This window comes from Gordonia sp. HS-NH1, assembly GCF_001418765.1.
In the GTDB taxonomy this organism is placed as follows: domain Bacteria; phylum Actinomycetota; class Actinomycetes; order Mycobacteriales; family Mycobacteriaceae; genus Gordonia.
In genome coordinates, this window is record NZ_LIYC01000014.1 from 1 (window position 1) to 115,343 (window position 115,343).

General features: G+C 68.3%; 102 protein-coding genes, 1 tRNA gene and 2 pseudogenes (1 of these 105 running past the window's edge). 51 read left to right on the top strand and 54 right to left on the bottom strand.

What is annotated here, in order from left to right:
• The first annotated feature begins 162 nt into the window (after nt 1–162).
• The 4 genes from AMD30_RS11835 to AMD30_RS11850 all read left to right on the top strand — a co-directional run bounded on the left by AMD30_RS11835 (nt 163) and on the right by AMD30_RS11850 (nt 6,662).
• Nucleotides 163–2,736, top strand: coding sequence for an outer membrane protein assembly factor BamB family protein (locus tag AMD30_RS11835; RefSeq protein WP_055475772.1), 2,574 nt, complete (start codon nt 163–165; stop codon nt 2,734–2,736).
• 84 nt (nt 2,737–2,820) lie between these two features.
• The gene (locus AMD30_RS11840; RefSeq protein WP_044506093.1) at nt 2,821–4,071 is read left to right on the top strand and encodes an acyl-CoA dehydrogenase family protein; all 1,251 of its coding nucleotides are present in this window, start codon (nt 2,821–2,823) and stop codon (nt 4,069–4,071) included.
• 13 nt (nt 4,072–4,084) lie between these two features.
• Nucleotides 4,085–5,155: a phosphotransferase family protein gene (locus AMD30_RS11845; RefSeq protein ID WP_055475773.1), complete on the top strand. Its 1,071-nt coding sequence runs from the start codon at nt 4,085–4,087 to the stop codon at nt 5,153–5,155.
• A 22-nt stretch (nt 5,156–5,177) separates the two neighbouring features.
• Nucleotides 5,178–6,662 carry an APC family permease gene (locus AMD30_RS11850; protein ID WP_055475774.1) on the top strand — a complete coding sequence of 495 codons (1,485 nt, stop codon included), beginning with the start codon at nt 5,178–5,180 and terminating at the stop codon, nt 6,660–6,662.
• Nucleotides 6,663–6,675: 13 nt separating this feature from the next.
• Here the strand turns inward: AMD30_RS11850 and AMD30_RS11855 are convergent.
• Together AMD30_RS11855 and AMD30_RS11860 are read right to left on the bottom strand one after the other, a co-directional pair.
• Nucleotides 6,676–6,882, bottom strand: a pseudogene (locus tag AMD30_RS11855) (TetR/AcrR family transcriptional regulator C-terminal ligand-binding domain-containing protein); the annotation flags it as partial.
• Nucleotides 6,883–7,017: 135 nt separating this feature from the next.
• Nucleotides 7,018–7,266 carry a DUF2530 domain-containing protein gene (locus tag AMD30_RS11860; RefSeq protein WP_010844309.1) on the bottom strand — a complete coding sequence of 83 codons (249 nt, stop codon included), beginning with the start codon at nt 7,264–7,266 and terminating at the stop codon, nt 7,018–7,020.
• A 24-nt stretch (nt 7,267–7,290) separates the two neighbouring features.
• Here AMD30_RS11860 and AMD30_RS11865 point away from each other — a divergent pair, with 24 nt between their 5' ends.
• Nucleotides 7,291–8,859, top strand: coding sequence for an NCS2 family permease (locus AMD30_RS11865; protein WP_055475775.1), 1,569 nt, complete (start codon nt 7,291–7,293; stop codon nt 8,857–8,859).
• Between the two features lie 107 nt (nt 8,860–8,966).
• Nucleotides 8,967–9,431 carry a MarR family transcriptional regulator gene (locus tag AMD30_RS11870; protein WP_044506095.1) on the top strand — a complete coding sequence of 155 codons (465 nt, stop codon included), beginning with the start codon at nt 8,967–8,969 and terminating at the stop codon, nt 9,429–9,431.
• Nucleotides 9,432–9,550: 119 nt separating this feature from the next.
• Here the strand turns inward: AMD30_RS11870 and AMD30_RS11875 are convergent, their stop codons facing one another.
• Nucleotides 9,551–10,774, bottom strand: coding sequence for a GNAT family N-acetyltransferase (locus AMD30_RS11875; protein ID WP_156354228.1), 1,224 nt, complete (start codon nt 10,772–10,774; stop codon nt 9,551–9,553).
• Nucleotides 10,775–10,854: 80 nt separating this feature from the next.
• Between AMD30_RS11875 and AMD30_RS11880 the strand changes: the two genes are divergently transcribed.
• Both AMD30_RS11880 and AMD30_RS11885 read left to right on the top strand, forming a co-directional pair.
• Nucleotides 10,855–11,709 carry a TrmH family RNA methyltransferase gene (locus AMD30_RS11880; protein WP_055475776.1) on the top strand — a complete coding sequence of 285 codons (855 nt, stop codon included), beginning with the start codon at nt 10,855–10,857 and terminating at the stop codon, nt 11,707–11,709.
• A complete protein-coding gene (locus AMD30_RS11885) occupies nt 11,706–12,008 on the top strand; it encodes a DUF2537 domain-containing protein (protein ID WP_055475777.1) in 303 nt (100 codons plus the stop codon). The genes AMD30_RS11880 and AMD30_RS11885 overlap by 4 nt, the downstream gene beginning before the upstream one ends.
• A gap of 29 nt (nt 12,009–12,037) precedes the next feature.
• Here AMD30_RS11885 and AMD30_RS11890 read toward each other — a convergent pair whose 3' ends face one another.
• The 4 genes from AMD30_RS11890 to AMD30_RS11905 form a co-directional block, all read right to left on the bottom strand.
• The gene (locus tag AMD30_RS11890; protein ID WP_010844791.1) at nt 12,038–12,805 is read right to left on the bottom strand and encodes a DUF6928 family protein; all 768 of its coding nucleotides are present in this window, start codon (nt 12,803–12,805) and stop codon (nt 12,038–12,040) included.
• Complete coding sequence (sepH, locus tag AMD30_RS11895; RefSeq protein ID WP_014925760.1) at nt 12,806–13,780, bottom strand: septation protein SepH; 975 nt, start codon at nt 13,778–13,780, stop codon at nt 12,806–12,808.
• A 232-nt stretch (nt 13,781–14,012) separates the two neighbouring features.
• Nucleotides 14,013–15,158 (bottom strand): phosphoserine transaminase, encoded by a 1,146-nt coding sequence (gene serC, locus AMD30_RS11900; RefSeq protein WP_055475778.1) that lies wholly within the window; start codon nt 15,156–15,158, stop codon nt 14,013–14,015.
• 173 nt (nt 15,159–15,331) lie between these two features.
• The gene (locus AMD30_RS11905; protein ID WP_010844788.1) at nt 15,332–16,459 is read right to left on the bottom strand and encodes a citrate synthase 2; all 1,128 of its coding nucleotides are present in this window, start codon (nt 16,457–16,459) and stop codon (nt 15,332–15,334) included.
• Between the two features lie 210 nt (nt 16,460–16,669).
• Between AMD30_RS11905 and pdxH the strand changes: the two genes are divergently transcribed.
• Nucleotides 16,670–17,365 carry a pyridoxamine 5'-phosphate oxidase gene (gene pdxH / locus AMD30_RS11910; protein WP_442902698.1) on the top strand — a complete coding sequence of 232 codons (696 nt, stop codon included), beginning with the start codon at nt 16,670–16,672 and terminating at the stop codon, nt 17,363–17,365.
• A 58-nt stretch (nt 17,366–17,423) separates the two neighbouring features.
• Here pdxH and AMD30_RS11915 read toward each other — a convergent pair whose 3' ends face one another.
• Entirely contained in the window at nt 17,424–19,124 is a 1,701-nt protein-coding gene (locus AMD30_RS11915; protein ID WP_010844786.1) for a purine-cytosine permease family protein, read from the bottom strand.
• 186 nt (nt 19,125–19,310) lie between these two features.
• On the opposite strand from AMD30_RS11915, the gene AMD30_RS11920 reads away from it, so the two are divergent.
• Both AMD30_RS11920 and AMD30_RS11925 read left to right on the top strand, forming a co-directional pair.
• Nucleotides 19,311–20,579 (top strand): MFS transporter, encoded by a 1,269-nt coding sequence (locus AMD30_RS11920; RefSeq protein ID WP_055475780.1) that lies wholly within the window; start codon nt 19,311–19,313, stop codon nt 20,577–20,579.
• Nucleotides 20,580–20,624: 45 nt separating this feature from the next.
• Nucleotides 20,625–21,698 (top strand): isopenicillin N synthase family dioxygenase, encoded by a 1,074-nt coding sequence (locus tag AMD30_RS11925; RefSeq protein WP_055475781.1) that lies wholly within the window; start codon nt 20,625–20,627, stop codon nt 21,696–21,698.
• Nucleotides 21,699–21,714: 16 nt separating this feature from the next.
• On the opposite strand, the gene AMD30_RS11930 is transcribed toward AMD30_RS11925, so the two are convergent.
• From AMD30_RS11930 to AMD30_RS11955, 6 genes are all read right to left on the bottom strand, one after another.
• Nucleotides 21,715–22,767 (bottom strand): oxygenase MpaB family protein, encoded by a 1,053-nt coding sequence (locus AMD30_RS11930; protein ID WP_055475782.1) that lies wholly within the window; start codon nt 22,765–22,767, stop codon nt 21,715–21,717.
• Nucleotides 22,768–22,811: 44 nt separating this feature from the next.
• Nucleotides 22,812–23,081, bottom strand: coding sequence for a DUF4235 domain-containing protein (locus AMD30_RS11935; protein ID WP_055475783.1), 270 nt, complete (start codon nt 23,079–23,081; stop codon nt 22,812–22,814).
• Nucleotides 23,082–23,143: 62 nt separating this feature from the next.
• Nucleotides 23,144–23,401, bottom strand: coding sequence for a DUF3618 domain-containing protein (locus AMD30_RS11940; protein WP_055475784.1), 258 nt, complete (start codon nt 23,399–23,401; stop codon nt 23,144–23,146).
• The gene (locus tag AMD30_RS11945; protein WP_035718303.1) at nt 23,402–23,797 is read right to left on the bottom strand and encodes a phage holin family protein; all 396 of its coding nucleotides are present in this window, start codon (nt 23,795–23,797) and stop codon (nt 23,402–23,404) included.
• A gap of 99 nt (nt 23,798–23,896) precedes the next feature.
• Nucleotides 23,897–24,769 carry a biotin-dependent carboxyltransferase family protein gene (locus AMD30_RS11950; RefSeq protein ID WP_055475785.1) on the bottom strand — a complete coding sequence of 291 codons (873 nt, stop codon included), beginning with the start codon at nt 24,767–24,769 and terminating at the stop codon, nt 23,897–23,899.
• Entirely contained in the window at nt 24,766–25,431 is a 666-nt protein-coding gene (locus AMD30_RS11955; protein ID WP_055475786.1) for a 5-oxoprolinase subunit B family protein, read from the bottom strand. Before AMD30_RS11955 ends, AMD30_RS11950 begins: the two co-directional genes overlap by 4 nt.
• A 125-nt stretch (nt 25,432–25,556) precedes the next feature.
• Between AMD30_RS11955 and AMD30_RS11960 the strand changes: the two genes are divergently transcribed.
• From AMD30_RS11960 to AMD30_RS11975, 4 genes are read left to right on the top strand one after another with little or no spacing between them, the layout of a single operon-like run.
• The gene (locus tag AMD30_RS11960; RefSeq protein WP_055475787.1) at nt 25,557–26,507 is read left to right on the top strand and encodes a carbohydrate kinase family protein; all 951 of its coding nucleotides are present in this window, start codon (nt 25,557–25,559) and stop codon (nt 26,505–26,507) included.
• A 60-nt stretch (nt 26,508–26,567) separates the two neighbouring features.
• Entirely contained in the window at nt 26,568–27,890 is a 1,323-nt protein-coding gene (locus AMD30_RS11965; protein ID WP_010844776.1) for a citrate synthase, read from the top strand.
• 56 nt (nt 27,891–27,946) lie between these two features.
• Nucleotides 27,947–28,315, top strand: coding sequence for an FKBP-type peptidyl-prolyl cis-trans isomerase (locus AMD30_RS11970; RefSeq protein ID WP_010844775.1), 369 nt, complete (start codon nt 27,947–27,949; stop codon nt 28,313–28,315).
• Nucleotides 28,316–28,329: 14 nt separating this feature from the next.
• Nucleotides 28,330–29,625, top strand: coding sequence for a cryptochrome/photolyase family protein (locus AMD30_RS11975; RefSeq protein ID WP_055475837.1), 1,296 nt, complete (start codon nt 28,330–28,332; stop codon nt 29,623–29,625).
• 855 nt (nt 29,626–30,480) lie between these two features.
• Here AMD30_RS11975 and AMD30_RS11980 read toward each other — a convergent pair.
• From AMD30_RS11980 to AMD30_RS12000, 5 genes are read right to left on the bottom strand one after another with little or no spacing between them, the layout of a single operon-like run.
• A complete protein-coding gene (locus AMD30_RS11980) occupies nt 30,481–31,722 on the bottom strand; it encodes an ABC transporter permease (protein WP_055475788.1) in 1,242 nt (413 codons plus the stop codon).
• A complete protein-coding gene (locus AMD30_RS11985) occupies nt 31,719–32,615 on the bottom strand; it encodes an ABC transporter ATP-binding protein (RefSeq protein WP_055475789.1) in 897 nt (298 codons plus the stop codon). The genes AMD30_RS11980 and AMD30_RS11985 overlap by 4 nt, the downstream gene beginning before the upstream one ends.
• A complete protein-coding gene (locus AMD30_RS11990) occupies nt 32,612–33,256 on the bottom strand; it encodes a hypothetical protein (protein ID WP_055475790.1) in 645 nt (214 codons plus the stop codon). Before AMD30_RS11990 ends, AMD30_RS11985 begins: the two co-directional genes overlap by 4 nt.
• A complete protein-coding gene (locus AMD30_RS11995) occupies nt 33,256–33,585 on the bottom strand; it encodes a helix-turn-helix transcriptional regulator (RefSeq protein WP_055475791.1) in 330 nt (109 codons plus the stop codon). Before AMD30_RS11995 ends, AMD30_RS11990 begins: the two co-directional genes overlap by 1 nt.
• 46 nt (nt 33,586–33,631) lie before the next feature.
• Nucleotides 33,632–34,825, bottom strand: a complete 1,194-nt coding sequence (locus AMD30_RS12000) for an NAD(P)-binding domain-containing protein (protein WP_055475792.1) — start codon at nt 34,823–34,825, stop codon at nt 33,632–33,634.
• A 53-nt stretch (nt 34,826–34,878) separates the two neighbouring features.
• Between AMD30_RS12000 and AMD30_RS12005 the strand changes: the two genes are divergently transcribed.
• A complete protein-coding gene (locus AMD30_RS12005) occupies nt 34,879–35,610 on the top strand; it encodes an enoyl-CoA hydratase (RefSeq protein ID WP_055475793.1) in 732 nt (243 codons plus the stop codon).
• A gap of 10 nt (nt 35,611–35,620) precedes the next feature.
• Here the strand turns inward: AMD30_RS12005 and AMD30_RS12010 are convergent, their stop codons facing one another.
• The 11 genes from AMD30_RS12010 to AMD30_RS12060 form a co-directional block, all read right to left on the bottom strand.
• Nucleotides 35,621–36,715: an XdhC family protein gene (locus AMD30_RS12010; RefSeq protein WP_055475794.1), complete on the bottom strand. Its 1,095-nt coding sequence runs from the start codon at nt 36,713–36,715 to the stop codon at nt 35,621–35,623.
• A gap of 64 nt (nt 36,716–36,779) precedes the next feature.
• Nucleotides 36,780–37,595 (bottom strand): IclR family transcriptional regulator, encoded by an 816-nt coding sequence (locus AMD30_RS12015; protein WP_055475795.1) that lies wholly within the window; start codon nt 37,593–37,595, stop codon nt 36,780–36,782.
• Between the two features lie 77 nt (nt 37,596–37,672).
• Entirely contained in the window at nt 37,673–39,415 is a 1,743-nt protein-coding gene (locus tag AMD30_RS12020) for a BCCT family transporter (protein ID WP_055475796.1), read from the bottom strand.
• 13 nt (nt 39,416–39,428) lie between these two features.
• Complete coding sequence (locus AMD30_RS12025) at nt 39,429–41,885, bottom strand: GcvT family protein (RefSeq protein ID WP_055475797.1); 2,457 nt, start codon at nt 41,883–41,885, stop codon at nt 39,429–39,431.
• Between the two features lie 34 nt (nt 41,886–41,919).
• Entirely contained in the window at nt 41,920–42,768 is an 849-nt protein-coding gene (purU, locus tag AMD30_RS12030; protein WP_010843553.1) for a formyltetrahydrofolate deformylase, read from the bottom strand.
• 11 nt (nt 42,769–42,779) lie between these two features.
• Entirely contained in the window at nt 42,780–43,376 is a 597-nt protein-coding gene (locus AMD30_RS12035; RefSeq protein WP_055475838.1) for a sarcosine oxidase subunit gamma, read from the bottom strand.
• Nucleotides 43,369–46,206, bottom strand: a complete 2,838-nt coding sequence (locus AMD30_RS12040) for an FAD-dependent oxidoreductase (protein WP_055475798.1) — start codon at nt 46,204–46,206, stop codon at nt 43,369–43,371. Before AMD30_RS12040 ends, AMD30_RS12035 begins: the two co-directional genes overlap by 8 nt.
• Nucleotides 46,203–46,517 carry a sarcosine oxidase subunit delta gene (locus AMD30_RS12045; protein ID WP_014925785.1) on the bottom strand — a complete coding sequence of 105 codons (315 nt, stop codon included), beginning with the start codon at nt 46,515–46,517 and terminating at the stop codon, nt 46,203–46,205. Before AMD30_RS12045 ends, AMD30_RS12040 begins: the two co-directional genes overlap by 4 nt.
• Nucleotides 46,518–46,617: 100 nt before the next feature.
• Entirely contained in the window at nt 46,618–47,865 is a 1,248-nt protein-coding gene (locus AMD30_RS12050; RefSeq protein ID WP_014925786.1) for a sarcosine oxidase subunit beta family protein, read from the bottom strand.
• Between the two features lie 13 nt (nt 47,866–47,878).
• Complete coding sequence (locus AMD30_RS12055; protein WP_055475799.1) at nt 47,879–48,958, bottom strand: hybrid-cluster NAD(P)-dependent oxidoreductase; 1,080 nt, start codon at nt 48,956–48,958, stop codon at nt 47,879–47,881.
• An 8-nt stretch (nt 48,959–48,966) separates the two neighbouring features.
• Complete coding sequence (locus AMD30_RS12060) at nt 48,967–50,286, bottom strand: aromatic ring-hydroxylating oxygenase subunit alpha (protein ID WP_010843559.1); 1,320 nt, start codon at nt 50,284–50,286, stop codon at nt 48,967–48,969.
• A gap of 395 nt (nt 50,287–50,681) precedes the next feature.
• Here AMD30_RS12060 and AMD30_RS12065 point away from each other — a divergent pair, with 395 nt between their 5' ends.
• On the top strand, nt 50,682–52,061 hold the full coding sequence (locus AMD30_RS12065; protein ID WP_055475800.1) for an L-serine ammonia-lyase: 1,380 nt from the start codon (nt 50,682–50,684) through the stop codon (nt 52,059–52,061).
• A 10-nt stretch (nt 52,062–52,071) separates the two neighbouring features.
• On the opposite strand, the gene AMD30_RS12070 is transcribed toward AMD30_RS12065, so the two are convergent.
• Nucleotides 52,072–52,812 carry a GntR family transcriptional regulator gene (locus tag AMD30_RS12070; protein WP_231632695.1) on the bottom strand — a complete coding sequence of 247 codons (741 nt, stop codon included), beginning with the start codon at nt 52,810–52,812 and terminating at the stop codon, nt 52,072–52,074.
• Between the two features lie 163 nt (nt 52,813–52,975).
• Between AMD30_RS12070 and AMD30_RS12075 the strand changes: the two genes are divergently transcribed.
• From AMD30_RS12075 to AMD30_RS12100, 6 genes are read left to right on the top strand one after another with little or no spacing between them, the layout of a single operon-like run.
• On the top strand, nt 52,976–53,959 hold the full coding sequence (locus AMD30_RS12075) for a BMP family ABC transporter substrate-binding protein (RefSeq protein ID WP_055475802.1): 984 nt from the start codon (nt 52,976–52,978) through the stop codon (nt 53,957–53,959).
• 11 nt (nt 53,960–53,970) lie between these two features.
• Entirely contained in the window at nt 53,971–55,512 is a 1,542-nt protein-coding gene (locus tag AMD30_RS12080) for an ABC transporter ATP-binding protein (protein ID WP_014925791.1), read from the top strand.
• A complete protein-coding gene (locus AMD30_RS12085; protein ID WP_084817250.1) occupies nt 55,512–56,663 on the top strand; it encodes an ABC transporter permease in 1,152 nt (383 codons plus the stop codon). Before AMD30_RS12080 ends, AMD30_RS12085 begins: the two co-directional genes overlap by 1 nt.
• Nucleotides 56,660–57,586: an ABC transporter permease gene (locus AMD30_RS12090; RefSeq protein WP_055475803.1), complete on the top strand. Its 927-nt coding sequence runs from the start codon at nt 56,660–56,662 to the stop codon at nt 57,584–57,586. The genes AMD30_RS12085 and AMD30_RS12090 overlap by 4 nt, the downstream gene beginning before the upstream one ends.
• 37 nt (nt 57,587–57,623) lie before the next feature.
• Nucleotides 57,624–58,604 (top strand): ornithine cyclodeaminase family protein, encoded by a 981-nt coding sequence (locus tag AMD30_RS12095; RefSeq protein WP_055475804.1) that lies wholly within the window; start codon nt 57,624–57,626, stop codon nt 58,602–58,604.
• Nucleotides 58,601–59,068, top strand: coding sequence for a nucleoside deaminase (locus AMD30_RS12100; RefSeq protein WP_055475805.1), 468 nt, complete (start codon nt 58,601–58,603; stop codon nt 59,066–59,068). Before AMD30_RS12095 ends, AMD30_RS12100 begins: the two co-directional genes overlap by 4 nt.
• 10 nt (nt 59,069–59,078) lie before the next feature.
• Here AMD30_RS12100 and AMD30_RS12105 read toward each other — a convergent pair whose 3' ends face one another.
• The 3 genes from AMD30_RS12105 to AMD30_RS12115 are packed head-to-tail and all read right to left on the bottom strand — an operon-like array spanning nt 59,079 to nt 62,291.
• Nucleotides 59,079–60,401, bottom strand: coding sequence for a D-arabinono-1,4-lactone oxidase (locus AMD30_RS12105; RefSeq protein WP_442902699.1), 1,323 nt, complete (start codon nt 60,399–60,401; stop codon nt 59,079–59,081).
• Nucleotides 60,398–61,684 carry an alanine racemase gene (locus tag AMD30_RS12110; RefSeq protein ID WP_055475807.1) on the bottom strand — a complete coding sequence of 429 codons (1,287 nt, stop codon included), beginning with the start codon at nt 61,682–61,684 and terminating at the stop codon, nt 60,398–60,400. The genes AMD30_RS12105 and AMD30_RS12110 overlap by 4 nt, the downstream gene beginning before the upstream one ends.
• On the bottom strand, nt 61,668–62,291 hold the full coding sequence (locus tag AMD30_RS12115; protein ID WP_055475808.1) for a TetR/AcrR family transcriptional regulator: 624 nt from the start codon (nt 62,289–62,291) through the stop codon (nt 61,668–61,670). The genes AMD30_RS12110 and AMD30_RS12115 overlap by 17 nt, the downstream gene beginning before the upstream one ends.
• A 194-nt stretch (nt 62,292–62,485) precedes the next feature.
• On the opposite strand from AMD30_RS12115, the gene AMD30_RS12120 reads away from it, so the two are divergent.
• Genes AMD30_RS12120 through AMD30_RS12130 form a run of 3 tightly spaced genes read left to right on the top strand, consistent with a single transcriptional unit; the run spans nt 62,486 to nt 66,491 of the window.
• Nucleotides 62,486–63,670 carry an MBL fold metallo-hydrolase gene (locus tag AMD30_RS12120; protein ID WP_055475809.1) on the top strand — a complete coding sequence of 395 codons (1,185 nt, stop codon included), beginning with the start codon at nt 62,486–62,488 and terminating at the stop codon, nt 63,668–63,670.
• Nucleotides 63,667–66,165, top strand: a complete 2,499-nt coding sequence (locus AMD30_RS12125; RefSeq protein WP_055475840.1) for an HAD-IC family P-type ATPase — start codon at nt 63,667–63,669, stop codon at nt 66,163–66,165. Before AMD30_RS12120 ends, AMD30_RS12125 begins: the two co-directional genes overlap by 4 nt.
• 53 nt (nt 66,166–66,218) lie before the next feature.
• Entirely contained in the window at nt 66,219–66,491 is a 273-nt protein-coding gene (locus AMD30_RS12130) for an antitoxin (protein ID WP_055475810.1), read from the top strand.
• Nucleotides 66,492–66,494: 3 nt separating this feature from the next.
• Here the strand turns inward: AMD30_RS12130 and AMD30_RS12135 are convergent, their stop codons facing one another.
• Nucleotides 66,495–67,115 (bottom strand): DNA-3-methyladenine glycosylase, encoded by a 621-nt coding sequence (locus tag AMD30_RS12135; protein ID WP_055475841.1) that lies wholly within the window; start codon nt 67,113–67,115, stop codon nt 66,495–66,497.
• Between AMD30_RS12135 and AMD30_RS12140 the strand changes: the two genes are divergently transcribed.
• The 3 genes from AMD30_RS12140 to AMD30_RS12150 all read left to right on the top strand — a co-directional run bounded on the left by AMD30_RS12140 (nt 67,093) and on the right by AMD30_RS12150 (nt 70,003).
• Nucleotides 67,093–67,530: a type II toxin-antitoxin system Rv0910 family toxin gene (locus AMD30_RS12140; protein WP_010843575.1), complete on the top strand. Its 438-nt coding sequence runs from the start codon at nt 67,093–67,095 to the stop codon at nt 67,528–67,530. The genes AMD30_RS12135 and AMD30_RS12140 overlap by 23 nt on opposite strands.
• A 119-nt stretch (nt 67,531–67,649) precedes the next feature.
• Complete coding sequence (locus tag AMD30_RS12145; RefSeq protein WP_055475811.1) at nt 67,650–69,386, top strand: substrate-binding domain-containing protein; 1,737 nt, start codon at nt 67,650–67,652, stop codon at nt 69,384–69,386.
• Nucleotides 69,387–69,454: 68 nt separating this feature from the next.
• Nucleotides 69,455–70,003, top strand: a complete 549-nt coding sequence (locus AMD30_RS12150; protein WP_231632696.1) for an FMN-binding protein — start codon at nt 69,455–69,457, stop codon at nt 70,001–70,003.
• Between the two features lie 19 nt (nt 70,004–70,022).
• On the opposite strand, the gene AMD30_RS25425 is transcribed toward AMD30_RS12150, so the two are convergent.
• Nucleotides 70,023–70,172 carry a hypothetical protein gene (locus AMD30_RS25425; protein WP_231632700.1) on the bottom strand — a complete coding sequence of 50 codons (150 nt, stop codon included), beginning with the start codon at nt 70,170–70,172 and terminating at the stop codon, nt 70,023–70,025.
• Between AMD30_RS25425 and AMD30_RS12155 the strand changes: the two genes are divergently transcribed.
• Entirely contained in the window at nt 70,102–70,887 is a 786-nt protein-coding gene (locus tag AMD30_RS12155; protein WP_231632697.1) for an FAD:protein FMN transferase, read from the top strand. The two genes, AMD30_RS25425 and AMD30_RS12155, sit on opposite strands and share 71 nt — an antisense overlap.
• Nucleotides 70,884–72,464 (top strand): FAD-dependent oxidoreductase, encoded by a 1,581-nt coding sequence (locus AMD30_RS12160; protein ID WP_055475813.1) that lies wholly within the window; start codon nt 70,884–70,886, stop codon nt 72,462–72,464. The genes AMD30_RS12155 and AMD30_RS12160 overlap by 4 nt, the downstream gene beginning before the upstream one ends.
• A gap of 436 nt (nt 72,465–72,900) precedes the next feature.
• Here AMD30_RS12160 and AMD30_RS12165 read toward each other — a convergent pair whose 3' ends face one another.
• Together AMD30_RS12165 and pruA are read right to left on the bottom strand one after the other, a co-directional pair.
• Nucleotides 72,901–73,851: a proline dehydrogenase family protein gene (locus tag AMD30_RS12165; RefSeq protein ID WP_055475814.1), complete on the bottom strand. Its 951-nt coding sequence runs from the start codon at nt 73,849–73,851 to the stop codon at nt 72,901–72,903.
• Nucleotides 73,851–75,497, bottom strand: a complete 1,647-nt coding sequence (pruA, locus tag AMD30_RS12170; RefSeq protein ID WP_055475815.1) for an L-glutamate gamma-semialdehyde dehydrogenase — start codon at nt 75,495–75,497, stop codon at nt 73,851–73,853. The genes AMD30_RS12165 and pruA overlap by 1 nt, the downstream gene beginning before the upstream one ends.
• Nucleotides 75,498–75,571: 74 nt before the next feature.
• Here pruA and AMD30_RS12175 point away from each other — a divergent pair, with 74 nt between their 5' ends.
• Complete coding sequence (locus AMD30_RS12175; RefSeq protein ID WP_055475816.1) at nt 75,572–77,167, top strand: PucR family transcriptional regulator; 1,596 nt, start codon at nt 75,572–75,574, stop codon at nt 77,165–77,167.
• A 49-nt stretch (nt 77,168–77,216) separates the two neighbouring features.
• Nucleotides 77,217–78,113 carry an SDR family NAD(P)-dependent oxidoreductase gene (locus tag AMD30_RS12180; RefSeq protein WP_055475842.1) on the top strand — a complete coding sequence of 299 codons (897 nt, stop codon included), beginning with the start codon at nt 77,217–77,219 and terminating at the stop codon, nt 78,111–78,113.
• Between the two features lie 113 nt (nt 78,114–78,226).
• Here the strand turns inward: AMD30_RS12180 and AMD30_RS12185 are convergent, their stop codons facing one another.
• From AMD30_RS12185 to AMD30_RS12200, 4 genes are all read right to left on the bottom strand, one after another.
• Complete coding sequence (locus tag AMD30_RS12185) at nt 78,227–80,398, bottom strand: glutamine synthetase III family protein (RefSeq protein ID WP_055475817.1); 2,172 nt, start codon at nt 80,396–80,398, stop codon at nt 78,227–78,229.
• A gap of 199 nt (nt 80,399–80,597) precedes the next feature.
• Complete coding sequence (locus AMD30_RS12190; protein WP_055475818.1) at nt 80,598–82,559, bottom strand: gamma-glutamyltransferase family protein; 1,962 nt, start codon at nt 82,557–82,559, stop codon at nt 80,598–80,600.
• Between the two features lie 66 nt (nt 82,560–82,625).
• On the bottom strand, nt 82,626–83,525 hold the full coding sequence (locus AMD30_RS12195; RefSeq protein WP_055475819.1) for an LLM class F420-dependent oxidoreductase: 900 nt from the start codon (nt 83,523–83,525) through the stop codon (nt 82,626–82,628).
• Nucleotides 83,526–83,586: 61 nt separating this feature from the next.
• The gene (locus AMD30_RS12200; protein ID WP_084817252.1) at nt 83,587–84,054 is read right to left on the bottom strand and encodes a MarR family winged helix-turn-helix transcriptional regulator; all 468 of its coding nucleotides are present in this window, start codon (nt 84,052–84,054) and stop codon (nt 83,587–83,589) included.
• Nucleotides 84,055–84,232: 178 nt separating this feature from the next.
• On the opposite strand from AMD30_RS12200, the gene AMD30_RS12205 reads away from it, so the two are divergent.
• Entirely contained in the window at nt 84,233–84,679 is a 447-nt protein-coding gene (locus AMD30_RS12205; protein WP_035717809.1) for an SRPBCC family protein, read from the top strand.
• A 10-nt stretch (nt 84,680–84,689) separates the two neighbouring features.
• On the opposite strand, the gene AMD30_RS12210 is transcribed toward AMD30_RS12205, so the two are convergent.
• Complete coding sequence (locus AMD30_RS12210; RefSeq protein WP_055475821.1) at nt 84,690–86,303, bottom strand: MFS transporter; 1,614 nt, start codon at nt 86,301–86,303, stop codon at nt 84,690–84,692.
• A 51-nt stretch (nt 86,304–86,354) separates the two neighbouring features.
• Entirely contained in the window at nt 86,355–87,020 is a 666-nt protein-coding gene (locus tag AMD30_RS12215; protein WP_055475822.1) for a TetR/AcrR family transcriptional regulator, read from the bottom strand.
• Between the two features lie 150 nt (nt 87,021–87,170).
• Between AMD30_RS12215 and AMD30_RS12220 the strand changes: the two genes are divergently transcribed.
• Nucleotides 87,171–88,394, top strand: a complete 1,224-nt coding sequence (locus AMD30_RS12220; RefSeq protein WP_055475823.1) for an oxygenase MpaB family protein — start codon at nt 87,171–87,173, stop codon at nt 88,392–88,394.
• Between the two features lie 7 nt (nt 88,395–88,401).
• On the opposite strand, the gene AMD30_RS12225 is transcribed toward AMD30_RS12220, so the two are convergent.
• Together AMD30_RS12225 and AMD30_RS12230 are read right to left on the bottom strand one after the other, a co-directional pair.
• Complete coding sequence (locus tag AMD30_RS12225; protein WP_055475824.1) at nt 88,402–89,733, bottom strand: acyltransferase; 1,332 nt, start codon at nt 89,731–89,733, stop codon at nt 88,402–88,404.
• Between the two features lie 173 nt (nt 89,734–89,906).
• A complete protein-coding gene (locus AMD30_RS12230) occupies nt 89,907–92,429 on the bottom strand; it encodes a LuxR C-terminal-related transcriptional regulator (RefSeq protein ID WP_231632698.1) in 2,523 nt (840 codons plus the stop codon).
• Between the two features lie 74 nt (nt 92,430–92,503).
• Here AMD30_RS12230 and AMD30_RS12235 point away from each other — a divergent pair, with 74 nt between their 5' ends.
• Together AMD30_RS12235 and AMD30_RS12240 are read left to right on the top strand one after the other, a co-directional pair.
• Nucleotides 92,504–92,710: a hypothetical protein gene (locus AMD30_RS12235; protein ID WP_152467788.1), complete on the top strand. Its 207-nt coding sequence runs from the start codon at nt 92,504–92,506 to the stop codon at nt 92,708–92,710.
• Nucleotides 92,711–92,787: 77 nt separating this feature from the next.
• A tRNA-Arg gene (locus AMD30_RS12240) sits at nt 92,788–92,863 on the top strand.
• Nucleotides 92,864–92,909: 46 nt separating this feature from the next.
• Here the strand turns inward: AMD30_RS12240 and AMD30_RS12245 are convergent.
• Nucleotides 92,910–93,875, bottom strand: a complete 966-nt coding sequence (locus tag AMD30_RS12245) for a GlxA family transcriptional regulator (RefSeq protein ID WP_010843593.1) — start codon at nt 93,873–93,875, stop codon at nt 92,910–92,912.
• An 82-nt stretch (nt 93,876–93,957) separates the two neighbouring features.
• Between AMD30_RS12245 and AMD30_RS12250 the strand changes: the two genes are divergently transcribed.
• The 3 genes from AMD30_RS12250 to cobF are packed head-to-tail and all read left to right on the top strand — an operon-like array spanning nt 93,958 to nt 95,783.
• The gene (locus AMD30_RS12250) at nt 93,958–94,182 is read left to right on the top strand and encodes a hypothetical protein (protein WP_010843594.1); all 225 of its coding nucleotides are present in this window, start codon (nt 93,958–93,960) and stop codon (nt 94,180–94,182) included.
• Nucleotides 94,183–94,212: 30 nt separating this feature from the next.
• Nucleotides 94,213–95,022: an SDR family oxidoreductase gene (locus tag AMD30_RS12255; RefSeq protein WP_055475826.1), complete on the top strand. Its 810-nt coding sequence runs from the start codon at nt 94,213–94,215 to the stop codon at nt 95,020–95,022.
• A 2-nt stretch (nt 95,023–95,024) separates the two neighbouring features.
• Nucleotides 95,025–95,783, top strand: a complete 759-nt coding sequence (gene cobF, locus AMD30_RS12260) for a precorrin-6A synthase (deacetylating) (RefSeq protein ID WP_010843596.1) — start codon at nt 95,025–95,027, stop codon at nt 95,781–95,783.
• A gap of 109 nt (nt 95,784–95,892) precedes the next feature.
• On the opposite strand, the gene AMD30_RS12265 is transcribed toward cobF, so the two are convergent.
• Both AMD30_RS12265 and AMD30_RS12270 read right to left on the bottom strand, forming a co-directional pair.
• Entirely contained in the window at nt 95,893–96,642 is a 750-nt protein-coding gene (locus AMD30_RS12265; RefSeq protein ID WP_010843597.1) for an ABC transporter permease, read from the bottom strand.
• Between the two features lie 10 nt (nt 96,643–96,652).
• Nucleotides 96,653–97,393: a 3'(2'),5'-bisphosphate nucleotidase CysQ gene (locus AMD30_RS12270; protein ID WP_010843598.1), complete on the bottom strand. Its 741-nt coding sequence runs from the start codon at nt 97,391–97,393 to the stop codon at nt 96,653–96,655.
• 25 nt (nt 97,394–97,418) lie between these two features.
• On the opposite strand from AMD30_RS12270, the gene AMD30_RS12275 reads away from it, so the two are divergent.
• The 4 genes from AMD30_RS12275 to AMD30_RS12290 all read left to right on the top strand — a co-directional run bounded on the left by AMD30_RS12275 (nt 97,419) and on the right by AMD30_RS12290 (nt 100,269).
• Nucleotides 97,419–98,309: a DNA-formamidopyrimidine glycosylase family protein gene (locus AMD30_RS12275; RefSeq protein WP_010843599.1), complete on the top strand. Its 891-nt coding sequence runs from the start codon at nt 97,419–97,421 to the stop codon at nt 98,307–98,309.
• A gap of 51 nt (nt 98,310–98,360) precedes the next feature.
• Nucleotides 98,361–99,104: an SDR family oxidoreductase gene (locus AMD30_RS12280; protein ID WP_035717829.1), complete on the top strand. Its 744-nt coding sequence runs from the start codon at nt 98,361–98,363 to the stop codon at nt 99,102–99,104.
• 81 nt (nt 99,105–99,185) lie between these two features.
• Nucleotides 99,186–99,716 (top strand): hypothetical protein, encoded by a 531-nt coding sequence (locus AMD30_RS12285; protein ID WP_055475827.1) that lies wholly within the window; start codon nt 99,186–99,188, stop codon nt 99,714–99,716.
• A 19-nt stretch (nt 99,717–99,735) separates the two neighbouring features.
• The gene (locus AMD30_RS12290) at nt 99,736–100,269 is read left to right on the top strand and encodes a hypothetical protein (RefSeq protein WP_055475843.1); all 534 of its coding nucleotides are present in this window, start codon (nt 99,736–99,738) and stop codon (nt 100,267–100,269) included.
• A 27-nt stretch (nt 100,270–100,296) separates the two neighbouring features.
• On the opposite strand, the gene pgi is transcribed toward AMD30_RS12290, so the two are convergent.
• Both pgi and AMD30_RS12300 read right to left on the bottom strand, forming a co-directional pair.
• A complete protein-coding gene (pgi, locus tag AMD30_RS12295; protein ID WP_055475844.1) occupies nt 100,297–101,994 on the bottom strand; it encodes a glucose-6-phosphate isomerase in 1,698 nt (565 codons plus the stop codon).
• Nucleotides 101,995–102,053: 59 nt separating this feature from the next.
• Nucleotides 102,054–102,413 carry a chorismate mutase gene (locus AMD30_RS12300; protein WP_010843604.1) on the bottom strand — a complete coding sequence of 120 codons (360 nt, stop codon included), beginning with the start codon at nt 102,411–102,413 and terminating at the stop codon, nt 102,054–102,056.
• Between the two features lie 98 nt (nt 102,414–102,511).
• On the opposite strand from AMD30_RS12300, the gene AMD30_RS12305 reads away from it, so the two are divergent.
• Complete coding sequence (locus AMD30_RS12305) at nt 102,512–104,350, top strand: hypothetical protein (RefSeq protein ID WP_055475828.1); 1,839 nt, start codon at nt 102,512–102,514, stop codon at nt 104,348–104,350.
• Between the two features lie 20 nt (nt 104,351–104,370).
• On the opposite strand, the gene AMD30_RS12310 is transcribed toward AMD30_RS12305, so the two are convergent.
• Complete coding sequence (locus tag AMD30_RS12310) at nt 104,371–105,927, bottom strand: hypothetical protein (RefSeq protein ID WP_055475829.1); 1,557 nt, start codon at nt 105,925–105,927, stop codon at nt 104,371–104,373.
• A gap of 217 nt (nt 105,928–106,144) precedes the next feature.
• Between AMD30_RS12310 and AMD30_RS12315 the strand changes: the two genes are divergently transcribed.
• Nucleotides 106,145–108,646, top strand: coding sequence for a UvrD-helicase domain-containing protein (locus AMD30_RS12315; RefSeq protein WP_055475830.1), 2,502 nt, complete (start codon nt 106,145–106,147; stop codon nt 108,644–108,646).
• Nucleotides 108,647–108,755: 109 nt separating this feature from the next.
• Here the strand turns inward: AMD30_RS12315 and AMD30_RS12320 are convergent, their stop codons facing one another.
• Nucleotides 108,756–109,925: a M23 family metallopeptidase gene (locus tag AMD30_RS12320; protein ID WP_055475831.1), complete on the bottom strand. Its 1,170-nt coding sequence runs from the start codon at nt 109,923–109,925 to the stop codon at nt 108,756–108,758.
• 439 nt (nt 109,926–110,364) lie between these two features.
• Between AMD30_RS12320 and sucC the strand changes: the two genes are divergently transcribed.
• The 4 genes and pseudogenes from sucC (at nt 110,365) to AMD30_RS12340 (ending at nt 113,728) form a co-directional block, all read left to right on the top strand.
• Entirely contained in the window at nt 110,365–111,528 is a 1,164-nt protein-coding gene (gene sucC / locus AMD30_RS12325) for an ADP-forming succinate--CoA ligase subunit beta (protein ID WP_010843609.1), read from the top strand.
• A 14-nt stretch (nt 111,529–111,542) separates the two neighbouring features.
• Nucleotides 111,543–112,445 (top strand): succinate--CoA ligase subunit alpha, encoded by a 903-nt coding sequence (gene sucD, locus AMD30_RS12330; RefSeq protein ID WP_004020100.1) that lies wholly within the window; start codon nt 111,543–111,545, stop codon nt 112,443–112,445.
• 92 nt (nt 112,446–112,537) lie between these two features.
• Nucleotides 112,538–113,246: pseudogene (locus AMD30_RS12335) on the top strand (hypothetical protein).
• A complete protein-coding gene (locus tag AMD30_RS12340; RefSeq protein ID WP_010843611.1) occupies nt 113,243–113,728 on the top strand; it encodes an RDD family protein in 486 nt (161 codons plus the stop codon). Before AMD30_RS12335 ends, AMD30_RS12340 begins: the two are co-directional and overlap by 4 nt.
• Here AMD30_RS12340 and AMD30_RS12345 read toward each other — a convergent pair.
• Entirely contained in the window at nt 113,712–114,176 is a 465-nt protein-coding gene (locus AMD30_RS12345) for an SRPBCC family protein (protein WP_055475845.1), read from the bottom strand. The genes AMD30_RS12340 and AMD30_RS12345 overlap by 17 nt on opposite strands.
• 151 nt (nt 114,177–114,327) lie before the next feature.
• Here AMD30_RS12345 and AMD30_RS12350 point away from each other — a divergent pair, with 151 nt between their 5' ends.
• Nucleotides 114,328–115,343 carry the 5' portion of a carboxyl transferase domain-containing protein gene (locus tag AMD30_RS12350; RefSeq protein ID WP_055475832.1) on the top strand. It continues 457 nt past the right edge of the window, so only the first 1,016 of its 1,473 coding nucleotides appear in the window; it begins with the start codon at nt 114,328–114,330; its stop codon lies beyond the right edge, outside the window.

Consider the following 115,343-nt stretch of genomic DNA (forward strand, 5'->3'; position numbering starts at 1 on the left):
AACCGTTGACAGTGGTGAACTCCAGTCACACCCGTTTCGGATACTCGGTCGAAAAGTGGTGAATGTGCCCCGCGTCGCTCGTCACCGGGGCGCGGTCCTGACAGACCAGATTCCTCCGGGCGGGGGACAGTCACGGGGCGGGGACTGGGATTCACTGGACGGATGTCGAATCCGGGGCCTCCCGACGATGATGCGAACACGTCCGGATCGCCCCACGGGGACGAACCGCCGACGTCGATCCAGCCCGCTCGCCCGACGGTGGTCCCCGGCGTGCCGCTGGACAAGGCGCCGGGTCCAACCGGGTATCCCGGACCGCAGCCGGCATATCCCCAGGCCGGTTACCCGCCGCCGGGTTACCCGCCTCCGAACTTCCCGCCCCCGAACTTCCCGCCCCCGGGTTACCCGCCGTCCGGATATCTCCAAGCTCCGTATCCCCACCCCGGGTACCCGCCGCGCCCCCGACGGTCCAACCGCGTTGCATACCTCATCACGGGCATCGCGCTGGTCTGTGTGCTCGCGTTGGTGGTGGGGGGCGTCGTGTGGTGGAAGTCGTCGCGGGGTGGCGGGTCCGATGCCGCGCCGGACCTCGTGGCCGGTCAGCTCACGGGCTCGTTCCCCAGCGAGCCGAGTCCCGCCTGGAGCATCGATGCGGGTTCGCTGGGTGGCACGAGCTTTCTGTCACCGCAAGGGTCCGAAGGACGGTATGGCGCACCGGGCGGTGTCACCGACGGTGAAACCCTCGTCACCATCGTCGGCGATCAGTTCACGAGCGTCGGAAGCGCGCATCGTGCGGTGGGCATCAACACTCGGACCGGCGCGACATGGAAGTTCGACGAAGTCGTCAGCGGATGTGCCGACACCATCGTCGACCACCGGATCGCCTGTGTCGGAGACGGTGAGGTCCACTTTCTCGACACTCGGAACGGCACAGTGCTCGCCAGCGTGGATGCACCGTCGCAGTCCACGGAGATCGCGTTCAACGGTGAGGCCGCGTTCATGACTCAGTACGCGGCAGACGATTCGGTGGTCTTCCACAAGATCACCGAGTCGGGAACGGAATGGGCGCGTACGTTGACCGCGCTACCCGAACCTGCGTTGGGGAGCGGTGACTCGTCGCAGTTCACCGCCACGGACGAGGTCGTGGCGTCAGCCGGTCTCCGAACACTCGTCGTGTCCGCCGATGACGGACACCAGATCATCGCCGGCGCCGGGAAAGGCGAGATCGGTCGGTTCGGCGATAGATCATTGGCGCTCGAGACGGCCACGGTGTCCGGTATGGCGATGTCCGACCAGCGGGTGAGGGTGGTGGGCCGAGACGGCGCCGTCTCGGACCTGCCAGGAGAATCGGCGATCGTGCCGTCGGTCGCCACCCCCGGGCAGCGCGGTCGATTCCTGCTGGACGGGCTGTACGTGAACCGCGAGGACGGCACCAGTACGTGGTCGACGGCCCTGACGGACATCGACCGGTTCGGGTCTCGGATCGTGCTGGCCGACGACCGTGAGGTGGTCGTGTTCAACAGGGCGTCCGGCGATTACGTCGCTCTCGATCCGACGTCGGGAGAGCAACTGTGGACGTCGTCGAGTGGTTCGACCTCGACGTACTCGGGTCACGCCGTCACCGACGGCGAACGGCTCGTGGCACCCGCGCTCGATGGTGGATTGACGGCCCTCGATCTCGTGGGCGGCGCTCCGGTGTGGTCGTTGACGGCGGACGCGATCGGCAACGTTCCGGTGGCGGGCAGTACAGAGCCGCGTCCGGCGCTGACGTTCGCCGTCGGCGATCGGCTGATCGCCATGACCGCGACCACGATCACCGGGTTCGCGCCCACCGGGCCGTCGGCAATCGTCCCCGGAACGACCCGCGACGACGACGCTGCCGGTGGCGGCGAAGCCGAGTACGTCACGCCGTGCGGGTTGCCCCCGGTCTTCACGCCGCAGTCGTTCCGGACGTCGGCGGGCGGGCTGGGCGTGACCATGAAGGTCACCGCGAAGTGCCCGGGCGGCGACGTGCTGTACGGACCGCAGACCCGGATCACCATCACCGACGGCACCGGCATCGTCGCGTCCGGCAATTTCGACTTCCGGCGCGCACCGGTTGCGGTGCCATCGCTCGACGGCGCGGGCGAGGCGCTGACGATGGAACTGACCTACCCGCCGGGGAGCTTTCTTCGGCTGCCGGACACGCTCGATACGCAGGGCGCGGACACGACCGGCGACTCCGGCCGGTACCTCGTCGACTGCGACAAGGGCCCGGCCCCCGGTGCCCCGCCGAAGCTCACGGCACCCCGGTCGGGGACCTCGGCGTCGTCGACCGCCACCGGCCCCTCGTTCCCGGCCGGCGCCGACGTGACCGCGAGCAGTGTCGGCGCCCTGCGTCTGCAGGCCGATGCCGATCGCGCCTTCATCCTGGCGAACCTGAACAACCGGTGGGTCGCGCAGCTGAGTTCCAAACGACCGGGTCTCGTGGCCGAGGGGCGCACCTGGACCGATCCGGCGATCCTCGACGAATTCCTGGCACTCCGGCTGCGGTTCAACGACGTTCGGCTCCTCTGGAGTGACGAGTGGCCGGTGTTCTCGTACCGGGGCTGGTGGGTGACGGTGGCCGCGGCGACCTTCCCGGGGCCGGTGGAGGCCAACAACTGGTGTCGCGCGCAGGGATTCGGTCCCGACAACTGCTTCGCGAAGCTGGTCAGCACGACGGCGGGTCCGGAGCGGAGCACCGTGTACTGGAAATGAGGGACACCGGGAGCCCGGGTGGAAGGGCACGCCGGATTGCCCAGAACGATGACAACCGGTCGGCGCCCCGCGATACGGTCGGGTATGGATTTCTCCCCGTCAGCGCGGTCGGCCGAACTCACCGAACGCGTGCGCAACTTCGTGACCACCGAGATCGAGCCGGTCGAGCCCGAGATCCATCGGGACATCAAGGCTCGCCGCGACGGGGACGGCGACCCGTGGACGCCGTCGCCGATCATCGCCGAACTCCAGAAGAAGGCCCGGTCGCAGGGATTGTGGAACCTCTTCCTGCCCGCTGAGCACGCCGGTCGTTATGCCGCGGATTTCGGTACCGACGGCGGGGCGGGACTCACCAACATCGACTACGCCCCGGTCGCGGAGGCGATGGGTTCGTCGGGGCTCGCGCCGGTCATCTTCAACTGCAGCGCACCCGACACCGGGAACATGGAGGTCCTGCTCCGCTACGGCACCGAGGAACAGCGCAAGCAGTGGCTCGAGCCGTTGCTGACCGCCGAGATCCGCAGTGCCTTCTGCATGACCGAGCCGGCCGTCGCGTCGTCGGACGCCACCAACATGGCCGCGACCGCCGTCCTCGACGGCGACGACGTCGTCATCAACGGGACCAAGTGGTTCTCCACCGGTGTCGGCCATCCCGACTGCAAGGTCCTCATCTTCATGGGCGTCACCGATGCCGAGGCCGACCGGAAGTCCCGCCACACGATGGTGCTCATCCCCATCGACACCCCCGGGGTCACCATCGACCGGATGCTGACAACCATGGGCTACTACGACGAGCCGTTCGGCCACGGTGAGGTCAGCTTCGACAACGTCCGCGTCCCGGCGTCGAACATCCTCCTCGGACCCGGCCGGGCGTTCGAGATCGCGCAGGGCCGCCTCGGCCCGGGCCGGGTGCATCACTGCATGCGGGCGATCGGACTGGCCGAGAAGTCGCTGGAACTCGGTGTGCGTCGCGCACTCTCGCGCGAGGCCTTCGGCAAACAGCTCGCCCGTCTCGGCGGCAACAGCGAACGTGTCGCCGACGCCCGCATCGCGATCAACCGGTCGCGGCTGCTCGTCCACCACGCGGCGTGGCTGCTCGATCAGGGCCTGTCCCGAGAGGCGGTGTCGGCGGTCAGCGAGATCAAGGTCGAGGTGCCCAACATGGCGCTCGACGTGATCGACCTCGCGATCCAGTTGCACGGCGGTGCCGGACTGACCGACGACTTCCCGCTGGCGCAGGCCTGGGTGGGCGCGCGCTCGCTGCGACTGGCCGACGGACCGGATGAGGTGCACCGCAACGTCGTTGCGCGCATCGAGTTCGGCAAGTACCGCTGATCGGGGAACGAGAATGACTGACGAGGTCGCCGGTGCCGGCGAGGTCCGCACCGAGGATGCATTCGACGTCGAGGTGGTGGCGAAGTGGCTCGAGGCGAACGCCTCGGACCCGGCCGGTCTCGACGCGGTACCGCAGGTACGCCAGTTCGGCGGTGGCGCATCGAATCTCACGTACCTGCTGCGCTATCCCGCCAGGGACCTGATCCTGCGCCGGGCGCCGCGCGGAACCAAGGCGCGCGGTGCGCACGACATGGCACGTGAGTACCGGATCCAGTCCGAACTCGCGACCGCCATCCGCTACATCGCGCCGATGATCGCGTTCTGCGACGACGACTCGATCCTCGGCGCGGACTTCTACGTGATGGGCCGCATCGACGGCGTCATCCCGCGGACCGAATGGCCCGCGGATGTCCCGCTGGACGCCGAACAGGCGCGCGCGTTGTGTTCCAACTTCATCGACACCCTGGTGGAGGTGCATTCGGTCGACCCGAGCACCACGGGACTGGCCGATCTCGGCAAGGGCCCGGGATATGTCCGCCGCCAGGTCGACGGGTGGACCACACGATTCCGCAACGCGCACACCGAGGATGTACCCGATTTCGAGCAGACGATGGTGTGGTTGTCGGAGAACCAGCCCGACGACGTCGCGACGTGCGTCATCCACAACGACTTCAAGCTCGACAACGTCGTCCTCGACAAGGACGACCCCACCCGCGTGATCGGCATCCTGGACTGGGAGATGGCCACCCTCGGTGACCCGCTGATGGACGTCGCGGGATCGATGGCCTATTGGATCCAGGCCGACGACCCGGACGCCATGCAACTCATGCGCCGGGTCCCGACACATCTGCCGGGCATGGTCAGCCGCGCCGATTTCGTCGAAAAATACTGCGAGCGCATGGGTTTCGACATGACTCCGGAGCGCTGGCGGTGGTATGAGATCTTCGGTCTGTTCCGCGCGGCGGTCATCGCGCAGCAGATCTACTATCGCTACTACCACGGCCAGACCAGCAACAAGGCATTCGAACGTCTCGGTTACGCGGTGGGGATTCTCGCGCAGCGATTGGACGACCTCCTGTTGTAATCGCTCCGACGAAAGGGCCGACATGGCCGACGATCTGATCGCCCCATCCAGCGCCGACGACGAGTTGGGGACGGGTGGTTATCGGCCCGAACTACGACGGACACTCGGCGGTTTCGCCGTGTTCGCGATCTCCTTCGCGTTCATCTCGGTCGCGGTGGGCGTCTTCGCCACCTACGGCGAAGTGCTCGCCACCGCCGGCCCGGTGGGCATCTGGCTGTGGATCATCGCCGCGGTCGGGCAGACGCTGATCGCGCTGGTCGTCGCCCAGTTCGCCGCCCGCATCGCGCTGAGCGGGTCGTCGTACCAGTGGGCGTCGAGGCTGGCGAACCCCAGGGTCGGGTGGCTCTTCGGGTGGCTGAGCTTCTGGTATCTCGCGATCGCCGTCGTCGCGATGGACAATGCGCTCGCCAGCCAGGCGCTGATGCCGCTGCTGGGGATGGCCGAGGACGAGTCGGTCGCACGGGTCATCACCGTTGCTGTACTCGTCGTCCAGGCTGTCCTGGTCATCGCGTCGACCCGGCTGCTCGGTCTGTTCACCTCGGGAGCCGTCGCCGTCGAACTGGCGATCGTCGCGATCCTGGTCGTCGCGCTCGCGGTGGTGATGGTGGTCACCGGCAGCGGCCATCTCGGCAACCTGGGTTCGGCGGGGATCGCCGCGGGTGCGCCGGACTACTGGGCCATCGGCGGGGGAGTGATGGCCGCGATGGTCATGGGCCTGACGACCCTGGTGGGCTTCGACTCGGCGGCGAACCTCGCCGAGGAGGCCAAGGATCCGTTCCGGAGCGTTCCACGCGCGATCGTCGGTTCGGTGGTGGCCGCCGCGGTCGTCGGACTGGGCTTCCTCATCGTCCTGACCCTCGCGATCGAGGACGTCGCCGCGGTCAGCCGCGACGGCTCACCGGTCGCCGCGATCATCCGCGACCAGCTGGGATCGGTTGCCGAACGAATCCTGTTGGTGTGCATCGTGTTCGCGATGTTCGGTGCCGGAATGGTCGTGATGGCCGCCTGCGCCCGGCAGGTGTTCGCGATGGCCAGGGACGGGCGGTTCCCGGCGCATCGGCTGATGCGCCGGGTCAATCCGCGAACGCAGACGCCGGTCCCGGCGACGCTGCTCATCCTCGGCGTCGGCGTGGTGTTGATGCTCGCACTCCCGGGTTCGGCACTCATCGAACTGATCATCGCCTCGACGATCCTGCCGGCCCTCATCTACGGCGGGATCGTCGTCCTGTATCTCGTGGTCCGAAAGCGCCTGGAGCGCAAGGTCGGTGGTTTCAGCCTCGGCCGTTTCGAGTTCCCCATCGCGATCGCCGCCCTCATCTGGGTGGTGTTCGCACTGTTCGTCCTCGTCACTCCCGATGACGCGACCGTGCCGACGCTGATCGTCCTCGGACTGATAGCTGCGGGGGCGCTGTACTTCGCCTGGATGATGGTCCGGAATCGCCAGGTACTCGACTCCGAACCCGGCGTCGACGAATTTGCCGCGTCGTCAACCGAATCGAGCGACTAGTCCACCGGCTGCGTCAGACCGTCATCCCTCGCCACACCACATCGAACACAGCACGCAATCGGTCCTGTGTCGCCGGGTCTTCCAGGTGGTCTCCGCGAACCACGATCTGGTAGTACGCGGCACCGGCGATGGCGTCGAAGCAGGCTCCGACGTCCAGATCGGTGCGCAGGAGACCCCGTTCGATCCCGGTGCGGAGGGCGGCCTCCACAGGGACGCGGCGACGTGCGACATGCGAGGTATCGGGGAATTACGAGACCGCTGTACTGCGAATGGAACGTCAGGTGAACAGAAGACGAAACGCTCACCGACGCGGGCTCACTGATGCGTGGGGCTCACGGCACGCACGCGGGCGCAACTAGTCCAGCCCCTCCTGGGCCCCGCGGTCTCCGCGTCGGACACCGGCGCGCTGGACGAGCACGATGGTGGTCCCGAGCAGTCCGACGGCCAGACCGGTGAGACAGATCTCGAGAGCGTGGTCGCCGCCCAGATCGGAGATCGCCACGACGAGCGTCGCCACGGCCCACGCGATCATCCCGACCACGATCACCGGCTCCGGGGCGCGCAGCGCGCGCGGTAGATCGGGGATCTCAGGTGTCGCGGACATGGACAACAGGGTAGCTTTCGGAACGTGCCACACGATGAGCCCAGTGAGTCTCGCGATCTGAGGTCCTCTGACACTCCCGGTGATGCGGACACCTCGAGCCACTCGCACAGCCAACCCGACTTCCCGGCGACCTCCCCCGGGCCGGACAGTCCGGTCGCGAGCGGCCCGCTCGACCGGTTCTTCAAGATCTCCGAACGGGGATCGACGATCAATCGTGAGCTCCGCGGCGGTCTCGTCACCTTCTTCACGATGGCCTACATCGTGGTGCTCAACCCGATCATCATCGGCGGTATCCCGGGCGGCGACAAGAACACCGACGTCCTGGGCAACGTCCTGCCGCTGGCGCAGGTCGCCGCGGTCACCGCACTCGTCGCGGGTGTGATGTCGATCCTGTTCGGCCTCGTCGCCAACTATCCGTTCGCGATCGCGGCGGGCCTCGGCATCAACAGTCTGCTGGCAGTGTCCATCGCCCCGCAGGTGACCTGGCCCGAGGCGATGGGTCTGGTGGTCGTCGACGGCATCATCATCGTGCTGCTGGCCGTGACCGGATTCCGCACCGCGGTGTTCAACGCGGTGCCCGCCGAACTGAAGGCCGCGATCGCGGCCGGAATCGGCTTGTTCATCGCCTTCATCGGCTTCGTCGACGCGGGCTTCGTCAAGCGCATCCCCGACGCCGCCGGGACCACGGTGCCGGTGCAGTTGGGCATCGACAACTCGATCTCCACGGTCCCCACCCTGATCTTCGCGGTCGGGGTGCTGCTCATGGGCGTCCTGGTGGTGCGCCGGGTCCCGGGTGGTCTGCTGATCGGCATCGCCCTCACGACCGTGCTCTCGATCGTGCTGGAGCAGATCTTCGACTACGGGTCGAGCGTCGAGAACCCCTCGGGCTGGGGTCTGAGCGTGCCCGACATCCCCAGCGCCCTCGGCGGTCTGCCCGATCTCAGCCTCGTCGGCGACGTCGACCTGTTCGGCGCGTTCACCCGTATCGGTGTTCTTGCGGCATCGGTACTGGTCTTCGCGCTGGTGCTGTCCAACTTCTTCGACGCCATGGGCACCATGACCGGCCTCGGCAAGGAGGCCGGACTGGCCGACGAGAAGGGGAACCTGCCCGGGATCGGCCGCGCGCTGGTGGTCGAGGGAACCGGTGCCATCGCCGGCGGTGCCGCGTCGGCGTCGTCGAACACCGTGTTCGTCGAGTCCGCCTCCGGCATCGCCGAAGGTGCGCGCACGGGCCTCGCGAATGTCGTGACCGGTGTGCTGTTCCTGGTGGCGATGTTCTTGACACCGCTCTACGAGGTGATCCCGCTCGAGGCGGTCGCCCCCGCGCTGGTGGTCGTCGGCGCCATGATGATCGGCCAGCTCACGACCGTCGACTTCAAGCGGTTCGACTACGCGCTGCCGGCTTTCCTGACCGTGGTCACGATGCCGTTCACCTACTCGATCGCGAACGGCATCGGCATCGGCTTCATCAGCTGGGTCGTGATGGCGACCGCGGCGGGCAAGGCGCGCACCGTGCACCCGTTGCTCTGGTTCGTCGCCGCGATCTTCGTGGCCTACTTCGCCCGCGGACCGATCTCGGACCTCATCGGCTGACGCGCCGACGCCGCGCACTTCCGGTATGTCGGGTTTCCTGTCGTCCACCCGACTCAATTTCGCATTGCGTAGGTCTTCGGCCTGCTCGGCTGGCCTACCCTGGGTGGATGAATTCACCAGATGGTGACGGAAGCCTGTCCGGCGATCTGTCGCTCGCGGTCATCCGCCTCGCGCGCCGCCTCCGGGGCCGCCGCGAGAACAAGCTGGTGTCACTGACCCAGCTGTCCGCCCTCAACACGCTCCATCACGAGGGACCGATGACCCCGGGCGCACTCGCCGCGGCCGAGCGGGTCCGGCCACCGTCGATGACCAGGGTCATCGCCTCGCTGTCGGATCTGGGGATGATCAGACGGGAGCCCCATCCGACCGACGGCCGTCAGGCCATCGTGACGCTGTCGTCCGAAGGCGCCGACGTCGTGATCGACGAACTCGCCGCCCGCAAGGCGTGGTTGAGCGATCGGCTGGCGGAGCTGTCCCTCGACGAGCGGGAGATCCTGCGCGGGGCTGTGCACATCTTCGAGAAGATCCTCGGGCAGGCCGACACCGACGTCCCGCGTTCACGCGTGATGTGAGCCGTCCCCCCGCTCATGAGGAGTCTCCACTGCTCCCTGAGGAGTCCCGGAGCGTGCCCTGAGGGGTCTCCACTGCTCCCTGAGGAGTCCCGGAGCGTGCGGAGGGACGTCTCGAAGGGTCAGAAGAACGTGCCGGAGAAGGGTGCGCGGTCGGTCATGAACGCGTGGTCCAGGGCGCGCAGCGTCGCCGGGGAGTCGACGTGCAGGCGTCCCGCGGCCGCGAAGGCCGACGGTCGGATCCCGCCCAGGTAGATGCTCGAGAGCACCGAGATGTCCAGCCGGACCGTGGGCACCGCACCCGTCTTGGCCGGCGCGACGATCGCTCCGCCCTCGCGCACCGAGATGTCGAAAACGCCTCCGTGCCCGCGGAATTCGTCGGTCACCTCGATCACGGCATCCAGGTCGGCCGCGTAGTGGCGGCCGCCCAGGGCGGCCGGGACGTCGAGGATGCGCAGCCACATCGTGTCGGCGGTGCCGGTCACCGACACCGACCGCGGATTGACGAGCTTCTGCGGCAGCGGGTCGTCGACCGGGATCGACGCGGTGATCGACGGGATGAGGTCGAGGTTGATCAGCACACGCCACAGGTCGGTGTGCGCGTCGTCGGTCACCGCGAACACCTCGTTGACCTCGCCGCGCACCGCGCCGGTCTCGTCCTTGTAGATGCGGTAGCTCGCGTAGCCGTCGGCGTGCAGCAGATAGTGCAATCCGCTCGCCGACAGCGGCCGCTCCGACGCGCGGTCGGCCAGGATGGGATTCCACCACGCGGGTGTGCGGGTGAGGGCGCCCGGTGTCGTGAGGGTCCAGCGTGCGTGGAGATCGGGGATCGCCGCGGCCACCGCGTCGGCGTCGGCGTAGCGGACGGTGGCGTCGTCGGGCTGGGCGGCCCGTATCGCCGCTCCCGGGGTCAGCGACACCGAGTTCGCGAAACACGCCGGGCCGAAGCCGAACCGCTCGTAGATGGTGCCCTCACTCGCGGTGAGAATCGCGAAGGTGTACTTTTCCGACTCCCACTGCTCGACGAGTTCGGTGAGCATGCGTCGAAGGATGCCGCGCCGCCGGTGGGTCGACGCCACCGAGACCCACGACAGGCCGGCCGCGTCGGACACACCACCGCCGGGCAGCGACATCGACATCCGGTAGAACATCGCGACCCCGACGAGGGGCTGGGTGTCCAGGCCGGTGTCGCGCACCAGCACGACGTCGTCGTCGGCGACCTTGCCGCGCAGATCGGCGACCTCGTCGTCGGGCAACGGGTTGCGCATGGCGAACGCGCGGGCGTCAGTGGTGATGATGTCGGCCCAGTCGGCGTCGGTGGCGCGTTTCAGGGACAGACGTGACATCGGAGTCGAAGCGCTGGTCACGCCTTCCACAGTTTCATACCCCGGCGCTGTCGGGTTCGTCCGGGTGGCAGACTGTTGCGGTGCCCGGGCTCGCAGTGAACGTGATCGACATCGACGACCCGGAGGACCCCCGCGTCGACGACTTCCGCGATCTCAACTCCGTCGACCGCCGCCCCGACCTGCCGGTCCTGCCCGGTGGACGCCCGGGCCGCGGTCTCGTCATCGCCGAAGGCGTGCTCGTCGCCCAGCGGATGATCGCGTCGCGGTTCGAGACCCACGCATTCCTCGGGGTGGCCAAGAGACTCGACGAACTCGACGTCGATCTCCGGGACCCGTCGCTGGCCGGTGTGCCCTTCTACCGTGCCACCGCCGAGGTCATGGCCGAGGTCGTCGGTTTCCACCTCAACCGCGGCGTGCTCGCGGTGTCCCGTCGACCGTCGGTGCTCACGGTGCCCGACATCCTCAACGACGCCCGGACCGTCGCGATCCTCGAAGGTGTCAACGACCACGAGAACATCGGCTCGATCTTCCGCAACGCCGCCGGACTGGGCGTCGACGCGGTGCTGTTCGGTCAGGGTTGCGCCGATCCGCTGTACCGCCGCTGCGTGCGGGTGTCGATGGGCCACGCGCTGCTCGTGCCGTTCGCGCGGTTCGACGACTGGCCACGCGGCCTGGACCTGTTGCGGAACCAGGACTTCCAATTGGTCTCGATGACTCCCGACCCCGATGCGGTGACCCTCGCCGAGGCGGTCACCGCCGAGAAGGTCGGCTTCCTGGTCGGCGCCGAGGGTCCCGGCCTGACGGCTTCGGCGATGGCGGCGACCGATGTGAAGGCCCGCATCCCGATGAGCCGCGGCACCGACTCGCTGAACGTGGCGACCGCGGCGGCCGTTGCGTTCTACGAGCGCGCACGGTCGGGCACGATGGGGGAATGACCGTCGAGTCGGAGAACGGCGAGCCCACGCCATGGGTCCTGGGGATCATCGTCGGCGCCTCGTGCGCGTTGTTCGCCGCGTTCGTCCTGGTCGGGGTCTATCAGCTCATCGGGGGGATACTGCCCGTCCTCGGTATCGCCGCGGTTCTGGTCGTCGCGGGCGGCCTCGGCTGGACCCTGTGGGAGTTCCGGGCGCGGCCCGTGTGGCGCTGGGTCGTGTGGGGACTGCTGCTCGGCTTCCTCGCCGGTGTCGCGTCCTCGATCGCCTTGCTGGCGCTGGGGCGACCCCCCGCTGCCTGAGGAGCGAGCTTGCGAGCGTCTCGAAGGCTTCAGAACCCGAAGTATTCGCGGATGCGGCCGCGTTTACGGGTGGGCTGCTCCGGCGGCGCCGTCCGCTGCTGGGTGCGCGAAGCCGTTGCCGCGCGGTAGTTCTCGTAGTCGGCGGCGGTCGGTTCGTACTCGGCCGGGTGCAGCGCGAAGCAGGTGACGGTGATCAGCGCCGGGTCGAGGTCCGACTCCGCGAGCGGGTGGGTGTAGCGGAATCCGAGCCACGCGCGGTTCGACTCCTCGGCGAGGTGCCCGGGGTGGAACGGCAGTGACATCGGCGCGGTGGGGACGCCGTCGGCGTGGCTCAGCGGGTGTTCGCCGCCCCAGAACGGTTTCTCGAACGTGAACGGCAGGCCGTGATCCTCGTGGATCGTCACCGGGTCGGCCGCGAAGGAACGCCGAAGAGTCCCCGACTCCCACCGGGCGAACACCCCGAGCGAGGCGTCGGGTTCGGTGTAGAGCAGGGTCGTCGTCGCGCTGGGGCGCATCCGTGCGAGCGCGCGGGTCAGCGTCGACGGTGTGGTCGTCTCGAACAGCGAGCAGGACACGACGGCCAGGGGGCCGTAGAAGCCGGCGTAGACATGGGTGTCGCGGGCCGCGGCGGCCGCCGCGAGATCGGTGTCGACGAGGGGGACGAGCACGCTGTCGCCGAAGATGGCGGTGGCCAGCTGGTGGGCGTGCTGGGAGTCGTTGGCCGGACCGGTGCGGAGGATCGCGGCCGGATCGTCGGAGTCGACGAACCAGACCGTGGCCGCGCGTGCCGAGGACACTCAGCTGTTCCCGTTGCTGCGTACGCCGAGCAGGACATCCTCCCACGCCGGGACGGCCGGTTTGCGTGTCTTCTTCCGACGCGGACGTTCGGGACCCGACGCCGGGGCGGACGGCGCCTCGTCGGGGTCGGTGCCCTCGGCGTCGACGGCCGGTCCGGCGGTGGTTGTGTCCGGGCCGGATGCGGTCTCGCCGGGCTCGGCGGACTGCTCGTCGTCGAAGCCGAAGTCGAAGGGCACGGTGCCGTCGTCCTCGGCAGTGGTCCGCCGGTCGTGGCGGGCGCGCTGCGCACCGATGATCGAGTTCGCGTCGATGGTGACCTCTTCGCGCCCATCCGGGGTCGTCTCGACGGCGACCTCGGGGGTCGCCACGGGGGTCAGGCGACGGCGCGGAGCGATGGTCTCGGGATGGGTGAGTTCGTCGGCGAGGTCGTCGAGCGGGTCGACGCTGCCGCCGTGCGAACCGGGCTGGTAGCGCCAGTGGGCCAGGTTGTCGGTGCGTCCGACACTCCAGGCCACCTGCACCACCCAGTAACCGTCGTCGCCCTTCCACGCGTCCCAGTCGGCGTCGTTCGGATTCTGGCCGTAGGCGTGCAGGCCCTCGGCGACCGACTCGACGAGCGTCGCGACGGCGGGACCGTCGTGGCGGACGGGGTGGGCAGCACCGGCGAGCTCGGTTGCGCGGCTGCGTTCGAGGAGGACCGGGTGGGCGAAGCGTTCGATCTTCTCGACACCCACCCCTGCTGCGGCCGCGACCTCGGCGACGGTTGCACCTGCTCGGATTCGTGCCTGGATCTCGCGTGGCCGCAATGCACTCTCCATCTCGATCTCGATCTGTCCCAGTCGTGAGATGTCGCCGCGGGCTGCGGCGCGGAGGCGTTCGTCGGAGGCGATCCGGAATTTCTCACCCGATTGCGGGTCTTGGCAGATCACATGGGAGCCGTCGGTTTCCACTCCGACGACGCGGAGCTCACGCATCTGCTCCTCCTCCGGTGGGTGCACGCATTGGGGTCACATTAACTCACCGATCTGCCGGTTCACTGTGGGACACGCGGCAAAACCGCAGTTCAGCACGCGTGGGGCTCAAGCGACGCCAGCGGTCGATGCGTCGGATGTGGTCTGTGTGAACCAGGCTACCGGTTCGTGAAGCACCGCCGGCGCGCCGCAACGATCTGTGCGGCGCGCCGGCGGCGTGTGGTCGACGAGGTGATCAGAGACGCTCGACGATGTAGTCGATGCACTCGGTGAGCTTGCTGACGTCCTCGGGCTCGATGGCCGGGAACATGCCGATACGCAGCTGGTTCCGGCCCAGCTTGCGGTACGGCTCGGTGTCGACGACCCCGTGTGCGCGAAGGATCTTCGCGACCGACGCGGCGTCGACGTCGTCGGTGAAGTCGATCGTGCCGACGACCTGGCTGCGGTTGGCCGCCTCGCCGACGAACGGCGTCGCGAACTGGCTGGCCTCCGCCCACTGGTAGAGGCGCGAGCTGGAATCGGCGGTGCGCGAGACACACCAGTCCAGGCCGCCGTTGCCGTTCATCCACTCGATCTGGTTCGCGAACAGCAGCAGCGACCCGACGGCCGGGGTGTTGTAGGTCTGGTTCTTGCTGCTGTTGTCGACCGCGGTCGGCAACGACAGGAACTCCGGGCACCAGCGGTCGGTCTCGGCGATCTCCGCGACCCGAGCGAGCGCACGCGGGCTCATGAGCGCGACCCACAGGCCGCCGTCGGAGGCGAAGCACTTCTGCGGGGCGAAGTAGTAGACGTCGGCGTCGGCGATGTCCACGGGCAGACCGCCCGCACCCGAGGTGGCGTCGATGGCGATGAGCGCGTCATCCGAACCGGCGGGCCGGACGACGGGGACCGCGACGCCTGTCGAGGTCTCGTTGTGTGCCCAGCCGATGAGGTCGACGCCGCCGAAGTCGTCGGCGGTCAGCGCGGACGGATCGGGCGCGGTGCCCGGGTCGGTGGAGATGACCGCGGGGTTGTCCAGGAACGGCGCCTTCTTGGCGACGGTCGCGAACTTCGACGAGAACTCGCCGTAGGTGAGGTGCAGCGACCGCTGCTTGATCAGGCCGAACGCCGCGGCGTCCCAGAACGCGGTGGTGCCGCCGTTGGAGATCACGACCTCGTAGCCATCGGGCAGGGAGAACAGATCGGACAAGCCCTCGCGGATCGAGCCGACGACGTTCTTCACCGGAGCCTGCCGATGACTGGTGCCGAACACCGACGCGCCGGTGTCGACGAGGGACTGCAACTGCTCGGGGCGCACCTTCGACGGTCCGCAACCGAAGCGGCCGTCCGACGGCAGCAGGTCGGCGGGCAGGGTGATCGGTGCGGTGGCGGCTTCGCTCATGTCGGCAATTCTAGGGAGTGGCCCCCGCCACCCCGGGTTCGGTCCCTGCAAACCCGACGACGGTGGCGGCGTCGGCTCGCGGTCACGTCAGCACAGAAGCGCTGCTTCGACCACAGCGGGGCTGCTCACAGCCCGCGCTCCTGTGGTGAAAGTCGCGCTCCTGTGGAACGGGCCTACAGGCCCGGTTTCACGACGTCGCCCCAGCCCTCGACGTCCTCGGGGCGCCGGGGGCTCGGGCCGGTGTAGATCGCGGCCGGGCGGACCAGCTTGCCCAGGCGCTTCTGCTCCAGGATGTGCGCGCACCATCCGGCGGTGCGGCCGCAGGTGAACATCGCCGGCATCATGTGGGTCGGCACCTCGGCGAAGTCGAGGATGACCGCCGCCCAGAACTCGACATTGGTCTCGATGGCGCGGTCGGGGCGTCGTTCCCGGAGTTCGGTGAGCGCGGCCTGTTCGAGCGCGGCGGCGATCTCGAAGCGCGGTACGCCCAATTCCTGTGCGGTGCGGCGGAGCACGCGGGCACGCGGGTCCTCCGCGCGGTACACCCGGTGCCCGAAGCCCATCAGCTTCTCCTTGCGGTCGAGGATCCCCTTCACGAGTCCTCGTGCATCGCCGGTGTTCTCGACCTCTTCGATCATCGGCAGCACGCGCGCGGGGGCTCCGCCGTGCAGGGGACCCGACATGGCGCCGATCGCGCCCGACAGCGACGCCGCGACGTCGGCTCCGGTGGAGGCGATGACCCGCGCGGTGAACGTCGAGGCATTCATGCCGTGCTCGGCGGCGCTGACCCAGTAGGCGTCGATCGCGGCGATGTGGCGGGGGTCGGGGTCGCCCTTCCAGCGCGTCATGAAACGTGCGGTGACGGTGTCGCATTCGTCGATCACGTGCTGGGGGACCGCGGGCTGGTGGATGCCGCGGGCCGACTGCGCCACATACGACAACGCCATCACCGATGCGCGGGCGAGATTGTCGCGGGCGGTCTCGTCATCGATGTCGAGAAGGGGCTGGTAACCCCAGATCGGTGCGAGCATGGCCAACGCGGCCTGGACGTCGACGCGCACGTCACCGGTGTGGATCGGCAGCGGGAACGGTTCGGCCGGCGGCAGACCGTTGCCGAACCTGCCGTCGACCAGCAGCGCCCACACATCGGCGAAGGTCACCTTGTTCTCGACCAGGTCTTCGATGTCGACGCCGCGATAGCGGAGATTGCCGCCGTTCTTGTCCGGTTCGGCGATGTCGGTCGTGAAGGCCACGACGCCCTCGAGCCCGGCGACGAAATCCTCGGGAACAGTGTTGGCCATGGCAACCCACCTCACTCGACGTCCGTGTCGTGCATCCGCTGTCCGGTGAATCCTCGCGAATCCTCGCGGGACGGGACTCGCCGGGGATGCGGTCCACGACGAACTGTAGATCAGCCGGACGCCCCGCGTGTACCCCGGAGTAACCAGCGGGGTCGGAGTAGCGTCAGCAAAGTGTTGGACGAGTCGCACGACCCCATCGACCTGCCGAACATGCGCGTCGGATACGGCGGCGGCATCCCACCCAACATCGGCGAGGGTGACCGTGCCGCGGGTGCCGACGGTATCCGCGAGAACCTCGACCCGAGCTGGTTGCGCGGCGACCCGCCGTGGCTGGATCTCTTCCACGTCTGGCTGCGTGAAGCCGTCGATGCCCGCATCGCCGAGCCCAATGCGATGGTCCTCGGCACGGCCGACGCGGATGGCCGGCCGTCGACGCGCACCGTGCTGTGCAAGGGCGTCGACGCGAACGGCGTGGTCTTCTTCACCGGTCACGACTCGGACAAGGGCCGCCACCTCGCCGCGAATCCGTATGCCTCGGTGACCTTTCCCTGGATCGCCCTGGAACGTCAGGTGCACTTTCGCGGGCCGGTCGAACACGTCAGCGCCGAAGAGGTCCAGGCGTACTGGGAGCTGCGGCCCCGCGGTTCCCAGTTGTCGGCCGCGGCATCGGAACAGTCGCGGCCCATCGGCAGCCGCGTCGAACTCGAGCAGAAGGCCGCCGCGCTCGCCGAGGCCTACGGCGGCTTCGACGACGGTGCGGAGGTGCCGGTCCCGTCCGACTGGGGCGGGTACCGCATCGCACCGGTCGAGGTCGAGTTCTGGCAGGGTCGGGCGAACCGCCTGCACAACCGGGTTCGGCTGACCCACGTCGACCACTCCTGGCGGGTCGAACGGCTTCAGCCCTGACCGACGGTCCGGTCCGCGGCAGCTGGACACCACGGATCGGCCTGCGCGGCCCGACCCCTCAGTTCTGAGCCGGCAGTACGTGTTCACCGGTCTTGTCGCACGACAGTGCCAGTGAGGAGATGTACTGCTTTTCGCCGTTCGGGCCGGGGACCGCTGAGGCGATCATGTCGGGCCGTTCGAACTCCATGCCGGTGACGCAGCACAGGAGCTTGACGTCGGAGGGGTTGCCGAGTTCGTCGTACATCGGGAGGTCGATGCCGTCGTCGGTGCGACGCAGGTAGTACTTGCCCTTGGTCGCGAGTGCGATGATCGGTGGCAGTACCAACGCGAGTATCAGGGCGACGAGCGGTGAATACGGTGCGAGCGTGTCGCCGAAGACGTTGAAGTACACCATGATCGACAGTCCGCCCGCGACGATGACGGACACGAAGCCCACCGGGTTGACGTTGTAGAGCATCCCGCGGCGGAACTCCGGTTGCTTCGGCGAGATCTTGAGCAGGTACTTGTTGACGGCGATGTCCGACGCGACGGTGACGATCCAGGCGATGGCGCAGTTGGCGTAGAAGTTCAGCAGCTCGTTGAGGAAGCTGAACATGTTCGCCTCCATGAGCACGATCGCGATGCCGACGTTGAAGACGAGGAACACCAGCCGGCCCGGGTAGGTCTTGGTGACCCGGGTGAAGCTGTTGGTCCACGCGAGCGAGCCGGAGTAGGCGTTGGTCACGTTGATCTTGACCTGGCTGATCACGACCAGGATCACCGCGAGGGTCATCGCGAGCCAGTGCGGCATGAATTCCTCGTACACGGCGAGGAACTGATGCACGGGCTCGTTCGCGACGCCGGCCGAATCGGCGAAGTTCACGATCAGGTAGACCGCGAGGAAGAGACCGACGATCTGCTTGATCGCGCCGAAGAGCACCCAGCCCGGGCCCGCGGTCAGTACCGCGGTCCACCAGCGCCGGTTGTTCTCAGGCGTTTTCGGCGGCATGAAGCGCAGGTAGTCGATCTGCTCGGCGATCTGGGCGATCAGCGACAGACACACACCTGCGGCGAGCATCGCTCCGGCGAACGAGACGGCATGTCCGCCCTGGCCATCTGTTCCACCGCTGAACGCCAGGAATTCGCCGATGGCCTCGGGGTGCTGGATAACCAGGTAACCGAAGGGCAGCACCATCATGACCAGCCAGAGCGGGGTGGTCCACACCTGGAGTTTCGACAAGGTGTTCATGCCATAGATGACCAACGGGATGATCAGCACGGACGAGAGCAGATAACCCAGCCACAGCGGGATGCCGAGCCCCAGCTCGAGCCCCTGCGCCATGATCGATCCCTCGAGGGCGAAGAAGATGAACGTGAACGACGCGAAGATGACATTGGTCAGCACCGAGCCGTAGTAGCCGAAACCGCTTCCGCGCGTGATGAGATCGAGATCGATGTTGAATCGGGCCGCGTAGTAGGAGAGCGGGTAGCCGGTCAGGACGATCACGATGGCGAAGAACAGGATGCCCCAGAGGGCGTTGCCGGTGCCGTTGGCTATGCCGATGTTCGCGCCGATCGCGAAATCGGCCAGGTAGGCGATGCCGCCCAGCGCCGAGATCGCGACCACGCCGGGGCTCCACTTGCGGTAGCTGCGCGGGGCGAATCTGAGCGTGTAGTCCTCGAGCGTCTCCCGGGCGGCCGCGGCCGCGGTCCCGGTCACCGGTCGACGTTCCGAGGCGGTGCCTGCGGCGTCGGCGTCGGGTGCCTGTTCGGTGGTCATCGGGCCCTCCCCGCAGTCGTGACATGCACGAAGTGACGCTAGGAGAATCCTGTTACAGCGCCGATGACCGTGTGTTGCGCAGGAATTAAGAACCGTTGGCACAGCGCGATTCGTGCATTTCGGACATTGCACCCGACAGGTGCCCTGACCGGCCGGCCAGTCGTTCGCAGTCTTAACATCGTGGAAATGCCCCGTCTTCTCGCCGACACCACGCCGCTGCGCAACCAGTACTTCCGGCGGTTGTGGATGGCGAACATCGTCACCGTGATCGGCGCGCAGTTGAGCGTCGTCGCCGTGCCGGCGCAGATCTACGAGGTCACCGGCAGTTCGGCCTATGTCGGGCTGACCGGTGTGTTCGGTTTGGTCCCGCTGGTCGTCTTCGGGCTCTGGGGTGGAGCGCTGGCCGACGTCGTCGACCGCAGGACCCTGCTGATCATCACGACGATCGGCCTCATCGTCTGCAGCGCACTGTTCTGGGCGCAGGCCGCGATGGGCGGACAGAACGTGTGGATCGTCCTGGTGCTCTTCGCCGTTCAGCAGGCGTTCTTCGCCGTGAACCAGCCGACTCGGACCGCGGTGCTGCCCCGGCTCCTCGACGCCGGGGACCTGCCCGCCGCATTGTCGCTGAACATGACGGTCATGCAGGCGGGAGCGATCGCCGGGCCGCTCGTCGGTGGCTCCCTGATCCCGGTGCTCGGCTACTCGCTGCTCTACTTCGTGGACACGCTGTTCCTGCTGCCGACGCTCATCGCCGTCGCGATGCTGCCGTCCCTCCGGCCGGAGAGCGACGCGGCGCCCAAGGTGGCCGGCCTGCGTTCGGTTCTCGAGGGTCTGCGCTACCTGGCCGGGCACAAGATCCTCCTGGCGTCCTTCCTCGTCGACCTGATCGCCATGATCTTCGGCATGCCGCGGGCACTCTTCCCCCAGATGGCCCACGAGAACTTCGGCGGACCGGAGGGTGGTGGCATCGCCTTCGCCCTGTTGTTCACGGCGATCTCCGCGGGAGCCGTCGTCGGCGGGATCTTCTCGGGATGGGTCGCGCGCGTGGAGCGCCAGGGACTCGCGGTCATCGTGTGCATCATCATCTGGGGTCTGGCGATCACCGGGACCGGGATAGCGGTGTCGTTCGCCGACGGGACGGCCATGCCGATGCTCGTCGTCGCGGTCGTGCTGCTGATGATCGGTGGTGCGGCCGACATGGCCTCGGCGGCGTTCCGGCAGACGATCCTGCTGGCCGCAGCGACCGACGAGGTCCGCGGCCGGTTGCAGGGCGTGTTCATCGTGGTGGTCGCCGGCGGCCCGCGGATCGCCGACGTCGCCCACGGTGCTGCGGCCGCCTCGATCGGCGTCGCCGCCGCGACGGCGTTCGGCGGTGTCGCGGTCGTGATCGCGACGATCGTGGCCGCCCTGATGATCCCGGCGTTCGTGCACTACCGCGCCGGTCAGCGGACCTGAGGAGCGAGTTCAGCCGGGCAGCGCGGCCCGGCGATCGGTGCCACCATGGACGCCATGACCGCCGCCGCCACCGACTTCGACGTGCCGATCATCGACATCTCGCCCTATACGCGCAACGGCGATCCCGCCGACCGGGCAGTGGTCGCGGCCAGGTTCGACGACGCGGCGAGTTCGGTCGGCTTCATCCAGGTCGTCGGGCACGAGATCCCGGCTGCGGTCATCGACGAGTTCACCGCGGTCATGGATGACTTCTTCGCCCTGCCGCTCGAGCTGAAGAAGGCCTACCGCACACCTCCGGAGATCAACCGTGGGTACGCGCCCCCGAAGTCGGAATCCCTGTCGTTGTCACTGGGCGTCGAGCCCGCAGCTCGCATGAACGACTTCTTCGAGGCCTACAACGTCGGCGTGGAGGCAAGTCAGTACCCCGACCTCGATCTGCCCGGCGACCACTACGCGGTCAACACCTGGCCGGCCGTCGAGCATTTCCAGGCGGCGGTGTCGGCGTACTTCAGTGAGGCCCGTCGCGTCGCGCACACGCTGACCAGGATCTTTGCCGACGCGCTCGATCTGCCCGCGGACTTCTTCGAGAGTTTCACCGATCATTCCCTCGACGTGCTCCGGATGAACAACTACGCACTGCCGCCGGGGGAGATCGAACTGGACGGCGAGCTCACCGGTATGGGGGAGCACACGGACTACGGGATCGTGACGGTGTTGTGGGCGGACCAGGTCAGGGGTCTGCAGGTGCTCGACCACTCGGGCAACTGGCACGACGTGAGCCCCGCCGACGGCGCCCTGCTGATCAATCTCGGAGACCTGATGGCGCGCTGGACCAATGAGCGGTGGACGTCCACCCTGCATCGGGTGAAGCCGCCCATCGTCGACGGCACGGTGGAGCGGCGGCGGTCCGCCGCGTACTTCCACGACGGCAATCTCGACGCGATGATCACGACGCTTCCGTCGTGCGTCGGTGCGGGCAGCCGCTATTCGCCGATCACCGTGGGCGAGCACATCGGTGCGAAGCTCGCGGGCTCGCGCGCCGGACGCCCGAATCCGCACGCGACCCGTGAGGCCGGTCGGGTCCGGCAGGCGATGCGACGAAGTCAAGGGCAGCAGTAGACCTCGTGCGCGGGTCTCAGTCCGCGGTGAGCACGCCGGGATAGGACGCTCGCCGTGCGGCCGTCACCGGGCAGTAGTGCATGGGGTTGTCGCGCTCGCTCTCCGGCGGGAGGTTGCGTGTGGGCGTGTGCACGATCGGTGCGTCCCGGGCGACCTTGCCGGTCACTCGGTCCCACGCGTCGCGCGGGCGCGGATGACGCAGCACCCGCTTGGGCAGGAGACGGTGCATCACGAGGTTGATGCCCTTGCCCAACAGGCGGAATCGTCGTTCGTCCTTGTCGGTCCACTCGAGTCCGAGGATCTCGCGGACCGGCTCGTCGTAGAAGCCCGTGGTCAGCCACATGAAGATCTTCTGGTTCCGGGGGACCAGATAACGGTCCCACAACCACCTCGGGATGAAACCCAGGAACGGCGGCGGTGGCAACTGTGTGATGTCGAGGACCGTGCGGACCGAGACGTGATCGCGAAGAACGTTGCGGCACATGTAACCCCAGTAGGCGAGGAAGTCCTCGTAGGTGTCCGGGACGGGCCGCATCGACACGCCGTACTGGGCGTACCAGGCCTTGGACTCCTCGAACAGCTGACGCTTCTGGTCTTCGGTGAGGAAGGGTCCGAAGCGCTCACACAGTCGGACGTTGCCGTACCAGAACGTGGCGTGGGCCCAGTAGAAGACATCCGGGTCGAGCGCGTGATAGCGGGAGCCGTCCTCCATGGTGCCCTTGACGGTCCGGTGGTAGTCACGTACCTCCAGTCCGGTCTGCGCACCGGGAACGACCGAGTCGAAGACGACCCCGCTGATCGGATACAGGGAACGCATCAGGCGCTGCCACCGCTCACCGAAGAAGTCCGAGTGGTCCCACACCGCCGCACCCAGCTTGGGATGCATGTTCTGGATCGACCCGGCCCACAGGCCCTGGAACATCCCCGTCCACGTGCCCCAGATCTGCCAGGTGAGCGAATCCGGACCGAGTGGCTCGTACTCCTGGGCCGGTGCGGCGTCGCCGGGGTGGCCGGAGTCGGCGCCATGAACGGGACAGGTCTCCTGCGCTGCGTCCACAACCTCGGTCATGAGACGGAACTCTAGGTTCGTCTCACCCGGGTGTCAACCGTGTGTCACTCCGGATTCTCGTGTGTCACCGCCCGATAGCCCCGTGCGCCCGCGCGGTCCACGGCGGCCTTGACCAGCCCGAACACGAGTCCCTGCAGCGCGGCGGCCACGAGAACCTCGGTGTTGGTTCGCTCCAGGTCCTTGGGGTCGGGTGCGGAATCGTCGTCGGAGATCCGTTTCCAGATCTGACCGAACACGGCGCCGGCGGCGATACCGCCGAGCACGCTGGTCGCCAGGGACATCGGTTTGTACATCGCCTTCGATACGGCACTCATGGAAGTTCCTCGCTCATTCGGATGTGGACGGGTCGCAGTGACGGCGTGGGTGGCTGTACGGGTCAGTGCCGCCGCCGGCGGACGATGATGAACGCACCGACAGCCAGGACCGCGGCGACAGCGGCGCCGATCAGCACGGTCGAATTCTCCTGGGCCTTCACCTGGGCGGTGTGGGCGGTCCTCGTCGCCGCGTCGTTCACGCGCGCCGGGACGTCGAGCTTGGCGGCCAACGCGTCGACGGTCTCGGCCAGCTCCTGGCGTTGCTGCTCGACGGGCGGCGGATCGTCGGATGGGGCGTTGTTCTCGGGTGTCTCACTCATCTACAGGTGCTCCTTCACGGTCGCCACGTCACGCTGGACACTCTCGACGGTGCGCTCGGGTGCCGGCGGCACCGCTGACTTGGCTCGTTTGGCCCCGATCGCCGCCGCGGCCCCGCCGATGACCAGCAGCACCACACCGACGATCACCGCCGCCAGCCATGCCGGCACCGCGTTCGCCAGACCGAGCACTGCCGCCGCGACGAGAGTGCCGAGACCGAACAGCACCAGCAACGTACCCGCACCGGAAATCCCCGCACCCACGCCTATCCGGGTGCCCTTTCCCTTCATCTCCGCGACCGCGTGCTGCAGCTCGGTCTTCACCAGAGTCGTCGTCTGCTGCTGCAGACGTTCCACCAGCTGCACGGTCGACAAGTCGTTCACAGACGGATCACTCACGCTCGTACCTCCTATCGGGACGCTCGTCCAAGCGTTCCCGGGGCCGGTGAATACGAAACGTCGGATTCCCGATCAGTGCTGTCGGAATCGGATCTCCGATCAGTGCTGTCGGAATCGGATCTCCGATCCGGGCACCAACTGGGCGGTGAGATCCACCGCCTCCGCTGCGAGGACCGCCACCACCGGATACCCGCCGGTGACCGGGTGGTCGGCGAGGAAGATGACCGGGCGGCCGCTCGGCGGTACCTGGATCGACCCGTGGGCGATGCCCTCCGAACGCAACTCGGCGGCGCCGTCGCGGTGGCGCAGCAGTGGCTGCGACGACCCTTCGGCCCGGTCGATGCGCACGCCCACGCGATTGCTGTCGGATCCGACCACCCACGTCCCGACGCCCAGGTCGGCCGGTGCGGCGAGGTGATCGGCCCGCGGACCGGGATGGCATTCCAGTACGACGACCCGCGGGTGCTCGCTGTCGGCGGGGGCCGACGAAGCGGTCGGCCAGTCGCCTGCGGCGCGACCCACGGACAGCCGGTTACCGGTGTCGAGAGGGGCCGGTCCGAGTGCGGAGAGGGTGTCGGTGGACCGTGATCCCAGCACCGGATCGACATCGATCCCGCCCCGCACCGCAAGGTAGTTCCGCAGCCCCCACGTCGGCGCGTCGAGCGCCAGCTCGTCGCCGGCGCGCAGCACGACGGCCGCGGCCAGTCCTTCGGGGATTCCGTTGCGGCGCACCACCGCGTCCGCACCGGTCACCGCGGCGAGAACGTCGGCGTCGACACGAATGCGCAACCCGCCCATCGTCGCCTCGATGACGGCCGCCGATTCCGTGTTGCCCACCAGGCGATTCGCCAGCGCAAGGGATGCGCGATCCGCACCCCCCGAACGCGGGACGCCGAGATGCGCGTACCCGGGGCGTCCGGTGTCCTGGACGGTCGCGAACGGACCCGTCGCGAGAACGGTCAGCGACGTCATCGGCTGTCGTCCCCGGCGTCGACGAAGCGGACCACCCGGCCGGTGGTGAACAGGGCGGGAGGATCGGCGTTCTCGTCCCACAGCCGAACATCGGTGCGGCCCAGCAACTGCCAGCCACCGGGGCTCGACTTCGGGTAGACCGCACTGTATCCGGCCGCGATCGCGACCGATCCCGCCGGGACATTGGTGCGTGCTTCCCGGCGTCGACCGACCGTGTCGAACGGGTGCGACCCCTCGTCGTCGGCGACGAGATAGCCGAAACCCGGTGCGAAGCCCATGAACTGGACGCGCCACCGGGTATTGCAGTGCACCCCGATCACCTCCTCGCGCGTCATCGTCAGTTCCGCGGCGACATCCGCGAGGTCGGCGCCGTCGTAGGTGACCGGGATGACGATCTCGTCGGTGGTCCGGGGGTCGCGATCGCTGCCGGTTCCGCGGCGCCGCAGGGTCCGGCGGACGCCGAGTTCGTCGAGACCGCGGCCCGGGCCGGCCTGGACGAGAAGGGTGTGTGCGCTGGGCACGAGATCGGTCACCCCGGGGAGCTCGCCGCGCTCCACCGCGTCGCTCAACGCCCTGGTCGCGGCCAGCACAGCGGCCGACGGGGAGTCGTCGGTCGAGAAATCCAGGACCACCGCGTCGGGACCCGCCGGCAGCTCGTGCATGGGTCGAATCTACCCCGGCCGACACGGCGTCCCGCCCGGCGAACTCCGACCCGTGCCCGCACGGGGATGGCAGACTCCAGTGGTGCCGGGACGCGGAGTGCCGATGCGAATGCCGAGGAGAGGCCGTGAGAGAGATCGTCGTCTGCGGTGAGGCGCTGGTCGATGTCGTGCAGCAGGGCCCGAGCCGGCACGAAGCGACCCACGGAAGCCTGGCACCCTTGCAGCCCGCCCTGGGCGGCGGCCCGTTCAACGTGGCAATCACGCTGGGGCGGTTGGGGAGTGCGGTCTCGCTGCTCTCCGCGGTGTCCACCGACACCTATGGTGAGGCGATCCTCGACGCGCTCCGGGCGGCGGGGGTGGGGACCACGCTGGTCCAGCGTCGCGACGAGCCGACCTCGCTTGCTCTGGCGACCATCGCCGACGACGGCTCGGCGCGCTACTCCTTCTATGTGGAGGGGACCGCCGATCGCGGGGTCACCGATCCCGGGGCGCTGCCCCCGACCGTGGCGGCGGTGACCTTCGGAACCCTCTCACTGGTGTTGCAACCCGGTGCCACCGTGTACGAGAACCTGATGCGCGCCTGCCGCGCCGAGGGCCGAGTCGTGGTGCTGGACCCGAACATCCGGCCCGCGGTCATCGACGACCCCGACGACTATCGACGCCGCTTCCGCAGCTGGATGTCGTCGGTCGACCTGGTCAAACTCTCCGACGAGGACGCGGCGTGGCTCGGCGAGGGGCCCGAGGGCAGCTCGGCGGCGGACTGGCTGGCCGACGGCGTGGCCGCCGTCGTCACCACCGCCGGGGCGTCGGGGATCACTGTCTCCACCCCGGTCGGTGAGGTGACCGCACCGGCGCCGCCGGTCGACGTCGTCGACACCATCGGCGCGGGTGACAGCGTGCTCGGAGGCCTTGTCCACCACCTGGACCGGCACGGTCGGCTCTCGCCCGACGCGGTGCGTTCACTGACCGCCCAGCAGTGGCGCGAAGCGGCCGAATTCGCAGCTCACGTGGCTGCGGTGACGGTGTCGAGGCCCGGCGCCGACCCTCCGTGGGCGGGCGAGCTGAGAAGCGACTAGGTTGTACCTGTGTGTCCTACCCGGACACTGTAAAAACTCTGATCTGAATAAGGGGTTCGTGTGTCTGCTGAAACAGTCCCAGCCGACCAGGCGTCCGACACGGCCTCAGCGACCTTCACCTACCCCGGTGGACAGCTGGAGCTCCCGATCCTGAAGGCAACCGAGGGCACCGACTCGGTCGCACTCGGCAAACTCCTGGCCGAGACCAACCTGACCACCTTCGACGGTGGCTTCGTGAACACGGCGTCGACCAAGTCGGCCATCACCTACATCGACGGTGACGCCGGCATCCTGCGCTACCGCGGTATCCCGATCGACCAGCTGGCCGAGAAGTCGACCTTCATCGAGGTGAGCTACCTGCTCATCTACGGGGAGCTCCCGACTCCGTCGCAGCTGGAGGACTTCACCACCAAGATCCAGCGCCACACGCTCCTCCACGAGGACCTCAAGCGCTTCTTCGACGGCTTCCCCCGCAACGCGCACCCGATGCCGGTTCTGTCGAGTGCGGTCAACGCGCTGTCGGCCTACTACCAGGACTCCCTGGACCCCAAGGACGACGAGCAGGTCGAGTTGTCGACCATCCGCCTTCTCGCCAAGCTGCCGACCATCGCGGCCTACGCGTACAAGAAGTCGGCGGGCCAGCCGTTCCTCTACCCCGACAACTCGCTGAGCCTCGTCGAGAACTTCCTGCGGATGACCTTCGGCTTCCCCGCGGAGCCCTACGAGGTCAACCCCGAGGTCGCCAAGGCGCTCGACATGCTGTTCATCCTGCACGCCGATCACGAGCAGAACTGTTCGACCTCGACCGTCCGCCTCGTGGGCTCGTCGCAGGCCAACCTGTTCACCTCGATCTCCGGTGGCATCAACGCGCTCTGGGGCCCGCTGCACGGCGGCGCCAACCAGGCTGTGCTCGAGATGCTCGACGCCATCAAGGCCGAGGGCGGCGACACCAAGGACTTCATGAAGCGGGTGAAGAACAAGGAAGCCGGCGTCAAGCTGATGGGCTTCGGTCACCGCGTCTACAAGAACTACGACCCGCGGGCCGCCATCGTCAAGAAGACCGCCGACACGATCCTGGAATCGCTTGGCGTGCAGGATGATCTGCTCGACATCGCGAAGGGACTCGAAGAGGTCGCCCTCAGCGACGACTACTTCATCGAGCGTCGTCTGTACCCGAACGTCGACTTCTACACCGGTGTCATCTACCGTGCGATGGGCTTCCCGACGCGCATGTTCACCGTGCTGTTCGCGCTGGGACGCCTGCCGGGTTGGATCGCGCACTGGCGCGAGATGCACGAGGACCCGACCACCAAGATCGGCCGTCCGCGTCAGCTCTACACCGGCTACACCGAACGCGACTACGTCCAGATGGGCGATCGCTGAGCGATCGCCCGACGGACACGCCTGACCGCCGAACACCCGACTCAAAGGAGAGTCCAGTGACCAGCACCGAGAAGCCAACGGTCGAGTTCCAGGCGGGCCCCCCGCCGGCCGACCTGACCATCTCCGACCTCATCGTCGGCGACGGTGCCGAAGCCGCTCGCGGCGGCATCGTCGACGTCCACTACGTCGGGGTCGACTACGAGACGGGCGAAGAGTTCGATTCGTCGTGGGATCGCGGCCAGTCGGCCAACTTCCCGCTGGACCGGTTGATCCCGGGCTGGCAGGAAGGCATCCCGGGAATGAAGGTCGGCGGACGCCGTCAGTTGACCGTTCCGCCCGAGCTGGCCTACGGCTCCGCCGGCGCGGGTCACCGACTCTCGGGACGGACGCTGGTGTTCGTCATCGACCTGCTCGGAGTGGGCTGACGTCCGCGACCTCACTGGTCTGGCTCCGGCGCGATCTGCGTCTGAGTGACCTCCCGCCGCTGGCCGCGGCCGCCTCGGGGACCGATTCGTCGGTCCTCGTGTGCTTTGTGGTGGATCCGAGGCTGGAGAAGTCCTCGGGTGAGCGGCGCCTGGCGTTCCTGTTCGACTCGCTGCGCGAGCTGGACGACAAGCTCGACGGCAAGTTGCTCGTCGTGCGGGGACGACCCGAGGTGGAGATCCCGAAGCTGGCCCACGCGGTCGACGCCGAACGGGTGCACATCTCCGAGGACTTCGCCCCGTTCGGCCGACGACGCGACGAGGCCGTCGCCGATCGACTCGGCGACATCGAGCTCGTGGCGACCGGTTCGCCGTACCTCGTCTCGCCCGGCCGGGTGACCAAGAACGACGGTGAGCCGTACAAGGTCTTCACCCCGTATTTCAACCGCTGGCGTGACCACGGGTGGCGCGCACCGGCCGATTCCTCGGTGCCTCCGGCGTCTATCGTCGACCCGTCGGATCTGTCGAAGACCGGACGCATCCGGGTACCCGCCGCGCCGACGAAGCTGTCGATCCCCGCGGGCGAGGACGCGGCGACAGCGCGCTGGGCCGAGTTCGTCGACGACGGGCTCACGGATTACGACTCCGGACGCAACGACCCGGCGGGCGACAGCACGAGCCGGATGTCGGCGTACCTGAAGTACGGCAACATCCATCCCCGTACTCTCGCTGCCGATCTGGGCAACCAGAAGGGGAAGGGAGCGCAGGCATACCTGCGCGAGCTCGCGTTCCGCGACTTCTACGCCGATGTGCTCTATCACTGGCCACACAGCCTGTGGCACAACTGGAATCGTCAGTTCGACGGCATCGACCTCGACACCGACGACAAGGCGTACGAGCGCTTCGATGCCTGGAAGGCGGGGCGGACGGGTCTTCCGCTCGTCGATGCCGGGATGCGTCAGCTCGCGGAGACCGGATACATGCACAACCGGGTGCGCATGGTCACCGCGTCCTTCCTCGTCAAGGATCTGCACCTGCCGTGGTGGTGGGGAGCCGAGTGGTTCCTCGAGCAGCTGGTCGACGGTGACATGGCGTCGAACAACCACGGTTGGCAGTGGGCGGCGGGCACGGGAACCGATGCGGCGCCGTACTTCCGGGTCTTCAATCCCGAGGCGCAGGCGAAGAAGTTCGATCCCGACGGCGAGTACGTCCGGCGGTGGGTCGGCGACATCGACGCCGACGATTACCCCGAGCCGATGGTCGATCACAAGGCCGAGCGTGAGGAAGCGCTCCGTCGGTTCGGCCAGATCTAGTTCCCGCCTCTGCTCCCTGAGGAGCGTCCGGAGCTTGCGGAGGGCGCGTCAGGAAGGGTCTGCCAAGCACCCTCGCAATGTGATTCGGAGCAATAGTGCCTCTGCTCCCTGAGGAGCGGCCGGAGCTTGCGGAGGGCGCGTCACGAAGGGTCTGCCAAGCATCCTCGCAATGTGATTCGTAGCAATAGTGCCTCTGCTCCCTGAGGAGCGGCCGGAGCTTGCGGAGGGCGCGTCAGGAAGGGTCTGCCAAGCACCCTCGCAATGTGATTCGGAGCAATAGTGCCTCTGCTCCGTGAGGTGCGAGGAGCGCAGGCGACGAGCCTCGAAGGGTCTGGCGAGGCCATCTGTCCCAAGAACTCAGATCGAACGGCGAACGGTCCAGCCGTGCCGGCATGGTGCCGCGGGGTTCGGAGATTGTCGTCCACGTGAGCATCGTCGAAGGGCAATATGCCCTTCAATCAGGGTGAGGTGGACGAGAATTCGACCCTTCGAGGCTCGCTTCGCTCGCACCTCAGGAAGCGGGGGATGGCCGCTTCGCTCGCACCTCAGGGAGCGGGGGTGAGGCTTCGCTCACACCTCAGTATCTGCGGCCTGGCCGTCGTGGTCCATGAAAGAACCCCGCGCGGGTGCCAGTGGCCGAATTCTGCTCCCTGAGGTGCGAGCGAAGCGAGCCACGAAGGGTATGGTGACGTGCCTCGCTGGCCCTTCGTGGCTCGTCGCTATCGCTCCTCGCACCTCAGGGAGCGGGGGATGGCCGCTTCGCACGCACCTCAGGGAGCGGGGGATGGCCGCTTCGCTCGCACCTCAGGGAGCAGGGGGCTGCTCCGCTCGCACCTCAGGAAGCGGGGATGGCGGTCAGCGGGCGAGCTTGAGCACCTCACCCCAACCGATGCGCGAACCGGTACGCAGGATCGAGCGCTGGTAGATCCGTGCCGCGATCCAGGTGGCGGCCGCACACGCGGCGCCCATCAGGCCGAAGGTGACGATGATCTGGACGGCATCGGTGTCGCCGGTCGCGATGCGCATCGGCATGAGCGCCGCGCTGAACGGCGGAATCCAGCTCAACACCTGCACGAAGGTCGAGTCCATCGACTGCGCGCCGAAGATGCCCGAGTACATGACCGCGACGGCCAGGAACGTCAGCGGCGCCGACGAGGAGTTGAGCTCCTCCTGACGGGACACGATGGCGCCCGTCGCGGCATACAACGAGGCGAAGAACAGGAACCCGAGCAGGAACCAGGCGATGACCGCGGCGAACATCCCGATCGCCGCGCTGGGCAGCGTCAGAATCCCGGTCGCGGTGCCCGCGATCAGTGCGGTGGCACCGAGTAGCAACACCTGCGACAGGGCGACGGCCCCGATCCCGATGATCTTGCCCCACAACAGATGCAGCGGCTTGATCGTCGCCAGCAACAACTCCACGACCCGCGACGTCTTCTCCTCGACGACGCCCACGGCGACCATCGTGCCACCCATCATGATCGCGGTCACCAGCAAGATCACGCCGACGAGTGCGATCACCAGGCGCTGACCCTCGTCGGGCTTGTCCGGCTGGGTCTTCTCCACCGCGATGGTGACCGCAGGCAACGATGCCGCGTCCACCCCGCGATCGGCCAGTGCCTCGGTCAGGTTGACCTGTGCGACAGCGGATCTGATCGCTCCCTCGACGGCCGGGTCGACGCCGCTCTTGCCGATGATCACGTAGGTACCGGGAGTGTCGCCAGGGACCAGTGCGGCCGCGACATCTCCGTCGGTGACATGTGTGCGTGCCTCCTCGGTGGAGTCGACAGCCTCGGTCGTGATGGTGGTCCCGGCCGACTCGCCCACGGACACGATGGACTCGGTGACGGCAGTCGGTTGTCCGACGACCGCAACCTTTTCGGCGTCGTCGCCCCCGGCGAAGAGGTTGATGACGATGGCACCGACCACGATGACCACCATCAGCAGGCCGGTGCTGATGACGAACGACCTGGTCTTGGCGCGGGTCGCGATCTCTCGTCCGGCCACCAGTCGGATCGCCTGTGCGGCAGACGCCCTGGGGCCGGTGCCGGGACCGGTGGCCGCGGGGGTGGGCGAAACTTCTCGTAGTGTGCTCATGCGGACACCACCTCTCGGAACAGGTCGGTCAGGGACGGTGTGGAGGTCGCGAACCGGTGGACCGGGCCATGATTCAGCGCGGTCGACAGGATCAACTGGTCGTCGGCGACCTCGGGGTCGATCAGGAGGCGGGTCGTCTCGCCGTAGTCGACGCCGCGGACCCCGGGGAGGGCATCGGCCCATGCGACGTCGGACCGGGGGCCGCTGATCTCGAGGGTGACCCCGTCGCGGGAACGCAGGTCCTCGACGGTGCCCAGGGCCCGCATCTCCCCGCGGGTGATGATGCCCACCCGGTCGCAGAGCCGCTGGACGAGGTCGAGTTGATGCGAGGAGAAGATGACCGGGATGCCCTCGGCTGCCTTCTCTTTGAGCACGTCGCTCATGACGTCGACGGCGACCGGGTCGAGGCCGGAGAACGGTTCGTCGAGTACCAGCACGGAAGGGTCGTGCACGAGGGCGGCCGCGAGCTGGACACGCTGTTGATTGCCGAGGCTGAGGTCGGCGACGTTGTCGTCGTAGCGCGCCCCGACGCCGAGCCGGTCGGTCCAGCGCCGGACGGAGTCCTCCGCCTCAGCCGCGGACATGCCGTGCAGTTTCGCGAGGAAGGTGAGTTGTTCGCCCACCTTCATCTTCGGGTACAGGCCGCGTTCCTCGGGCATGTACCCGATGTGGCGACGTAGATCCAGGTCGATCGGGCGATCACCCAGGCGGACCTCGCCGGCGTCTGCCGACAGCACGCCGAGGATGATGCGCATCGTCGTGGATTTTCCCGCGCCGTTGCTCCCGACGAAGCCGAATATTTCACCGGGGTCGACGTCAAAGGTCATGTCACGCAATGCGACGAGGTCTCCATAGCGTTTGTGGAGCCCGTCGACGATCAAGGGTGCGGTCACGGCGCACTCTCCTCACTCTCGGTGGTCGTGGTCGTTGCTGACGTGGTGGGACGGGTGGTGTGTTCGCGGTGCAACGTTTCGAGATCTTCCGGATCGGGATCGGCCATCCACCAGGCGGTCAGCATGGAGGGCACGCAGATCGCTGCCAGGACGAGCGAGATGAGCAGGACGGCCGCGCCGTAGACGGCCTGCCCGGGCACCTCGTCCCGGAAACTGAGGACGATCAGTGTCGCGTACGGGATGAACATCAGGCAGTACAAAACGGTGAAGCCGATGGATCGCGCCGAGTTTCGTTGTGCCACTTGCATCTCGTCCAGCGCGGTGACTGGAGTGTCGGCGATCGATCCGGTCACGACGCGGAGCAGGTAGAGCGTCGTGATGATCCCCACCAGCCCGATAATGAAAGGGACGAGGAACCATTTGTTCGTGAAGAAGGCGATGACCGAACTGATGAGGAGGAGAATTGCGAAGAACGTCTGGATGAGCACCAGTCGGCGGAACGTGCGCCGGGTTCGCCACGAGGTGAGGCGATGGGCGTTCTTGTCGTTGAACTCCTGGTGCCGCTGCCCACGCCACTCCTCGTAGCGGCGCCACAGGGCTGGTGTGGCCTCTTCGGGGATGGCCGAGTACGGATCGGTCATCATTCACCTCCGATGTCGTCGGTGTGGATGCTGTGGACGGGTTGTGCGCCGGGCGAGGTCGGGGACGGTTCGCGCCGGTAAAGCGCTGCGGACATGGCGCCGAACTCGCGCCGACTGAACACTGCCTCGACCGGCAGGTCGAAGACATCGCAGATCCGGAACGCCAGGTCGAGGCTCGGATAGTTGTCGCCCCGTTCGAGTGCGCCCACCGATTGGACGTTGATCCCGACGAGCTCGGCCAGCTGGGCTCTCGACATCTGCCGTTCTGCACGTAGCACGCCGATGCGGTTGTAGATGGGGAGCTTTTCCCCTCGGCGTATTGGACTCACCCGTCCTAGTGTTGTGAAAACACAACAACATGTCAAGCGGAGGGAACTAGCTGCTTGTCGACGCGCGGCGTGTCGAGGCCCCGAGGTACTCGGCCGCGACACGCGCCGCCTCGCGTCCCGCGCGATTGGCGCCGATCGTCGAGGCCGAGGGGCCGTAGCCGAGTAGTTGGATACGCGGGTCGGCCTCGACGACGGTCGCCAGCCGGCCGGTCATCGTGATGCCTCCACCGGGCGCTCGAAGCCGCAGCGGTGCCAGGTGGTCGATGGCGCTGCGGAAACCGGTGTTCCAGAAGATGACGTCGACGTCCAGGTGAGAGGGGACATCGAGGTGCGAGCTGTTCGGGTGGCCAGGGTTGCCCGGGTGATCCGGTGTGGCAGTCCCACAGTCCCAGCACACGCCCGTCTCGGTGATGCGGGTGAACATCGGCCGCCACTCGAGGATCCCGTCGCGCTGCGCGGCCCGGATCGCCGGGGTGAGCGCCAGCCCGGTCACCGAGACGACCGATGTCGGCGGTAGCCCCGCACGCACCCGCCGTTCCACCCGCGCAACGGCCTCGCGGCCCTGCTCGGGGGTGAAGGGACCGCTCGAGAAGACCGGTTCGCGCCGCGAGCACCAGAACGTCTCGCTGCCGGGTGCCTCGCGGGCGATCTCGATGAGCAGCTGGATCGCCGAGATGCCGGCACCCACCACGAGCACGCGCTTGCCCGCGAACTCGGCGGGGGAGGTGTAGTCATGGGTGTGCAGTTGCCGGCCGCGGAAGTCGGCGGCGCCGGGGATGTGGGGGATGAACGGCCGGTCCCACGTCCCGGTGGCGTTGACGATCAGGTTCGATGTGACCGAACTGCCGTCGCCCAGCTCGGCGCGGAAGCCGTCCCCCTCGCGGCGAACGGCGCGCACATGCACCGGCCGATGAACCGTCAGGCCGAACTTCTCCTCGTACCGGCCGAAGTAGTCGGGGACGGCGGTGGCGGCGGGCAGCTCGTCGCAGTCGAGTCCCAGCGCCTCGACGAGCCCCCATCCCGGCAGGTCGTGGACGCGGTTGGCGGTGGCCAGCGTCAGCGTCGGCCACCGGAACTGCCAGGCGCCGCCGGGGCCGGGCGCATGGTCGAGCATCTGATAGCGATCACCGAGACCGAAGCGATGGAGGAAGTAGGCCGCCGAGAGGGCGGCTTGTCCGCCGCCGATGATCAGCACATCCGTGTGGGGGGCGGGCTGTGCGCCGGTCGGGGAGATCTCCACGTCACCACCTTGTCACGCCGAGCCTCGGCGGTGCGGTCGGTAGGGTTTGGCCCATGATCCACTCCACCACCGAGGGAACAGTTGTCACGATCGAGCTGGACCGGGTCGACAAGCGCAACGCGCTGAACGAGGACATGCTCGCCGGCCTGTCCGGGGCGTTCGACGCCGCCCTCGACGCCGGGACCCGCGCCATCGTGGTGACGGGCCGGGGACCGGTGTTCAGTGCCGGCGCCGATCTGTCGGGGCCCGTGTACGACAAGGGCTTTCTCGACACGCTGGTGGGGACGCTGCAGCGTATCGAGGCCGCGCCGGTGCCCGTCATCGCTGCACTGAACGGCTCGGCGATCGGCGCCGGCCTGCAGCTCGCGATGGCGGCCGACCTCCGGGTCATGGCACCGGACGCGATCGCCGGCATCCCTGCCGCCAAGATCGGCGTCGCGGTCGACGAGTGGACGATCCGGCGACTCGTGTCGCTGGTGGGCGCGGGGCAGGCCAGAGGCATGCTGATCGGCTGCGACCCGCTGACCGCCGACCGCGCCCACACGCTCGGATTCGCCAATCGCATCGGGGACCTCACCGACGCCCAGCACTGGGCACGCACCATCGCCGACCTCGCCCCGCTCACCCTGCAGCATTACAAGCTCGTCCTCAACGGCGACGGCGCTCGCGACGCCGCCCCCGAGGACCGGACGGCGGCGATGCTGCGTGCGTGGGCGAGCGACGACGTGCGGGAGGGCAGGGCGGCCCGCGCCGAGAAGCGCGCACCACGTTTCACCGGATCCTGATCCGGCGGCGCTACCGGCGGTGGATGGGCCCGTCGCCGGTGTGCAGGGGAGTCGCGGTGGCGCGGTGGCGTTCGGCGATCAGCTGCGCCGCGATGGCCACCGCCGCCTCGCCGGGTGTGTGCCCGCCGAGGTCCAGGCCCAAGGGGGAGCGCAGTCGCGCCAGTTGCTCATCGTCGATGCCGGCGTCGCGAAGGCGTTGGTTGCGGTCGGCGACGGTCCGCCGTGATCCCAGTGCCCCGACGAAGCCGAGGGTCGGAGACGCGAGTGCGACCCGCAGGGTCGGGACGTCGAACTTCGGGTCGTGCGTCATCACGCAGATCGCGGTCGACGCGCCGACCCGTCCGTCGCGGATCCTACTCGCGAGGTAGCGATCCGGCCAGCCGACGACGACGTCGTCGGCGTCGGGAAACCTTGCGCGAGTGGCGAACACCGGTCGCGCGTCGACGACCGTCACCCGCATGCCCAGGCTCGTCCCGAGCGAGCTGAGCGCCCGGACGAAGTCGTTGGCGCCGACCAGGATCAGTCGCGCGGGCGGGCCGAAGGTCTGCACGAAGGTCCGGGGACGTTCGTCGGACGGGGTGTCGCAGTCGTCGACCCCGACGAGGCCGCTGCGGCCGGTGGCGAGCAGGTCGGCGACGTCGCGGTCGAGGCGACGCCAGGACGCCTGCGATGTCGGAGTGGCGAAATACCAGTCGGGTTCGTCGGTGAGGGTCGTGGCCCACGAGATCGGCTCGTCGTCGTCGAGCGCGGCGGCCAGGCGGGTGAGTTGCCGACGACGCTCGCCGGTCGGCGCCACACGCTCGACCAGGACCTCGATCTGCCCGCCACAGGTGAGACCCGGCGCGGGATCGTCGGGATCGTCGACGCCATACTGCTCGACCACCGCGATGCCGTCGGCCAGGACGTCGCGTGCGGTGTGGACGAGCGCGGATTCGACACATCCGCCGGACACCGACCCGATCACCGTGTCGTCGGACGTCACGATCATCGCCGCGCCCAGCTCGCGGGGTGCCGATCCCGTCGTGCCGACGACCCGGCAGAGCGCAACCGGCCGCGCGTCACCGCTGTCGAGGAGTTCGATCAGGGACCGCAGGACGTCGCGCATGTACTCCAGTGGACCAGATCTCCACCTGCCGGGCCACGTCGCGCGGGCCTGCGGCCACCCGATGTCACGACTTCTCGGCGATCCCCGGGGCGCTGGCCGAACCCGCTGCGCGGTATCCGAACAGCTTGCTGAGATCGGCCGCGGCGGTCACGACCGTCGCGACGAGGTTCTCCGCGTCGTCCGGGTCGAGGCGGTATCGGGGTCCGGAGATGCTGAGGGCCCACACGATGGTGCCGGTGTGATCGCGCACCGGGGCGGCGATCGCCACCAGCCCGAGTTCGAGTTCCTCCACCGCCATCGCCCAGCCCTGCCGGCCGACCGTCCGCAGCTCGTCGACGAGGTCGTCGACGTCGGCGATCGTGCGGTCGGTGAATCTCGCCAGCCCGCCCGAGAAGGTCTGGCGCAGTTGTTCTTCCGACAGTCCGGCGAGCAGGACCTTGCCCGACGAGGTCGCGTGCGCCGGCGAGGCCTGACCCACCCAGGTCCGCAGGGCGACATTGGAAGCACCCACGGCCTCGACCACATTGATCGCCTGCGCGTCGGCGAGGACCGCGAGATTCGTGGTCTCGCCGGTCTTGGCGGCCAGTGCGTCGCAGGTGTCCTGCCCGCATCTGGTCATGTCGAGGGTCGCCATGGTGGAGCCGGCCAGGCGCACCACCGTCAATCCGATCCGGTACTTGCGGCCGTCGGGCACCTGCTCGACGAAACCGCGTGCCTCCAGCGCGGAGACGATCCGGGAAACGGTGGACTTGTGGACACCGAGTTCGAGGGCGAGTTCGGTGATCCCGGCCGAACCGGCGGTGCCGATGAGCTCGAGGACCTGCAGTGCCCGATCGACTGCTCCCGCAGGGCGCTCGATCTCCACACTCTCCTCAGCCATCGCAGCGCCCAGGGTACCTGCCCGTCCACCCGGACCGGTGACCACGTCGTGCAACGCGACAAGGTGTCCAGGACCCGTCACGGGCGCGGCTCCGTCTCCGCGACGGCGACGGCGGGCTCGCCGGTCGCCGATACCGGGAGGTCGGCGGACGCGTCCGCACGGCGGCGGATTCGTCGACGACCCCGCGACTTCCGGTCGATCGCGGCCGGGTCGACGACGAGGATCTCACCGGTCCCGATCTTCTCCGCCTGCTTGCGGATGTGCCGGTCGACCTGGTCGTCGAGCTGGGAGCGCGCGACGATCAGCGGGTCTCGGCGCAGGTCGAGGTAGAGCGACAGGCACATGCCGATCATCACGACCACGAACGGCAGTGCGGCGATGATGGCCATCTGCTTGATGCCGTTGAGGCCGTCGCCGCCGCTCATGGCCAGCAACAGCGCCGCCACCGCGCCGGTCAGCACGCCCCAGAACACGGTCACCGACCGGCTGGGTTCGTGGGCCCCGCGTTCGGACAACGTGCCCATGACCAGCGACGCCGAATCCGCGCCGGAGACGAAGAAGATCGCGACCAGGATCATGGCCAGCGCCGAGGCGATCCCGGTCAGCGGTAGGTGGTCCAGCATCTGGAACAGGGTGTCCTCCGACGCGGCGGTCGCCGGATCGAAACCCAGCACACCGTCGGTCTGTTCCCGGATGGCGGTGCCGCCGAACACGCAGAACCACACGAGCGACACCGTTGTCGGCACCACCATGACGCCGATCACGAACTCGCGGATGGTGCGGCCGCGGCTGATCTTCGCCAGGAACATCCCCACGAACGGCGTCCACGAGACCCACCAGGCCCAGTAGAAGATCGTCCACCCGGCCAGCCAGCTCTCCCCCTCGGCGTCGACGGTGGCCGAGGATCGTGCGGAGAACGCGGTGATGTCGTTGGCGTAGGCGCCGAGGGTGGTCGGCAGCAGGTTGAGGATGAACACCGTCGGCCCGACCACGAACACGAACACCGCCAGCACGATCGCCAGCACCATGTTGATGTTCGACAGCCGCTGGATGCCCTTGGCGACACCGGACACCGCCGAGGCCACGAATGCGGCGGTCAGCACGGCGATGATGGCCACGAGCAGTGTGGTGCCCGGGTTGTCGACCCAGCCGACGTTGGACAGTCCCGAACCGATCTGCAGCGCACCCAGACCCAGGGATGCGACCGTGCCGAACAACGTCGCGAAGATGGCGAGGATGTCGATGACCTTGCCGCCCGCGCCGTTGGCCTGCTTCCCCAGGATCGGGGCGAACACCGCGCTCATCAACTGATTGCGGCCCAGTCGAAAGGTGCTGTAGGCGAGTGCGAGCCCGACGACCGCGTACATGGCCCACGGGTGGAAGCCCCAGTGGAACATGGTGGTGGCCATCGCTGTCCGGACGTCGCCCGCCGTCATACCCGGAGGCGCCTCGACGAAGTGGTAGAGCGGCTCATACGAGCCGAAGAACATGAGGCCGATACCCATCCCGGCGCTGAACATCATCGCGATCCAGCTGATGGTGCGGAATTCGGGCCTCTCGCCGTCTTTGCCGAGCGGGATCTTGCCGTACTTGCTGAGTGCCAGGCAGACCGCGAACACCACGAATCCGGTGGCCGAGAGGATGAACAACCAGCCCAGGCTGCCGGTGATCCAGGAGAGGATGTCGGTGGTGACGGCGGACAGGTTGTCCGGTGCCGCCAACCCCCAGGCCAGGAAGGCGATGACGAGTGCGGCGGTCACGCCGAACACCGTCAGGTCGATACGTGGTCGGGTGGGTGTGGTGCTGATGTCGTCGTTCATGGTGCCTCTCCGGTCATCTCCGAATTCGGGTCATCTGGGGATCGACGACCGGGTCGGCGATGACGACGGCCTCGTGGTGGGTGGTCTGGTAGGCGACATCGACGGTGACGTCCTCGGCGAGATCGGCCGGTAGCCAGGCGAATGCCAGGCACGCACCGACGGTGGCAGACCACCCGGCGCTGGTGATGTAGCCGACCACCTCGCCGTCCACCGACACCGGCTCTCGGCCCAGGACGACGGCCGCCGGATCGGTGAAGCGTAGTGTGCGCAGCCTGCTCGCCGGACGGCGTTCGGCCAGAGCGGATCCGCCGATGAAGTCCGCGTCGGATCTGCGGATGGCGAAGTCGAGGCCCGCCGCGGCGGGCGTGTGCTCGATCGTCATGTCGACACCGGCCGATCGATAGCCCTTCTCGATTCGCAGGCTGTTGAAGGCGATCCGGCCGGCCGCGATGATGCCGTGGGGCCGGCCCGCCGCCATCACGGTGTCCCACAACGCCCGGCCGTTGGCAGCGGATGTGTAGATCTCCCAACCCAGTTCGCCCACGTAGGAGACCCGCATCAGCGTCACCGGGACCGCGCCGACGGTGGTGGACGTCGAGCAGAAGTATCGCAATCCGTCGTTGGTGAGGTCGGCCGTGGTCAGCGGGGCAAGAACGTCCCGGGCGAGCGGACCCCACAGTCCCAGGCAGCAGGTGGCGGTCGTGATGTCACGGAGGACGACCGACCCGTCCCCCGGGAGATGCCGGGTGATCCAGTCGAAGTCCAGCGGGCCGTTGGCGCCCACCTGGAACACATCGTCGGCGAGCCGGGCGACGGTCAGATCCGAACGGACACCGCCCTTCTCGTCGAGCATCAGCGTGTAGGTCACCGAGCCGACGGACTTGTCCATCTTGTTGGTGGTGAGGTGCTGCAGCAGGGCGAGTGCACCCGGCCCGGACAGCTCGAACCGGGTCAGCGGGGTCATGTCGTACACCGCGACGTGGCTGCGGGTGTGCGCGGCCTCGGCGACCGCGATGGGCGACCAGTGGCGGGCCGACCAGCTGTCGCGTTCCGGTATCCGCAACCCGTCGGCGACCTTCTGCTCGAGCAGCGGGCGATTGGCCTCGTACCAGGCGGGCCGCTCCCAGAGTCCGCTCTCCCAGAACTCCGCGCCGAGCTCGGCCTCCCGGTCGTGGAAGGGACTCGTGCGCACGTTACGCGGTGCGACGCGCTGATCGTGCGGGTGGATGATGTCGTAGACCTCCTCGAAGGCCCGCGAGCTGGTGGTGAGGATGAAGTCGTCGGTGAGTGCGTCCTCCTCGAAGCGATAGAGGTCCATCTCGTGGACGTCGACGCCGGGGGTGCCGTCGATCATCCACTCGGCCATGGTCTTCGCGACGCCGGCGGAATGGGTCACCCACACGGCCTCGGCGACCCAGAAACCGGCCAGGTCGCGATGCTCACCCATGACCGAATGGCCGTCCGGGGTGAACGAGAAGATGCCGTTGAAGCCCTCGTCGACCTTGCCGTTGCCGAGTTCGGGCAGCAGTGCCACCGTGTGCTGCCACGCGTCGTCGAAGTCCTCCGGGGTGAACATGAGCTTCGAGGGCATCTCGTCGAGCGAGATCTCGGTCTCGTGATCGAGGTCGCCCACGCTCGACGGCATCGGCCGGTGACCGTAGTAACCGATACCGATCCGGTCGCCGTGCTCGCGGTAGTAGAGGTCGCGGTCCTGGTGGCGCAGGATCGGCAGCGTCGCCTCGGCCAGCGCGGGGTTGACGCCGCGGCGTGAGTCGACCGGTGTGGTGATCGCGTACTGGTGGGCCATCGGAACGAGCGGGATGGTCAGTCCCACCCGGCGACCGAACTCACGGCCCCAGAAACCGGTGCAGCACACCACGATGTCGGCGTCGACGACCCCGTTCGCGGTACGGACCCCGCGTACCTCGCCGTTGACCTCGACGACGTCGACGACCTCCTGCCCGCCGCGGAACTCGGCACCGCGCGAGATCGCGCGCCGGGCCTGCGCCTCCACCGCGCGCAAGGCCTTGGCGAGACCGTCATTCGGGGTGTGCAGGCCACCGAGGACGGTGTCGCGTTCCAGGAGCGGATGCATCGCGGCGCATTCGGCGGGGTCGACGAGGCGGTGTTCGACGCCGCGTGCGGCCGCCCAGCCGGCCTTGCGGTGCAGGTCCTCCCACCGTTCCGGGGTGGTGGCCAGCTCGAGTCCGCCCACCGGGTTGAAACACCAGCCGTCGGGATGCGACAGCGACGAGAACTTGTCGATCGTGTAGGAGGCGAGCTCGGTCATCGTCTTGGAGGGGTTCGTCGCGAAGACGAGACCCGGTGCGTGCGAGGTGGACCCGCCGGTGGCGAAGAGCGGACCGCGGTCGAGGACGGTGACGTCGGTCCAACCGCGCTGGGTGAGCTCGTCGGCGAGCGAGGTGCCGACGATGCCGGCCCCGACGATCACGACTTTCGGTGCAGCCATGTTAAATCGATCCTTTTCGGGCAGAGGGCTTGGTTCAGGTGAAGACGACGGTGCTGGTCCCGTTCATCAGCACCCGGTTCTCGCTGTGCCACCGCACGGCGCGCGACAGGGCCAGTGCCTCGGCGTCGCTGCCGGCGGTGGCCAGGCGCCGGGGATCGTGGGTGTGGTCGATGCGGATGACCTCCTGCTCGATGATCGGTCCCTCGTCGAGGTCCGGGGTCACGTAGTGCGCGGTGGCGCCCACGTACTTGACGCCGCGCTGGTGTGCCTGGTGATAGGGCTTGGCGCCCTTGAAGCCCGGCAGGAACGAGTGGTGGATGTTGATGGCCCGGCCGCGCAGGGCCGCGCACGTCTCGTCGGAGATGATCTGCATGTACCGGGCGAGGACGACGAGGTCGACGTCGTAGGACGACACCAGGTCGAGCATGGCGCTCTCGGCCGCCGCCTTGGTGTCCGGCGACACCGGGAGGTGGTGGAACGGGAGTCCGGCGGACTCGGTCATCGGTGCCAGGTCGGTGTGGTTGGAGGCGACGGCGACCAGTTCGCCGCCGAGGGTGCCCGACCGCCACCGGAAGATGAGGTCGTTGAGGCAATGCCCCAGACGCGAGACCATCACCAGGATCCGTTGCGGCGTCTGGTCGGTGATCGAGTACTCGGCGCCGAGTCCGGCGGCGAGATGGTCGAATGCCGCGCTCAGCTGCTCGGAGCCGGAGTGGAGTGCGGACGCGAATTCGGTTCGCACGAACAGGGTGTGGGTCATCGGGTCGTCGAACTGCTGATGATCGAGCACCTCGCAGCCGTGGCTGAAGAGGAACGAACTGATCGCGTGCGTGACGCCGCTGCGCGACGGACAACGCAGGGTGAGGATGAATCGATCGGACATCGGGGGTTCCTCTACGGGAGCGGGGCGGGAGTGGGGTCGGCGACGTACTCGGTGGCGGCATCGACGAGCCACGCGGCGAGGTAGTCGGCATAGGAGCTGCGGACGAAGATCGCGAATCCGTCGGGCACGCGATGCACGATCACCGCGGCCTGGGCCAGCAGCGTCTGGGCCACGTCGTCGGGTCCGAAGGCCCTCGGCGACAGGTCGATCGCGCAACCGTGCGCGAGGATCGTCTCCGCCCGGGGGCCGCCGAGTTCGATGCGGGTGCGCTGACCGGACGCGTCGGCGACATAGGCCTCGCCCTGCACGCGGTCGGCGATCGACGCGGCGAACTCGTGCGGTGCCACATCGGCCGCCCAGGCGAGATACTCGTCCGGCCCGAGCCAGATGACCGTGGCGTCCTCGGTTCGCCGCAGCCGGCAGGCCGCGGGCAGCCCGAGGCGTTGCAGCGCCTCCTGCCCGGTCGGTCGGATGACCGCCTGCGCGACGGGGCTCGCGTGGAGCCGGACGACCGGGGCGAGTTCGGCGAACCGTGCCGACCAGTTGTCCAACGGACCGGCCGGTTCGAGGTCGGGCCCCGGGGCGAGGTGCACGGTGGTGTCAGCCATCGCGTCGCGCTCCTTCCGCATCGACGAAAACGGTTGTGGTGATCTCGACTTCGCACAGCGTGTCCCCGATCGGGACGTCGAGACGGGTGCCGACCAGATCGCGACCGCCTTTCACCAACGCCAGAGCGAACGGCCGGCCCAGTTCCGCGCTGCGGTAGCTCGACGTCACGTGCCCGAGCATCGCGACCGGGGGTGGGGGCAGGGTGCGGTCGGCGCAGTGGGCGATGATCTGCGACCCCTCGGGAAGCCGGGTGCTGCCGTCCGTGGGCAACAGGCCGACGAGGTGTTTGCGGTCCGGCGCCGTCGCCGACCCGCGCGCGAACGATCGCTTGCCGAGAAAATCGGGCTTCTTCTTCGAGACCGCCCAGCTCATACCGAGGTCGTGCGGCGTGACGGTCCCGTCGGTGTCCTGGCCGATGATCGGATATCCCTTCTCGGCGCGCAGGACGTGCATCGTCTCGGTGCCGTACGGTGTGATGCCGTGCGGCTCACCATCGGCGACGAGTGCATCCCACACCGCCTGCGCATATCCGGCCCCGACGTTCACCTCGTAGGCGAGCTCGCCGGAGAAGCTGATCCGCCCGATCCGGACGGGCACCCCGTGGAACGTGGTGTCTCGCCACGCCATGAACCCGAACGCCTCGTTCGACACGTCGAGACCGGTGAACACCGACCCCACGACGTCGCGGGACCGGGGGCCGACGACCGGGAAGGTGGCCACCTGATCGGTCAGCGATGTCATCCACACCCGCAGGTGCGGCCACTCGGTCTGATGCCACTCCTCCATCCAGTCGAGGATGGCGGCCGCGTTGCCGGTCGTGGTGTACACGGTGTAGCGGTCCTCCGCGGTTCGCATCACCGTGCCGTCGTCCTTGACCATCCCGTCGGCGCCGCACATGACGCCGTAGCGGACCTTGCCGACCGGGAGAGTGCTCATCATGTTGGTGTAGAGCAGGTCGAGGAAGTCCGGGGCATCGGGGCCGGCGACATCGATCACCCCGAGCGTCGAGCCGTCGAGAATGCCGACACCCGTTCGCACGGAAGCACATTCGCGTAGGACCGCGTCGTGCATGTCCTCGCCCCCACGCGGGTAGTACCGCGGTCGCTTCCACTGGCCGACATCCTCGAAGACGGCGCCGCGCTCGACGTGCCACTCGTGAATCGGGGTGCGCCGCACCGGATCGTAACGATCCCCGCGGTCGCGGCCGGCGAGCGCGGCGAAGGTCACCGGGGTGTAAGGCGGGCGGAAGGTGGTGGTGCCGGCGTCGCCCACGGGGATGCCGAGCATCTCCGCCACGATGCCGGAGGTGACGATGCCGGAGGTCTTGCCCTGGTCGTGCCCGGTGCCGATGGTCGTGTAGCGCTTGACATGTTCCACCGATCGCATGCCCGCGCCCAGTGAGCGGGCGATGTCGGCGACGGTCGCGTCGCGCTGCAGGTCGACGAACGACGTGGTCCCGCCGTCGGGTCCATCGGGCACGTACCAGCAGATCGCGGGCGCGGCGGGGGTCCGTTCGGTGACCCGTGGGATGCTGCGCAGTTCCGGCAGTCCGATCCCGAGTCCGGTGAGTGTCGCCACCGCGCCGCGTCGTCCGCTGGCCAGGCACTCGGTCAGGGTCGTCAGACCCGCTGCCGCCCCGACGATCTCGGTACCTGCCACGGTTCCGGTCGGCAGGAAGGCCGCGGCGCGGTCGTCGAAGGTGATCGTTCCGCGCAGCTGACTCCACAGGTGGGCGGCCGGATTCCACCCACCGCTGACCAGAACGGTGTCACAGGACAGGGACGAGCCGTCGCTCAGGTCGACCCCGGTCACGCCATCCGTGCCGTGTGCGCGGCTGACGGTGGTGCCCGGGAGGATCGGGACACCCCGACGGCGAGCCTCCTCGCGTAGGTCCGCGCTGACGGCCGGCCGGACGTCGACGACGGCGGGAACCGACACCCCGGCGTCGACGAGTGCGAAGGCCGTGGAATACGCGGTGTCGCACGCGGTGAAGACCACCGCCGTCCGACCGACCCGCACCCCGTAGCGCTCGAGGTATTCACCGCCGGCGTCGGCCAGCATCACACCGGGAAGGTCGTTGCCGGCGAAGACGATCGGTCGTTCGTGAGCGCCGGTCGCCAGAACGAGACGACGGGCCCGGATGCGATGCACCCGTTGCCGGGAGAGGTGCGCGGGGGCGTCGGTTCCGAGGTGATCGGTGCGGTGTTCGACGGCCAGCACGAAGCCGTCGTCGTAGGCGCCGAAGGCGGTGGTGCGGGTCAGGCGCGTGACGTGGGGGTGGGAATCCAGCTCGGCGACGGCCGCGGCCACCCACCTCGCTGCGGGCATCCGGCCACCGGGCTCGGCGCGTTCGTCGAGCAGGAGCACCCGCGCCCCGGCACGAGCGCAGGCGACCGCCGCCATCAGGCCCGCGGGGCCGGCACCGACGACCAGCACGTCCGGGTGGTGGTGCAGGGAGTCGTACCGGGCATCGTCGACGGCGCTGCTGAGCTTGCCCCAGCCCGGAACGCCGTGGGCGACGAGACCGGGACACAGCGCGACGGAGGTGGCCGGAACCATCGGTTCGACGAACGGTGCCTCGATGCCCACCTGCGCGGTGGCGTCCTCGGCCCAAGCTCCGGTGACACCACGGGGACGTCCGAGGTTGACGCTGGTGGTGACGACCCTGATCCCGTTGGCCAGCAGAGCCGAGGCGAGTGTGTCACCTCGGTAACCGCGGTAGGTGACCCCGTCGAAGACGAAGTCGATGGGCGTGTTGCGGTCGATGCGTCCACCGGCCCCGGTTCGGAAGGGCTGGAAGAGATCGGGTTTCGGGATGGATGTGCTCATCGAGAGGCTCCGGGTGCGGGGTCGGCGGGGGAGTCGGGCGCGCCGGCGGCATGACGCGAAGGCACCGGTTCGCCGGCGAAGGCGTACGTGCGCGTGTCGCGTTCGACGGTGAACCACTGGCGGCACCCGGCGGTGTGGCACCACCGTTCGGTCAACGAACCCTTGGGATTCGGCCGGAAGAACAGGTAGTGCGCCCAGTCCGTGTCGTCGAGTTCGGCGGGTCGTTCTGGGTACGCGACGCCGGCGGCGGCGCCGTAGTGGAACTCGGTCTCTTCGCGTGGCCCGCAATGGGGGCAGCGGATCATCTGCATCGTGGCGTCCTCGCGGTGGCGGTGGCGGTGGCGGTGGCGGTGGCGGTGGCGGTGGCGGTGGCGGTGGCGGTGGCGGTGGCGGTGGCGGTGGCGGTGGCGGTCAGTGGGCGACGGCGGCTGCGCCGTGCTCGTCGATGAGGTGACCGGTGACGAACCGGTCGAGGGTGAACGGGGCGTTGACGGCATGCGGGGCACCGGTCGCGATCGTGTGGGCAAGGGCCCACCCGACCCCGGGGGTCGCCTTGAAACCGCCGGTGCCCCAGCCGCAGTTGAGGTACAGATTCTCGTACGGGGTGGCCCCGACGATCGGCGACGCATCCGGGGTGACATCGACGATCCCGCCCCACGTCCGGAGCAGGCGTGCCCGGCCGAAGACGGGGAACAGTTCGACCGCGGCGGCCATCTGACGTTCGATGATGTGGAATGCGCCGCGCTGACCGTAGCCGTTGTAGGAGTCGACGCCGGCGCCCATCACGAGTTCGCCCTTGTGGGCCTGGGAGACGTAGACGTGCACGGCATTCGACATCACCACGGTCGGGTGGATCGGTTCGAGGAGTTCGGAGACCAATGCCTGCAGGGGATGGCTCTGCACCGGCACCCGGAAGCCGAGCTGGTCGGTGAGGGTGGAGGTGTGGCCCGCCGCGCACAGCGCGACGGTGCCCGCGCCGATACGGCCGCGGGTGGTCTCGATCCCCACCACCCGGTCGCCGTCGGTGACGAATCCGGTGACCTCGCAGTTCTGGATGATGTCGACGCCCGCGTCGCTCGCACTACGGGCGAAACCCCAGGCGACGTAGTCGTGCTTGGCGATGCCGCCGCGCGGTTGGAAGGTGGCTCCGAGCACCGGGTAGCGGATGTCGGACGAGGTGTTGACGATCGGGCACACCTCCGCGACCTGCTTGGGATCGAGCCACTCGGCATCGATTCCGTTGAGCCGGTTGGCCTCCACGCGGCGGATGCTGTCGCGCACATCCTGCTCGGTGTGGGCGAGGTTGAGCACTCCGCGCTGACTGAAGAGGATCGGGTAACCGAGTTCGTCCTCGAGACCCTCCCACAGTTTCAGCGAGTGCTCGTAGATGCCGGCGCTCTCGTCCCACAGGTAGTTGGAGCGGATGAGGGTGGTGTTGCGGGCCATGTTGCCCCCGGCGAGCCAGCCCCGTTCCAACACGGCGACATTCGTGATCCCGTGCACGCGGGCGAGGTAGTGGGCGGTGGCGAGACCGTGGCCGCCGCCGCCGACGATGACGACGTCATAGGATGACTTGGGTTCGGCGTCGCGCCAGAGGAATTCGGGGTGATGGGGCAGGTGTGCGCCGGGGGGAAGGGTGGCGGCGGGGTGGTTTGTCATCGTCGGGTGTTCCTCAGAAATCGATCACTACCGGGGACAGGGGTTCGGCACAGCAGAGCAGGATCTTGCCCTGCGCGATCTCGCGTGGACGGATCCCGCCCTGGTGGTTCATCACCACGTCGCCGGAGAGCTTGCGTACCTTGCACGATCCGCACAGACCCACTCCGCACGACGACGGGAGGGTGACGCCCGCCTTCGCGGCTGCGGCGAGAATCGTGGTGCCGGGGCTCACCGTGACCCGCCGCGCACGGCGCGAGAAGTCGACCGCGACACCGGTTTCGGTGTCCGGTTCGTCGGCCGGGAGGCTGAAGCCGAAGCTCTCCTCGTGGATTCGCGCCAGCTCCGAGCCCGCGGCGACCAGCGCGCCACGGACCTCGCTGCGGAAACGCCCTGGTCCGCAGAGGAACACTTCGCGTTCGGCGAGGTCCGGGCAGACCCGCTCGAGCATCGCGCGGTCGATGCGTCCGCGGTGGCCGGTCCAGTCGGCGTGGTCCTCGGCGGCCATCCGCGTCGCCGCGAACGCCAGGGTCACATTGGTGTGCCGGTGTGCGAGTTCCTCCAGTTCGTCTCGGAACGGGATGTCGTCGACGTTGCGGGCGCTGTGTACGAAAGCGATGTCGAGGGGGGACTCGCTGTCGGTGACGGCGCGCAGCATCGACATCACCGGGGTGATGCCGCTGCCGGCGGAGATGAACAGGTACTTCTCGGCCGGCCGGGCGGTGTAGGTGAACCGGCCGAGCGGGCCGGTCGCGGCGATCATCATTCCCTCGACCAGGTTGTCGTGCAGCCAGTTCGAGACATGGCCGCCGTTCACCCGCTTGACGGTGATCGACAGGTTTCCCGGTCGCGTCGGTGGTGAGGAGATGCTGTAGCAGCGCTGGACCGCCCGGCCGTCGATCTCCATGGTGACGGCGAGGAACTGGCCGGGGGCGAAGACGAGGGTCCGGTGTTCGTCGACCTCGTCGATCGGCCGGTCGACCGACTGTCCGGGGCCCGAACGCGGCGATCCGCCCGCCACCCGGAACGTGAAGGTGGCCATGTCCCGGGTGGTGTCGGTCCGGGACACACACTGCAGGAAGATGTCGTCGGCCATGGTTGCTCTCATGCGCTCGCGGCGTCGGACGCGCCGGTGCCGGTGGTCGGGATGTCCAGCCGACGGCGGAGCATCGTGACGTACCAGTTGACGAACGCCTCCACCTGGAATTCCGAGGGGCCGTAGGGTCCGGGAACGTAGGCGGGACTGCTGATGCCGCTCTGGGCGAGCGCTACCAGGTCGGCGTCTTGCTGATTTGTCGTCTCCCAGACGCCGGTGAGGTGCTCGAGGTCGTAGTCGACGCCCTCGACGGCGTTCCGGTGGACGAGCCAGGTGGTGCGGACCAGGGTCTTGTCGGCGGCGATCGGGATGACCGAGAAGACCAGCGCATGGTCGCTGGTCACGTGCAGCCACATGTTGGGCTGGAGATGCATCGACAGCCGGCCGAGCCGCGCCTCGCCGATGTCGGTCAGCAGACGGCCGCAGGCGGCGGACCCGTCGAGGGTGAACGACTCGCCGGCGAGGTCGAGTGCTTCACGCTCGACATGGAAACCCGTTGGGCGCGTGTCGAGTTGCTCGATCCGCGAATGGGGCAGGTCGTGGCTGTCCCAGATCTCGACCTGTTCGGAGGTGACGCGGCGATACCGGTCGTACACCGGCCCGAGGCGCGACGGGATGGACCCGGTGTCGCTGTACCCCCAGGTCGGGAAGAAGACGTTGAGGAGCTCGGGATGCCCGTCGCAGTGGTAACACTCGCGGTTGTTCTCCATCGTGAGTTTCCAGTTGCCGTCCTCGATGAGGTCGGTCTGCTTGGCCACCTTGGCTTCGGCGAGGCGATGCGGGGCCAGGTAGGGCTCGACGATCGCGGCGACCTCGTCGATGTCTGCCGGCGGGTCGTCGGCCAGACAGATGAAGACGAGCCCGGCGATCGACCGAACGTGCACCGACCGCAGCGAGTAACACGATCTGTCGAACCCGGGGGCCTGGGCGTCGGCGAACTCCAGGCGTCCGTCCATGCCGTAGGTCCACGAGTGGTAGGTGCACACGAACGTCCCGGTCGAGCCGCTCGGGTCGGTGAGCAGGCGGGCTCCCCGATGCCGACACACGTTGTGGTGGGCGCGTACGCGGCCGTCGTCGTCTCTGGCGACGATGACCGACCGGGTGGAGAAGGTGATCGTGACGTAGTCACCGGGCTCGGCGATCTCCGCTTCGGTGGCCACGAAAAGCCATGATTTCGAGAAGATCTCGTCGACATCGAGGTCGAAGAAGTCCCGGCTCACATAGAACGGGGCAGGCAGGCTCTGGCCTGCGACGCGATCGGCGATCAGGGTGCGGGCGTCGTGTTCCGGTGCCCGCGCGGCGGCATGCGCGACGGATGAAGCGGTCATCAGCAGTGCGGGCCTCTCTGCACAGTCGTGGTCGGGTCGAGGGGAAGTGTTGCGGCGCATGGGCTTCGGCCGAGGATCGGGTGACCTTCGGAGTCGGCCGGGTTCGACGTCGGCCGGCTCGGACATCCGCTGTTGTTGTTGCGCTGTACGCAACGTACCGCGCCTTGTGCAACAAGTGTGCGGTCTGGGCCTTGCGCTGTCAAGCCGGACGTGCGACTGTTCTCCACGAGCCGCAGACGTGTGACGGGGCGGAGCAGGGAGGGCGGTCGAGTGCATCACTCGTCCGAGATCGGTTGGAGTACAACAATGTCCACTTTCGACACATTCACAGTCGATGGCGCCGACATCACGTCGGCCGCCGCCGAACATCCTTTCCGTCCGGCCGGGGTCCGGTCGTGACCGTCAGCGTCTTCGAACTGTTCTCCATCGGCGTCGGACCCTCGAGTTCGCACACCGTAGGGCCGATGCGCGCGGCGCAGCGGTTCGTGTGCGGACTGGCCCGGACGACCGATCTGCCATCGGTGTCTCACCTCGAGGTCGACCTCTACGGATCGCTGGCCGCGACCGGTGCGGGGCACGGCACCCTCACCGCGGTGCTGCTGGGTCTGGAGGGGCACGAACCCGAGATCATCACCACCGAGACGAAGTCCCTCCGGATCGCGGAGATGGAGCGAACCGGTCGCATCCGACTCGGCGGCCTCGTCGACCTGGCGTTCACGACCGACGACATCCGCTGCCATCCCGAGGTCATGCGGCCGCGGCACCCCAATGCGATGGAACTCCGGGCGCACACCCGTGACGGCGCCCTGCCGGTCGCGCGATTCTATTCGGTGGGAGGCGGTTTCGTGGTGACCGACGACGAGTTCGACCGACCGGCCGGCGGTGTCGCGGTGCCCCTGCCCTACGGGACCGCGGCGGAGTTGCTCGCGATCTGTGCGGACGAGGGCAGCTCGATCGCGGAGGTCGTTCTGCGGAACGAAACGGCCACCCGGCCGGCCGACGACGTCCGCGACGGATTGCTGCACATCTGGTCGGTCATGGAGCGCTGCGTCCACCGCGGTGTCACCACCGACGGCGAGTTGCCCGGGGGCCTACGGGTCCGCCGTCGGGCCAAGCAGTGGCGAGACAGTCTGCTGCGTGAGGACCCGTTGCGATCGGCGGCCCACGCCGAGGACTGGGTCAACCTGGTCGCGCTCGCCGTCAACGAGGAGAACGCGGCAGGCGGTCGGGTGGTCACCGCGCCGACCAACGGCGCGGCCGGGATCGTCCCCGCCGTCCTGCACTACGCCCGGCGCTACACACCCGTCGGCCGGGCCGACCCCGACGACGTCACCGTCCGGTTTCTGCTGACCGCGGGGGCGGTCGGTGGCCTCATCAAGTCGGGGGCGTCGATCTCGGGTGCCGACGTCGGCTGTCAGGGTGAGGTGGGCTCGGCGGCGGCGATGGCCGCCGCCGGACTGGCCGAGGTGCTCGGCGGTTCGCCCGCGCAGGTGGAGAACGCCGCGGAGATCGCGATGGAGCACAGCCTGGGGCTGACCTGCGACCCGATCGGCGGTCTCGTGCAGATCCCGTGTATCGAACGCAACGCGATCTCGGCCGGGAAGGCGATCAACGCCGCGCGGATGGCCCTGCGCGGCAACGGAGATCACCTGGTCAGTCTCGACCAGGTGATTGCCGCCATGAAATCGACCGGCCACGACATGAACGCCAAGTACAAGGAGACCGCGACCGGGGGACTGGCAGTCCACGTGCCGCTGGGAGTGGTCGAGTGCTGACGTAGGCCGATCACCTGCGCCGGCTCTTGGTCAGCGCCACCGGGTCGAGCACGCCCCGCGACCAGTGCGCGGCCATCGCCAGGCTGGCCGCGCGGCCGGAATGTACATGGTGGAACGCCGATTCGGCTGCCCGATCGGGATCATTGGCGGAGATGGCAGCGAGCATCTCTTCGTGCTCGCGGCACTGGACGCTCGGATCTCGGTCCTTGGTCAGGTGGAACAGCCACTGCGTGCGGGCTTCCAGGGGGCCGAGGACGTTCTCCAGCAGGGGGTTTCCGGCCAGATCGACGATGATCGTGTGAAACCGTGAGTTGGCGGCGGCGATGGCCGGCTTGTCGTCTCGCGCCGTGGCGTCGCGAGCGATCTCCAGTTGGTCGGCGAGCGAGGCGAGCCCGTCCGGCCCGGCTCGCTCGGCGGCCAGCCGGGCGGCCAGCACCTCGAGGCTCTCGCGGACGTCGAACAGGTCGCGGACATCATCGGCGGTGAACGGCGCGACGATCGCTCCGCGGCGGGGAACCATGACGACGAGTCCGTCCTGCTGGAGTCGCTGCATCGCTTCGCGGAGCGGGATACGCGACACCTCGAGCTCCACGGCGAGGTCCCGCTCCACCAGCCGGGTGCCGGGCGCCAGCTCGAGGCCGACGATCCGCCCGCGCAACACCTCGTAGGCGACATCGCTCAGCGACTTCTTCGTCACGGCGTCACTCCGATCCCGCTCGCTGCGTTCCCGGCGGTCTACGGCTCTGGTCACGGCGCTCCCTTCTGGTGGCGAGGGCCAGCGTACCCCCGGATCGGATAACGGTATACCGTTAACTGCTCCCTTACGGACGCGTAATCGGATGGAAATGAACGGCGCGGATTCTCTTCGTAACGGTATACCGCTACGAGGTAGCCATCCCGACCAGGAGAGATCCATGAAACGTACCCTTCCCATCGCATTGATCGCTGCCGGCGCGCTCGCACTCGGGGTGTCCGGCTGCGGGTCCTCCGGCTCGGGGGCCGACGACGGCACACTGTCCGTCGGTGTCTTCCTCCCCGGCTCGGTCAACGACACCGGTTTCATGGAGTCGGCGTACGCCGGTTACAACCGGATCGAGGAGGAGCTCGGCGATCAGGTCGACATCAGCTACGTCGAGCAGGTCGCGACCGCCGACTATCAGCAGGCCCTGCAGCGGTTCGCCTCCGAGAACGAACTGGTGATCTCGGTGGGTGGGCAGACCGACGCCGACCTGCGCAAGGTCGCGCCGCAGTTCCCGGACGTGACGTTCGTCGAGATCGGCGGCCCGGCCGATGCCGAGCCCATGGAGAACCTCGCATACTACGACCCCCAGCAGGCCGAAGCCGAGTTCGTCGCCGGGGCGGCGTCGGCGGCGGCATCGAAGGCCGGCACGATCGGGTTCGTCGGCGGCGTCGAGCTCCCCGCGATCGTGAACGCGGCGAAGGCCTTCGAGAACGGCGCCGAGTTCATCAAACCCGGTGTCAGGGTTCTCGCGCCGCAATATGTCGGCGACTTCAACGATCCGGCGAAGGCCAAGCAGGCGGCGGCGGCCGCCTACGCCGGTGGCGCCGATGTGCTGAGCCAGATCGTGAACCTCGGCAAGCAGGGCATCGAGCAGGCCGCGAGCGAAACCGGTAACAAGATCAGTGGCGGTCCCATCCCGGGTGACTGCACCAACCCGGTGTACAGCGGTTACGTCAAGACCGACATCGGCGCGGAGGTCGAGTACGCGGTGCGAGCGGTCCTCGACGGCACGTGGGAAGCAGCGCAGGTCCCGTTCGGTCTGACCAGTGACAAGGGCGGCACCGACTACGTCGTGTGCTCGACCGATCCGGCGGTGGCGCAAGCGGTCGAGCGCGCGAAAACTGCCATCGCCGACGGCTCCGTCGCGCCGTACTGAGGCCGACGACGATGACGAACACCGCGGATATCACAGTGGCAGGCGCGGATTCGCTGCTCACGCTCGACTCGGTGGCGAAGACCTTCGGTACGGTCCGCGCGCTCCACGACGTGACCATGTCGGTCCGTGCGGGTTCGGTGCACTGCATTCTCGGTGAGAACGGTGCGGGCAAGTCGACCCTGTGCAACACCATCTTCGGCACGGTGTCGCCCGACCGCGGCCGGATGATCCTCGCCGACGACGAATATCGTCCGCGTGGCCCGGCCGACGCCATCGATTCCGGGGTGGCCATGGTGCATCAGCACTTCTCGCTGATACCGACCATGACCGTTGCCGACAACCTCGTCCTCGGTTCCGGGGGTTTCCGGCCGCCGCTGCGGCGCCTGCAGGGCGACCTCGATCGGATCGCCGACGACTACGGTCTGAAGGTCGACCCGAGCGCGATGGTGAAGGACCTCAGTGTCGGTGCGCGGCAACGTGTCGAGATCGTCAAGTCGCTGCTGACCGACCCGCGCCTCATCCTGCTCGACGAACCGACAGCCGTCCTCGACCCGGCGGAGATCGACGCGCTCATCGAGACGTGTGGGGCGCTGGCCTCGGCCGGGAAGTCCGTGGTGCTGATCACCCACAAGCTCGGTGAGGTTGCGCGCGTTGCCGATGAGGCCACCGTGCTGCGGGCCGGCACCGTCGTCGGCGGTGGACCGCTCTCCGACGTCAGTCGCGAGGAACTGCTCGAGATGATGCTCGGCGACGCCACACCGCTCCGCGACGCCGCGCGGCCGGCCCGGTCACGAGTACCGGACGCGCCGATCTGCCTGCAGGTCAACGGTGTCCGGGTGACCCACCAGGACGGTCGCGTCGCGCTCGCAGGCGTGGACCTCGACGTCCGCGCCGGCGAGATCGTCGGCATCGCCGGTGTCGAGGGCAACGGCCAGTCCGAACTGACCTCGGTGTTGTCGGGCGCCCTACGGCCGGACCAGGGAACCGTGACGATCGACGGCGAGGATCTGACTGCGGCCACGCCGGCACGCCGGACGCGCGCCGGCCTGGCGGTGATCCCGGAAGACCGGCACGCCGAGGGCATGATCGGCGCGATGAGCATCGCCGAGAACCTGGCGATGCCCCGGTTGCGGCATTACCGACGGTGGGGGCTGCTCGACCGGTCCCGCATGATGGCCGACGGGCGCACCGCGATGAGCGAGTTCGACGTCCGCGCACCCGGTCCGCATGCACCGATCGGCAGTCTGTCCGGCGGAAACCAGCAAAAAGTGGTCCTCGCAAGAGAACTCACGACGCCCGGACTGCGCGTCGTGGTCGCCGCGCAACCGACCCGCGGACTCGACGTCGGCGCTGTCGCGTTCGTCCTCGACCGCCTGCGCGCGGCCGCCGACGACGGCGCCGCCGTCCTCGTGACCTCCAGCGAGCTCGACGAGCTGCTGGCGGTGTGCGACCGCATCGTCGTCGCCTACCGGGGTGCCCTCCACGGCTCCGTCGACGCCCGATCGCCAGAAGCCGCTCGCACCATCGGCAACCTACTCACCGGAGTCGAATGATGGACACCGCCAACACACTCATGCGGTCGCGTCTGTCGACAGCGACCATCAGTCCCCGAAACCCCGTCATCGTCGGACTCGGCGCCGTCGTGATCGCGGCGGTGGTGGGCCTCGCGCTCGCCGCCGCGGCCGGTGCGAATCCGGCCACCGTGATCCAGGCACTGATCGACGGCACGCTGGGATCACCGTTCGCGGTGGGCACCTCGATGAACAGCGCCGCGGTACTCATGCTGGTCGCGATCGGTTTCACCATCGCGTACCGGGCCGGACTCGTCAACGTCGGCGGCGAGGGGCAGATCTGCCTCGGCGGCATCGCCGCGACGGCGGTCGGGGTGTCCCTCCCGGCGGGTGTCCCGCCGGTGCTGGCGATCCCGCTGACGCTGGCCGCGGCCGTACTCGGCGGAGCCCTGTGGGCGGCGATCGCCGCCTGGCTCAAGGTCCGGCGCGGCGCCAGCGAGATCATCACCACCCTGCTGCTGAACTTCGTCGGACTGGCGATGGTGGTTCTGATGGTGCACGAGGAAGGTCTGTTGCGGCAGCCGATGACGTCGTCGGAGACGTTGCCGCAGTCGGAGTCCCTCACCGATTCGACGCATCTCCCACTCCTGGGCCTGGCGAAGAACCCGGCCACGATCGCGATCGTGCTCGCCGTCGTGCTCGCCGCGATCGTGGGGATCATGTTGCGGCACAGCGCCGTCGGAATCCGGCTGCGGGCCGTGGGGTTGTCGCCGTCGGCGGCGGCGCGGTTGGGCGTGCCCATCGACCGCACCGCGTTCCTCGGTCTCACCGCTGCGGGCGGATGTGCCGGTCTGGCCGGCGGTCTGCTCGTCACGACTGCACCGTTCGTGCTGGCCGAAGGATTCTCCTCCGGGTTCGGTTTCAGCGGGCTCGTCGTCGGGTTGCTGGCCCGGGGGTCGATGATCGCGGTCGCCGGGGTCTCCCTCCTGTTCGGGTTCCTCGTCTCCGGGGGCATCAACCTGCAACTCGAGGCGGGCGTCCCGTCCTCGACCATCACGGTGGTCCAGAGCGTGCTCATCATCCTGATCGCCGCCACCGCCTGGTGGGCATCGACCGGGCCGGCGACGAAGCCCACCGCAGCCGCCGACACACGCGCCGGCGACTCGACCACCACCGAAGAGGCGCCGGCATGAACGCCACGATGATCACCGAGATCTTCACCAGCGGGGCAGCATTCGCGATTCCCCTGCTACTCGCCGCCACCGGCGAGTCCATCAGCGAACGAGCCGGCGTCCTCAACCTCAGCATGGAAGGAATCATGCTGTGCGGTGCCTTCACCAGCGTCCTCGCGTCCGTCACCACCGGCTCCGCGGTCCTCGGCGTCCTCGCCGGAATCGGCGCCGGACTCGTCTTCGGAGTGATGAACGCAGTGCTCAGCGTCCGGTGCCGAGCCGACCAGATCGTCATCGGTGTGGCGGCGAACGCGCTCGCGCTCGGCCTCACGACCTTCGGTTCGCGCATCCTGCTCGCCGACGGCAAGGGCAACAACATCCCTGCTTTCGACGATGTCCACATCCCCGTCCTGAGCGACCTTCCGGTCGTCGGCCCGGCACTGTTCGGACAGACCCTGCTCGGATATCTGTGCCTGGTGGTGGTCGTGTGCCTCGCCGTCCTCTTCTCCGGCCGGACCATGATGGGCATCCGCGTCGACGCGGTCGGCGAGGATGCGACCTCGGCGGGTTGGACCGGACTGGCGGTCAACAGGATTCGGGTCCTGGGCGTGATGATAGCGGCCGGCAGCGGCGGACTGGCCGGTGCGCAGCTGGCACTGTCGGAGGTCCGGTCCTTCAGCGAGAACATGACCGCGGGCATGGGTTATCTCGCCGTCGTCGCGGTGATCGCCGGTCGCTGGAAGGTCACCGGAATCGTCGTCGCCGCCCTGTTCTTCGGAGTGGCCCGCGCGTTGCAGTTCGCGCTACCCGCACTCGGGGTCGACATCCCGTTCGCGCTGCTGGTGATGCTCCCGTACATCATCGCGATCGTCGCCGTCGCCGGCCTCGTCGGCGGCCGCAAGGCGCCGTCCTGCCTCACCGTTCCCTACGTCGGCCGTGTCTGACGCGCCCGAAACCACCTGCGAGAGAGAGGCCCTCCCCATGGCCATCGTCCTGACCCACTCCGATGTCACCGCCCTCATCGACCGTGCGGCTGTCGCCGCCGCGGTCGAGCAGGCCCACATCGACCTGTCGACCGGTTCGGCCACCAACCCCGCGCCGGCGATGCTGCCGATCGACCGGGGAACCGTGCTGCCGATGGCGGCATCGGCCCGCCGACACCGGGCCAGCGCGGTGAAGATGCTGTCGGACATGCCATTCAACCGCGAGTCGGGTCGCCCGGCGCAACGGTCGACGATCTTGCTCATGTCCGCCGACACCGGTGAATGTGAGGCGGTGATCGACGGGCGGCTGATCACCGCGGTTCGCACCGCCGCCGCGAGCGCCGTCGCGACCGCTCATCTCGCCCGGACGTCGAGCGCGGTGCTGGGCCTGATCGGTGCCGGCGCGCTGGCGGTCGAGCACGCCCGGGCGATCGCGCGGGTCCGGCCGCTGGAGAAGGTCTTCGTGTGGTCGCGGAGCATCGAGACGGTGGATCGGTTCCGCACGGCGATCGCCGACCTCGATCTCGATGTGGAGTCTGCGGATTCACCGCGCCACGTGGTCTCGACCGCCGACATCGTGTGCACCCTCACGCCCTCCCGCGAGCCGATCGTCGACGGCGCGTGGTTCCGCGCCGGCCTGCACCTGAACGCGGTGGGTGCGCCGCCGAGAGCCGATCATCGGGAGGTCGACGGCGCGGGTATGGCCGCCGCTCGTGTCGTGGTCGACAGCCGCTCGACGGCGCTGGCGAAATCCGGCGACGTCCTGCTCGCGATCGAGGAGGGCCACCTGGCCGCCGACGACATCGCCGTCGAACTGGGCGACGTGATCGTCCAACCCTCCCGTGGGCGGAGGGACGACGAGGAGATCACCCTGTTCAACTCCGTCGGGATCGGGTTGCAGGACCTCGTGACGGCACGGTTGCTGGTCGACGCGGCGCTGGAGCAGGGAGTCGGTACGCGGGTGGAGCTGGCCGGATGACCATCTCCGAGCGGGAACGAGAGTTGTTGCGGCGCGCCATCGAACTGGCCGGTGAGGCCGGCGAGAGAGGCAACCGACCGTTCGGCAGCGTGATCGTCGTCGACGACGTCGCGGTGGCCGAGGGGCGCAACGAGGTGAGCTCCTCCGGGGACATCAGTGCCCACGCCGAACTCGTCGCACTTCGCCGAGCGATCGCCGACGGGCACGGCGAACGACTCGCGGGCGCGACCGTGTACGCGAGCGGGGAGCCCTGCCCGATGTGTGCCGCGGCATGCGTGTGGGCGGGTGTCGGCCGGATCGTGTTCGCCGCGTCGACCGCGGCGTTCACCTCGGTCATCCCGGACGGTCCGCACTTCCGGCTGTCCTGCGCGGAAATGATCGCGTCCAGCGACGCCGCGATCGTCGTGGACGGACCGCGGCTCGAGGAGGAGGCGTTGCCGGTGATGTCGCGGTACGCCGGTTAGCGTCTCGGCGTTAGTCTCCCAGCACCCGGCGCAGGTACTCGTTGGCGAACACCCGGGACGGGTCGTATCGATCACGCACCGCACAGAATTCGTCGAATCGGGGATAGACGGCGCGGAGCTGCTCGGCGTCGCGGGTGTGCATCTTGCCCCAGTGCGGCCGGCCGCCCAGGCCGGTGAGGATGGCTTCGACGTCGGCGAAGTAGGCGTCGGAGTCGGCGGGATCGTCACGATGGTAGCGATGTACGGCGATGTAGCCGCTGGTACGGCCCGAGGCCGTGGACAGCATGAGGTCGTCCGCGGCGGCGGCACGGACCTCGATGGGGAAGCTGACGAGGTAATCGCGCCGGTCGAGGAGCGCGCGGATCTCGGTCAGTGCCTCCGGCACGGCGGCGAGGTCGACGGCGTACTCCATCTCCCGGAACCGGACGTCGCGGTCGGAGACGAACACGCCGGTGGAGGTGTCGGTGAACTCCCGCGCGGAGAGTGCGCGACCGGTGACACCGTTGATCGCCGGTACCAGCTTGGGTGCGCGCGCCCCGATCTCGCACAGCAGGCGGAGCGTCTTGTTGCTCAGCAACTCGTCGTCGATGTAGCGCCTGATGCGTGAGGGACCGGTGAGGGGAGCGTCGGCGCCGACCCGGGTGTTCGTCTTGACCAGGGCGCAGTTGGTGTGCGGGAACAGGTAGAACTCGTGGTGGTCGGTGCTCGCGACGCGCTCGTGGAAAGAGGCGATCGCCGCGTCGGCCGTCTCGGGGCCCTCGACGGCGTGCAACCGGAACTCGTCCACACACTCGATGGTCAGCTCCACGAGGACCCCGAGCGCGCCGAGGCCGAGCGCGACAGCCTTCAGGTCGGTGTCGTCGGCGGTGAGGGTGACGATGTCCCCGGTGCCGGTGACGATTGTCGCACCGACGATCTGGGTGCTGATGCCGCCGAAGGCGAGACCGGTGCCGTGGGTCCCGGTCGAGGTCGCGCCGGCGATGGTCTGACGGTCGACGTCGCCGAGGTTGGTCATCGCGAGTCCGAACGGCGCCAGTAGTCCCGGGATCTCGTGGAGGTGGGTCCCCGCGCGCAGCGTCACGCGCCGATCGTCGACGCCCACGAGGCCGCGCAGTCCGGACAGCTCGAGTTGCACGTCGTCGGCAACGGCGATGGGGGAGAAGCTGTGTCCCGCGCCCACGGTCTTGACCGTGCCGCCGCGCGCGGCGGCCTCGCGGACGAGGTCGGCGACCTCGGCTGCACTCGCCGGGCTCTCGACGCGGCGGGGTGTGCATCCGGTGGTACCGCCCCAGTTGCGCCAGGCGGGTGTCGAACGCGCAGTGGTCCCGTTCACAGGAAGCACTTGCCCTCTCCTCGATAGGTCGGCACGACCTCGCTCACCGTGGCCCGCCCGGCGTCGTCCCGATCGACGATCGCGACCTCGCGAGCCCGCTCGCACACCTCGCCGGACTTGGTGTGCCGGAACCACACCCGGTCCCCGACGGCGATGTCGTCGGCGGTCACACCCCGCAGCGGGGTCTGCACCTCACCGGCCGCCTCGGTGCCGATGTAGGCGAGTCCGGTCGGCCACACCGGTTTCGGCAGCCGGTCGGCGGCGGGTGGGCCGGACGCGATCCAGCCGCCACCGGCACAGGTCACGATGCCGGGAGCCGGACGACGGACGACATCGAGACCGAAGGACAGTGCGGGCGCGGGACGGAACCGCTCGTATCCGTCGAACAGATGGCCGCCGAACAACCCACTGCCCGCAGCGATGTCGGTGACCGCGCGGTCGCGTGCCGTCTCCTCGAGGGACCCGGTGCCGCCACCGTTGACGAACTCCAGATCCGCCATCTGACGCAGTTCCGCGATCACCTTGCCCCGGCGCCGCCGCAACTCTGCCATCGAGCGGCGCTGCATCGCGCGGACGGCGCGGTTGGCCAACGCCTTGCCGGGCACCGCATCGGCCACCCCGGCCACCTGCGCCTCGTAGGACATGACCCCGACGAGGTCGAAACCGGGCCGCGCCACGATGGCTCGGGCGAGCTCGAGTGCGTCTCGGCGCGAGTGCACCGGCGATCGGCGAACACCGATGTGTACCCGCCCGCCGAGCACGCGGTACGACGCGTCGAGATCGATGGCGACGCGGATCGGTGTACGGGCACCGGCGGGGACGACGGAATCGATGATGTCGAGCTGGTCGACGGAGTCGACGAGCAGGCTCACCCGGCTCGTCGCGACCTCGTCGGTGACCAAGGCGGCCAGCGCATGTCGTCGGACGCTGGGATAACCCATCAGCACCTCGCCGATCCCCGACTGCGTGGCGAGCCAGTGGGCTTCGGCGAGATCGTAGGCGAGGACCCCGTGAAAGCCGTTGCGCCCGACGATGTCCTCGATGACCGACCGGACCCGGACGGACTTGCTCGCGAGACGGATCGGGACGCCCCCGGATCGTCGGATCAGATCGGCGGCATTGTGTTCGAGAGCCGCACGGTCCAGGACGAGAACCGGCGCGTCGAGCCCGGCGTCGGCGACAGCCTGATCGATCGCGGCCCAGTGGGCGCCGGGATCGCGTGCCCATACGTCGAGGGCGGTCCGGCTCCCGGTCGTCGGAACACCGTCAGTCGAATCTGACATGGGTCATCAGCTGATCGGTGATGGAGCGGATGATCGCGTCGACGACCTTGTCGTCGGCGGTGCTGAGGTAGACGAGGGTGATGGAGTTGGTCGCCGCGATGATCAGCGGGCCCAGTTCCTCGACGGGCGTCGTCCAGACCGCCGTAGTTAGTTCGGCGATCGTCCGCAAGCCTTCCGAAGACACCCGATAGAGCTGCTCGTACATGTGTTTGCCCACCTGCTGCAGTTCAGGGTGGTTGTGGGCGTAGATCCCGAGTGCGATGGCCGCCTGCATGCGGCCCGGATCGGCTTTGAGCAGATCGTAGAACGCATGGAACTGGCGTTGCATGCTCTCGCGTATCGCGTCGTTGTCAGGCATCGGTCCGTACTCCGCCGCCGGCAGAACGGTGTGCAGCATCCGCTCGATGTCGGTGGGCACGGCCGTCTCCATCACCGCACACAACAGTGCGGTGCGGCTCTCGAAGGCGTAGTGGAAGCTCGCCAGAGGCATGCCGGCGTGGGCGCAGATACGACGAGTCGTGGCGCCCTCCACCCCGTGATCGGCGATCACGCGGTACGCCGATTCGATGAGTGCGCTTCGACGTTGGTCGACGGACATCCGTGCCACTTCGGTGACTTTCTGACCACATGCGCCGGCGCATGCACGGTGGACAATGCTCGCCGCAGCCTATCAGTGCCGGTGAGGCACACAATGCGCTTCACGCGGAAGAAATCGCAGATCACACCGGTGGGCGGCCGGCCGGTGCGCCCAGATGACCGCGGTCTCGTCCTCCCGGCGGAATCCGCCGGACGCACTACTGTGTGAACGTGACCTCCACGACCGGTAGAAAAGGCGCGACCGACCTGCGTCGCGATGTCCTCGCGCGGATGGGTTCGGCGGGCGTGGCGGTGGCCGATGCCGTCGTCGGGCGGCTCGCCGCCGAGGGACTGGGCCCCGCCCGCGCGCTCGGCGCCTCCCGGGAGCAGATAGCGCCGCACGTGCTCGGGAGCCCGCACCAGCTCGACGGCGCCTTCGTCAACCCGGAACCCCCGTCGGTCGTCGATCCGAGCCTGCAGGTCCTCACCGACATGGCCCGGCGGCCCGGCCGGCCACGCCGACCGATCATGGTGACGGTCCCGCGGTTCGACGCGCCCGCCGACCTCGCCATCACCTGGCTCGGGCACGCCACCGCCGTCGTCGACATCGACGGCGCCCGCATCATCACCGACCCCGTGCTCAGCCATCGCTGTTCGCCGAGCCGGCTCGTCGGTCCCGGGCGCATGCACGCGGCGCCCGTGTCGCCGTCGCAGCTGCCGCCGCTCGACGTCGTCCTGATCAGTCACGATCACTACGACCATCTCGACATGGACACCGTCACGGCCATCGCCGACACCCAGCCCGACGCGGTGTTCGTCACGACGATCGGGGTCGGCGCGCACCTCGCTTCCTGGGGCATCGCCGAAGACCGCATCCGGCAGGCAGATTGGTGGGACGAGGTCGTCGTGCCGACCGGTGCGGGCGAGTTGCGGTTCACCTGCGGTCCGGCGCGGCACTTCTCCGGCCGCAGGCTGGAGCGGAACCTCACCCAGTGGGGCAGCTGGGCCATCGCGGGCCGAGACCACAAGGTCTTCTTCTCCGGGGACACCGGGCACAGTGAACGTTTCGAGGATGTCGGCGCCCGACTCGGCCCGTTCGATCTCACCCTCATCGCCGTCGGGGCCTACGACGTGATGTGGCCCGACATCCACGTGAACCCGGAGGAGGCCCTCTCGGTTCACCGGATGGTCTCGCCCGGTTCGGGATCCGACTCGGTGTTCGTACCCATCCACTGGGGGACGTTCAACCTCGCGCGCCACCCGTGGGGAGAGCCCATCGCACGTCTGCAGGCGGAGACCCGGCCGGACTCGCCGACGATCCTGGTGCCGCAGCCCGGTGGCTCGATCGACCTGACGCACCGGACCGGTACCGGTATGGCACAACCCGGTTGGTGGGAGGCCTCGGCGTGAGCGTGCCGACTCCGGTCGCCAGTCCCGGTCTCAGCGCGGCCCAGGTCGCACAGCGGGTCGCCGCCGGCCAGGTGAACACGCTGCCCGACCGGTCCGGTCGCAGTGTGTCGGACATCGTGCGCGCGAACGTCTTCACCCGGATCAACGCGATCCTCGGGGTGTTGTTCGCGATCGTCGTGTTCACAGGTTCGCTCATCAACGGATTGTTCGGGCTGCTGATCATCGCCAACTCGGGCATCGGCATCATCCAGGAGATCCGCGCCAAGCGGACCCTGGACAAGCTCGCCATCGTCGGCCAGACCCGACCCCGGGTACGGCGCGACGGCACGGTGACCGAGGTGCCGCCGGATGAGGTGGTGCTCGACGACATCATCGAGATCGGTGCGGGCGACCAGATCGTCGTCGACGGCGAGGTCATCGAGGCGACCGCGCTCGACGTCGACGAGTCGCTGCTCACCGGCGAGGCCGACCCGATCGACAAGGACCCGGGTGCCGAGGTGCTCTCGGGCAGTTTCGTGGTCGCCGGCGGCGGCGCGTATCGCGCCACCAAAGTCGGCGCCGACGCCTACGCCGCGCAACTCGCCGCCGAGGCGTCGAAGTTCACCCTGGTCTCCTCCGAACTGCGCTCCGGGATCGACCAGATCCTGCGGGTCATCACCTGGTTGCTGATCCCGGCCGGGATCCTGACCATCGTCAATCAGCTCTTCATCAGCGACAACGGATTGCGGCGGTCGTTGCTGGGCATGGTCGCCGCGCTGGTGCCGATGGTCCCGGAGGGGCTGGTCCTGATGACCTCGATCGCCTTCGCCGTGGGCGTCGTGCGCCTGGGCCGGCGACAGTGTCTGGTGAACGAGCTCCCGGCCATCGAGGGACTGGCGCGCGTCAACGTGGTCTGCGCGGACAAGACCGGGACCCTGACCGAGAACGGGATGCGGCTGGCCGAGGTGCGGACCCTCGGGGCGGTACCCGGCGAGACCGTGGCCCAGGTGCTGGCCGCGCTCGCCGCCCATGACCCACGCCCCAACGCGAGCATGATCGCGGTCGCCGAAGCCCACCCGGTCGCTCCGGACTGGACGGTGACGGCCATCAAACCGTTCACCTCGGCCACCAAGTGGAGCGGGATGTCGTTCCGCGGGAACGGCTCCGGCGCGCCGGCCGGGGACGACAGCGGGCACTGGCTGATCGGTGCGCCCGACGTCCTGCTCGATCCGGAGGGCGAGACGGCCCGCCTGGCGTCCGACATCGGCGCCGCCGGGCTCCGCGTGCTGTTGCTCGCGTGCACCGACGTGCCCGTCGACACCGAACCCGCACCTGGCCAGGTCGCACCGGGGACGGTCTCCCCGGTGGCCCTCGTGGTTCTCGAACAACGGGTCCGGCCCGATGCGCGCGGCACGATCGTCTATTTCGGACAGCAGCATGTCGCGGTGAAGGTCATCTCCGGGGACAACGCCCGGTCGGTGGGCGCCGTCGCCGCATCCCTGGGCCTCGGATCGGCCGAAGAGTCGGTCGATGCGCGTGAGCTGCCCGCCGAGACAGGCGAACTCGCCGACGTCGTCGAACGCGGCGTCACGTTCGGCCGGGTGCGGCCCGACCAGAAGCGCGCCATGGTGAAGGCGCTGCAGTCGCGGGGCGACACCGTCGCGATGACCGGTGACGGCGTCAACGACGTCCTGGCGCTCAAGGACGCCGACATCGGCGTCGCGATGGGATCGGGTAGCTCCGCGGCCCGGTCGGTGGCACAGATCGTGTTGCTGGACAACAAGTTCGCCACCCTGCCGTATGTGGTGGGCGAGGGCCGTAGGGTGATCGGCAACATCGAGCGCGTCTCGAACCTGTTCCTCACCAAGACCGTGTACGCGGTCCTGCTCGCGCTGTTCGTCGGAGTCGGCGGGCTGCTCGGCGCGGTGTTCGGGTCGGATCCGCTCAGCTATCCGTTCCAGCCGATACACGTGACGATCTCGGCATGGTTCACCATCGGGATCCCCGCGTTCGTGCTGTCGCTCGCGCCCAACAACGAGCGGGCCCGCCGCGGTTTCGTGCGCCGGGTGCTGCTCAGCGCGGTGCCCAACGGCGTCGTCGTCGGTCTGTGCACCTTCGTGACCTACCTGCTCGTCAACCCGGGCGGTACCGGTGTCGAGATGGGGGGCGACGCCGTCGACCTCTCGCCGGCGCAGACGCAGGCCGCCACAGCGGCGCTGATGACGCTGATCGCGATCGCGGTGTACGTGCTTGCCGTGGTCGCCCGTCCCTACAACTGGTGGAAGCTCGTGCTGCTGGCCGTCTCGGCCGGCGCGTACGTGCTGATCTTCGCGTGGCCGTTCACCCAGGACCTGTTCCGGCTCGACTCCTCGAACTGGGGGATGAACTCGGTGGCCCTGGTCTCGGCGGCAGTCGGGATCGTGTGCGTCGAGGTCGTCTCGCGGGTGGCGCCAAGGTGGATCGCCGCGCACGGGGACGACGCGCAGCACGGCAGTGCTGTCGCGTCCGACGGATAGAATCGGCGGCAAGCTGTCGGAAGACGTCCGGCACGTCGATCAGAGGAGACGCGATGGATCTCAAGGGACTCGTCAACAAGGCCAGGGCCACGCTGCAGAAGAACCCGAATCTGATCGAAAAGGGTGGTGACGCCCTCGACAAGGTCACCAAGAACAAGTACTCGGGTCAGGTCGACAAGGCGCAGGACGCGGTGCGCAAGGCAGTCGGCGCGCCAGGGCAGAACCCGGGTCAGCAGAATCCGCCCACCAACCCCACCAACCCCGGGGAGCCGCTGCCGGGTCAGCAGAGCCCGCAGCCCCAGAACCCCCAGCACCCGCAGAAGTAGTCCTCAGAGCTCTGCTCGCGGGTGTCGGCGATACGCCGACACCGTCGGGTCCCCGTCGATCCAGAACCGCCACGGGCGATCGGCGGCCCGGCGGACGCCCACCCGCGGACCCGCGACCACGCGTTCTCGAGGGCCGGGCGTGCCCGGCTCGAGGACAACCGGACTCGACGGGTCGGTGAGATCGGTGGCCAGGTCGGCCATCGTGATCCCCAGGGCGCGGCACAGATTGCCCGGGCCGCTCGCGAGCCGACCGTCGGGGACCGGCCCGACGCGGGTCACACCGCGTCGGAAGCGCGCCACGTCGGCGCCGTCGAGCACCTCACCCGCGCGCAGCAGCACCGCAGCTGCGGGTCCCGGACCGGCGACGACGACGTTCGCGCAATGGTGGCCGTGGATGCGATAGACATACAGCCGGCCCGGCGGCCCGTACATGATCTCCGAGCGGGCCGTTCGGGTGTAGGCATGCGACGCCGGGTCGTCGGGACCGGCATACGCCTCGACCTCGGTCAGGCGGATCGTCACACCGTGCCCGGTCAGGTGCGAGCCCAGCAACGAACGTGCCTGTTCGGCGGCGGAGGCGGGGGCACTACTCTCTTGGGTCATGGCGAAGACGAGTGACTCCATCGGCGTTGATCTGTCACCGGAAGATACCTGGGCCGCGGCATCGGATCTCTCGCGGTACGGCGAATGGCTGGTGATCCACGAGACGTGGCGTAGCCCCATTCCGGCGGCCGCCGAGCTCGGCAAGGGGACCGAGATCTCGTCGATCGTGAAGGTCAAGGGCACGCGCGTCCGCTTCGACTGGGTCGTCGAGAAGTTCGAGCCGGTCTCCCATGTCCGCCTCAAGGGAAACGGCAAAGGCGGGGTCAAGGCCAAGCTGGATCTGGGCATCGCTCCCACTTCGAGCGGATCGGAAGTAACCTTCACTGTTGATCTGGGTGGGCTGCCGCTGATCGGGCCCGTGGGTAAGACCGCGGCCATGGCGGTGTCGGGGGATCTGCGTAAGTCGCTGCTGAAGTTCCGCGAGGTGTTCGGCTGAGCCACGCGTAACCGTGTGAGGTTCGCGGGCGCGGCCGCCGATGCGTCGATGCGTCGGGCGGTGACCACGCGAGAGGCAGGTCTGCAGGCCGCCGTACGAGGGGAACGGGGAAGAAGACAATGGGGCGTCACAGCTCCGGTGCCGATCGCGCCGGAAACGAGTGGAACGGGAACGAGCGGACGGGTGGGGCGGTCCCGCGTCGTGCCCAGTCTCCGTCGAACAATGCCCGGTCAGAACCCGAGGACGATTTCGGTTTCGACCATCGCGAGCCCGACGGGGGCCGTCGCGGCGGATGGCTGTGGGCGGGTGCCGTCCTGCTGGTCGTCGTCGCTCTGGTCACCGGCGTCATCATCTGGCAGACGAGTTCGGATGGCTGCGGTGAACGTACCCGGTTGGCCGTCGCGTCGGACTCGGCGATGACGGGTCCGCTGCGTGAGGTGGCGCGTCAGGCGTCGGCGGATTCCTGTTTCGACTACGACGTGCAGACGGTCGCCGGTGCGGACGTGCCCGGGCTGCTCACACAGGGCGCTGCGGCTCCGGACCTCTGGGTCGCGGACTCGCAGGTACAGGCCCGCCGGGTGACGACCCAGGTGCGACGTGAACTCGACATGGTGTCGCCGTCCATCGCGTCGACCCCGACTGTCGTGGCCGGCACCGACGTGCCCGAGTTGGGCACCTGGGTGGAGGTCATGAAACTGCCGGATCTGCGGACCGGCAGCCCCGTGGACACCAGCACGGGAGACGCGCCGATCATCGGCGCGCTCGCGGCGGTCGACGCCGGCGAACTCGCCGACGAGGACTTCACCGAGGCGATGACCATCCTCGCCATCCAGCAGAACAACGCGCGCCTCGCCAACGACAACGAGGGCACACGTCTCAACCTCGCCAACACCTCCGGCGTCCCGGTGGTCACCACCGAGCAGCAGTTCGACCTCTTCATGCGGACCCATCAGGGCTCTCAGCTGACGTCGACGATCCCTGCGGCGGGCACCGTGATGCTCGACTACCCGCTGGTCAACACTGCACCTGCGGCTCGTCAGCAGGCGGCCGCCGACGCGGGGACGGCGCTCGTCACCGCGCTGAAGACCGATGCCGGCCGAGCGGCGCTGACCGACTCCGGATACCGCGACGCCGACGGGAACGGTGTCGGGCAGCCGGTCAAGGAACTCGAACTGCGCGACCCGTCGTCGGTCGACAAGGCGCTGCGGCAGTGGCAGGTCCTCGGCGTGCCGATCCGCTCGCTGGTCGTGCAGGACACCTCGGGATCGATGGAGACGGCGGCCGGCGGGACGACCCGCGCGGGTCTGCTCATCGACGCCTCGCAGACCGGGCTCAAGCTCTTCCCGAACAACACGATGATCGGCGGCTGGGCCTTCAGCGTCGACAAGGGCGGACCCGGTCAGGACTGGGTGGAACTCGCACCGATTCGTCGCCTCGATGCCCGCTCGGGCAGCGGCACACATCGTGACGCACTCAGCCGGGCCGTCGAGGAGGGACTGTCGAATCTCGGTGGCGGAACGGGCCTGTACGACACGACCCTCGCCGCGTTCAAGAGGGTGCAGGACACCTACGACCCGAACTACTCCAACAGCGTCATCATCATGACCGACGGACAGAACGAGGACCCGAACAGCATCACGCTCGACAATCTCCTCGCCGAGCTGAAGCGCCTCGAGGATCCGGCGCGTCCGGTGCTCGTGCTGACGATCGGCATCTCCGACGACGCGGATTCCGATGCGCTCGAACAGATCGCGGAGGCCACGGGTGGCACCGCCTACGTCGCGGAGAACGCGGCCGACATCCGCACCGTGTTCGTCGACGCCATCCAGGCGAGGGTCGCGGCCGCCGGCCGTTGAGACCCGGCGTCGGCGGGTACCTCGGCCGTCGCCGGGACTATTGGGCGCGCACTCGGCACAATTGGTGCATGACGCACACCCCAGAGACGCCCAAGACCCTCGCACCCAGCACACTGACCCACTCGGTGTCCCCGAGTCCGACCCGACCGTCCCGGGGCTCGTCCGCCCTGGCCCGCACCGGCGGCATCGTCGCGGCGATGGCGGCGGCCGGGCTCGTCGTGGGCGCGTGTTCGTCCGAGGACTCCGGGTCCGGCGAGTCGACCACCGGCACCACGGCGGCCACTTCGGCCGCGACCGAGGTCGCCGACGCCGGCTCCGGCGAGTACAAGGACGGCGAGTACACCGCGCGGGGTGAGTACACCTCGCCGGGTGGCCCGCAGAGTGTGGGCGTGACTGTCACTCTGTCGAACTCGGTCATCACCGCGGTGTCGGTGGACACGAGCCAGACCAAGGGTCCGTCGCTGGAGTACCAGGGCAAGTTCGCGGGCGGTATCTCCGACGTGGTGGTGGGCAAGAACATCGACGAGATCGAGGTCGACAAGGTGTCCGGCTCGTCCCTCACCTCCGGCGGCTTCAACGACGCGATCGCCCAGATCAAGGAAGAGGCCCAGGCCTGACCTCCCTCGGCACCGCGCATCACTGGGCCTTCGAGGCGATCGGCACCCGGTGGACGATCAGCACCCCGGAGCCGCTGCCCGCCGACGTCGTCGGCGCGGTGGGCGCCGAGATCGACCGGATCGACCGGGCGTGGTCACGGTTCCGGGACGATTCGACGGTCGCGGACATGGCCAGGCGGGCGGGCCGATACCCGATCGCCGACACCGACCAGCCGCTCGTCGACTGGTATCGCCGTCTCTACGACCTCACCGGCGGTGCCGTGTCGCCGCTGGTGGGTCAGACGCTCGCCGACGCGGGTTATGACGCGGCATACTCGCTGCGCGCATCGGCGCGGGTGCCGGTGGCCCCGGCCTGGGACGCCGTGATCGGCGAGCACGAGGGCGCACTGGAGATCCGCGAACCGGCGTTGCTCGACGTCGGTGCCGCCGGTAAGGGATTCGCGGTCGATCGGGTGGCGGAGATCGTCGGTGAGAGCTTCGACGACTTCGTGGTCGACGCCGGTGGCGACATGGTGATCTCGCCGCGCTCCCGGGGGCTGCGGGTGGCGCTGGAACATCCGTCGGACCCGACGAAGGCGATCGGGGTCGTGTCCGTCGGCGGTGGCGCGATCTGCGCGTCGGCGAGCAACCGGCGGGTGTGGGCCGACTGGCATCACATCGTCGACCCGCGAACCGCCTCGCCCGCACGGGAAGTCCTGGCGACCTGGGTGATCGCGCCGACGGCGATGGAGGCCGACGGCCTCGCGACGGCGCTGTTCTTCACGCCGGCGGCGTTTCTGCGCGGCGACTTCGACCACCACCGTGAGGGTTTCCACCACGTGACCATCCGACGCAACGGGAGTGTCGAGCACACCGCGATCCCCGGATTGGAGTTGTTCCTGTGACAACGCTTCTGCCGCAGCTTCTCTCGCCGATCGATGCCACCCGGCGACACCTGACCCCGTATCGGGCGGTGCTGTGCGGGTTGGTGGTGCTGGCGGCGGCTGCCTTCGTCGTGTCCGCGACCGACTCCGATTTCGGCTACGGCCCGGGCGACCTCGCGGTGTGGCTGGCTGTCGCGGTCGGGGTCAGCGCGGTGGTGAGCTATGCATGTGCCGGTGTGCTGCGGGTGCCGCCGAACTCCGATTCGTGGCTGATCACGGGACTGATCCTGTTCTTCGTCCTGCCCGGTGGCTCCGAGGACACCGCAGTGGCCACGGTGGCGGTGGGCGCCGCGATCGCCGCGGCGTCGAAATACGTTCTCGCGTGGCGTCGTCGGCTGATCGTCAATCCCGCGGTCGCGGGCGCGATCGGTTGTTATGCGTTGGCCTACGCCGGTGTCGAGGGCATCAGCTTTCCCTTCTGGTGGGTGGCCGCCGAACCGCTTCTCGTGCCGATGATCGTCGTCGGCGCGATCGTCGTGACGCTGATCCGCGAGTGGCGCATGGCTCTGGTGTTCATCGGTGCCTCGCTCGTCACGATCGGCCTCGTCGAGCTGGTGCGGGGTGGGCAGGACCTGTCGACGTGGATCGTGTCGAGTCCGATGCTGTTCGTCGCGGCCATCATGCTGCCCGAACCGCTCACCTCGCCCGCCACCGGAATCCACCGGCTCGTCTACGCGGCCCTGGTGGGTGCACTCATGCACTGCCAGTACACGGTCGCGATCACCGACGCGTACACGTTGGCGTTCGTGCCCGAGGTCGCCTTGCTCGTCGGATGTCTGTACGCCTTCGCCGTCCGGCTGGTGTCGGGGACCGCGCGCCGGGTGCCGCTCGATGTGGTGACCCTCCCGGTCGCCGACCGAACCTACGCGGTGCGGGGTGAACCGGTCGGTGCCCCTGCATCGTTCCGAGCGGGGCAGTGGTCGAGCGTCAGCGTGCCGCGATGGTCGGCGCCGGTGTGGTCGGGTTCGCGGCGGGTCTTCTCGTTCGTGTCCGCACCCCGGCAGCAACCGGTGGAGTTCGGTTTCACCGTCGCCGCGACGCCGTCCGCGTACAAGGCGGCACTGGTCGAGGGGACCGCGCGCCGCGCCTACGTCGACAACATCGGCGGGGACTTCGTGCTGCCCCGGGCATTTCCGTCGACGGGCTCGGTCGTGTTGATCGCGTCCGGGATCGGGATCACGCCGTTCGTGTCGATGGTGCGGGAACTCGTGCAGACGGTGTCGGACGGGGATCTCTCCCGTCTGACGGTCGTGCACGTCCTGCGGGATCACCGACGCGCGGTCTACGCCGACGATCTCGACAGCGCCCGGGCGGCGAACGCGCGCGTCGTGACCGTCGACGCGCCGAAGCTGGCCGACGGCATCGACGATCCGGCCCGGCTCGAAGACCTGCTCGGTCCCGTCGCGGCCGGCGCACACTATTACGTGTCCGGCACACCGGCGTTCGTCGAACGGACGTCCGCGGCGATCCGCCGCCTCGACGGTTCCACGAGGACCCAGCCCTGGCGTGTGCACGCCGACTCGTTCTCCGGGTACTGAATCCCTGCGAGACTCCTGCCGACGACGTCGAGACCCACCCTGCCCGATTCGGTGGAGGCGAACACCTCCGATTCGCGAACCGTTGACTGTGCAGTAGATTTCATCGACCGCGATCGGTACCGGCTCATCCGCCTGATCGCCACAGGCGGCATCCCGTTGATTCTCGTTGACTGTGCGTTTGTTTCGCGAGTAGTGAGGGGGCTTGGCAGTCGCGACTGCTCGGTCGAATGAAGTTTCGTCCTCCTCAGGTCGATCGAAGGGCAGATTGCCCTTCAGTAGTGCTGACGTGGACGCAAATTTTCGAACAGTGGCCCAGTGGCGGACCGCGAGCGCACAGTGAACGAAAAGGGCGCACAGTCGACGAAAATCGGCGCACGGTCGACGAAAAGCGATGCACAGTCAACGAAAAGGGACGCACGGTCGACGGATGACCGACTCACCCGGCCAGGGCGCGGAGAAAGAACCCGAGGTTGGCCGGCCGCTCGGCGAGGCGGCGGACGAGGTAGCCGTACCACTGCTCGCCATAGGGGATGTACACCCGGACCCGCGCGCCGGCGTCGGCCAGGCGATGCTGCTCGTCGACGCGAATCCCGTAGAGCATCTGGTGTTCCCACGTGTCCGGGGACCGTCCGAACTCGCCGGCGAGGATCGCCGCGGCGTCGATCATCGTGGGGTCGTGGGTGGCGACCATCGGATATCCGGACCCCTTCATCAGCACCCGGAGGCAGCGCAGGTAGTTGTCGTCGACCTGTCGGCGTTCGACGAAGGCGACCGCGGCCGGTTCGGCGTAGGCGCCCTTGCACAACCGGATTCGGGCTTCCGACGACGCGAACTCGGCGCAGTCGTCCTCGGTGCGACGCAGGCAGGCCTGCAGCACGGTGCCGGTGTCCGGGAAGTCGTGACGCAACGACCGCACGATCGCCAGCCGCTGGTCGACGGTGGCGTGGCTCTCGGCGTCGACGGTGACCAGGACGCCCAGCCCGTCGGCCGCCTCGACGATCGTCCGCGCGTTCTCCTCGGCGATCTTCGCGCCGTGCTCCGGCAGACCCAAACCCACCGCGGTGAGCTTCAGCGACACCTCGAGCGATCCGGGAGTTGTCGCACCGAGCCCGGACATCGACTCGAGCAGTGCGAGATACGCACCCACCGTCGCGTCGGCCTGGGATTCGTCGACGGTGTCCTCGCCCAGGAAGTCGACCGTCACCGCGATCCCGTCGTCGACTTCGCTCTCGACCGCGCTCATCGCGGCGGCGATCGATTCGCCCGGGACGAACCGGCGGACGACCTTCTCGGTCACCGACCATCGCTGGGACGCGTCCCTGATCCGTTCGCTGCGCGACGCCGCAACGATCGCCGGCCGCAACACGGTGTCGAAGACGGAACCCATCAGATCCCCGTCCAGTCGGCCACCATGTGCGGGTACGTCGACGTGGTGGGCGGGGTGAAGGTCTCCTTGATCGTCCGGGTGGACGTCCACCGCATCAGGTTCTGCTTCGATCCGGCCTTGTCGTTGGTGCCCGACGCCCGGCCCCCGCCGAAGGGCTGCTGTCCGACCACCGCGCCGGTCGGTTTGTCGTTGACGTAGAAGTTGCCCGCCGCGTTGCGCAGACGATCGGACGCCAGCGCGACAGCGGCGACGTCGGTGGCCATGATGGAGCCGGTCAGTGCGTACTGCGCCGTCGAATCCACCAGCCCGAGAATGCTCTCGTAGTCCGCGTCGTCGTAGACATGGACGGCGAGGATGGGACCGAAGTACTCCGTCGCGAACGCCTCGTCGGTCGGGTCGTCGGACAGCAGCACGGTGGGCCGGACGAAGAATCCCTCGGTGTCGTCGCAGTCGCCGCCGACCGCGACGGTCAGCGACGCCGACGACTTGGCGCGGTCGATCGCCGCGACCTGCTTGTCGAACGCGCGCCGATCGATCACCGCACCACCGAAGTTCGTCAGGTCGCGGACATCTCCGTAGGTGAGTTCGGCGGCCTCGCCCAGGAACTCGTCGCCCATCCGGTCCCACACCGATCGTGCGATGTAGGCCCGCGATGCTGCCGAACACTTCTGTCCCTGGTACTCGAAGGCGCCGCGGGACAATGCCGTTCGCAGGGCATGCGGTTCGGCCGAGGCATGCGCGACGATGAAGTCCTTGCCGCCGGTCTCGCCGACGAGGCGGGGATAGTTCCGGTAGTGCTCGATGTTGGCGCCCACCTCGCGCCACAGGTGACGGAACGTCCGCGTCGACCCGGTGAAGTGGATGCCGGCCAGATCCCGGTCGGCGAGCACCACATCCGAGACGGCCGCGCCGTCGCCGTGCACGAGGTTGATCACGCCGGGTGGCAGTCCGGCGGCCTCGAGCAGAGCCATGATCAGCTGTGCCGAATAAGCCTGCGTGGGCGATGGTTTCCACACGACGGTATTGCCCATCAGGACCGGAGCGGTGGGCAGGTTCGCGGCGATCGCGGTGAAGTTGAACGGGGTCACGGCGTAGACGAACCCATCCAGCGGGCGGTGGTCGAGCCGATTCCACACTCCCGGTGACGACTCCGGTTGTTCGGCGAGTATCTCGCGGGCGAAGGCGACATTGAACCGCCAGAAGTCGACGAGCTCGCACGGGGCGTCGATCTCGGCCTGCTGCACCGACTTCGACTGACCGAGCATCGTCGCCGCCGCGATCCGCTCGCGCCACGGCCCGGCCAGCAGTTCGGCGGCGCGCAGGATGACCGCCGCTCGGTCGTCGAAGCCGGTGTGCGCCCAGTCGTCGGCGGCGGCGCGGGCCGAATCGACCGCGGCGCGGGCGTCGTCGTGCGTGGCGGTGGTGATGAAACCGAGGACCTCGCGGTGCGCATGAGGCTGGACGACATCGATCTGTTCGCCCGCACCGAGGCTCAGGTGACCACCGATGATGTGCGGGAACTCGCGCCGGCCGGCATGGGACTGTCGCGCCAGCTCGTCGACGATGCGGGCGCGCTCGGGCGAACCGGGGGCATAGCTGTGGACGGGTTCATTGGACGGTCGAGGGGGAGTGGTGATGGCATCCATGGCTCCAGTGCACCGTCCATCGCGACGTCGCGATATGGCCGATCGGCAAAGCTCCGCGCCGTAGGATTGTCCACATGGACAAGGTCGGTATCGCGCTCGGGCGGCTGGTCCTCGCCCTCGACCAGACCGTGGCGACCTTGGTCTCGTCTCCGCGCGGGCTGGACGCCCCGGTGTCGACGCTGGCCATGGTCGACACCGACGACATCCACTACGGACTGGGGCGCGCCGCGCGCTCGGCCGAGGTGTTCCTGCTCGTCGGGCTCGCCGACGAGGTCGGTGTCGAATGGCTCGCCGGGCTCGGCGCACACCGGCCGGTCGCCGTTCTGACCAAGAACCCGAGTAGCACCCTGATCGGTCTCGCCGAACGCCTGGGGGTCGCGGTCATCGCCATCGACCCGCACGCACGCTGGGAACGCATCTACAACCTCGTCACCCGCGTGCTCGACGCCGGGCGCGCCGCGACGGTCGACGGCGAGTCCATGGAGTCGGGGAACACCGGTGACCTGTTCCAGCTCGCGGCGGAGGTCGCCCGGCGGACCGGTGGTCTGGTGAGCGTCGAGGACGAGCACGCTCACGTCCTGGCCTACAGCTCGGCGGGCGAGGAGGCCGACGAGTTGCGCCGGCTGTCGATCCTGGGGCGCGAGGGACCACCGGAGATGCTGGCGTGGCTGCGGGACTGGGGCGTGATGGACGCGCTGCGGAAGTCCGCCGGCGTCGTGAGGGTCGACGCACGCGCCGACCTGGGACTACGGCCGCGTCGCGCGATCGCCATCCGTCCGGCATCGGGCCGGCAGACCGGTTCTGCCGACGTCATGCTGGGCGTCGTCTGGTTGCAGGAGGGGTCGCGTCCGCTTGCTCGCGACACCGACGAGGTCCTCGTCGGCGCCGGAGCGGTGGCTGCCCGGGTGATCGCGCGGCGTCGTTCCGCCGGCTCCGACCACGATGAGCGGGTCCGGCGACTCCTCGGCGTGGGCGGAGAACCGGTCGACACGGATCATCTCGCCGCCCAGCTCGGCATCGACCCGACGGCCGCGGCGACGATCGTGGGTTTCACGACTCCCGACGGCGTCCGCGGGGGCCAGGTGTCGGCACTCATGTTGCACGCCAGCGCATTCAGTCCGCCCTCGGTGACGGTCACCATCGGGGACCGCGCCTATGTCGTGCTGCCCGGCGTCGCGCTCGACGACGCCGTCTCCTGGGCCCGGGCCGCCGTCGACGCCGCCGACCGTCAGTTCAACCTGCCGGCGCGCGCCGTGGTCGCGGGACCCGACAACATCTCCGGCGCAACCGATCTGCGGCTCTCCATCGACCGCGTCCTCGACGCCGCGGACCGGGAAGCCGACCTGATCGACGCCGTCACCACCGTCGAACGATCCCGCACCGGTGTGCTGTTGGGTGAGATCATCGGATTGCTCTCGGAGAACCCTGATCTCGTCGACAGCCGGGTCACCGGCCTCGCGGATCTCGACGCCCGCAGCGGCAGCGATTTCACGGCTTCGCTGCGCGCCTACCTCGACCATTTCGGAGACGTCCGTGCGGCGGCCGCGGCACTGCACGTCCACCCGAACACGTTGCGCTACCGCATACGTCGGATACAGGCGCTCACCGGGATGGATCTCGACGACCCGTCGACACGTCTCGTCGTGGCGCTGTCGCTGCGTGCCCGGTGAGAGCCGGGACGCAGGAGGGACTCCGGACCGCCCCGGCACCGGACATCCGATGGGTACCGTGGCGTCCATGCCTTCCTCGTCGAAGTCCCTGTCCGACCTGGCCGGTTCGCGGGTCGTCGTCACCGGTGCCACCAACGGCATCGGGTTGGCCACCGCCGGCGCGCTCGCCCGGGCCGGTGTGCGGGTGGTGCTGGCCGTGCGCGACACCGACCTCGGCGCCCGGCGCGCACGGGAATTCGGTGGCGACTGCGAGGTGCTGCGGCTAGATCTCGCCGACCTAGCCTCGGTCCGGGCGTTCGTCGCGGAACTCGACGGTCCCGTCGATGCGCTCGTCAACAACGCCGGGATGTTTCCCCACCAGCGCAGGACGACACCGGACGGGTTCGAACTGGGTATGGGCACCAACTTCCTCGGACCGTTCGCACTGACCAATCTCCTGCTGCCGCGCATCAGCAGACACGTCGTGTCCGTGGGTTCCGAAGGCCATCGTCGCGCGCGCATCGACCCCGCCGATCTCGAATATCGGCGCACTCGCTGGTCGGCGCCGCGGGCCTACACCGGTTCCAAGCTCGCGGTCATGCTCTGGGGTCTGGAACTCGACCGACGGTTGCGCGACGTCGGGTCACCGGTGACCTCGATGCTCACCGACCCGGGCTGGGCGGCGTCGAACATCTCGAACAAGCCGGGGCTGGGAGCTCTGCACCGGGTGGCCCAGGGGCTCGCGGGGGTGGTCGGTAACGACCTCGACGCCGGTGCGGCACCCACGCTGCACTGCCTGACCGAACCGGTCCCGCCGGGCAGCTACGTGGGGGTCGACGGGCTGTGGGGACTGCGCGGCCGGCCGGTGCTGTCGGGCCGAGCCCGCACCGCGTGCGACTACGAACTGGCGGGCCGCCTCTGGACCGAGGCCGAGACTCTCACCGGCACCCGGTGGCCACTGGGGTGAGCGGAGGAGTGTCTCGTCGCGGCGCTGTCACCGCGCGTCCGGTGAACCGGTGATCCGGATGATCTCGTACCCGGAGACCGGGCACGAGATCATCCGGATCCGGTGACGTGCGTCTAGAGGATCGTGAGCATCTCGTTGTAGGTCGGCAGCGGCCACAGATCGTCGGCCACGATGGATTCGAGCGTGTCGGCGACCTCGCGGACCGCGGCCATGGCCGGGATCAGCGTCTCCAGCGCGTACTTCGACTCGTCGAAGGTGGACTCGCCGTGCATCCCGGCGATGCCGGCATCCAGCGTCGCCAACCCGTCGTGGAGGGAGCTGATCAGCCCGGTCAGTTCCTCGAGCAGCGGTGTGGGAGCTTCGATCCCGGCCATCTTGAGCGATGCCGCGGTGCCTGCCAGCTCACCCTGGTAGCGGATCGCCGCCGGCATGATCATGGTCTTGGCGATCTCCGCGGTCTCCTTGGCCTCGACGAGCAGCGTCAACGCGTAGTACTCGAAGATGACGTCCTCACGGGCCTCGAGCTCGCGGGCCGACAGCACGCCGTATCTCTGGAAGATCTCGATCACCTCCGGGGAGGTGTACTCCGTGACCGCGTCGACCGTCGTCCGCAGGTTCTTCAGCCCGCGGGCGGCCGCCTCTTCCTGCCATTCGTCGGAGTAGCCGTTGCCGTTGAAGATGACCGCTCCGTGCGAGTTCACGATCTCCTGCAACACCTTCTGGACGGCGTCGGCGAGGTCGAGTCCATCGGCGAGGAGCTTCTCGAGGTCCGCGGCGATGACGTCGAGTGAGTCGGCGAGGATCGTGTTGATGGCGACCATCGGATCGGAGATCGACTGGTTGGAACCCGGTGCGCGGTACTCGAACCGGTTGCCGGTGAACGCGAACGGGCTGGTGCGGTTGCGATCACCCGGATCGGCCTTGAGGGGCGGGAGCGTGTCGACGCCCAGCTCGATGACCCCCGCGGCCTTGGAGCCGGTGGCGCCGCCCTTGGCGATCTGCTCGAACACGTCCATCAGCTGTTCGCCGAGGAAGATCGAGATGATCGCCGGCGGAGCCTCGTTGGCGCCGAGCCGGTGGTCGTTCGATGCCGAGGCGACCGCGGCCCGCAGGAGTCCGCCGTAGAGATGCACCGAGCGGATGATCGCGCCGCAGAAGGTCAGGAACTGCATGTTCTCGTGCGGGGTCTCGCCCGGGTTGAGCAGGTTGCCCTGATTGCTGTTGCCGAGCGAGAAGTTGACGTGCTTGCCCGAACCGTTGACGCCGGAGAACGGCTTCTCGTGCAGCAGACACTTCATGCCGTACTTCTCGGCGACGGCCTTCATCGTGGTCATCATCAGTTGCTGATGGTCGTGCGCGAGAACCGACCGTTCGAAGACCGGCGCGATCTCGAACTGGCCGGGTGCGACCTCGTTGTGTCGCGTCTTCGCCGGGATCCCCTGTTTGAACAACTCGCGGTCGAGTTCGATCATGAAGGACAGCACGCGTTCCGGGATGGCGCCGAAGTAGTGGTCGTCGAACTCCTGCCCCTTCGACGGCGGGGCGCCGAACAGGGTCCGGTTGCAGGTCATGAGATCCGGTCGCGCGTAGAAGAAGTGCTCGTCGATCAGGAAGTACTCCTGCTCGGCGCCGGCGTAGGACACCACGGTGTCGACGTCGTCGTGCCCGAACAGCCGGAGCAACCTCATCGCCTGCTTGCTCATGGCCTGCTGGCTGCGCAGCAGCGGGGTCTTCTTGTCGAGGGCCTCGCCGGTCCACGAGATGAAGATCGTCGGGATGCAGAGGGTGTTGCCGTTCGGGTTCTCCAGGAGGTAGGCGGGACTGGTGACGTCCCAGCCGGTGTAGCCGCGGGCTTCGAAGGTCCCGCGCAGGCCGCCGTTGGGGAAGCTCGACGCGTCGGGCTCGCCCTGCATCAAGGTCTTGCCCGCGAACTCGGCGAGGGACGCGCCGGTGGAGTCGGGTTCGAGGAACGAGTCGTGCTTCTCGGCTGTGAACCCGGTGAGCGGATAGAAGACGTGGGCGTAGTGGGTGGCGCCCCTCTCGATGGCCCAGTCCTTCATCGCCACCGCGACGTAGTCGGCGAGGGTGGGGTCGAGTGCGCAGCCGGTGTCGATGGTCGCGGCGACCGCCTTGAAGACGTGCTTGGGCAGCCGCTTCTTCATCACCGACAAGCTGAACACGTTGCGCCCGAACGTGTCTGCCAGCGGTTCGGCGAAACCGGGCGCCGACACGTCGTAGGTCGTCACGGCCTCGATCGCCTGCCGGCGGGACATGCTGCCACTCATGGATACTCCTGGATGATCTCGGCCCCCACGTGCGCGGGGGTCGCACGACGACGTCGCTACGCCGGTGTCGCAGATGCGAGCGACTCGACGCTATGAGCTGGGTGTATGCGTCCGATTGCACCCATGTGACGCTGAGGAAAACTAGTGGTCGGAACCCGGTTGAGGCAGCGTCGGTCCCGGCGTCCGCGGCCGGGACGGGCTATCGCAGCGTCGCGTCGTCGCCCATCACGGCACCCTCGCGACGCGGATCCGCGCCGCCGATCCAGCCGCCGTCCTGGCGGAGCAACGCGCTGAGTCCGCTCGACTGCTCTTCCACCGAGACCTCGGCGCCGCGTTCGCGTAGGCCTCGGACGAGCGGATCGTCGGCGCCGTCGTCGGCGGTGTCTACGAGCGGGTGCTCGCCGCCGACGTTCGACGTCGGGGTGTTGGCCGAGCCGAAGTCGATCATCGACACGGCCTGCTGGGGATCGAGGCCCCAGTCCAGCATCCCGACGATCGTCTTGATCACGAACTGGATGATCACCGACCCGCCGGGCGAGCCGAGGGCGGCGACCACCTCGGCCGGGGCCCCGTCGGTGCCGGGCTGCAGGACGAGCGTCGGCGCCATCGACGACCGCGGCCGCTTGCCGGGTGACACCCGGTTGGCGAGCAATGCGCCGGCGTCATCCCGGGGCTCTGCGGAGAAGTCGGTCAGCTGGTTGTTGAGGAGGAAGCCGTCGACCATGTGGTAACTGCCGAAAGCGGATTCGATCGTGGTGGTCATCGTGGCGACGTTGCCGTAGCGGTCGGCGACGGTGATGTGGCTGGTCCCGTGTTCGGGGCCGGCATACGACCCGAGGGGTACCGGACCGAGGTCGCCCGCCGGCGCCTCGCCGAGTGAGGACTCGGGCTTGATGAGCGCCGCTCGCGACCGCAGATAGGCCGGGTCGAGGATGGTCGCCACCCCGCGCCCGGGCAGCGGGACGAAATCGGGGTCGGCGACGTACTTGTCGCGATCGGCGTAGGCGAGGCGCTCGGCCTCGGTGACGAGGTGGACGGCGGCCGGGTCGGGACGTCCGCCGTCGGTGTCGACATCGGTCGGCGGCATCGACGGGAGGTCGAAGTTCGCCAGGATGCCCAGCGCCGACGCCACGGCGATCCCGCCCGACGACGGTCCGGGCATCGCGACGATCTCTCGTCCGCGATACGTCGTGACGACCGGTTCCCGCACGATCGCACGGTAGTCGCGAAGGTCTTGCACGGTCATGAGGCTCGGTGTCATGCCGCCCTCGGTGCTGCCGGCCTCGGCGACGATGGCCTGGGCGAGCGGCCCGTCGTACATGGCTCCGGCGCCGTCGGTCGCCAGCGCGCCGAGCGTCTTCGAGTACGCCGGGTTGACGAGCCGGGTGCCGGCCGGCTTGGCCGTGCCGTCGGCGGACAGGAAGTACGCGCGTGTATCCGCGTCGACGGCGAGTTCGGCCGCCGACGCGGCGATCGCGGTCGCGAGCCGCGGACTGATGTCGAAACCGTTGTCGGCCAGCTGTACTGCGGGATCGAACAGGTCTCGCCATGCGTGGCCGCCGAATTCGCCGTGGACCATCTCGAGCATCCGGAGCACGCCCGGCACGCCGATGGACCGACCCGAGGCGCGGGCACTCGGTACCGGCGGTGCGGGATCGTCCGGGCTGATCCGGGTCAGGTAGGTCTCGGTGGCGGCGGCCGGCGCCGTCTCGCGACCGTCGAAGGCCCGCACACTCTTCGACGCCGCGTCGTAGTAGAGCGCGAAGGCGCCACCACCGATGCCGGAGGACTGCGGCTCGACGAGGCCGAGCACCAGCTGCGCGGTGACCAGGGCGTCGGCGGCGGTGCCACCGTCGCGCAGGACCTCGCAGGCCGCACGGGTGGCGAGCGGATTCGCGGTTGCCGCCGCGTAGGTTTCGGTGACGACGGGTCTCATCCCCGTGCGAAACCCCGAAGCCACCTCAGGTCTGGTGGCGATGTCGGTGGGTGCGGCGGACACGGCCTGGGCTTCGATCATCTCCCCGTTGGGGATCTCGGCGCAGGTCACCGGACTCGCTCCCGGCTCGGCCGGATCGCCGCCGCAGGCGGTCGTCAGCAGAGCGGTGGCCGTCACCACGGCCAGAGCTCGCACCACCAGTGAGATTCCGCGACGGGGCGTCATCGACCAAGCGTACGCACCCAGATCACCGGGCAGGCACGAAACCTGTGCGCCGCCCCGGACGCTGGGTCAGAGCTGTAGTGCGGTGGCCAGTTCCCGCAGTGCGGGCCGTGGGTCCGATGAGGGGCCGTCGCCGAGGATTTGCACGACGACGTGATCGGCGCCGGCGTCGAGGTGGGCGGTGACCGAAGCGGCGGCGTGTTCGGCTGTTCCCATGCCGACGAGGGCCCGGACCAGGCGGTCGGAACCACCGGGGATCAGGTCGGTTTCGTCGAAACCCTGTCGCAGCCAGGAGTTTCGATAGTTGGTCAGGGGGGTGTAGAACCCCACGTGGGCGTGGGCGCGGCGTAGTTGGTCTTGTTCGTTTCCGCCGATGGCGACTGCTTGTTCGGAGACGACCCATTTGTCGGGGCCGAGGATGTTCCGGGTGGTCGCGGTGTGTTCCGGTGTGACGAGGTAGGGGTGGGCGCCGTCGGCCAGTTCGCCGGAGAGTTCGATCATCTTGGGGCCGAGTGCGGCCAGTAGTCGGACGGGCCGGGCGCCTTGTTCGATGTCGGCCGGAACCGAGTTCATCCGCTCGAGATAGGTGCGCATCGTCGACAGTGGTTTGCCGTAGGCGCCTTGCATGTTCTTCTCGACGAAGGGTGCGTGGCTGACTCCGAGTCCGAGGACGAACCGTCCGGGATGGAGTGCCGCGAGGGTTCGTGCCCCGGTTTCGGCGGGTGTGGGGATGCGGAAGTGGATGTTGGCGATCCCGGTGCCGATGACGAGTCGATCCGTGGCGGCGAGATAGGCGGCTGATTGCACCAGGGAGTCTTTTCCGCCGCCTTCGGGCATGAACAGGGAGCCGAAGCCCATGGCCTCGATGTCGCGGGCGATGGCTTGGGCGTCGCGGATCGGCCAGGGTTCGCCGTTGAACCAGACGCCGATGCGGCTGGGAAAATCGGCCTGTGCGGTGTGGTCGGTCATGTGTTGTCGCTTTCGGTCGGAGGTGGAACGCGACGACCAGTGGTGGTGCTGCGCCGCGCGATCAGTCATCCAGGGGGTGGGCGAGGTCCTCGAGGGTCTGTCGGAGCTCATCCATGCCGGCCGTCGTGAGTCGGCATGCGGCTCTGATCCGGTCGGAGACGCCGCGGATCTGCGGTTCGAGTTCGCGAGCGCGGCCGGTCAGATCGACCAGGACCCGTCGATCGTCGTGGGGGTCCCGTACTCGGGTGACCATGCCTGCCGCCTCGAGGCGCTTGACCAGCGGGGTGATGGTTCCGGTGTCCATGTCGAGGCGGGTACCGAGTGTTCCCACCGTCTGCGGCGACGAGTCCAACAGGGCCAGGACCGCCAGGTACTGCGGAAACGTCAGACCCATCGGTGCCAGCAACGGCTTGTGAAGGCGGACAACCCGATTCGCCGCGCCGTGTAGCGCGAACGACAGCTGCTCACCGAGCCCGCCCTGGCCAGGGCCGTCCGCCTCGGCTGCTTGGCCCGAAGGGTGCTTTGACATAGTGTGCTAGATACTAGCACGCTAGATAAATGGCGCATTCCACGGTGCCCGTCGCCGGGCGCCCGTCTCACCATCGTCAGCCGGCGCGTGTTGGCTCCGACGGTGCGCGCCCACCGCATAGGGTCGACGGCAGGGCCGCGCCGGCACGGTCGGCCGAACGAGACGAACGGGGAGAATCGTGGGAGTGGTACGGCATCAGGCGAGGATCGACGGGCCGCGCGAGAAGGTGTTCAGCTACGTCGACGGCTATCAGAACGTCAGCGAATACCTCTTCGGCGTCACCCGCTTCGAACCCACGACCGACCAGACGAGCGGACTCGGTGCGACGTTCGCGGTGTCGATGGAGGTGGGGCCCAAGACGCTGAATTCGGTCGTCAAGTGCACCGAATACGTCGAGAACGAGCTGATCACGTTGGAGGCGATCGAGGGATTCGCGGCGAACACCACGTGGCGCTTCGCCGACGCCGACGGCGGTTCGGCCACCGACATGGACGTGGAATTCACCTACACGTTGCCGGGCGGCATGGCGGGCAAACTGCTCGGCAAGGTCGTGGGACCGTTTGCCGCACAGGCGGTCCGGCAGACCGAGACCACCATCGGCAAGAAGGTCCGCGCCACCGGCTGATCTCGCCGGTTCAGCCGGCCTCCACATCGGCGGGCTCGGGTATCCGGTTGGGCAGGTGGCGCGAGAACAGCAACGCCAGGACGAGAAGGCCGAACACGACGAACAAGGCCTGCTGCAGGGCCGCGATCTGCGACTCCGCGTAGACCTGGGACACCGTTTGCGCGGCGTCCGGCGAGCCACCCGCGTCGAGGACGAGGGTTCGGGCCTCGTCGGCGGAGATGATGGGTACGCCTGCATCGTCCACGGCCGCGACCACACGTTGCTGGTCATCGGGTGAGAGGGTCTCGGACTCGCTCACCGCCGACACGAAGCCCGACGAGAGCATGAGCAGGAAGACCGAACCCGCGACCGCGGTGCCGAACGACGAACCCAGGTTCTGGAAGGTGCCCTGCAGGCCCCCGACTTCGGAGGTGTCCTTCTCCTCGACGGCGGACATGTTGACGTTGCCCAGTTGTGAGGCGAGTAATCCGAAGCCCGCGCCCACGACGAACATGCCCGCGGCGAAGGCGGCGCTGCGCAGGTCGGTGCCCACCGAGGCGATGATCAGAAGTGTCCCGAGAGCCATCGTGATCTGCCCGCCGCGCGCGATGAATCGGGCGGATCGTCGTGCGGTGAGCCAGGATCCGAGTATCGAGAAGATGACGAGGCCCACCGAGAGCGGCAGGATCTTCACTCCGGTCTGCAGGGCGTCGCGTCCGAGCATCGTCTGCAGGTACACCGGGACCACGAAGAAGAGCGCGGCGATCGCGAAGTACTGGGCGAGGAAGCCGCCGAGCCCGCTGCGCAGTGCGGCGATCCGGAACAATTCGATGCGCAGCAGCGGTTGCCTGCCGGAGTCGGCGAGGGCACGTTGGCGCAGGACGAACAGCCAGAGGACGACGACCCCGAGCAAGAGCAGGTATGCGACGGGCGAGACACCGAGGGGAGCGATCTCGTTGCCGCCGAACTCAGGTGGGTGCTGCGGCTTCAACCAACCCCACGTCTTCGACTGCAGGACGCCGTAGACGACGAGCGCCAGGCCACCGGCGGATGCCAGGACGCTCAGCGGGTCGATGCGCACGCTCGGGTCACGGGGTACATCACGAATCAGTTTGGCCGCGAACAGGACCGCCACCATCACGACGGTCTCGGCGACGAACACGTAGCGCCACGACAGGTAGGTGGTCATCACCCCGCCGAGCAGCGGGCCGACCGCGGCGGCCAGCCCGGTGACCGCGCCCAGGATCGAGAATGCGGTGACACGCGCCTTGCCGGTGTAGTTGATGGCGGCCAGTGAGGCGATCGCGGGGATGACGAGAACCGCACCCAGCCCCTCGACCAGTGACCAGCCGATCAGCAGAACGGGCAGGTTGGGGCTCAGCGCCGTGGTCAGCGAGCCGATGCCGTAGATGACGGCACCGATCTTGAAAGCTCGTGCCCGGCCCATCAGGTCGCCGAGCTTGCCGCCGGTCAGCATGAAGGCGGCCATCGTCAGCGCGTAGAAGGTAATCGCGGCCTGCATGCCGGTGATCGAGGTCCCGAGGTCGTCGGCCACCACCGAGATCGACACGTTCATCACGGTGCTGTCGAGCACCATGACGAACTGTGAGACAGCCAGGATGATGATCACAGACCATGAGCGCACGGCAGTCTCCTCAGATGTGGTGAGCGCTCTGATCTTTGCAGCTTCGGCCCGTCACTGCGCGGGATTGAGCATCGGCACGAGGAACTGACGCGCCACCGTGGCGAGCTGGGCATCGTCGGTGATGTCGACGACGCGGCTGGGCACGGTCAGGAACGACGCCGACACGCGGACCATCATCTCGGCCACGAGGTCGACGTCGAGCAGGTCGGAGATGTTGCCCGCCAACTGCTCTCGACGCAGCTGTGCGGCGACGAAGTGCTGGACGGTCGCGAGCAGCTTGCCGTCCCCGCCGATCATCGATTCGATGAGCATGCTCGGTTCGGCGTCGTTGATCTCACCGATCAGCGGGTTGCCGGAGATGGCCCGCAACGAGCCGACGAATCCGAGGACCACGCGGTCGGCGACGGTGTCGGCACGGGGGATCTCCGCACGGAAGCGGTCGAAGTAGCGGCGGAACTCGCGCAGCACCACCTGGTCGACGAGCGCGTCCTTGGTGGCGAACTTGCGGTACAGGGTGACTCTGGTGACGCCTGCGCTCTTCGCGACCTTCTCCATCGGAGTGCGTTGGACGCCCAGCCGGCAGAACAGTTCGAAGGCCGCGTCGAGGAGGCGCTCGGCGGTGGGATCGGCCGCCTCCTCCGACGGTGTCGAGGACTCGAGGAATGCGCGCTGGAGAAGTGAGCTCGACAGCGAAGTGCCGGACGGCTGCGTGGTCACCTGGTCACCCCCTTCTACTCATGATGACGGCATGAGCTTCCATGATCGCAAAATCGGCGAAACAGGTGTGTCCTGGACCACCTGGTGGTAACAATGATACAAGGATACGTTGTTTGTCACATTGATACATGGAAGTGATGGGACGGGGTCATGGAAGATCTGAACAGACGAAATCTGATACGCGCCGGAGGTGCCGTCGGTGCTGCCGGAGCGGTGGCGGCGCTCTCGCAGACGACGCCGTGGACGTGGTCACCGGCGAATTCGGTGCCCGGTCGCGGTCGTGGTGCGGATCCTCGCCAGGTGTGGGACGACGAGGCGGATCCGGTGGTCGCCAAGGTCATCGACAGTGGGCAGGTGCACAACGTCAACCGACTGCTGCGCACGTGGCATCGCAACTCGCAGCCACTGCCGGCCGGCCTGCCCTCGGAACTGCGCGACTTCATGGAGCACGCGCGGCAGCTGCCGTCGTGGACGGATCAGGCCAAGCTGGCCGACGCTGTTCGTTTCAACCAGAAGCGCGGAACATACCTCGGTGTCCTGTACGGCTTCGCCAGCGGCATGATGAGCACCGTCATCCCACGTGAGGCCCGTGCGGTCTACTACTCGAAAGGTGGGTGGGACCTCAAGGACCGCATCACCAAGACCGCGAAGCTCGGTTACGACATCGGATCGCTCAACGCCTACCAACCCGGCGGCGAGATGGTCGTGACGTGCGTCAAGACACGTCTGGCCCACGCGGGAGTGCGGCACCTCCTGCCGCAGTCGCCCCACTGGGTGCACGGGGCGACGGAGAAGAAGCCGATCAGCCAGGCCGACATCATGGTCACCTGGCACAGCCTGCCGACGACGGTCATGCGCAACTTCGACAAGTGGAACGTCCCCATCGCCGCCGACGAATCCGCCGGATTCCTGCACTCGTGGCAGATCACCGCTCGCCTGTTGGGCGTCTCGGACGAGTACATCCCGGCGTCATGGGCCGCCGCCGACTCGCAGGCGCAACAGGTGCTCGATCCGATCCTGGCGCCGACCCCCGAGGGTCGCAAGCTCGCGGACATGCTGCTCGATCTCGGCATGAACCTCGATCTCTCGCTGATCTCGCGCGGCGTCCTGGGAGCCCTCACGAGGTTCGTGCTCGGCGACCAGGTGGCGAACTGGTACCAGATCCCGCGCGAGCCCGTGTGGAGCCCGCTGCTCGAGACGGCATGGGGTCCGTACGTGCAGATCCGCGAAGGCCTGCTCAACGTCGGCATGCCACGCGAGGCGTACTGGCTGTTCGACGAGTTCCTCCGCCAGTTCGTCCTCTTCTACATGTCCGAACTGCGGATGCCGATCAACATCGAGATCCCGGTGATCAACAACCCGAAGTACAAGTAGCCCACACCTAGTCGGCGGACACCTTCTCAGCCCCCGCCGGCTCTCCGACTTCCACCGCCCGGTCCTGCTCCTTCTTGTTCCGCTTCGGCAACAGGGGGATGCGGGGCCGGGCGGTCAGCCATTTGCTGAACGGCAGGCGCAGGAGGAGGTCGACCAGCGCCAGTGATGCCGCGAGCACCAGGGCGATCAAGATGATCGAGCGCAGGACCGCCGAATGCGGGAACCAGTCGAAGAGTCCGCTGAGGAATCCGACGCGGCCCAGGATGTCGAGGATCAGCGGGTGAACCGCGAAGACACCGAACGCGCGCAAGGTGGCCTGCGACACCAGCCGTCCGCCGGCCGGTCGGCCGGCGGCGCGTCGGTCGTCCCAGACCAGGCCGATCAGCCACAACAGGGCGAAGCCGCCGATGTACCAGGGCAGCGATACCGGGTTCCAGGCCGTGTTGGCCTTCCACGGCACATTGCCCGGCGACGTGGCCAGCAGGTAGCCCGCGACGCTGAACGCCGCGCAGCCCGCCGCGACCAGAACGACGGTGGCCATGTGCTCGCGGAGCCAGCGGTCGACGGCCTCGCGGTGCTGCGCGGCCAGTACGCCCATCGCGACGAAGAGCGCATACATCGGGAGCGTCTTCCACATGTGCTGGTAGGCGACGTCCCACGCGTGGCCGGAAGGTCTCGGGAGGTACTGGTAGACGACGAACACCAGGAGCTGGATCGCGGTCCCGCCGGCCAGCAACAACCACGGGCGGTTGCGGCCGCGCTCGAAGATCCAGGAGATCAGCGGGAAGAACAGGTAGATCTGCATCGAGATCAGCAGGAAGTACAGCTGATACTTGCCCTCGCCCACGAGGAGGTCGTGCGCGAGCCGGGGCAGCATCTCACGGGCGGGTGGGAACGGGTTGTCCGCGAGGATGAGGTGATCGGTGACCGTGTAGATCAGCGTCCAGGCGAGGTAGGGGCCGACCACCAGCCCGAAGCGGCGCCGCCAGAACTGCCACGGCGACATCTCCCGGCCCTGCATGCTCAGCACGAGGACATACAGCGTCACCGCCACGAAGCCGTATCGCGTCAGGTGGCACAGGGTGCCCACCAGATTCGCCCCGCGGATCTCGTCGACCCCGCCGTTGATGGCGTTGACGCTGTGTGCGACGACCACGAACGTGAACAGCACGACTCGGACGAAATCGGCGGTGTGCGCTCGTCCACGCGGCTTGGTCGCAGCCGGGGGAGGGCCCGACTCGGCGGGACGGGGTGCGGCGGCGGGGCCCGGCGTCTCGGCAGCGGTGGCTGTGGTCTCGTCGTCGTCGGCGGTGCGCGCCGATCCTGATGCCGCGTGCACCAACGAAAAGACCTCCCCGGGTGAAACGGTGGAACGTATGCGGTAAGCAGTGTACGGACAGGAACGGGCATCAACCCCAGCGCCGGGGTGTCTCGAGTGGCGACGATCACAGGCAGCAATGTCCGGTTCTCGATCCGACCCCCCGATGCTCGCCTTTGGTTCTGCCACCGACGTCACAAGCCATCGGGGATGTCCCGCCGACTGCCGATGCCGAGCTTCCGGAATCCGCGCGCCACGTGGTTGCGCACCGTCGTGGGGGCAAGGCCGAGTTCGGCGGCTATCTCCGCTGCCGTGCGGCGTCGGGCGTACAGACGCAAGATCTCGAGTTCGCGACCGGTCAGGCCGGCGGCCGACGGTTCCGGACTTCTCGCTTCGCGTAGCTGTCGCACGATCCGCTCGCGGACCGCGGCGGGGGTGGCCGTGCGGAAAGGGTTGTCGTCCCCAGACACCAGCGCGGCGACCACCGACAGCGACAGATCGTCCGCCACGGAGTGTCGCGCGATCCGGTCGTATCCGGTCGCGATGCACGCGGCGGCAGCCTCGGCCCGTCCACGATCCCACTCGATGAGTGCGCGGGCCGCGTCGCCGTGATGGTCGCCGATCACCGCGGCCGAGGGCAAGCGCTCGGCGTCGGCCAGCATGACGCCGGCGCCGTCGAGGTCACCCGAAGCGGCGAGGGTTATCGCCAGCCAGTGCTTGGCGATACGTTCGTCGCTGCGGTGTCCGCTTCGGGCGAGAAGCTCGGCCGCGCGGGTGCCCGACGTCGCGGCCGCGTCGAAATCGGCCGCGCGAAAATGGATCTCGGAACGGATGGTCGCCAGCCATGCACGCATCCGCAGGTCGCCCAGCGGCGTCGTCGACGCGGCGAGTCCGAGTTCGCGCTTCGCGGCCCCCGGATCGTCCTTCGAGAGCAGTGCGCGGGCCCGCATCGCGTGAAGTTGCGCGACCGACAACCCTTCGTCCTCTGCTCGGTCGGAGTCCGGGAGGAGGGCGCCGATGTTCGGGTCCGCTGCCAGGTCAGAAGCGAGGAACCACGTCGCCCACGCGGCGCCGCGAACGATCGGGTCGTCGTTGTCCTGCAACACACGCCAGGGTGTCTCGGCGTCGGGCCGGCCTGTGTACGTGTCGATCAGGGCTTCGACAACTCGTCCGAGCGGTTGGTGCGGTCCCGGGATCGTTCGTAGCTCCTGCCGCGCGGCGTCGGGGTCGGCGCCCTTCAGGAAGGTCGAGACAGCCGCAGCGACGGCGATCGCGGGTGTGTCGAACGGTAGCTGGGCTCGCACTTGCGCGAGCCGGGAAGTGATCTCAGGGCTGGATCGAGTGCCCAGCGCGAGAGCTCGGGCCCAGGCGAACCCGGCCTCGGCGCTCGGATCCGACTTCCAGGCGGTGGCGGCGAACCGTTCGGCGGAGTCGGGATCACCAGACCGCAGGTGAAAAGCGCCGGCGGCCAGCAGGTCGGCGGTGCTCACCGGTTGTCCGAGGTCGAGGCCCCACGACGCGCGCATCACGGGCGTCGTCGCGGCCGCGTGGAGTAGTTCGGCCAGCCGGCGACGACGCGCGGGGGTCATCGACCGCTCGACCGCAGCGGCGACCAGTGCGGACGCGGCCCGGGCGCCGGTCGCGTCGGTGGTCACGAACTCGTGATCCTCCAGGGTGACGATCGCCTCGTGACTGCCGAGTCGGGCGACGCATTCCCAATCGAGCATTCCGGCGACCACGACGAGCGCGAGAGCCTCCGAGCACTCTCGGGGTAGACCGGACAGTCGGCGCCGAACGGTTTCGGCGATTCCGTCCCCGGGGTCGTCCGCGCGTGCGAGCGAACAGATCAGCTCCGGGTTTCCGCCCGCTTGACCGACGCCGGCTCGTGCGCCGACGAGGTGACCCAGCACGGCCGATGCCGCGTCGTCCAGCGGCCCGAGCGTGAACCCGGCCCACCGGTTCGTCCGCAGGAGTTTGGTGATCGATTCCGGCACAGCGTTTTCTGTGATGGCGGCACCGAGCAGTCGGGTCGGTCCCAGGTCGGTCAGCGCCATCAGGAACTCCAGGACGGCCGGGTCTGCGCGATGGATGTCGTCGACGACCACGAGGGTCGGGAGGTCTCCTCCTGCGGTCAGGGCATGCCGGAGGGCATCGACGGGGTCCTCGGCACCGAAGCGGGCGTGCAGCGCGGGGAGTGACGACGGGAGGGTCACGACCTCGCGGCGCCACGAGCGTCGACCGGAGTCAGGAGAGGACAGTTCCGCGAGAAGTCGGGACTTGCCGACACCGAACGGCCCGGTGACCAACACCCCGTCGTGGGTGTCGAGCATCCGGGTGAGCTCGTGGACTTCGGCATCGCGGCCGACGAACGGTGGTGGAACGTGGCCGGGCCCGGACAGGCCGGTGAGGCAGATGCCGGCGGGGGTCCGGCGGAGACAGTCCGCGGGGAGGTGGCGGCGCAGACGGCTGAGGACGGTCCGCACTGCGGCGTCCGGGTGCTCCGGCATGTCCAGAGGCCAGATCCCGGCGGCGAGGTCCTCGGGGCTCAGCCCGGTGTGGCGGTGTCGGAGCAGCAGCGTGAGGGCGCGTTGTGCGGTGGGGCGCATCGGGATCGGGTGACCGTCGGCGTCGAGCAGCGCCACAAAGGAGTGGTTGTGTACGCCACCGCTCGACGATCGGTGATCATGGTCGGGGCTCACCTCCGGTGGCGTTTCCATGACTGATTTCCGGTTGATCAATCATTGATCATGACTCGTGGTCCGGTGTGCTCGAGGGTGATCACATGCAAAACATGGCGATACTCATGATCTGTGCAGCGCTCTGTTCACTCGGCTGCATTCTCGGAGCCGGGCTGGCCCTCACCTGGAACAGCGGGCCGTCGGCGATCGCCGCGGGGGTGTGCGCCGTCGTGGCAGGGGGTGTGGCCGTCGTGCTGGTGGGGCGGGTGCGCGCGCAGAATCGGCGGCAGGGGACCAACTACACGATCTTCACCATCTGAGGCACGTCGTCGACGGCGGATGCCGCTCGCGTAGACTCCGGCTGTCGGGAGCCGCGCCGACAAGCCTTGCGCGGCGCGCCTTCGTAGCTCAGGGGATAGAGCAACCCTCTCCTAAAGGGTAGGTCGTAGGTTCGAATCCTACCGAGGGCACCAACCAGGCCGGTTTCGCAGCTCGTGGCCGCGCGGGGCGCGGTCTCGGCTATGTCTCCGCAGCAGCGGACTTCGCGAACCGCCGGCGGTAGACCAGCGGCGAGACACCGACGCTCGCGGCGAAGTGGTGACGCAGCAGCGTCGCCGACGTGAAACCGACCCGCCGCGCCACCTCGTCGACGCTCGCGGTGGTCGACTCCAGCAGGTTCTTCGCCGACAGCACGCGCTGCTCGGTCAGCCAGCGGCGAGGCGAGATCCCGACCTCGTCGACGAACCGTCGCGCGAAGGTCCGTCCCGACATGTGCATGCGGGTCGCCATGTCGTCGATGCTGATGTCTCGGTCGAGGTTCGCCGTCATCCAGGCGAGCAGCGTGCCGAACCCCTCGTCGGTGCATGCCGGTACGGGTGCCTCGACGAACTGACGCTGACCGCCGTCGCGGTGCGGTGGCACGACCATCCGCCGCGCGATCCGGTTGGCGACGGCCGGTCCCCAGGCCTCCCGGACCAGGTGCAGCGATGCGTCTATCCCCGCGGCGGTGCCCGCGCTCGTGGTGACGGGGCCGTCGTCGACGAAGAGGACGTCGGTGTCGACCTGGGCGCGCGGGAACATGCGCGCGAGGTCGGTGCCGTAACGCCAGTGGGTCGTGCACCGGCGGTCGTCGAGGAGGCCGGCCGCACCCGCGACGAAGGCGCCCGAACAGACGGTGAGCACTCGGCCGCCGCCGTCGACGACCGTGCGGATGGTGTCCAGGATCTCGTCGGGGTAGTTGCCGCTGATGCTTCCCCCGGGGATCACGACCAGATCGACGTCACGGCACTCGGCGAGGGTGTGCGACACCTGGAGCGAGACCCCGTGGCCCACGCCGAGTGACGATCCCGGTTCCGGCGACGCGACCCGGAAATCGAAGGCCGGGACGCCGTCGTCGGTGCGATCGAGGCCGAACACCTCGTGGACGACACCGAACTCGAACAGTGCGACGCGTCCGTAGAGGAGGACGCCGACGGATTTCAACACCAACCCAGTATGGCAGATAATTTGCGAACAATGGCTTTGCTGCCACTGTTGGCGGGAACATAGTGGGCGCAGGATAACTGCCATGACACTCATCTTTGTTCTCGCACTCGTCGTCATCGCTTCGGTCGCCGGCACCGCCGGGGTGCTGACTCTCACCGCGCGTCGGACCCCGGCCGGCCAGCGGACGCCGGGCCAGCGGATCGCCGACTGGTTCACCCGCGATTCCAGGCGCCCCTACGGCCCCGACTCCGAGCGGGTGGCCGCGGAACTCAGCATCCTCACCCGCCGGTACGACAAGCTCGTCTGACGCCTCGGCCGTTGCGCTACCGTTGCGGTCGTGAGTTCACAGACTGTCCTCGTGACCGGCGCGACCAGTGGCATCGGTGCCGAGGTCGCTCGTCAGTTCGTCGCACGGGGGCATCGGGTCTACGGCACCACCCGCAACCCGGACGCCGTGCGCAACCCATTGCCGGGCGTCACCTATGTCCGTCTCGACAACGCCGACTACGACTCCGCCGAGTCGTGCGCGGCCCTGGTCGGCGAGGTCGACATCCTGGTCAACAACGCCGGCGAGTCCCAGGCCGGGTCGCTCGAGGACACCCCGATGTCGGCGGTCGAGGATCTGTTCCGCGTCAACGTCTTCGGGCCGATCGCACTGACCAAGGCGGTGTTGCCCGGGATGCGCAGGCGGCGTCGTGGCACGGTCGTCATGGTGGGGTCGATGTTGTCCAGCTTCCCCGTCGCCTTCCGGTCCAACTACGCGGCCACGAAGTCGGCGCTCAAGGCGTTCGCCCTCGCGTCGCGACGTGAGCTGGCGCCGTACGGGATACGGATGATCAGTGTCGAGCCGGGCACGATCGCCACCGGCATCGGAGACCGTCGGAGCATCTTCATCGGTGACGACTCGCCGTACCGGGCCGAATACGAGACGCTCGCCGCCGCGACCAGGCGCAACGAGGATGCGGGCATCAGCGCGCAGAGCATGGCCACCCAGATCGTCGACGCCGCTCTTGCCGAACACCCGAAGCCGTTCTATGCCAAGGGTAATCAGGCCGGCGTGGTCTTCCTGCTCCGGCGGCTCGCGCCGAGGCAGCTCATCCTGGACATGACCGCCCGGAAGCACGGGCTTCCGAAGGTGAAGATCTGACCGTGCGAATCACGCTGCGCGTCATCGGGATCGGACCCGGTGGGCCACGTCAGATCACGCTGCAGGCCATCGATGCGATGGCCGACGTGGACACCTTCCTCACCCTCGAGAAGGGCACTGCGAAGAGCGGTCTGCTCGACGCCCGTCGCGCGATCCTCACCGAGCATGCGCGGCAGGGCCATTCGCTGGTGGAGATTCCCGATCCGCCGCGCGACCGTGAGCCGGCGGACTACGACGCGGAGGTCCGGCGCTGGCATGCCGCGCGTGCCGATCTGATCGCCACCGCGCTGCGCGACGAGGTCGGCGACGGCGGTGTGGCCGCCATCCTCGTCTGGGGCGACCCCGCACTCTACGACAGCACGCTGCGAATCGTCGACGATCTCGCCGCCCGTGACGATCTCGACCTCGTCGTCGAGGTCATTCCGGGTGTGACCAGCGCCAGCGCACTCACCGCGGCGCACGGCATCGTGGCCAACCGCGTCGGCGAACCTATCCACACGACCACCGGCCGACGCCTCGCCGACACTCCTGCGGGTGCCGACGCCAACCAGATCGTGATGCTCGACGCCGACCTCAGTTTCCGGCACACCGCCGACCCGGACGATCACATCTGGTGGGGCGCTTATGTGGGCACCGACGACGAGATCCTGATCAGCGGCAGAGTCGGCGAGGTCACGGACCGGATCGTCCGAGAGCGCGCCGCGGCCCGGGAACGGATCGGCTGGATCATGGACATCTATCTGCTGCGCAAGGCGCACTGAGGAGTCTGACCCCGCTCATCGAGGTGGACACCCTCCGCACCTGTCCGCCAGATGCCGCACTTCGTTGCGCTGGACGCCACGACACGCGACATCTGCATATGTCGAAGGCTCACAGGCGTTCGCGGGCAACGAGTTCGACGGTGACGAGCATGGCGATGGAACTGACGGTCAGCAGCGCCACCAGTACGAACAGCTGCATCGCCGCGGCGGCCCACACCGAGGCCCCGCCGAGGACCATGCCCACGAATGCACCGGGAATGGTGACGATCCCCACCGACTTGGTCTGGTCGAGTCCGGGGATGAGGGCGCTCGCAGCGGCGGGCCCGCAGATCTCCATGCGCGCGTCCCGCGAGAGCAGACCCAGCGACAACGCCGCGTCCACCTCGCCGCGCCGAACCCGCAACTCGTCGTGCGCTCGGCGCCCGGCGAGCGAGGTGGTCACCATCGCACCGCCGATCAGGATTCCGGCCGTCGGGATCACGGCGATCCCGCGGGCGGGAAGCACTCCGATGACGAGGAGTGCGGTGACGATGACGATCGTCGGAACCGCAACGGGACCCGCACACCACGCGATCCCGACGAGGCCGGAGCGGTCCGGGTTCACGCGCCGGGCCGACGTCCACGCTGCCGCCGACGCCATGAGCAGAACGAACAGGGCGGATGCCCACAGATGGGGGATGACCGCCGCCAGCACCGCGGCCAGCGCGGCGAGTTGTGCGACGGCACGTAGCACCGCCACCATCGTCTCGGTGGCCAGGCCGGACCGGCGGTTGACCACCACCGCGGCCACCGCCAGCAGTACGACGACGACAATCAGCGCCGGACCGATCTGTACGACCGCGTCGCCGACTCCGTTCACGGTCTCCAGGTCACCAGATCTGCTGCAACGCGGCGAGCATCTCGTCGCGGATCTCGCTGCGGCAGATGACGAAGTCCGGCATGTACGGATGCCGGTTGTTGTAGACGATCTCCGACCCGTCGAGGCGACTGCAGTGCAGGCCGGCCGCCAGCGCGACCCCCACCGGCGCCGCGTTGTCCCACTCGTATTGGCCGCCGGCGTGGACGTAGGCGTCGGCATCGCCGCGGACGACGGCCATCGCCTTGGCCCCGGCCGAACCGACCGGCACCATCTGCAGACCCAGACGGTTCGCCACGTAGCTGGTCTCGTAGGAGCCACCCCACCGGGAGGTGACCAGGCGGCGGGTCAGCTCGCCCGCGGTCCGTGCGACCGTGTCCGAACGAAACAGTTCACCCGTCGCGGGCAGGGACACCGACGCCTCGGTGACGATCCCGCTCTCGGTCAGGGCCACGTGTACGGCCCAGTCCGCTGAACCCGCGGCGAATTCCCTTGTGCCGTCCAAGGGGTCGATGATCCACACCCGAGCCGCGGTGGCCCGGTCGCCGACGTCGGCCGCTTCCTCGGACAGCACCGCATCGCGTGGCCGGTGTTTGCGCAGCACCGTCGAGATCCACGCCTGCGCAAGCGCATCGCCCACGTCGCCGAGCATCGCCCCGCCGAGCAGATCACCGGACCGGATTCCGAGAAGTACCTCTCCGGCTCCCTGCGCGATCCGGGCAGCCAGTTCGGCGTCGGAAAGTCGGGAGTTCATCCCACAACTAGAGCACACTGGTGGCATGCCTGAGCTTCCAGAGGTGGCCGCGATCGCCGACTACGTCGACGGCCGTGCGGCCGGACTCCCGATCCGACGGGTCGACGTCGCGTCGCTGTCGGTGCTGAAGACCGCCGACCCGCCCTACACGGCGCTGATGGACCGGATCGTCGAATCCGTCGGACGTGTGGGGAAGTACCTGGTCATCCGTACCATTCCGGGTTCGGCGGCCACCGCGTCAGAGCCGTTGCTGCAGCTGGTCATCCATCTGTCGCGGGCGGGGTGGGTGCGATGGAGCGAGGACCTGTCGCCCAAGCCCCTGCGTCCGGGCGGGAAGAGCCCGATCGCCCTGCGCGTGCACTGCGGGTTGCCCGGTGAGGGCTTCGACGTCACCGAGGCCGGCACCCAGAAGCGGCTCGCCGTGTGGCTGGTCCGTGAGCTCACCGAGGTCGAACGGATCGCGGGTCTGGGACCCGACGCGCTCGAACTGACGGCCGAACAGTTCGCGGAGATCCTGTCCGGGACGACCGGCCGGATCAAGAACGTACTCACCGACCAGCACACCATCGCCGGGATCGGCAACGCGTATTCCGACGAGATCCTGCACACCGCGCGCCTGTCGCCCTTCGCGTCGTCGAAGACGCTGAAGCCCGACCAGGTCGCCACGCTCTACGACGCCATGCGCGGCGTTCTCACCGATGCCACCGGACGACTGGAAGGCCAGGCAGTGGCGCGGTTGAAGTCCGAGAAACGCACCGGTCTGCGCGTGCACGCCCGCACCGGCCTGCCGTGTCCGGTGTGCGGCGACACCGTCCGCGAGGTGTCTTTCGCGGATCGGTCCTTCCAGTACTGCGCCACGTGTCAGACGGGTGGGAAGGTGCTGGCTGATCGGCGGATGTCCCGGTTGCTGAAGTAGGTGTCCGGCCGGCCGGGAGCCCGGAACTTACCGGCCGGTAGCCTGGACGTCGTGACGACACGGCAGAGAATTCTCATCACGGGGGCCAGTTCGGGACTCGGGGAGGGCATGGCCCGACGCTTCGCCGCGCAGGGGCGTTCGCTCGCGCTCGCGGCGCGCCGGCGCGAGAAGCTGGAGGCGCTGGCCGAGGAGTTGCGGCCCTCCGCCGAGCGTGTCGAGGTCGCGACGCTCGACGTCACCGATGTGGAGGCCGTTCCCGAGGTGTTCCGCAGACTCGCCGACGGTCTGGGCGGTCTCGACCGGGTCGTCGTCAACGCCGGACTCGGCAAGGGGGCACCCCTCGGTACCGGTAAGGCCGCGGCGAACATCGAGACGGTGCAGACCAATCTGGTCGGCGCGCTGGCCCAGGCCGAGGCCGCGCTCGAGATCTTCCGTGCGCAGAACGCGGGGCATCTGGTGCTGGTCAGCTCCATCTCGGGCGTCCGCGGTATGCCCAAGGCCCAGGCCGCGTACTCGGCGTCGAAAGCCGGACTGACAGCGCTGGGGCAGGGACTCCAGGCCGAGTTCGCCTCGTCGCCCATCACCGTGTCGATCGTCGCGCCGGGCTACATCGAGACCGACATCAACCGGGGAGTGAAGACCTCCCTGATGGTCGACACGGACAAGGGCGTCGACGCCCTGGTCAAGGCGATCGAGGCGGAGAAGGACTGGGCGCCGGTGCCGGCATGGCCGTGGACGCCGATCGCGGCGGCGCTGAAGTTCCTGCCGGCGTCGATCAGTCGACGACTCGTCTGAGCTGTTCCGCGTGTCTGCCGGAACTCATTCACGCAGTAGACCTTTGACGTGCAGGCGCCCGTGACGGGTTAGCGTGGCGGAATGCTGCGCAATCGGTGGCGGCCCTGGTGGGCCGGAGTCGCCGCCGTACTCGGACTCGCCGGGCTGCTCGCTTGCGGGACACCGGCACCGACCGAACGGGTCCCCGTCTCCTCGACGGCGGATTCGTCGTCCCCGTCGCAGCCGACGAAGGTCCTCACGACCGGCCCACGCCGCGACATCGAGCCGGTCGCCGCGCGGTTCCCGGCTCTGGCCGATTCGACTGTCGACGGCTGGGCGGCGGGCACTCTCGGGGATGCCTCGACCGGTCGCGTCCCCGGGCCGAGCACCTACTGGTTCGACGCCGTGGTCACGGCCGGTGCCGATCAGGTCGCCGAGTGGGTACAGGAGTACGACGCGACGCCCGTCGCCCATCCCGACCCGCCGGTGAGCGAGTTGCACGATCTCGTCCCGGCCGGCGAGCTGCTCGGCAGCCCGGAACTCGACCGGGCCTTCTCGTCCACGCAGTGGCGGGCGAGGGTCTATCTTTCTCCAACGTCGGGGCGCGTGGTCGTCCTCGGCATCGACGACTGACCTGCGTAAGGTGGCCGTCGTGGCGAACAAGCACGGACAAGTGGTGGCGTCGGGCGCGTTTCAGGTGTTCGGCGCGCGGCAGCGGGAGCAGGTCGGCGAGCTGCTCGGCGAGATCTTCGACCGGACGGACATCGCGGCCATGGGCTCCGACTGGCGGGGCATCGTCTACTTCACCCTCACCGACGACGAGTCGACCTCCGCCGACACGGTTCTCGGCTTCGACCCGTCGAGCGGGACATCGGGCGAGCTGGCCACCCTCGACGAGGTGTCCGAGGCCATCCGCACCGGCGAAGTCGCCGAGGCCGTCGACGTGGCGAGCTTCGACGCCTGGCGGGCGGCAACCGCGACCCGGGCACTGGACATGGGTGCCTGCGTGCCACCGGCCCTGTACGAGTTCCTCGGCCGAGATCCCGCCGAACGTGACGTGGAGCCAACGGATCTCGTGACCTACGTGGCTACCGCGGCCGCGATCATGGGACGCATCCAGTCTCTCGGCGTCGAGCCCGGGGACGAGATCCCCGACGAGGTCTTCGACGAGGACTACTGGAAGTGATTTTGCCGGTTGAGCTTGTCGAAACCCTCAGACCGCGCGGCCCCGTCGCTCCCGGTACCAGGTCACGAGGGCATCGGTCGACGAATCGTCGTGGGCGTCCGGTGCCTCCGTCTGGGTGATGGTGCCGAGTAGCTCCTTGGCCTGGGTCTTGCCCAGTTCGACGCCCCACTGGTCGAAGGGGTTGATGCCCCAGATGGCGCCCTCGACGAAGACCTGGTGCTCGTAGAGCGCGACGAGCTGGCCGATCACCGACGGGGTGAGCCGGGGGGCGAGGATCGAGGTGGTGGGCCGGTTGCCCGGCATCACCTTGTGGGCCACGACATGTGCGGGCACGCCCTCGGCGGCGATCTCGTCGGCGGTCTTGCCGAAGGCGAGCACCTTGGTCTGGGCGAAGAAGTTGCTCATCAGCAGGTCCTGCATGGAGCCCGAGCCGTCGGGAGAGGTCGGTAGGTCGTCGGTCGCTTCGGCGAAACCGATGAAGTCCGCCGGTACCATCCGCGTACCTTGATGCAGCAGTTGGTAAAACGCGTGCTGACCGTTGGTTCCCGGTTCGCCCCAGAAGATCTCGCCGGTGTCGGTGGTGACGTGGTGTCCGCTCGCGGTGACCGACTTCCCGTTCGACTCCATGGTGAGCTGCTGCAGATACGCGGCGAAGCGGGCCATGTCGTTGCTGTAGGGGAGGACCGCGCGGGTGCCGACATCCCAGAAGTTGTTGTACCAGAGGCCGATCAGGCCGAGGATGACCGGCGCGTTGTGTTCCAGCGGCTGGGTGCGGAAGTGCTCGTCGACGATGTGGAAGCCGTCGAGGAACTCGGCGAAGCGTTCCTTGCCGATGGCGGCCATCACCGACAGCCCGATGGCCGAGTCCACCGAGTAGCGGCCCCCGACCCAGTCCCAGAATCCGAACATGTTGTCGGTGTCGATGCCGAACTCCGCGACCTCGGCGGCGTTGGTGCTCACGGCCACGAAATGTTTTGCCACGGCGTCGGAGTCGGCGTCGAGGGCCTGCAGGAGCCACGTGCGCGCGGCGGCGGCGTTGGTCAGCGTCTCGAGGGTGGTGAAGGTCTTCGAGGCGATGATGAACAGCGTGGTCTCGGCGTCGAGGTCGGCGAGCGTGCCGACCATGTCCGCGGGGTCGACGTTGGAGACGAAGTGACAGCGGATCCCGGCGTCGACGTAGTGGCGCAGCGCCTGGTAGACCATCACGGGCCCGAGGTCGGAGCCGCCGATGCCGATGTTGACCACGTCGGTGATGGCTTTGCCGGTGTGTCCCTTCCACTCTCCGCTTCGGAGCCGGTCGGTGAACTCACCCATGCGGGTCAGGACCTCGTGGACGTCGGCGACGACGTCCTGACCGTCGACGGTCAGCGTCGCGTCGGCCGGGAGTCGCAGGGCGGTGTGCAGGACCGCGCGGTCCTCGGAGGTGTTGATGTGGGTTCCGGCGAACATGTCGTCGCGGATCTCCTCGAGACCGATCTCGCGGGCGAGGCTCATCAGCAGTTCGAGGGTCTCGCGCAGGACCCGGTGCTTCGAGTAGTCGATGTGCAGGTCGCCGACGTCGACGGTGAGTTCGCGGCCGCGCGCGGGATCGATCGCGAACACCTCACGCAGGTGCATGGCGTACACGTGCGGTTGATGAGCCGCTAGCGCCTGCCAGGATTGCGTCGCGGTGATGTCGCCGTGATCGGTGCCGGTGAAGTCGCTGCCGGGGGCCTGGGTGCTCATGACCACTAACCCTATGTGGTCGGGGACCCGGCCGCGACGGTCGTCACACGGCCCGGCGATCAGCGGCCCAGCGGTCCGCGTCCCAGGCGTAGCAGCAGCATCGCGAGAGTGTGGCCTTCCTGGCCGAGGTCCTGGAAGCGCTCCAGGACCTTCACCTCCCGGCTGTGGACCAGGCGCGGGCCGCCGGAGGCCATCCGCGCGGCGCCGATCTTCTTCGACACCGCCGACCTGCGTTTGATCGCCGCGAGGATCACGGCATCGAGCCGGTCGATCTCGAGTCGCAGCTGGTCGATGTCGTCGGGCAGGTCGCCGACCTCGGACGAGAGCTGGTACTTGTCGAGGTCGATCGAGTGCTCGAAGGACGTGCCGCCGGACGGGCGGGGGTCCTGAGCGCCGGGGCTGGGGCTGCGATCGGTCACGCGCCCGATTTTGCCACGACGCCCCGCGACGACCCGCACGTGGCCGAGTCACCCGACCCGGCCACGACGGCGCGCGCCGCACATGGAAACTGGAGCGCATGCCCAACGCGCGGATGGTGTCCCTTGTTGCCGTGTCCCTCATCGTGGGCCAGCTGATCATCAGGGGCTGGCTCGTCGCGACCGGCAACTTCTACTGGGACGATCTCGTGCTCGTCGCACGGGCGTCGTCGAATCCGATCCTGTCCTGGGAGTACCTGGGGCACAGTCACGACGGCCACTTCATGCCGGCGGCCTTCCTGCTCGCCGGTGTGGCCACCTGGCTGGCGCCGTTGAACTGGGCGCTGCCGGCGCTGATGCTGGTCGTGATGCAGGCCATCGCATCGGTGGCGGTGTGGCGGATGGTGCGGACGATCGCGCCGCGCGCCCGCATCGGTGCACTGGTCGCGTTGGCGTTCTATCTCTTCAGTCCGATGACGGTGCCCGCGTTCGCCTGGTGGGCGGCCGGCCTCAACACACTGCCCATGCAGGCGGCGATGGCGTGGATCGTCGCCGACGCGGTGCGTCTCGGTCGGGGTGACATCGACGATTCGCGACGCCGGCTGGTGTGGATCCGCTCGACGATCGTCTTCGTGATCGCGTTGGCGTTCTTCGAGAAGTCGCTGTTCATCCTGCCGGTGGCGCTCGTCGCGGCGATCCTCGCGAACGGCGGTGCGCGCGCGACGATGCCGACGCTCCGGGCGGCCCGGGAGTTGTGGGTCGCGCTGACCGTCACCGCCGCGCTGTGGGTGGTCGTGTACTTCGTCACCACGGACCCGACATCGGGTGAGCACTCGGTGGCGCAGACCGCCCGCCTGGTCTGGCGATCGGTGACCGACGCCGTCGTACCGTCGCTCGTCGGCGGGCCGTGGGAGTGGGAGCGGTGGACGCCGAGTCCGCCGACGGGCTTCCCGCAGATGTGGATGATCGTCGGCGGCTGGTTGGTGCTGGCCGCGGTGACGTGGTGGGCGGTGGCCCGCAGACGTGGCGGCGCCGGGATCGTCGCGGCCGCGGCGATCTACGCCGTCGCGGCGCAGATCCCGGTGATGTGGAATCGATCGAGCCCGCAGACCGCGATCGAACTCGCCCAGCACATGCGCTATCTGCCGGACACGGCACTGGTGTTCAGCATCGCGCTGGCCCTGCTGTGCGCGGCGCCGTCCCGGACCGGGGAGGTGGGCGGACGACACGCACGGACCTCCGACGACGAGACCGGACGAGAGGAGGAACGGTCGGCGCTGCCCGCGTTCGCCTCCGTGGTGGGTGCGCTCGTCGTGGTCTCCGCCCTGGTGTCACTGGTCTCGTTCTCGTCGTCGTGGCGGGACAACCCGACCGGCGACTATCTCGAGACCGCGACCGCGTCGCTGCACGACGCCGCGGCGGAGGGCCCGGGCGGCCGGACCCTGCTCGACCAGTCCGTGCCGCTGGAGATCCTGCAGCCGTTCGTCTATCCCGACAATCAGGTCAGCCGGATCTTCGGCCGGGTGGATCCCCGGCCCGACTTCGGGGTGGCGACCGACCGGCTGTTCGTGCTCGACACCGCGGGGAATCTCGTGCCCGGCGGCGTGACGCAACGACGCATCGTCTACGCGGGCGAGGGGACCTGTCGCGCGCCGGAGGTCTCCGGACCCTCCCGACTGCGACTCGACGGCCCGCTGTTCTCCTGGCCCTGGACGATCGCGCTGAGCTACTGCGCGACCCGGGACGGCGAGATCGAGATCGCCCTCGAGGACGGGGATGCCGTCCGCGCGCCGGTCCGGGCGGGCCTGGGTTCGGTGTATGTCCGGATCGACGGCGGCGGCGACCATGTCGACGTCCGTCCCCTGACGCCGGGACTGCGGTTGCACACCGGCGCCGGGCGGGTCGGCGAGGCCGCCGAGGCGCGCTTCGCCGGGGGCTGAGGACTGGTCGACGTGGTCGTCTAGTCGTAGTAGAAGGCGGAGATGTTGTCGCTCTGGTTCTCCGCGGCGATCAGGGCCCGCAGAGCCGACGCTGTCTCCTCCTCGGCGACGAAGTAGACGACCTGTGCGTCGCCGGCCGCGGTGACCTGCTGTTCCATCTGCTTGCGGAGCACCTCGGTGCCCTCCCAGGACGGATCGAAGGTGCCGCCGACGATGTGCTCCCGATACCCCTCACCGAAGGTGATGTGCATGTTGCCGTCGGTGCCGATGCCGTCGAAGATGTAGTCGCCGCGCTTGATCGCGTAGTAGCTGGGCAGACCGGTCACGCTCGCCCCGAAGCGGGCCTGCTCGGGTTCCTTGTTCCCGGTCCGGACATAGACGATCTCGGTGTTGGTCTGCTTCTCGTTGTTGTCGATGAGATCGTTCAGCTCGGTCTCGGTCGAGTCGATGAACGCGAGGTAGGTGAAGGTGTACCGCGAGGCGATGTTGGTGTCCGGCGGGAGGTTGGTGGCGGCACACCGGGTGGTGCCGTCTCGTCCGAAGTCCACGCGCAGGACCACCTTGCACTCACCGCCCACCGCGCCGGGCGGACGGTTGCCGACCGCGAAGTTCAGCGTCAGACCGTAGTTGAAGTGGCCGCGGACGTCGTCGGCGTACGGGCTGCCCTGCACCGTGTAGTCGAAGGCGCACGACGAGGTGGTGCATGCACCGGTCTGGCGCGAGGACACCACCGGTTGCTCCATCCACAGCCCGGGAGCGGGCACCGAGACCAGGTCCGGTACGAGTGCGCGCTGGTTGGCGAACACCTTCTGGGCCTGGTCGGCCGGCTGCAGACTGACCGCGGCGTCGATGTCGTAGGTGACCGGGCCCTGCACGCTCTGACCCTTGACGTTGGTCACGTTCTTCGTCTCCGGATCGAACGTGACCTCCCACGCCCCGATCTTCACCTTGTCGTCACCGACGAACTCGATGGGCGGGTCGGTGGTCGGCCAGCGGCGGGCGTCGGGTGTGCCCTTGTTGGGCGTCGGGAGCTCGGCTCCGAGCGCGGGTGGGTCGCCGGACTCGATGTTGCCGATGTCGCCGGCGAGGTTGTCCGGGCCGAGGATGGTGCCCAGGCGCGGCATGCTGGTGAAGCGGGTCGAGGCCCACTTGTTGTCCAGCGGGCCGGTGTCGAGGTTCGTCTTCTCGGCGTCGACGAGCAGTTCGGTCCACAGGGCGCCGGGCGCACTGATGAACGGGTTGTTGCCGATCTGCCGATATTCGCCCTGCTGCGAGCCGAGCGTGATCGTGCCCTCGGCGGTGTTCGACGTGGTGACGATCAGGTCGTCGAATTCGACCGTTCCCTCGCCGCGCTCGTCGTCGTATTTGTAGGTGACCTTGCCGGTGAACTCGGCCGCCGGACTGGTCGCCAACTTGAATAGCACCTCGTCGAGGCTCTTTTGCGCCCGGAACGCGGGCGTGGGCTCGACGGTGCCCGCGCTGCTGAACGGTACGAACGACAGGACGAGCGCGATGACGAGGGCCAGCGCTCCGACACCGAGGACGATGGCGGCGGGGACGATGGACGGTCTCTTCATGGGCGCCTCTTCCTGCTCGCCGGGGCGTCGTCGCCGCATGCGGGTGTTCGCAGACAGGGCACCCCGAGCCGGTGGTACCGCGTCATATTAGCCGCGGGGCACGACGATCGGGGCCTCAACTCACGGGGTCGGTCGACTGTTCGGTGGACCTCCCGACGGGGCGGAGCGGACCGGCCGACGAGGGTCTGTCGGCGGCGGCGAGTAGCCTGGACAACCGATGAACAGCTCTTCTTCTGCCCCTCTTCTCGCCGGTCGCGCGGGCGGCGCATCCTCGGGTGCGGCCGCCGACGACCGGGTCGCGCGCCTGCTCGAAGGTCTCAACCCGCAACAGCGCGCCGCGGTCCTGCACGCCGGCGCGCCGTTGCTGATCGTGGCGGGCGCGGGCTCGGGCAAGACGGCGGTGCTGACCCGCCGGATCGCCTACCTGCTGGCCGCGCGGGATGTCACGCCCGGGCAGATCCTGGCCATCACGTTCACCAACAAGGCCGCTGCGGAGATGCGTGAACGCGTCATCGATCTCGTCGGCCCGCGTGCCGCGTACATGTGGGTCTCGACGTTCCACTCGACGTGTGTGCGCATCCTGCGGGCGCAGTCCGGGCTGCTGGAGTCGATGAACTCGAACTTCTCCATCTACGACTCCGACGACTCGAAACGGTTGTTCGGGATGGTCATCCGCGACCTCGACCTCGACCCCAAGAAGTTCAGCCCGCGTGGGGTGTCGGTGGCCGTGTCGAACTTCAAGAACGAGCTGATCTCGCCCGACGAGGCGCTGGCCTCGGCACCCGAGGACGACCCGACGTCGACGACGATCGCGCGGATCTACGCCGAGTACCAGCGTCGCCTGCGTGCCGCCAACGCCTTCGACTTCGACGATCTGATCGGCGAGACCGTGGCACTGCTGCACCGGCACCCGCAGGTCGCCGAGTACTACCGGCGCCGGTTCCGTCACGTCCTCGTCGACGAGTACCAGGACACCAACCACGCGCAGTACGTGCTCATCCGCGAACTGGTCGGGGAGCAGACCACGGCGAGCGGTCTGGAGCCCTCGGAACTGTGCGTCGTCGGCGATGCCGACCAGTCCATCTACGCCTTCCGCGGTGCCACGATCCGCAACATCGAGGAGTTCGAGCGCGACTTCCCGTCCGCCGAAACCGTTCTGCTCGAACAGAACTACCGGTCGACGCAGACGATCCTGTCGGCGGCCAACGCCGTCATCGCACGCAACTCGAACCGGCGCGAGAAGCGGTTGTGGACCGACTCCGGCGACGGCGAACTGATCGTCGGATACGTCGCCGACTCCGACCGCGACGAGTCGACGTTCATCGCCAAGGAGATCGAGGAACTCACCGACTACTCGATCGGCGGTTCGTCGAGCTTCAAGTACTCCGACGTCGCGGTGTTCTACCGCACCAACACCGGTTCGCGTGCCATCGAGGAAGTGTTCGTCCGGCACGGGATTCCGTACAAGGTCGTCGGCGGCACCAAGTTCTACGAACGCAAGGAAGTCCGGGATGTGGTCGCCTACCTGCGGGTGGTCGCCAATCCCGACGACTCGGTCAGCCTGCGCCGCATCCTCAACACCCCTCGGCGCGGCATCGGCGACCGCGCGGAAGCCTGCGTCGCCGTCCATTCGGAGAACACCGGCCGGAGCTTCTACGAGTCGCTGATGGACGCGGCCGAGGGCAAGGTGGCACTGCTGAACACGCGGGCCGTCAAGCAGATCGGCGGGTTCGTCGACCTCATCGAGGGACTGCGATCGGACTTCCTCACCCACTTCGGCGAGGCGGGTACCGAAGACGCCGACGTGGCCTTCCTCGACGCCACCGAGGAGTCGGCCGACATCGGCGAGCTCGTCGACGCGATCGTCGAGCGGACCGGTTACCGCGCCGAACTCGAGGCCTCCAACGATCCGCAGGATGGCGCGCGTCTCGACAACATCAACGAACTCGTCGCCGTGGCAAGGGAATTCAGCGCCGATGCCGCGCAGGTCGATGTCGACGCGCCGGACGACGACGTCGAGGTCGATCGCGAGGGTGAGGCCGAACCCGGTTCGCTCGCAGCGTTTCTCGAGCGTGTCTCGCTGGTCGCCGACGCCGATCAGGTGCCCGACGAAGGCGAGGGTGTCGTCACGATGATGACCCTGCACACCGCCAAGGGGCTCGAGTTCCCGGTCGTCTTCGTGACCGGTTGGGAAGACGGACATTTCCCGCACATGCGGGCACTCGGCGATCCGGCCGAGTTGAGCGAGGAACGACGCCTCGCCTACGTCGGCATCACCCGCGCGAAGCAACGTCTGTACCTCACCCGGTCGATCACCCGCGCGTCGTGGGGACAGCCGGTGTCCAACCCGGAATCCCGCTTCTTGCAAGAGATCCCGCAGCATCTGCTCGACTGGCGGCGCACCGAACCGCGGCGCTCGGCGCGCGGCTTCGGCGGGTCGTCGGGCGGAGTGTTCGGCCGCGACGGCGCGTTCTCCGGTTCGGGCGGTTCGTCGATGGGACGCGGGAGGTCGTCGTACTCGCCGGATCCGGCACGCGGACGCAACAAGCAGGTCCAGCTCGACATCGGCGATCGACACAACCACCCGAAGTACGGGATGGGCAAGGTCGTGGCCAAGGAGGGCAGCGGCGCCACCGAACGCGTCACGATCGACTACGGCGGCAGCGCGGGACGCGTCACGCTTCTCACCGCAGGCGGGATTCCCGGGGACAAGCTCTAGGGAGCGCGCGCGGCGGGCCCTGCGAGGCTCGTCGACCTCGACGCGCTCCTTCGTCGCTTGCTCGGCCCGGCGGCTATCGCTCCTCGCACCTCAGGGGGCAGAGAGGCTGCTATCCGGTGTAACCGGAGAGCTTCACGCCCTTGGCGGCGAGCCACGGCACAGGATCGATCTTGGTGTTGCCGTTCTTCCACACCTCGAAGTGCAGGTGCGGGCCGAACGAGAAGCCCTCGTTGCCGACCAGGGCGATGACGTCGCCGGCCGTGACGCGCTGGCCTTCCTGGACCAGGACGCCGGAGGAGGACATGTGGCCGTACATGGTGACGGTTCCGTCGGCCGCCTGGATCTGGACCCAGTGGCCGTAGCCCGAGGCGGGCTCGGCCTTGATCACGACGCCGTCGGTGGCCGCGTGGATCGGGGTCCCGAGCGGCGCGGCCATGTCGATGCCACCGTGCATGGTGCCCCAGCGCATCGCGAAGGCGGAGGTGAAGTCGTAGCTGCCCAGCGGGATCGGCGAGGTGAAGAGCGGGCGCCGGGCCAGGGCCTCGCGGCGGTCCGCGTCCGCGGCCATCTTGGCGCCGACACCCAGCTGATTGGTGAAAACGTTCATCTGGTCGGTCTGCGGCGTCGCAGCGGCCACTCCGGGGCCCAGTTCGACCGGTGCGGCTCCTTGCGCCGACGCGTCGTTGACGGCGGCGGCATTCACCGGTGCGGGCGCCTCGTCGTTGGTACCGACCTGGGCGACGGCGGCGACGGCCGCTCCCGCTGCCATGGCGATGAGGGCCGCGCGCCCGCCCTTGAGGGCGTTCGGAGGGGCAGCGATGCGATGTTTGCCGCCGCGGCGGACGCGCTGTCCGGCCGGATTGGTCCGGAAGGGGCGGTGTTCGGTGTCGGTGTCGAGATCGTCATCGGTGACGAGGTCGAGTTCGCCTCCGTCGAAGAGGTCGAGTTCGGCACCGTCGACGTCGAACGGCTCGTCGTGCGCGTACTGGTCGAATTCGTGCTCGGGAATCAGGATGTCCTGAGTGATCTCCGAGCGGGTGGGACGGTAGTAGCCCTGCCACGACGACGGGGTCCAGCCGGCGTCCGAGGACTCCCGCGTGGTGGCGTCGGAGTCGGCGAAATCGAAGTCGTACTCGCTGAGGTCGTACCCGGCGGCCTCGTCGGTGTCGACGATGGGGATGATCGTGGTCATCTCTTCCGCTGTGACGTCATCGATCAACCCGCCCGATCGGACGCGGCCCGATCCGCGTGAGACACCGAGTCCCGCCAAATCGTCCACCTCATCTCTTGCTGCCGCATCTCGTCGTTGGCGGATTCGAAGTCACCGTTCGTAATGCTTCTGTGACCACCGCTGAGAGCCGACGGTAACGAAATGATTGCGGCAAGTCCAACCGTAGAAAGCGACAAACCGGGATATTGTGAGCTGAGTCACATGACTTTGCGGCACTGCTCGAAAGTGGCGAATACGCTGTTCAATACAGCAAATTCAACCTGTGAGCCCCGCACGACGCCGCACGGCGGTGTAAGTGCAGTTCATGGGCGCACGGGATGCGGTGTACCCCTCACAAGGCGGTGCCAATACTGTGAGAACCGGCCGAGCGAGTGATCTGTCGCACAAGCGCAGGGTGCGCGCGGGGTGGCGATTCACGGCAGGTTTAAAGTCCGATATGGCCCGCATTACACCCTTGCGCGGGCAAATCTACGAGATGGTGAGCTGAATGGATCTCTTCGAATACCAGGCGAAGGAACTGTTCGCCAAGCACGGGGTTCCCACCACACCCGGTCGGGTGACCGATGATGCCGCCGACGCGCGGGCGATCGCCGAGGAAATCGGCAAGCCTGTGATGATCAAGGCGCAGGTCAAGACCGGCGGGCGTGGCAAGGCAGGCGGCGTCAAGTACGCCGCGACCCCGGACGACGCGCAGTCCCACGCTTCCAACATCCTTGGCCTCGACATCAAGGGCCATGTCGTCAAGAAGCTGCTGGTCGCCGAGGCCAGCGACATCGCGGAGGAGTACTACATCTCCTTCCTGCTCGATCGCACCAACCGCTCGTACCTGGCCATGTGCTCGGTCGAGGGCGGCATGGAGATCGAAGAGGTCGCCGCAACCAAGCCCGAGCGCCTCGCGAGGGTCGCCGTCGACGCCGTGAAGGGTGTCGATCTGGAAACCGCGCGCTCGATCGCCGAGCAGGGCCATCTGCCCGCCGAGGTGCTCGACGCCGCAGCGGTCACCATCGCGAAGCTCTGGGAGGTGTTCGTCAAGGAGGACGCCACCCTGGTCGAGGTCAACCCGCTCGTCCGCACGCCGGACGATCAGATTCTCGCCCTCGACGGCAAGGTCACCCTCGATGCCAACGCCGACTTCCGTCAGCCCGGCCACGAGGAGTTCGAGGATCGCGACGCCACCGATCCCCTGGAGCTCAAGGCCAAGGAGAACGACCTCAACTACGTCAAGCTCGACGGTGAGGTCGGCATCATCGGTAACGGCGCGGGCCTGGTCATGTCGACCCTCGACGTGGTTGCCTACGCCGGTGAGAAGCACAACAACGTGAAGCCCGCGAACTTCCTCGACATCGGCGGCGGCGCCTCGGCCGAGGTCATGGCTGCCGGTCTCGACGTCATCCTCGGCGACGAGCAGGTCAAGAGCGTCTTCGTCAACGTCTTCGGTGGCATCACCGCGTGTGACGCCGTCGCCAACGGCATCGTCGGGGCCCTGGAGAAGCTGGGGTCGGACGCCAACAAGCCGCTGGTCGTCCGCCTCGACGGCAACAAGGTCGACGAAGGCCGCAAGATCCTGGCCGATGCGAACCACCCGTTGGTCACGCTCGCCGAAACCATGGACTCGGGCGCCGACAAGGCCGCCGAGCTGGCGAGCAAGTAAGGGAGCCACGGAATATGTCGATCTTTCTGAACAAAGACAACAAGGTCATCGTCCAGGGCATCACCGGCGGTGAGGGCACCAAGCACACCGCTCTGATGCTCAAGGCCGGCACCAACGTGGTCGGCGGTGTCAACGCACGCAAGGCCGGCACCACCGTGTCGCACGTCGACGCCGACGGCAACAACGTCGAGCTCCCGGTGTTCGCATCGGTCGCCGAGGCCATGAAGGAGACCGGGGCCGACACCTCGATCGCCTTCGTGCCGCCGAAGTTCTCCAAGGACGCCATCATCGAGGCCATCGACGCGGAGATCCCGCTGCTCGTGGTCATCACCGAGGGCATCCCGGTGCAGGACTCCGCCTACGCGTGGGCCTACAACGTGGAGAAGGGCGAGAAGACCCGCATCATCGGCCCCAACTGCCCCGGCATCATCACCCCGGGTGAGGCGCTGGTGGGCATCACGCCGAACAACATCACCGGCAAGGGTCCGATCGGTCTGGTCTCCAAGTCGGGCACCCTGACCTACCAGATGATGTACGAGCTGCGCGATCTCGGCTTCTCGACCGCCATCGGCATCGGCGGAGACCCGGTCATCGGGACCACCCACATCGACGCCATCGAGGCGTTCGAGAAGGATCCCGAGACCAAGCTGATCGTCATGATCGGTGAGATCGGTGGCGACGCCGAGGAGAAGGCCGGCGAGTACATCAAGGCCAACGTGACCAAGCCGGTCGTCGGTTACGTCGCGGGCTTCACCGCTCCCGAGGGCAAGACCATGGGCCACGCGGGAGCCATCGTCTCCGACGGTGCGGGCACCGCCCAGGGCAAGAAGGAGGCCCTCGAGGCCGCGGGCGTCAAGGTCGGCAAGACGCCGTCCGAGACCGCTTCGCTGGCCCGAGAGCTCTACCAGGCCCTGTAGGGCAGACGAGAACCGAAGAACCCGAGCGGGTCTGCCCGCTCGGGTTTTTTCGTGGCCCGACCGGCCCTGATCCCGCATGCGATAATTCGTCGGTGGACTCCCGGGCGCGACGCGGCGCGATCTCCCAGCTCGCGGGGGAGTCGCTGCGATTCGCCGGGGTGATGGCCGACGTCGCCGAACGGATGCCCCTCGCGGGCGGGCTCATCGGGTCCGTACGCGTGCGGCTGGCCGAAGCCGCCGACACCGCTGTCACCGTGGTGGTCTCGACGACGCGAACCGTTCTGGGCGTCGTCATCCGGGAGGTGGTCGACGCTCTGGTCGAGGAGGTCGACCTCACCGACCTCGTGCTCACCCATGTCGATCTCAAGCGGCTGATCTCCGAGGTGCTCGCGCTCATCGATCGACGAGGTGATCACCGGTGTCGATCTCGATCGCGCTGTGGCGCAAGTGGATCTGATGGCGGCGATCGACCTGGTGGACCTCGACGCGGTGATCCGGAAGGTCGATCTCGACTCCATCGCCACCGGGATCGACATCGACGCGATCGCCGCCCGCATCGACATCGACGCCATCCTCGGGCGGGTCGACCTGATCGGACTCGCCGAGGAGATCATCGACGGCGTCGACCTCCCCGACATCATCCGCGAGGCGAGTACCTCGGTGACCGCCGATGTCATGACCGACGTGCGCAGCACCAGTGAGCGAGCCGACGACGCAGTGGCCAACGCGGTCAACCGGTTTCTGCGTCGACGCGGTGCCGCGGCCGTCGAGGCCGCTCCCGACGCCGAGGGGCCGCGATGAGCGCCGAGACCACTCCCGGCGGACCGGGCCACCCGCTGGTGCACAAGGCGCACGCGGTGCAGGACCGGGACAAGAACGCCGGCATCGTGAGCCGGGGTGTGGCCTCGTTCCTCGACCTGCTCGTCGTGTGGACGATCCTCGGTGCCGCCTACGCGGGCCTGTCGCTGATGAAGTTCGTCGTCTCGGTGAGTGAATTCTCGCTGCCGCAGGTCGATCTCGTCTTCACGACGACCGGCTTCGTGCTGGTCGCGGTGCTCTACCTCGCGACGTGCTGGGAGGTCTCCGGGCGCACGCTCGGGTCGGTCGTGATGGGCCTGCGCGTGGTCAATTCGGAGGGTGCGCGAATCCGGCCGACCATCGCGGTGCTGCGCGCACTGCTGTGCACCTTCTTCGCGATAGGTCTCGTGTGGGTGGTGATCGATCGGCGTCGCCGATCGGTGGCCGACGTCCTTCTGCGCACCCGGGTCATCTACTCTCGGTGACCGCCTTGAGCTGACTCAGCCCCTTCTCGAAGTCCTTGCCCAGCATCCGGTCGAAGATGCCGAAGAATCCGGCCACCCGGCTGAACATCGTCTGCGCGCCCACCATCGTCCAGGACACCCGCGTCGCCTGACCCTGGGGCACGAGTTCGAAGGTGACCGTGTTGGTGGTCTTCATGGGCTTCTCGAACTCCAGGCGCACCTCCACCTCACGAGGCTCGTCGACACGCGTGATCTCCATGGCCCCTCGACCGGCCTTCCGGTTGCCCGACCACGCGTATTTCGCCCCCACTCCGGACTCCGCACCCGAATACTCGCGGGCCATGTCCGGATCGACGCCCTCCCATGGGGACCAGTGCACCCACTGCCGGAAGTCGGTCAGGTACGGCAGCACCGCGTCGGGTGGCGCATCGACGGTCAGGGAGCGGGTGATGCGGAACGTGTCGGACATGAGGGCCTCCGGAAGAGATCGGTCGGTCGGAGTTCGGACGTGGTCGTCGAGCTGACGAGAGTATGACACCGAGGGCCGACATGACATCGCCGCGACGAACGGTCGGCGACGGGCACGGGTGGCCCGGGCCCGGCGGGATACGGTGTGAGGCATGGGTGAACGGGCACGGCTCACGGCGTCGGAACTGCGGGTGATGCTCGTCGACGACGGGACGTGGGAATCGTGGGATGTACCGGTCGGCGCACCGGCCGCGACATCCGACGGCACCGATGACACCTATACCGCGGAGCTCGAACGGGTCCGTCGCACCAGCGGGTCGGACGAATCGGTGAGCACCGGCGCGGGCTCGATCGGTGGGCGACGAGTGGCGATGGTCCTGAGTGAGTTCGAGTTCCTCGCCGGGTCGATCGGGCGTGCCGCCGGGGCACGGATCGTCGCCGCGGTGCGACGCGCGACGCGCGAGCGGCTTCCGTTGCTGGCCTTTCCCGCGTCGGGCGGCACCCGGATGCAGGAGGGGACTGCGGCATTCCTGCAGATGGTCGCGATCACCGGTGCCGTGACCGACCACAAGGCCGCCGGACTGCCCTACCTGGTGTACCTGCGACATCCGACGACGGGCGGTGTGTTCGCCTCGTGGGGTTCACTCGGGCACATCACCTGGGCGCAGCCCGGAGCGCTCATCGGCTTCCTCGGGCCGCGTGTCTACGAAGGCATCCACGGTGAGCCCTTTCCCGCGGATGTCCAGACCGCCGAGAACCTGGTCCGGACAACGGTTGTCGATGACGTGGTCGAGCCGGTGGACCTCCCCGCCCGCCTGTCGGCGGTGCTGCGTCTCCTCGCCCGCCGGGATGAGCCGGTGGCGCCGGCCGACCCGATCCGGGCTTGGCCCCAGAGCGCCCGCCCGCTCGAGCCGGACGACGCGTGGGCATGTGTGCGCGCAACCCGCGAGCCCGGCCGTGCGGGCCTGGTCGAGTTCCTGGCTCAGGGCGAGTCGGCGCCGCTGTCAGATGCCGGACCGCTTCGATTCTCGCTCAGCGACTTCGGCGGACACGTCGCCCTGGTCGTCGGATACGACCGGAGGTCACAGGCGGACGGCGACCTGCCGGGTCCGAGGCACCTGCGCGAGGCGCGCCGGGCGATCCTGGCGGCGAGCGACCTCGGACTGCC

Coding starts and splice junctions, on each gene's coding strand:
- AMD30_RS11835 (WP_055475772.1), top strand. CDS start 163: ATGTCGAATCCGGGGCCTCCCGACGATGATGCGAACACGTCCGGATCG.
- AMD30_RS11840 (WP_044506093.1), top strand. CDS start 2,821: ATGGATTTCTCCCCGTCAGCGCGGTCGGCCGAACTCACCGAACGCGTG.
- AMD30_RS11845 (WP_055475773.1), top strand. CDS start 4,085: ATGACTGACGAGGTCGCCGGTGCCGGCGAGGTCCGCACCGAGGATGCA.
- AMD30_RS11850 (WP_055475774.1), top strand. CDS start 5,178: ATGGCCGACGATCTGATCGCCCCATCCAGCGCCGACGACGAGTTGGGG.
- AMD30_RS11860 (WP_010844309.1), bottom strand. CDS start 7,266: ATGTCCGCGACACCTGAGATCCCCGATCTACCGCGCGCGCTGCGCGCC.
- AMD30_RS11870 (WP_044506095.1), top strand. CDS start 8,967: ATGAATTCACCAGATGGTGACGGAAGCCTGTCCGGCGATCTGTCGCTC.
- AMD30_RS11875 (WP_156354228.1), bottom strand. CDS start 10,774: ATGTCACGTCTGTCCCTGAAACGCGCCACCGACGCCGACTGGGCCGAC.
- AMD30_RS11885 (WP_055475777.1), top strand. CDS start 11,706: ATGACCGTCGAGTCGGAGAACGGCGAGCCCACGCCATGGGTCCTGGGG.
- sepH (WP_014925760.1), bottom strand. CDS start 13,780: ATGCGTGAGCTCCGCGTCGTCGGAGTGGAAACCGACGGCTCCCATGTG.
- serC (WP_055475778.1), bottom strand. CDS start 15,158: ATGAGCGAAGCCGCCACCGCACCGATCACCCTGCCCGCCGACCTGCTG.
- AMD30_RS11905 (WP_010844788.1), bottom strand. CDS start 16,459: ATGGCCAACACTGTTCCCGAGGATTTCGTCGCCGGGCTCGAGGGCGTC.
- pdxH (WP_442902698.1), top strand. CDS start 16,670: ATGCGCGTCGGATACGGCGGCGGCATCCCACCCAACATCGGCGAGGGT.
- AMD30_RS11915 (WP_010844786.1), bottom strand. CDS start 19,124: ATGACCACCGAACAGGCACCCGACGCCGACGCCGCAGGCACCGCCTCG.
- AMD30_RS11920 (WP_055475780.1), top strand. CDS start 19,311: ATGCCCCGTCTTCTCGCCGACACCACGCCGCTGCGCAACCAGTACTTC.
- AMD30_RS11925 (WP_055475781.1), top strand. CDS start 20,625: ATGGACGCCATGACCGCCGCCGCCACCGACTTCGACGTGCCGATCATC.
- AMD30_RS11930 (WP_055475782.1), bottom strand. CDS start 22,767: ATGACCGAGGTTGTGGACGCAGCGCAGGAGACCTGTCCCGTTCATGGC.
- AMD30_RS11935 (WP_055475783.1), bottom strand. CDS start 23,081: ATGAGTGCCGTATCGAAGGCGATGTACAAACCGATGTCCCTGGCGACC.
- AMD30_RS11940 (WP_055475784.1), bottom strand. CDS start 23,401: ATGAGTGAGACACCCGAGAACAACGCCCCATCCGACGATCCGCCGCCC.
- AMD30_RS11950 (WP_055475785.1), bottom strand. CDS start 24,769: ATGACGTCGCTGACCGTTCTCGCGACGGGTCCGTTCGCGACCGTCCAG.
- AMD30_RS11955 (WP_055475786.1), bottom strand. CDS start 25,431: ATGCACGAGCTGCCGGCGGGTCCCGACGCGGTGGTCCTGGATTTCTCG.
- AMD30_RS11980 (WP_055475788.1), bottom strand. CDS start 31,722: ATGAGCACACTACGAGAAGTTTCGCCCACCCCCGCGGCCACCGGTCCC.
- AMD30_RS11990 (WP_055475790.1), bottom strand. CDS start 33,256: ATGACCGATCCGTACTCGGCCATCCCCGAAGAGGCCACACCAGCCCTG.
- AMD30_RS12005 (WP_055475793.1), top strand. CDS start 34,879: ATGATCCACTCCACCACCGAGGGAACAGTTGTCACGATCGAGCTGGAC.
- AMD30_RS12010 (WP_055475794.1), bottom strand. CDS start 36,715: ATGCGCGACGTCCTGCGGTCCCTGATCGAACTCCTCGACAGCGGTGAC.
- AMD30_RS12015 (WP_055475795.1), bottom strand. CDS start 37,595: ATGGCTGAGGAGAGTGTGGAGATCGAGCGCCCTGCGGGAGCAGTCGAT.
- AMD30_RS12020 (WP_055475796.1), bottom strand. CDS start 39,415: ATGAACGACGACATCAGCACCACACCCACCCGACCACGTATCGACCTG.
- AMD30_RS12025 (WP_055475797.1), bottom strand. CDS start 41,885: ATGGCTGCACCGAAAGTCGTGATCGTCGGGGCCGGCATCGTCGGCACC.
- purU (WP_010843553.1), bottom strand. CDS start 42,768: ATGTCCGATCGATTCATCCTCACCCTGCGTTGTCCGTCGCGCAGCGGC.
- AMD30_RS12035 (WP_055475838.1), bottom strand. CDS start 43,376: ATGGCTGACACCACCGTGCACCTCGCCCCGGGGCCCGACCTCGAACCG.
- AMD30_RS12040 (WP_055475798.1), bottom strand. CDS start 46,206: ATGAGCACATCCATCCCGAAACCCGATCTCTTCCAGCCCTTCCGAACC.
- AMD30_RS12045 (WP_014925785.1), bottom strand. CDS start 46,517: ATGCAGATGATCCGCTGCCCCCATTGCGGGCCACGCGAAGAGACCGAG.
- AMD30_RS12050 (WP_014925786.1), bottom strand. CDS start 47,865: ATGACAAACCACCCCGCCGCCACCCTTCCCCCCGGCGCACACCTGCCC.
- AMD30_RS12055 (WP_055475799.1), bottom strand. CDS start 48,958: ATGGCCGACGACATCTTCCTGCAGTGTGTGTCCCGGACCGACACCACC.
- AMD30_RS12060 (WP_010843559.1), bottom strand. CDS start 50,286: ATGACCGCTTCATCCGTCGCGCATGCCGCCGCGCGGGCACCGGAACAC.
- AMD30_RS12075 (WP_055475802.1), top strand. CDS start 52,976: ATGAAACGTACCCTTCCCATCGCATTGATCGCTGCCGGCGCGCTCGCA.
- AMD30_RS12080 (WP_014925791.1), top strand. CDS start 53,971: ATGACGAACACCGCGGATATCACAGTGGCAGGCGCGGATTCGCTGCTC.
- AMD30_RS12085 (WP_084817250.1), top strand. CDS start 55,512: ATGGACACCGCCAACACACTCATGCGGTCGCGTCTGTCGACAGCGACC.
- AMD30_RS12090 (WP_055475803.1), top strand. CDS start 56,660: ATGAACGCCACGATGATCACCGAGATCTTCACCAGCGGGGCAGCATTC.
- AMD30_RS12095 (WP_055475804.1), top strand. CDS start 57,624: ATGGCCATCGTCCTGACCCACTCCGATGTCACCGCCCTCATCGACCGT.
- AMD30_RS12100 (WP_055475805.1), top strand. CDS start 58,601: ATGACCATCTCCGAGCGGGAACGAGAGTTGTTGCGGCGCGCCATCGAA.
- AMD30_RS12110 (WP_055475807.1), bottom strand. CDS start 61,684: ATGTCAGATTCGACTGACGGTGTTCCGACGACCGGGAGCCGGACCGCC.
- AMD30_RS12130 (WP_055475810.1), top strand. CDS start 66,219: ATGGATCTCAAGGGACTCGTCAACAAGGCCAGGGCCACGCTGCAGAAG.
- AMD30_RS12140 (WP_010843575.1), top strand. CDS start 67,093: ATGGCGAAGACGAGTGACTCCATCGGCGTTGATCTGTCACCGGAAGAT.
- AMD30_RS12135 (WP_055475841.1), bottom strand. CDS start 67,115: ATGGAGTCACTCGTCTTCGCCATGACCCAAGAGAGTAGTGCCCCCGCC.
- AMD30_RS12145 (WP_055475811.1), top strand. CDS start 67,650: ATGGGGCGTCACAGCTCCGGTGCCGATCGCGCCGGAAACGAGTGGAAC.
- AMD30_RS12150 (WP_231632696.1), top strand. CDS start 69,455: ATGACGCACACCCCAGAGACGCCCAAGACCCTCGCACCCAGCACACTG.
- AMD30_RS25425 (WP_231632700.1), bottom strand. CDS start 70,172: ATGTCCGCGACCGTCGAATCGTCCCGGAACCGTGACCACGCCCGGTCG.
- AMD30_RS12165 (WP_055475814.1), bottom strand. CDS start 73,851: ATGGGTTCCGTCTTCGACACCGTGTTGCGGCCGGCGATCGTTGCGGCG.
- pruA (WP_055475815.1), bottom strand. CDS start 75,497: ATGGATGCCATCACCACTCCCCCTCGACCGTCCAATGAACCCGTCCAC.
- AMD30_RS12175 (WP_055475816.1), top strand. CDS start 75,572: ATGGACAAGGTCGGTATCGCGCTCGGGCGGCTGGTCCTCGCCCTCGAC.
- AMD30_RS12180 (WP_055475842.1), top strand. CDS start 77,217: ATGGGTACCGTGGCGTCCATGCCTTCCTCGTCGAAGTCCCTGTCCGAC.
- AMD30_RS12185 (WP_055475817.1), bottom strand. CDS start 80,398: ATGAGTGGCAGCATGTCCCGCCGGCAGGCGATCGAGGCCGTGACGACC.
- AMD30_RS12190 (WP_055475818.1), bottom strand. CDS start 82,559: ATGACGCCCCGTCGCGGAATCTCACTGGTGGTGCGAGCTCTGGCCGTG.
- AMD30_RS12195 (WP_055475819.1), bottom strand. CDS start 83,525: ATGACCGACCACACCGCACAGGCCGATTTTCCCAGCCGCATCGGCGTC.
- AMD30_RS12200 (WP_084817252.1), bottom strand. CDS start 84,054: ATGTCAAAGCACCCTTCGGGCCAAGCAGCCGAGGCGGACGGCCCTGGC.
- AMD30_RS12220 (WP_055475823.1), top strand. CDS start 87,171: ATGGAAGATCTGAACAGACGAAATCTGATACGCGCCGGAGGTGCCGTC.
- AMD30_RS12230 (WP_231632698.1), bottom strand. CDS start 92,429: ATGGAAACGCCACCGGAGGTGAGCCCCGACCATGATCACCGATCGTCG.
- AMD30_RS12235 (WP_152467788.1), top strand. CDS start 92,504: ATGGCGATACTCATGATCTGTGCAGCGCTCTGTTCACTCGGCTGCATT.
- AMD30_RS12250 (WP_010843594.1), top strand. CDS start 93,958: ATGACACTCATCTTTGTTCTCGCACTCGTCGTCATCGCTTCGGTCGCC.
- AMD30_RS12270 (WP_010843598.1), bottom strand. CDS start 97,393: ATGAACTCCCGACTTTCCGACGCCGAACTGGCTGCCCGGATCGCGCAG.
- AMD30_RS12275 (WP_010843599.1), top strand. CDS start 97,419: ATGCCTGAGCTTCCAGAGGTGGCCGCGATCGCCGACTACGTCGACGGC.
- AMD30_RS12285 (WP_055475827.1), top strand. CDS start 99,186: ATGCTGCGCAATCGGTGGCGGCCCTGGTGGGCCGGAGTCGCCGCCGTA.
- pgi (WP_055475844.1), bottom strand. CDS start 101,994: ATGAGCACCCAGGCCCCCGGCAGCGACTTCACCGGCACCGATCACGGC.
- AMD30_RS12305 (WP_055475828.1), top strand. CDS start 102,512: ATGCCCAACGCGCGGATGGTGTCCCTTGTTGCCGTGTCCCTCATCGTG.
- AMD30_RS12310 (WP_055475829.1), bottom strand. CDS start 105,927: ATGAAGAGACCGTCCATCGTCCCCGCCGCCATCGTCCTCGGTGTCGGA.
- AMD30_RS12315 (WP_055475830.1), top strand. CDS start 106,145: ATGAACAGCTCTTCTTCTGCCCCTCTTCTCGCCGGTCGCGCGGGCGGC.
- sucC (WP_010843609.1), top strand. CDS start 110,365: ATGGATCTCTTCGAATACCAGGCGAAGGAACTGTTCGCCAAGCACGGG.
- sucD (WP_004020100.1), top strand. CDS start 111,543: ATGTCGATCTTTCTGAACAAAGACAACAAGGTCATCGTCCAGGGCATC.
- AMD30_RS12340 (WP_010843611.1), top strand. CDS start 113,243: ATGAGCGCCGAGACCACTCCCGGCGGACCGGGCCACCCGCTGGTGCAC.
- AMD30_RS12345 (WP_055475845.1), bottom strand. CDS start 114,176: ATGTCCGACACGTTCCGCATCACCCGCTCCCTGACCGTCGATGCGCCA.